The sequence below is a fragment of the Kitasatospora sp. NPDC005856 genome (assembly GCF_040629945.1).
Lineage (GTDB): Bacteria > Actinomycetota > Actinomycetes > Streptomycetales > Streptomycetaceae > Kitasatospora.
Genome location: NZ_JBEXWT010000028.1, coordinates 1 through 100,084 on the forward strand (window position 1 = coordinate 1; position 100,084 = coordinate 100,084).

85 protein-coding genes, 1 tRNA gene and 1 pseudogene are annotated in these 100,084 nt (G+C 72.9%); 24 read left to right on the plus strand and 63 right to left on the minus strand.

The features are described 5' to 3' along the window. The 4 genes and pseudogenes from ABZ449_RS18695 to ABZ449_RS18710 form a co-directional block, all read right to left on the minus strand. Positions 1-618: pseudogene (locus tag ABZ449_RS18695) on the minus strand (hypothetical protein); the annotation flags it as partial. Then, positions 615-1,295, minus strand: a complete 681-nt coding sequence (locus ABZ449_RS18700; protein ID WP_360346916.1) for a DUF6114 domain-containing protein — start codon at positions 1,293-1,295, stop codon at positions 615-617. The gene ABZ449_RS18700 and the pseudogene ABZ449_RS18695, both read right to left, overlap by 4 nt. Before the next feature lie 134 nt (positions 1,296-1,429). Next, positions 1,430-2,098 carry a DUF6230 family protein gene (locus ABZ449_RS18705; protein WP_360346918.1) on the minus strand — a complete coding sequence of 223 codons (669 nt, stop codon included), beginning with the start codon at positions 2,096-2,098 and terminating at the stop codon, positions 1,430-1,432. Between the two features lie 724 nt (positions 2,099-2,822). Then, complete coding sequence (locus ABZ449_RS18710; RefSeq protein WP_360346920.1) at positions 2,823-3,815, minus strand: tetratricopeptide repeat protein; 993 nt, start codon at positions 3,813-3,815, stop codon at positions 2,823-2,825. 545 nt (positions 3,816-4,360) lie between these two features. Here ABZ449_RS18710 and ABZ449_RS18715 point away from each other — a divergent pair. Next, positions 4,361-4,912, plus strand: a complete 552-nt coding sequence (locus ABZ449_RS18715; protein ID WP_360347050.1) for a TetR/AcrR family transcriptional regulator — start codon at positions 4,361-4,363, stop codon at positions 4,910-4,912. 135 nt (positions 4,913-5,047) lie between these two features. On the opposite strand, the gene ABZ449_RS18720 is transcribed toward ABZ449_RS18715, so the two are convergent. The 3 genes from ABZ449_RS18720 to ABZ449_RS18730 all read right to left on the minus strand — a co-directional run bounded on the left by ABZ449_RS18720 (position 5,048) and on the right by ABZ449_RS18730 (position 7,936). Beyond that, positions 5,048-6,733: a methylmalonyl-CoA mutase family protein gene (locus ABZ449_RS18720; RefSeq protein WP_360346922.1), complete on the minus strand. Its 1,686-nt coding sequence runs from the start codon at positions 6,731-6,733 to the stop codon at positions 5,048-5,050. Between the two features lie 248 nt (positions 6,734-6,981). Next, positions 6,982-7,323: a DUF3817 domain-containing protein gene (locus tag ABZ449_RS18725; protein WP_360346923.1), complete on the minus strand. Its 342-nt coding sequence runs from the start codon at positions 7,321-7,323 to the stop codon at positions 6,982-6,984. Positions 7,324-7,399: 76 nt separating this feature from the next. Further along, on the minus strand, positions 7,400-7,936 hold the full coding sequence (locus ABZ449_RS18730) for a MarR family transcriptional regulator (protein ID WP_360346925.1): 537 nt from the start codon (positions 7,934-7,936) through the stop codon (positions 7,400-7,402). 499 nt (positions 7,937-8,435) lie between these two features. On the opposite strand from ABZ449_RS18730, the gene ABZ449_RS18735 reads away from it, so the two are divergent. Together ABZ449_RS18735 and ABZ449_RS18740 are read left to right on the plus strand one after the other, a co-directional pair. Next, a complete protein-coding gene (locus tag ABZ449_RS18735; protein ID WP_360346927.1) occupies positions 8,436-10,067 on the plus strand; it encodes a M4 family metallopeptidase in 1,632 nt (543 codons plus the stop codon). Positions 10,068-10,548: 481 nt separating this feature from the next. After that, a complete protein-coding gene (locus ABZ449_RS18740) occupies positions 10,549-12,174 on the plus strand; it encodes a M4 family metallopeptidase (protein WP_360346929.1) in 1,626 nt (541 codons plus the stop codon). Positions 12,175-12,324: 150 nt separating this feature from the next. Here the strand turns inward: ABZ449_RS18740 and ABZ449_RS18745 are convergent, their stop codons facing one another. Then, positions 12,325-12,639 carry a DUF3817 domain-containing protein gene (locus tag ABZ449_RS18745; protein WP_360347052.1) on the minus strand — a complete coding sequence of 105 codons (315 nt, stop codon included), beginning with the start codon at positions 12,637-12,639 and terminating at the stop codon, positions 12,325-12,327. Positions 12,640-12,901: 262 nt separating this feature from the next. Here ABZ449_RS18745 and ABZ449_RS18750 point away from each other — a divergent pair, with 262 nt between their 5' ends. The 5 genes from ABZ449_RS18750 to ABZ449_RS18770 all read left to right on the plus strand — a co-directional run bounded on the left by ABZ449_RS18750 (position 12,902) and on the right by ABZ449_RS18770 (position 16,694). Next, positions 12,902-13,699 (plus strand): DUF2127 domain-containing protein, encoded by a 798-nt coding sequence (locus ABZ449_RS18750; protein ID WP_360346931.1) that lies wholly within the window; start codon positions 12,902-12,904, stop codon positions 13,697-13,699. A 104-nt stretch (positions 13,700-13,803) separates the two neighbouring features. Next, on the plus strand, positions 13,804-14,442 hold the full coding sequence (locus tag ABZ449_RS18755) for an AIM24 family protein (RefSeq protein WP_360346933.1): 639 nt from the start codon (positions 13,804-13,806) through the stop codon (positions 14,440-14,442). Continuing rightward, on the plus strand, positions 14,442-15,092 hold the full coding sequence (locus ABZ449_RS18760) for an AIM24 family protein (protein ID WP_224281209.1): 651 nt from the start codon (positions 14,442-14,444) through the stop codon (positions 15,090-15,092). The genes ABZ449_RS18755 and ABZ449_RS18760 overlap by 1 nt, the downstream gene beginning before the upstream one ends. A gap of 236 nt (positions 15,093-15,328) precedes the next feature. Beyond that, complete coding sequence (locus ABZ449_RS18765) at positions 15,329-16,138, plus strand: AIM24 family protein (protein WP_360347054.1); 810 nt, start codon at positions 15,329-15,331, stop codon at positions 16,136-16,138. Positions 16,139-16,178: 40 nt separating this feature from the next. After that, complete coding sequence (locus ABZ449_RS18770) at positions 16,179-16,694, plus strand: MarR family transcriptional regulator (RefSeq protein WP_360346935.1); 516 nt, start codon at positions 16,179-16,181, stop codon at positions 16,692-16,694. Positions 16,695-16,776: 82 nt separating this feature from the next. Here the strand turns inward: ABZ449_RS18770 and meaB are convergent, their stop codons facing one another. Together meaB and ABZ449_RS18780 are read right to left on the minus strand one after the other, a co-directional pair. Beyond that, complete coding sequence (meaB, locus tag ABZ449_RS18775; protein WP_360346937.1) at positions 16,777-17,733, minus strand: methylmalonyl Co-A mutase-associated GTPase MeaB; 957 nt, start codon at positions 17,731-17,733, stop codon at positions 16,777-16,779. A gap of 249 nt (positions 17,734-17,982) precedes the next feature. Further along, a complete protein-coding gene (locus ABZ449_RS18780; protein WP_360346939.1) occupies positions 17,983-19,176 on the minus strand; it encodes an acetyl-CoA C-acetyltransferase in 1,194 nt (397 codons plus the stop codon). Between the two features lie 252 nt (positions 19,177-19,428). On the opposite strand from ABZ449_RS18780, the gene mce reads away from it, so the two are divergent. The 3 genes from mce (at position 19,429) to ABZ449_RS18795 (ending at position 26,450) form a co-directional block, all read left to right on the plus strand. After that, the gene (gene mce, locus ABZ449_RS18785; protein ID WP_316526247.1) at positions 19,429-19,869 is read left to right on the plus strand and encodes a methylmalonyl-CoA epimerase; all 441 of its coding nucleotides are present in this window, start codon (positions 19,429-19,431) and stop codon (positions 19,867-19,869) included. Between the two features lie 509 nt (positions 19,870-20,378). Beyond that, complete coding sequence (locus ABZ449_RS18790) at positions 20,379-25,403, plus strand: hypothetical protein (protein WP_360346941.1); 5,025 nt, start codon at positions 20,379-20,381, stop codon at positions 25,401-25,403. A gap of 117 nt (positions 25,404-25,520) precedes the next feature. Next, on the plus strand, positions 25,521-26,450 hold the full coding sequence (locus ABZ449_RS18795; RefSeq protein WP_316526249.1) for a cellulose-binding protein: 930 nt from the start codon (positions 25,521-25,523) through the stop codon (positions 26,448-26,450). Between the two features lie 146 nt (positions 26,451-26,596). Here ABZ449_RS18795 and ABZ449_RS18800 read toward each other — a convergent pair whose 3' ends face one another. Together ABZ449_RS18800 and ABZ449_RS18805 are read right to left on the minus strand one after the other, a co-directional pair. Next, positions 26,597-26,917, minus strand: a complete 321-nt coding sequence (locus tag ABZ449_RS18800) for a hypothetical protein (RefSeq protein WP_224283203.1) — start codon at positions 26,915-26,917, stop codon at positions 26,597-26,599. Further along, positions 26,914-27,711 carry an alpha/beta hydrolase gene (locus ABZ449_RS18805; protein WP_360346943.1) on the minus strand — a complete coding sequence of 266 codons (798 nt, stop codon included), beginning with the start codon at positions 27,709-27,711 and terminating at the stop codon, positions 26,914-26,916. The genes ABZ449_RS18800 and ABZ449_RS18805 overlap by 4 nt, the downstream gene beginning before the upstream one ends. Positions 27,712-27,804: 93 nt before the next feature. Here ABZ449_RS18805 and ABZ449_RS18810 point away from each other — a divergent pair, with 93 nt between their 5' ends. Together ABZ449_RS18810 and ABZ449_RS18815 are read left to right on the plus strand one after the other, a co-directional pair. Continuing rightward, positions 27,805-28,809: an ABC transporter ATP-binding protein gene (locus ABZ449_RS18810; protein WP_360346945.1), complete on the plus strand. Its 1,005-nt coding sequence runs from the start codon at positions 27,805-27,807 to the stop codon at positions 28,807-28,809. A 1-nt stretch (position 28,810) separates the two neighbouring features. Next, positions 28,811-29,578, plus strand: coding sequence for an ABC transporter permease subunit (locus tag ABZ449_RS18815; protein WP_360346947.1), 768 nt, complete (start codon positions 28,811-28,813; stop codon positions 29,576-29,578). A gap of 27 nt (positions 29,579-29,605) precedes the next feature. Here ABZ449_RS18815 and ABZ449_RS18820 read toward each other — a convergent pair whose 3' ends face one another. Beyond that, positions 29,606-29,932 (minus strand): ATP/GTP-binding protein, encoded by a 327-nt coding sequence (locus ABZ449_RS18820; RefSeq protein WP_360346949.1) that lies wholly within the window; start codon positions 29,930-29,932, stop codon positions 29,606-29,608. A gap of 399 nt (positions 29,933-30,331) precedes the next feature. Here ABZ449_RS18820 and ABZ449_RS18825 point away from each other — a divergent pair, with 399 nt between their 5' ends. Next, the gene (locus tag ABZ449_RS18825; RefSeq protein ID WP_360347056.1) at positions 30,332-31,480 is read left to right on the plus strand and encodes an LLM class flavin-dependent oxidoreductase; all 1,149 of its coding nucleotides are present in this window, start codon (positions 30,332-30,334) and stop codon (positions 31,478-31,480) included. Positions 31,481-31,564: 84 nt separating this feature from the next. Here the strand turns inward: ABZ449_RS18825 and ABZ449_RS18830 are convergent, their stop codons facing one another. After that, the gene (locus tag ABZ449_RS18830; RefSeq protein ID WP_360346951.1) at positions 31,565-31,957 is read right to left on the minus strand and encodes an SCO5389 family protein; all 393 of its coding nucleotides are present in this window, start codon (positions 31,955-31,957) and stop codon (positions 31,565-31,567) included. Between the two features lie 482 nt (positions 31,958-32,439). Between ABZ449_RS18830 and nucS the strand changes: the two genes are divergently transcribed. Continuing rightward, positions 32,440-33,099, plus strand: coding sequence for an endonuclease NucS (gene nucS, locus ABZ449_RS18835; protein ID WP_360346953.1), 660 nt, complete (start codon positions 32,440-32,442; stop codon positions 33,097-33,099). A 4-nt stretch (positions 33,100-33,103) separates the two neighbouring features. Here nucS and ABZ449_RS18840 read toward each other — a convergent pair whose 3' ends face one another. The 5 genes from ABZ449_RS18840 to ABZ449_RS18860 form a co-directional block, all read right to left on the minus strand. Beyond that, positions 33,104-35,407, minus strand: coding sequence for an ATP-binding protein (locus ABZ449_RS18840; protein WP_360346955.1), 2,304 nt, complete (start codon positions 35,405-35,407; stop codon positions 33,104-33,106). Positions 35,408-35,653: 246 nt separating this feature from the next. Continuing rightward, on the minus strand, positions 35,654-35,974 hold the full coding sequence (locus ABZ449_RS18845) for an STAS domain-containing protein (RefSeq protein WP_360346957.1): 321 nt from the start codon (positions 35,972-35,974) through the stop codon (positions 35,654-35,656). Positions 35,975-36,327: 353 nt separating this feature from the next. Then, on the minus strand, positions 36,328-37,197 hold the full coding sequence (locus ABZ449_RS18850) for a 3-hydroxyacyl-CoA dehydrogenase family protein (protein WP_360346959.1): 870 nt from the start codon (positions 37,195-37,197) through the stop codon (positions 36,328-36,330). Between the two features lie 254 nt (positions 37,198-37,451). Beyond that, positions 37,452-38,102 (minus strand): response regulator transcription factor, encoded by a 651-nt coding sequence (locus tag ABZ449_RS18855; protein WP_360346960.1) that lies wholly within the window; start codon positions 38,100-38,102, stop codon positions 37,452-37,454. After that, positions 38,099-39,316 (minus strand): histidine kinase, encoded by a 1,218-nt coding sequence (locus ABZ449_RS18860; protein ID WP_360346962.1) that lies wholly within the window; start codon positions 39,314-39,316, stop codon positions 38,099-38,101. The genes ABZ449_RS18855 and ABZ449_RS18860 overlap by 4 nt, the downstream gene beginning before the upstream one ends. A gap of 148 nt (positions 39,317-39,464) precedes the next feature. Here ABZ449_RS18860 and ABZ449_RS18865 point away from each other — a divergent pair, with 148 nt between their 5' ends. Next, a complete protein-coding gene (locus ABZ449_RS18865) occupies positions 39,465-40,076 on the plus strand; it encodes a hypothetical protein (protein WP_360346964.1) in 612 nt (203 codons plus the stop codon). 111 nt (positions 40,077-40,187) lie between these two features. On the opposite strand, the gene ABZ449_RS18870 is transcribed toward ABZ449_RS18865, so the two are convergent. The 26 genes from ABZ449_RS18870 to ABZ449_RS18995 all read right to left on the minus strand — a co-directional run bounded on the left by ABZ449_RS18870 (position 40,188) and on the right by ABZ449_RS18995 (position 68,275). Next, positions 40,188-40,760 carry a cob(I)yrinic acid a,c-diamide adenosyltransferase gene (locus ABZ449_RS18870; protein ID WP_360346966.1) on the minus strand — a complete coding sequence of 191 codons (573 nt, stop codon included), beginning with the start codon at positions 40,758-40,760 and terminating at the stop codon, positions 40,188-40,190. A 102-nt stretch (positions 40,761-40,862) separates the two neighbouring features. Beyond that, positions 40,863-41,363 (minus strand): DUF2550 domain-containing protein, encoded by a 501-nt coding sequence (locus tag ABZ449_RS18875; protein ID WP_030057523.1) that lies wholly within the window; start codon positions 41,361-41,363, stop codon positions 40,863-40,865. Positions 41,364-41,511: 148 nt separating this feature from the next. After that, positions 41,512-41,895 (minus strand): F0F1 ATP synthase subunit epsilon, encoded by a 384-nt coding sequence (locus tag ABZ449_RS18880; RefSeq protein ID WP_030057524.1) that lies wholly within the window; start codon positions 41,893-41,895, stop codon positions 41,512-41,514. Positions 41,896-42,081: 186 nt separating this feature from the next. Continuing rightward, on the minus strand, positions 42,082-43,527 hold the full coding sequence (gene atpD, locus ABZ449_RS18885; RefSeq protein ID WP_360346968.1) for a F0F1 ATP synthase subunit beta: 1,446 nt from the start codon (positions 43,525-43,527) through the stop codon (positions 42,082-42,084). Positions 43,528-43,529: 2 nt separating this feature from the next. Further along, positions 43,530-44,444: a F0F1 ATP synthase subunit gamma gene (locus ABZ449_RS18890; protein ID WP_360346970.1), complete on the minus strand. Its 915-nt coding sequence runs from the start codon at positions 44,442-44,444 to the stop codon at positions 43,530-43,532. Positions 44,445-44,476: 32 nt separating this feature from the next. Next, positions 44,477-46,051 carry a F0F1 ATP synthase subunit alpha gene (gene atpA, locus ABZ449_RS18895; protein WP_360346972.1) on the minus strand — a complete coding sequence of 525 codons (1,575 nt, stop codon included), beginning with the start codon at positions 46,049-46,051 and terminating at the stop codon, positions 44,477-44,479. 156 nt (positions 46,052-46,207) lie between these two features. After that, entirely contained in the window at positions 46,208-47,023 is an 816-nt protein-coding gene (locus ABZ449_RS18900) for a F0F1 ATP synthase subunit delta (protein ID WP_360346974.1), read from the minus strand. Then, the gene (locus tag ABZ449_RS18905; protein ID WP_355252747.1) at positions 47,020-47,580 is read right to left on the minus strand and encodes a F0F1 ATP synthase subunit B; all 561 of its coding nucleotides are present in this window, start codon (positions 47,578-47,580) and stop codon (positions 47,020-47,022) included. Before ABZ449_RS18905 ends, ABZ449_RS18900 begins: the two co-directional genes overlap by 4 nt. Positions 47,581-47,615: 35 nt before the next feature. Beyond that, positions 47,616-47,852 carry an ATP synthase F0 subunit C gene (gene atpE / locus ABZ449_RS18910; RefSeq protein ID WP_148642913.1) on the minus strand — a complete coding sequence of 79 codons (237 nt, stop codon included), beginning with the start codon at positions 47,850-47,852 and terminating at the stop codon, positions 47,616-47,618. A 90-nt stretch (positions 47,853-47,942) separates the two neighbouring features. Continuing rightward, positions 47,943-48,755 (minus strand): F0F1 ATP synthase subunit A, encoded by an 813-nt coding sequence (atpB, locus tag ABZ449_RS18915; protein WP_360346976.1) that lies wholly within the window; start codon positions 48,753-48,755, stop codon positions 47,943-47,945. 285 nt (positions 48,756-49,040) lie between these two features. After that, entirely contained in the window at positions 49,041-49,484 is a 444-nt protein-coding gene (locus ABZ449_RS18920) for a hypothetical protein (RefSeq protein WP_360346978.1), read from the minus strand. A gap of 295 nt (positions 49,485-49,779) precedes the next feature. Continuing rightward, the gene (locus tag ABZ449_RS18925) at positions 49,780-51,069 is read right to left on the minus strand and encodes an MraY family glycosyltransferase (protein ID WP_360346980.1); all 1,290 of its coding nucleotides are present in this window, start codon (positions 51,067-51,069) and stop codon (positions 49,780-49,782) included. 172 nt (positions 51,070-51,241) lie between these two features. Beyond that, the gene (locus tag ABZ449_RS18930) at positions 51,242-52,522 is read right to left on the minus strand and encodes a serine hydroxymethyltransferase (protein WP_360346982.1); all 1,281 of its coding nucleotides are present in this window, start codon (positions 52,520-52,522) and stop codon (positions 51,242-51,244) included. Between the two features lie 141 nt (positions 52,523-52,663). Next, the gene (locus ABZ449_RS18935) at positions 52,664-53,305 is read right to left on the minus strand and encodes a protein-tyrosine-phosphatase (RefSeq protein WP_355252781.1); all 642 of its coding nucleotides are present in this window, start codon (positions 53,303-53,305) and stop codon (positions 52,664-52,666) included. Between the two features lie 32 nt (positions 53,306-53,337). Continuing rightward, positions 53,338-53,985: an L-threonylcarbamoyladenylate synthase gene (locus tag ABZ449_RS18940; RefSeq protein WP_360346984.1), complete on the minus strand. Its 648-nt coding sequence runs from the start codon at positions 53,983-53,985 to the stop codon at positions 53,338-53,340. 222 nt (positions 53,986-54,207) lie between these two features. Next, positions 54,208-55,074: a peptide chain release factor N(5)-glutamine methyltransferase gene (gene prmC, locus ABZ449_RS18945; protein ID WP_360346986.1), complete on the minus strand. Its 867-nt coding sequence runs from the start codon at positions 55,072-55,074 to the stop codon at positions 54,208-54,210. 58 nt (positions 55,075-55,132) lie between these two features. Continuing rightward, positions 55,133-56,209, minus strand: a complete 1,077-nt coding sequence (gene prfA, locus ABZ449_RS18950; protein ID WP_360346988.1) for a peptide chain release factor 1 — start codon at positions 56,207-56,209, stop codon at positions 55,133-55,135. Positions 56,210-56,343: 134 nt separating this feature from the next. Beyond that, positions 56,344-56,565 carry a 50S ribosomal protein L31 gene (gene rpmE / locus ABZ449_RS18955; protein ID WP_030057539.1) on the minus strand — a complete coding sequence of 74 codons (222 nt, stop codon included), beginning with the start codon at positions 56,563-56,565 and terminating at the stop codon, positions 56,344-56,346. A gap of 138 nt (positions 56,566-56,703) precedes the next feature. Beyond that, positions 56,704-57,852: an LCP family protein gene (locus tag ABZ449_RS18960; RefSeq protein WP_360346990.1), complete on the minus strand. Its 1,149-nt coding sequence runs from the start codon at positions 57,850-57,852 to the stop codon at positions 56,704-56,706. Between the two features lie 141 nt (positions 57,853-57,993). Continuing rightward, positions 57,994-60,087, minus strand: a complete 2,094-nt coding sequence (gene rho / locus ABZ449_RS18965) for a transcription termination factor Rho (protein WP_360346992.1) — start codon at positions 60,085-60,087, stop codon at positions 57,994-57,996. A gap of 602 nt (positions 60,088-60,689) precedes the next feature. Next, a complete protein-coding gene (thrB, locus tag ABZ449_RS18970; RefSeq protein ID WP_360346994.1) occupies positions 60,690-61,628 on the minus strand; it encodes a homoserine kinase in 939 nt (312 codons plus the stop codon). Positions 61,629-61,990: 362 nt separating this feature from the next. After that, the gene (thrC, locus tag ABZ449_RS18975) at positions 61,991-63,139 is read right to left on the minus strand and encodes a threonine synthase (RefSeq protein ID WP_360346996.1); all 1,149 of its coding nucleotides are present in this window, start codon (positions 63,137-63,139) and stop codon (positions 61,991-61,993) included. A 10-nt stretch (positions 63,140-63,149) separates the two neighbouring features. Next, on the minus strand, positions 63,150-64,442 hold the full coding sequence (locus tag ABZ449_RS18980; protein ID WP_049655891.1) for a homoserine dehydrogenase: 1,293 nt from the start codon (positions 64,440-64,442) through the stop codon (positions 63,150-63,152). Positions 64,443-64,580: 138 nt separating this feature from the next. Next, entirely contained in the window at positions 64,581-65,972 is a 1,392-nt protein-coding gene (gene lysA, locus ABZ449_RS18985; RefSeq protein WP_360346998.1) for a diaminopimelate decarboxylase, read from the minus strand. 89 nt (positions 65,973-66,061) lie between these two features. After that, positions 66,062-67,723, minus strand: coding sequence for an arginine--tRNA ligase (argS, locus tag ABZ449_RS18990; protein ID WP_360347000.1), 1,662 nt, complete (start codon positions 67,721-67,723; stop codon positions 66,062-66,064). 135 nt (positions 67,724-67,858) lie between these two features. Further along, a complete protein-coding gene (locus tag ABZ449_RS18995; protein WP_360347058.1) occupies positions 67,859-68,275 on the minus strand; it encodes a response regulator in 417 nt (138 codons plus the stop codon). Positions 68,276-68,453: 178 nt separating this feature from the next. On the opposite strand from ABZ449_RS18995, the gene ABZ449_RS19000 reads away from it, so the two are divergent. Beyond that, positions 68,454-68,525, plus strand: a tRNA-Arg gene (locus ABZ449_RS19000). A 163-nt stretch (positions 68,526-68,688) separates the two neighbouring features. On the opposite strand, the gene ABZ449_RS19005 is transcribed toward ABZ449_RS19000, so the two are convergent. The 4 genes from ABZ449_RS19005 to ABZ449_RS19020 form a co-directional block, all read right to left on the minus strand. Further along, positions 68,689-69,645 carry a serine protease gene (locus ABZ449_RS19005; RefSeq protein ID WP_360347002.1) on the minus strand — a complete coding sequence of 319 codons (957 nt, stop codon included), beginning with the start codon at positions 69,643-69,645 and terminating at the stop codon, positions 68,689-68,691. A gap of 130 nt (positions 69,646-69,775) precedes the next feature. Then, complete coding sequence (locus tag ABZ449_RS19010) at positions 69,776-70,702, minus strand: carbohydrate kinase family protein (protein ID WP_360347004.1); 927 nt, start codon at positions 70,700-70,702, stop codon at positions 69,776-69,778. Between the two features lie 81 nt (positions 70,703-70,783). Beyond that, positions 70,784-72,421: an MFS transporter gene (locus ABZ449_RS19015; RefSeq protein WP_360347006.1), complete on the minus strand. Its 1,638-nt coding sequence runs from the start codon at positions 72,419-72,421 to the stop codon at positions 70,784-70,786. A 195-nt stretch (positions 72,422-72,616) separates the two neighbouring features. Continuing rightward, positions 72,617-74,392 (minus strand): DUF885 domain-containing protein, encoded by a 1,776-nt coding sequence (locus ABZ449_RS19020; protein ID WP_360347008.1) that lies wholly within the window; start codon positions 74,390-74,392, stop codon positions 72,617-72,619. A 119-nt stretch (positions 74,393-74,511) separates the two neighbouring features. Here ABZ449_RS19020 and ABZ449_RS19025 point away from each other — a divergent pair, with 119 nt between their 5' ends. Beyond that, entirely contained in the window at positions 74,512-75,267 is a 756-nt protein-coding gene (locus tag ABZ449_RS19025) for a helix-turn-helix domain-containing protein (RefSeq protein ID WP_360347010.1), read from the plus strand. A gap of 84 nt (positions 75,268-75,351) precedes the next feature. Here the strand turns inward: ABZ449_RS19025 and ABZ449_RS19030 are convergent, their stop codons facing one another. The 8 genes from ABZ449_RS19030 to ABZ449_RS19065 all read right to left on the minus strand — a co-directional run bounded on the left by ABZ449_RS19030 (position 75,352) and on the right by ABZ449_RS19065 (position 83,277). Next, positions 75,352-76,203, minus strand: a complete 852-nt coding sequence (locus ABZ449_RS19030) for a fumarylacetoacetate hydrolase family protein (RefSeq protein WP_360347012.1) — start codon at positions 76,201-76,203, stop codon at positions 75,352-75,354. Between the two features lie 206 nt (positions 76,204-76,409). Further along, positions 76,410-77,675: a serine/threonine-protein kinase gene (locus ABZ449_RS19035; protein ID WP_360347014.1), complete on the minus strand. Its 1,266-nt coding sequence runs from the start codon at positions 77,673-77,675 to the stop codon at positions 76,410-76,412. Positions 77,676-77,721: 46 nt separating this feature from the next. After that, positions 77,722-78,711, minus strand: coding sequence for an ABC transporter substrate-binding protein (locus ABZ449_RS19040; protein ID WP_360347016.1), 990 nt, complete (start codon positions 78,709-78,711; stop codon positions 77,722-77,724). A 54-nt stretch (positions 78,712-78,765) separates the two neighbouring features. Next, entirely contained in the window at positions 78,766-79,518 is a 753-nt protein-coding gene (locus tag ABZ449_RS19045) for an amino acid ABC transporter ATP-binding protein (protein WP_360347060.1), read from the minus strand. A gap of 53 nt (positions 79,519-79,571) precedes the next feature. Then, a complete protein-coding gene (locus ABZ449_RS19050) occupies positions 79,572-80,564 on the minus strand; it encodes an amino acid ABC transporter permease (RefSeq protein ID WP_360347018.1) in 993 nt (330 codons plus the stop codon). A 90-nt stretch (positions 80,565-80,654) separates the two neighbouring features. After that, entirely contained in the window at positions 80,655-81,602 is a 948-nt protein-coding gene (locus ABZ449_RS19055; protein WP_360347020.1) for an ABC transporter substrate-binding protein, read from the minus strand. Between the two features lie 11 nt (positions 81,603-81,613). Then, on the minus strand, positions 81,614-82,111 hold the full coding sequence (locus tag ABZ449_RS19060) for a GNAT family N-acetyltransferase (RefSeq protein WP_360347022.1): 498 nt from the start codon (positions 82,109-82,111) through the stop codon (positions 81,614-81,616). Further along, entirely contained in the window at positions 82,108-83,277 is a 1,170-nt protein-coding gene (locus ABZ449_RS19065) for an LLM class flavin-dependent oxidoreductase (protein ID WP_360347024.1), read from the minus strand. The genes ABZ449_RS19060 and ABZ449_RS19065 overlap by 4 nt, the downstream gene beginning before the upstream one ends. A 614-nt stretch (positions 83,278-83,891) precedes the next feature. On the opposite strand from ABZ449_RS19065, the gene ABZ449_RS19070 reads away from it, so the two are divergent. Together ABZ449_RS19070 and ABZ449_RS19075 are read left to right on the plus strand one after the other, a co-directional pair. Then, positions 83,892-84,857 carry an amino acid ABC transporter permease gene (locus ABZ449_RS19070; RefSeq protein WP_360347026.1) on the plus strand — a complete coding sequence of 322 codons (966 nt, stop codon included), beginning with the start codon at positions 83,892-83,894 and terminating at the stop codon, positions 84,855-84,857. Beyond that, positions 84,854-86,785 carry an FAD/NAD(P)-binding protein gene (locus ABZ449_RS19075; RefSeq protein WP_360347028.1) on the plus strand — a complete coding sequence of 644 codons (1,932 nt, stop codon included), beginning with the start codon at positions 84,854-84,856 and terminating at the stop codon, positions 86,783-86,785. Before ABZ449_RS19070 ends, ABZ449_RS19075 begins: the two co-directional genes overlap by 4 nt. Positions 86,786-86,830: 45 nt before the next feature. On the opposite strand, the gene ABZ449_RS19080 is transcribed toward ABZ449_RS19075, so the two are convergent. Next, positions 86,831-88,687 (minus strand): serine/threonine-protein kinase, encoded by a 1,857-nt coding sequence (locus ABZ449_RS19080; RefSeq protein ID WP_360347030.1) that lies wholly within the window; start codon positions 88,685-88,687, stop codon positions 86,831-86,833. 155 nt (positions 88,688-88,842) lie between these two features. Here ABZ449_RS19080 and ABZ449_RS19085 point away from each other — a divergent pair, with 155 nt between their 5' ends. Then, positions 88,843-91,122 (plus strand): FdhF/YdeP family oxidoreductase, encoded by a 2,280-nt coding sequence (locus ABZ449_RS19085; RefSeq protein WP_360347032.1) that lies wholly within the window; start codon positions 88,843-88,845, stop codon positions 91,120-91,122. A gap of 117 nt (positions 91,123-91,239) precedes the next feature. Here the strand turns inward: ABZ449_RS19085 and ABZ449_RS19090 are convergent, their stop codons facing one another. Beyond that, the gene (locus tag ABZ449_RS19090; protein WP_360347034.1) at positions 91,240-92,790 is read right to left on the minus strand and encodes an NlpC/P60 family protein; all 1,551 of its coding nucleotides are present in this window, start codon (positions 92,788-92,790) and stop codon (positions 91,240-91,242) included. A gap of 337 nt (positions 92,791-93,127) precedes the next feature. Here ABZ449_RS19090 and ABZ449_RS19095 point away from each other — a divergent pair, with 337 nt between their 5' ends. Both ABZ449_RS19095 and ABZ449_RS19100 read left to right on the plus strand, forming a co-directional pair. After that, on the plus strand, positions 93,128-94,309 hold the full coding sequence (locus ABZ449_RS19095; RefSeq protein WP_360347036.1) for an inorganic phosphate transporter: 1,182 nt from the start codon (positions 93,128-93,130) through the stop codon (positions 94,307-94,309). Positions 94,310-94,335: 26 nt separating this feature from the next. Beyond that, positions 94,336-94,590, plus strand: a complete 255-nt coding sequence (locus ABZ449_RS19100; RefSeq protein ID WP_360347038.1) for a hypothetical protein — start codon at positions 94,336-94,338, stop codon at positions 94,588-94,590. Between the two features lie 70 nt (positions 94,591-94,660). On the opposite strand, the gene ABZ449_RS19105 is transcribed toward ABZ449_RS19100, so the two are convergent. Next, positions 94,661-96,214, minus strand: coding sequence for an MFS transporter (locus ABZ449_RS19105; RefSeq protein ID WP_360347040.1), 1,554 nt, complete (start codon positions 96,212-96,214; stop codon positions 94,661-94,663). A gap of 164 nt (positions 96,215-96,378) precedes the next feature. Beyond that, on the minus strand, positions 96,379-96,828 hold the full coding sequence (locus ABZ449_RS19110) for a MarR family transcriptional regulator (RefSeq protein ID WP_360347042.1): 450 nt from the start codon (positions 96,826-96,828) through the stop codon (positions 96,379-96,381). Positions 96,829-96,954: 126 nt separating this feature from the next. Between ABZ449_RS19110 and ABZ449_RS19115 the strand changes: the two genes are divergently transcribed. Next, entirely contained in the window at positions 96,955-97,995 is a 1,041-nt protein-coding gene (locus tag ABZ449_RS19115) for an ABC transporter permease (protein ID WP_360347044.1), read from the plus strand. A gap of 72 nt (positions 97,996-98,067) precedes the next feature. Here the strand turns inward: ABZ449_RS19115 and ABZ449_RS19120 are convergent, their stop codons facing one another. Both ABZ449_RS19120 and ABZ449_RS19125 read right to left on the minus strand, forming a co-directional pair. Continuing rightward, positions 98,068-99,282: an ROK family transcriptional regulator gene (locus ABZ449_RS19120; RefSeq protein ID WP_360347046.1), complete on the minus strand. Its 1,215-nt coding sequence runs from the start codon at positions 99,280-99,282 to the stop codon at positions 98,068-98,070. 18 nt (positions 99,283-99,300) lie between these two features. Then, entirely contained in the window at positions 99,301-99,870 is a 570-nt protein-coding gene (locus tag ABZ449_RS19125; RefSeq protein ID WP_360347048.1) for a GtrA family protein, read from the minus strand. Between the last annotated feature and the right edge of the window lie 214 nt (positions 99,871-100,084).

Sequence of the window (100,084 nt, forward strand, 5' to 3'; positions counted from 1 at the left end):
GGCCGGCGCGGCCGGACCGCCGGGCGCCGCGGGTGTGGTCGCCGGGGCGCCGCTCGGGGTCGGGCTCGGCGAGCCGTTCGGGGTGAACAGCCGGCTGACACCGCCGAGCAGGTCGTCGATCAGCCCGGCCTGGGCCACCGTGCCGGTGTCGGCGGAGCGGGCGGCGGGCTGCTGGGCCGAGGGCTGGGTGGACGTCCCGGCCGTCGGCGGCTTGACCGGCGAGGTCGGCTGCTGGGCGGGCGCCGTGGTCGGCACCTGGGTCGGCACCGAGCCCGGGTCGGTCGACGGACCGGCCGGGGGCGCGGTGGACGGAGCCGGACTCGGCGCGGTGGTCGGGCCGGGCGGCTCGGGCAGCTCGCTCTTGGGCACCGGCGTCTCGATCGGCGTCACGTCCGGCACCGCGGCCGGCGCGGTGCCGCAGGGCTTGCCCGCCGCGGACTCGGCGACCGCCGGGTTGGGGGTGTAGGCGGCGGCCATCAGCAGCGCGGTCGGCACCGCCGCCATCGCCAGCGCCCGGCCCCTCAGCCGGACCCGTACGGGCGTGCGCGGGGCCGCGTGCCGGCCGGAGCGCTGCGCGGGAACGGTCGTACCGTCGGCTTGCTCGGCCGGCCCGGTCACCGCGCCTCCTCCTGGTCCACGGCGCCGGCCGGCTGCGGGACGGCGGCACCGGTCTGCTTCGGCAGGACGGCCTCGGCGGCGGGTTCGGCGGCGGCCTCCGGGGCCTGCGCGGCGGGCGCGGCCACGGCCGCGGTCACCGGCTCGGTGGCGGCGCTCCGGGCCAGCACCTCGCCGGCCGCGGCGTTCCCGGCCGCCTGGTCACCGGCGTCACCGGCCCGGTGTCGGCGTCCGCGCTTCGCCGCCGGGCCGGTCGGCGCTTCGGCCGACTCCTCCGGCAGCGGCGCCCAGGAGACCAGCAGCCCTCCGCCGATCAGGCCGGGCAGCAGGGCCAGGCCGAAGCCGGCCAGGTTGGACATCGGGATCGAGACGAGGGTCAGCAGGATGGTCGCGATGCCCGCGAAGACCCTGACGGCCTTCTGGAACCACCCGGCGATGCCGAGGGCGATCAGCAGGACGCCGATGAGCAGCGAACCGGCACCCGCCGTGGTCGACATCGCGATGGTCACGCTGCCGAGCGCCAGGTGCGCGTAGGGGAAGTAGAGGATCGGGACGCCGGCGATCATGGCCAGCAGGCCGCCCCAGAAGGGCCTGGTGCGACGGAACGTGCGGAAGCCCCGCCAGACCGATCCGATCGGATTCTGGCGGCCGGTCCGGGTTTCGACCGTTGCGCTGGACATGGTGCAGCTCCTCGGCATCGCTACGAGGGGAGAGAACGACTGGCGTGGGGCCGGGAACGGCGGAGCCCGCCGCCCCCGGCCCGCGAGAGGGCCGAGCTGTCGGGCGTGCCCTTCGGCACGCCCTCAGGCAGGGCTCAGTAGCACTCGTTGCCCGGGCCGTCGCCCTGCTTGAGCGACAGGCTCAGGCCGTTGAGCACGAACTTGCCGGCCGAGGTGGCCCGGGCGGTCTGCTCGACGTTGTCCAGCGAGGCCGACTTGGCGGCCTGGGCGAAACCGGTGGCACCGGTCGGCAGGCCCTTGCCGCCACCGGCGGCGGAGACACCCGGGTGGGGCGTCCAGCCCTGGGTCGCCGTGCCGGGGAGGGTGGAGGCGTCCTGGCCGATGTTGATCTGGTTGAAGGTCGCGTCGGCCTTCAGCGACTCCATGTCGATCAGCAGGTTCTCGGCGTGCACGGGCTTGCCGTTGCCGCCCGCGTTCAGCTGGAGGGTGATCTTGCCCAGGCCGAACTTGGTGAGGTCGGTCACCACGGACTGGCACATGTTGGTGATGTCGGCCGAGTCGAAGGCCGAGACGGCGACCGGGTGCGGCGCGCCGTTGGCCTCGATGTCGACGGTGCCGAACTGCGAGAAGTTCGTGCCCTCCAGGTGGGAGGCCTTCACCTTGAACTGCTGGCCGGAGATGCTGAACGAGGCGGCGAGCGCGCTGTTGGCGATCGAGACGCCGACCATCGCGGTGGCCGCGATGCTCGGCACCATCACCAGTGCGAAGCGCTTCCAGCGGGTCTTGCCGTAGGTCTGGGACATGCGAGTCCTCCTTCTAGGACGTACATCTCCGGCTCCCCGTCGGCGCGTCCAGCGCCGGTGGGGGCCTGGGATGGGAGAGAGCTACGTCCTCGGTAGCGGAGAGCGCCTTGCGCGTCGTCGGACGCGGGAACGGCCCGCGTGCGGCAGGCCTCCCGTCCAGGTGCCGGCCGACCTTGTGGGGCGGCGGGCAGGACCGACGACATCGGCGATCACCCCCGAGCGACAACCAGCGACCGCGCAGGGCCGCGCGGCCGGTCGAAGGACAGGAACCGCCGTGGGACCGCGGATACCCCCCTGCCCTCCCTCCCGCCGGCCGGGGCCGACGGATCGCCCGGTGGGGATCCCTCGCTCCGCGTGACCGACCGGAATCGGCGGATGTGGAGTCTGGGACCGGGCGTGGCCGATCGTGCTTGAATCCCGGGCGAAGCACAAGAGGTGACTTACTGACGGGTAATGCAACATCAGGTGGCGTTGATCATGGAATCCGGCCGAGCTGCACCCTGCGTGACGCCTTGAAGGAATCGTGATGGCGAAATCCGCCGGAAACACCAGCGAAACACCTGCGGGCGGTCACACATGGTGACCGCCCGCAGGTGAAATCAAGATTTGGTAAACCTCTGTCCGGTTGACCGGATTGTCGCCAAATCACCAGGCGACACCGCAGGTCATCCGCCGTGCCAGACAACAGCCCCGGGCCGGGCGCGCAGCCCGGCCCGGGCCGGGCTCAGAACAGCACCCGCGCCAGCGCCGCACGGGACACGACGACCCGCGGATCCTCCGGGCCGATCACCTCGAACAGCTCCAGCAGCCGCAGCCGGACGGTGTCCCGGTCCTCGCCGGCCGTCCGGCCGACGGTGCTCACCAGGCGCCCGAAGGCGTCCTCGACGTGACCGCCGACCAGGTCGAGGTCGGCCGCCCTGAGCTGGGCCTCGACGTCCTTCGGGTCGGCCGCGGCCGCCGTCCGGACGGCCTGGAGGTCCAGGCCCTCGATCCGCTTCAGCAGCTCGGCCTGGGCCAGGCCCAGCTTGGCCTCGGTGTTGCCCGGCTGGTCGGCCAGCACGTTCCTGTACGCCCGGATGGCACCGTCCAGGTCCCCGGCGTCCAGCGCGTCGTGCGCGGCGGACAGCGCCGGGTCCTCGGGGCGCTCCGGCGCGGGGGCCGGGGCCCCGCCCGGACCGGCGGCGCCGCCGGCCACGCCGAAGCGCTGCTCGGCGACCAGGATCAGCTGGTCCAGGATCTTGCGGACGTTGGCGGCGCTCTCCGCACCCTGGAACAGCGGCACCAGCTGGCCGGCCACCACGGCCATCACGGCCGGGATGCCCTGGATGCCGAACTGCTGGGAGAGCATCGGGTTGGCGTCCACGTCGATCTTGGCGAGCACGAAGCGGCCGGCGTACTCCTCGGCCAGGCTCTCCAGGACCGGGCTCAGCTGCTTGCAGGGCCCGCACCACTCGGCCCAGAAGTCGATGACGACCGGCACCTCGGTGGAGCGCTGGACGACGTCGGCCTCGAAGGTGTCCTCGGTGACGTCGATGACGAGCTCGTAGGCGGGCTGGGCGGGGGCGACTCCGGCCGATTCGGCGGCGGCCGCCTGCCGGGCCCGCTCGGCCCGGGCCTGCTCGGCCTTCTGGGCGGCCTCGCCGGCCGCCTTCACTGCGGCGAGGTCGACCCCACCGCGCAGGGCGGAGCTGTTGAGACGCGAATTCCGTGGCTGCATGGCACCATCCTCCCCCGTCCGCGCTGCTCGCGGGCACCAACCTCCGGAAAGTCGCCCCGCGCGGGCCGCGCGGCGCGGGATTCCGGGCGCGGCGCCCCTCCCCCGGTAGCCTGGACCGTTCGGCGCGGATCCCCACCCGCGCCCGCGCCGCTCCCGTCCCACGGGACGCGGCGCCTGGTTGTCACTGCTTTCGCTACGAGTCGTAGCGTAACTGGAGCCGGTGCCCCGCCCGCAAGCCCCACCGGCGGTTGGGGGACGTGACCTGCCCCACTTTCCCGGGCCGTCCCGCTGCCCGAACGGGCGAACAGTCGCTACCGTTACCAGCCCCACCCAAGTTACTTACCAGTAAAGCGCAAGGAGGCCCGGTGCCGGCCGCCCAGCCCCCAGCCTGCCCGGACAGCACGGAGCGCCCGAGCCAGGCGCGCCCCGGCCGGGCCGCCACGGCCCCGGAACCCGCGGCCCGCGACCAGGCCGGCCCGGCCCCCGAGCCCGCGGGCACCGCCCGGGCCAAGGGCCGCCCGCGCAGCGCCGCCGCCGACCGCGCGATCCTCGACGCCACCCGCGAGGCACTCGCCGAACTCGGCTGGGGCGGGCTGACCATGGGCCACGTGGCGAGCCGCGCCGGAGTCGCCAAGACCACCCTCTACCGCCGCTGGCCGTCCAAGAACGAGCTCGTGGTGGACGCCGTCGCCAGCCTCTTCGACGATCTGGTGATGCCCGACCTCGGCAGTCTGCGGGCCGACATCGAGGCCGTGGTGGCCCAGTTCGCCGATCTGCTGGCCCGTCCGGAGACCCAGGCCGCGCTGCTCGCGCTGTTCGCCGAGGGAACCCGCGACCGGCAGCTGCGGTGCCGGATCCGCGAGTCCATCGTGGATCCGCAGAAGCGGCTGGTCCGCCAGGGCCGGGCGGCCGCCCAGGCGCGCGGGGAACTCGAGGCGGACTGCGACGCCGCGGCGGCCCGCGAGGAGGTCGACATCATCTTCGACACCATCGCGGGCACCGTCGAGCACCGCGTCCTGGTCAGCGGCGAGCCGATCACCCCGGAGTGGACCCGCCGCTTCACCGACCTGCTGCTCGGACCGTTCCTCGCCGACTGACCGTCCCCCGCCCGCCGCGGACACGGCGGCCGAGGACGACCGCGGACACGGCGGAGCCGCCGTACGGACTCCCGTACGGCGGCTCCGCCGTCGGCGAGGCGGACCGGCGGACCGGGGCCCCTCGGCCCCGCGGCCTCAGAACGCCGCGTTCTCCTGGTACGTCCCCCACTCCTGCCGCAGCGCGTTGCAGATCTCGCCCAGCGTCGCCTCGGCGCGCACCGCGTCCAGCATCGGCGGGATCATCGACTCGCCCGAGCGCGCCGCCGCCAGCATGGCGTCCAGCCCGGCGCGGACGGCCGCCTCGTCCCGGGCCGCCTTGCGTTCCCGCAGCACCCGGACCTGCTCGCGCTCGACCTCGTGGCTGACCCGCAGGATCTCCAGCTCGGGGGTGACGCTGCGCGGGTGGCAGTTGACGCCGACCACGCGCTTGTCGCCCTTCTCCACCGACACCTGGTACTGGAAGGCCGCCTCGGCGATCTCCCCGGTGAACCAGCCCTCCTCGATGCCGCGCAGGATGCCGGAGGTGATCGGGCCGATCTCGTGGTCCTCGCGGCCCTTGTCCAGGATGCGCTGGAAGATCGCCTCGGCCTGCTGCTCGATCCGGTCGGTCAGCGCCTCGACGTACCAGGAACCGCCCAGCGGGTCGGCCACGTTGGCGACGCCGGTCTCCTCCATCAGCACCTGCTGGGTGCGCAGGGCGATCTCGGCGGCCTGCTCGGAGGGCAGCGCCAGGGTCTCGTCCAGGGCGTTGGTGTGCAGCGAGTTGGTGCCGCCGAGCACCGCGGCCAGCGCCTCGACGGCGGTGCGGACCACGTTGTTGTACGGCTGCTGCGCGGTCAGCGAGACGCCGGCGGTCTGGGTGTGGAAGCGCAGCCACTGCGCCTTGTCGGTCTTGGCGCCGAAGCGCTCGCGCATCCAGCGGGCCCAGATCCGGCGCGCGGCGCGGAACTTGGCGATCTCCTCGAAGAAGTCCACGTGCGCGTCGAAGAAGAAGGACAGGCCGGGCGCGAAGACGTCCACGTCCAGGCCGCGGGACAGGCCCAGCTCGACGTAGCCGAAGCCGTCCGCGAGGGTGTACGCCAGCTCCTGCGCGGCCGTCGCCCCGGCCTCGCGGATGTGGTAGCCGGAGACCGACAGCGGCTTGTACGCGGGGATGCCCTCGGCGCAGTAGGCCATCAGGTCGCCGATCAGGCGCAGGTGCGGCTCGGGCGCGAAGAGCCACTCCTTCTGCGCGATGTACTCCTTGAAGATGTCCGTCTGCAGGGTGCCGTTGAGCACCGCCGGGTCCACGCCCTGGCGCTCGGCGGCGACCAGGTACATGCAGAAGATCGGCACGGCCGGGCCGCTGATCGTCATCGAGGTGGTGACCTCGCCGAGCGGGATGCCGTCGAACAGCACCTCCATGTCGGCGGCCGAGTCGATGGCCACGCCGCAGTGGCCGACCTCGCCGAGCGACTTCGGGTCGTCCGAGTCGTAGCCCATCAGGGTGGGCATGTCGAAGGCGACCGAGAGGCCGCCGCCGCCGGCGTCCAGGATCATCCGGTAGCGCTCGTTGGTCTGCCGGGCGTTGCCGAAGCCGGCGAACTGGCGGATGGTCCAGGTGCGGCCCCGGTAGCCGGTCGGGTGCAGACCGCGGGTGTACGGGTACTCGCCCGGCCAGCCGATCCGCTCGAAACCCTCGTAGGCCTGCCCGGCGGGCGGGCCGTAGACCGGCTCGACCGCGTCCCCGGAGAGGGTGCTGAAGTCCGCGTCCCGCTTGCGGGCCTTGTCGTATCGCTGCTGCCAGCGCTGCCGGCCGCGCTCGATCTCCTCGGCGTCCATGACCCCGAACTCCGCTCCGTACGGCCGCCACGGCGACGGGCGGCACAGCTAGTAGGACGTCCTAACAATTTACTCGGACGTCCTAGTACTTGTCGACGGAAGATCGCCCGCACGGCCTGGAATCCACCCCGACGGGCCCGAAAACGGCAGGCCGGGGGACGACGGGCCCGGGGGCGACAGGCCAGGAAACGCCGGGAGCGCCCCCCCCGGTCGGGGAAGGGGCGCTCCGGAAGGCGCGGGCGGCGGGGTCAGACCCCGGCCGGCTGGCGGGCGCCGTCGCCCGCCGGGAGCTTACCGGCGGCCTCGCGGGCCACCTTGCGCTCGAAGACGAAGGAGAGGAAGGGGATGCAGCCCGCCGCCAGGGTGAGCACCAGCCGGCCCATCGGCCACTTCAGCTTCTGCCCGAGCAGGAAGGTCACCACGAAGTACCCGATGTAGAGGTAGCCGTGCAGCATCGCGACGTAGGTGGTCAGGTCCTCGGCCGCGCCGAAGCCGTACTTCGCGACCATGAAGCCGCAGAACACCAGCAGTGCCACACCGGTCGCAACGGCCAGGGCCCGGTACCAGCCCAGCAGGGGGGTCGCCTTCATGATGTTCCTCGCCTCGCTCGGCAGTATCGGCCGGTACGCCCGGATCCGCGCACCGCTCCGACGAGGGTAGCCGTCCTCACGCCCTCCCCTTCGCAGCCCCCTCGTCCGGATCGGCGAAGTCGCCGGCCGCGACCCGCAGCGGCCTGAGCAGATCGAACACCTGGCGGCACTGCTCGGCGTCGTACTCCTCCAGCCCGAACTCCATCGCCATCAGCTCCCGGGTCGCCTCCTCGACCACCTCGCGGCCGCGCCCGGTGATCGCGGCCAGCACACCGCGGCCGTCCAGCGGGTTGGGGCGGCGGGCGACCAGCCCGGCCCGCTCCAGGCGGTCGACGGTGTTGGTGACGCTGGTCGGGTGGACCATGAGCCGCTCGCCGATCTTGGAGAGCGAGAGCTCGCCGGTCCGGCTGAAGGTCAGCAGCACCAGGGCCTCGTAGCGGGCGAAGGTCAGCCCGTACGGCTTGAGCACCGCGTCCACCCGGGAGAGCAGGATCTGGTGGGCGCGCATGATCGAGGTGATCGCCGCCATCGGGGGGACTGCGCCCCAGCGGCGGGTCCACAGCTCGTCGGCGCGGGCGATCGGGTCGAAGTCGAGAGCGAGGGGCTTGGCCACCTCCTTACCGTACCGGCGGATGGGGCGCGTGCTACCAGGCCGTCCTGATGGTGGACAAGCGCAACACGTGGCGGGAACCCGCCAATCGGACGGCCAGGTCCATACCAGGACATTGCACCGGCGTGAACGCGCGACAACGGGCTCCCGGCGCCCCGGGGTTGACCCCGGATCGGCCCGGCGCCGTGTCACCAGGCCTCGGTTCGGACGGTAACCCGCTGCAAGAGCGGGTGATTCGCCCTTTTTGTCCGCCTGTTCACATTCCCCCGCCGTGGCGGGACTTGGCCAATTCATGAGCAAGACCTGTCATTTGATTTGCTCGATTGTCATGCTTTCGGCCAACCCCGTTCGGCATCCACCACCCCCACCCACCGGTGGCGAAGCCGCTTCGGCCGCACGGGGACCCGCACGTCAGCGCCCGTTCCGCCCCTCAGGTGCCGTCCCCGGTTCCCGGAACGCCGCGCGACCGCGTCCGCTCGCGGTTTCCCGGAAGGACTCGCTCGTGAAGCGAAAGCTCGCCGCCGTCGCCGTACTCTCCGCCACCGCCCTGCTCACCGGTGTCGTCCAGGTGAGCACCGCGGCCGTCGCCGACCCGGCTCCGCAGTCCCAGGCCGCCAAGCAGCGCGCCGACCTGATCGCCCTGGCGAACGGCCAGGCGGGCAAGGTGGCGCACGCCCTGGCCCTGGGCGGCCAGGAGCAGCTGGTGGCCAAGGACGCCGTGGTGGACGCCGACGGCACCCGCCACCTCCGCTACGAGCGCACCTTCGCCGGCCTCCCGGTCCTCGGCGGGGACCTGGTGGTGCACCAGAAGGCCGACGGCTCGACCACCTCCGTGGACAAGGCGACCGGCGCGACCATAGCCCTGCCGAACCTCACCCCGCAGATCCCCGCCGACAAGGCCGCCGCCCAGGCGACCGGCGCCGTGCAGTCCACCATCGGCATCGCCGCCGACGAGGACGAGTCGCCGCTGACGGAGGTCCACCAGACCGGTGCCGCCAAGCTGGTGGTCTGGGCCGCCGACGGCTCGCCGCGCCTGGCCTACCAGACCACCGTCGAGGGCCTGCGCGCCGACGGCACCCCGAGCAGCCAGCTGCTGGTCACCGACGCCGCGACCGGTCAGGTGCTCTCCACGCACGAGCAGGTGCGCACCGCCTCCGGCACCGGCAAGGGCGTCTTCGTCGGCACCGTCCCGCTGACCACCACCGCGGTCTCCGGGGGCTTCTCGCTCAAGGACGCCTCCCGCGGCGGCCAGTCCACCAGCGACCTCAAGGGCCGCACCTCCGGCTCGGGCACGCTGTACACCGACGCCGACAACGCCTGGGGCGACGGCACCGTCGCCAGCGGCCAGTCGGCCGCCGTGGACGCCCAGTTCGGCGCCGCCGCCACCTGGGACTTCTACAAGAACTCCTTCGGCCGCAACGGCATCCGCAACGACGGCGTCGGCGCCGCCAGCCGGGTCCACTACGGCAAGAACTACGTGAACGCGTTCTGGTCCGACCAGTGCTTCTGCATGTCCTACGGTGACGGCTCCGGCAACACCCACCCGCTGACCGAGATCGACGTGGCCGGTCACGAGATGACCCACGGCGTCACCGCCAACACGGCCAACCTGAACTACTCGGGCGAGTCCGGCGGCCTGAACGAGGGCACCTCGGACATCTTCGGCACCATGGTCGAGTGGTACGCCAACCTGGCCACGGACAAGCCGGACTACCTGATCGGCGAGGAGATCGACCTCAACGGCAACGGCACCCCGCTGCGTTACATGGACCAGCCGTCCAAGGACGGCCGCTCGGCCGACTACTGGTCCTCCTCGGTCGGCAGCCTGGACGTCCACTACTCCTCCGGCGTGGCCAACCACTTCTTCTACCTGCTGGCCGAGGGCAGCGGCGCCAAGACCATCAACGGCGTCAACTACAACAGCCCGACCTACAACGGCTCGACCCTCGCCGGCATCGGCCGGGACAAGGCCGCGCAGATCTGGTACAAGGCGCTGACCGCCTACATGACCTCGACCACCAACTACGCGGGTGCCCGCACCGCGACCCTGAAGGCCGCCACCGACCTGTACGGCGCGAGCAGCGCCGAGTACAGCGCCGTCGCCGCGACCTGGGCCGCCGTCAACGTCAACTGACGTACCACACAGGCGCAGCGGACGCCCGGGCCCCGTCGGGAGGGCCCGGGCGTCCGGCCGTTCCGGCGGGCGCGGGGTCTGCGGCCCGTTCCGGCGGGCGCGGGGCCTGCGGCCCGCCCCGGAGGGCGCGCGGGGTCCGGCGGCACTGGAGGACTGTCAAGGCCGTCCGGCTGGCGGAGTCCCGCCAGGGGGACGAACCGCCGAAACCGGGCAACGGGCGGCAACCGAACCATCCGCACCGGGACTGGCGGTTCTTGGCCAATCCCCGGAAGCACCCTGTCCATCCCTGCCAACGATTGTCATGCTTCTGACCAAGTCCCGTCCGACCCTCCGCCGCCCCCACCCACTCCGACGGAGCGTCAGGAACCGCACGGGACCGGCACGTCCGCGCCCTACCGCCCCCAAGGTGCCAACCCCGGCGCCCCGGTACGCGGCGCACCCGCATCAGCACCCGCGGGTCTCGTGGAAGGAACCCCCGCACGTGAAGCGAAAGCTGACTGTCGGAGCCGTACTCTCCGCCACCGCCCTGCTGGCCGGCGTCATCCAGATCGCCGCCGTCCCCGCCCAGGCCGCCGCCCCCTCGCCCGCGCAGCAGCAGGCCGCGCTGCTCACGCTGGCCTCCGGGCAGAGCGCCCCGGTCGCCCGGGCCCTCGCCCTCGGCGACCAGGAGAAGCTGGTGCCCAGCGACGTGGTGGTGGACAAGGACGGCACCCGCCACCTGCGGTACGACCGGACCTACGCGGGCCTGCCGGTGATCGGCGGCGACCTGGTCGTCCACCAGCGGGCCGACGGCTCGGTGAAGTCGGTCGACCGGGCCTTCGACGGCCGGCTGTCGGTGCCCAGCCTGGCCCCGGGCCTGGCCGCGCCGCAGGCCGCCGAGGCGGCCACCGCCGCGGTGCGGGCGACCGTCGGCATCGCCGCCGACGCGGACGAGGCGGCGCTCAGCCGGGTCGACGGCGCCGGCGCGCCCGAGCTGGTCGTCTGGGCCGCCGACGGCACCCCGCGGCTGGCCCACCGCACCGTGGTCGAGGGCCAGCGCTCGGACGGCACCCCGAGCCGCCAGGAGGTGATCACCGACGCCGCCACCGGCAAGGTGCTCGCCACCGACGAGAAGGTGCAGACCGCGACCGGCACCGGCAAGGGCGTCAACGTCGGCACCGTCACGCTGACCACCACCCAGAGCGGTTCGAGCTACCAGCTCAAGGACGGCTCCCGGGGCAACCAGTCCACCACCGACCTCAAGGGCGGCACCTCGGGCAGCGGCACGCTGTTCAGCAACACCACCAACAGCTTCGGCAACGGCCTGCCCTCCAACCGCGAGTCCGCCGCCGTGGACGCCCAGTACGGTGCCGCGGCCACCTGGGACTACTACAAGAACACCTTCGGCCGCAGCGGCATCAAGAACAACGGCGTCGGCGCGTCGAGCCGGGTGCACTACAGCACCAACTACGTCAACGCGTTCTGGGACGACTCCTGCTTCTGCATGACGTACGGCGACGGCGCGAGCAACACCCACCCGCTGACCGCCATCGACGTCTCCGGCCACGAGATGAGCCACGGCGTCACCTCCGCCACCGCCAAGCTGATCTACTCCGGCGAGTCCGGCGGCCTCAACGAGGCCACCTCGGACATCTTCGGCACCATGGTCGAGTGGTCCGCCAACCTGGCGGCCGACCCGGGCGACTACCTGATCGGCGAGAAGCTCAACATCAACGGCAACGGCACCCCGCTGCGTTACATGGACAAGCCCTCCAAGGACGGCGCCTCGGCCGACTCCTGGTCCTCCACCGTCGGCAACAAGGACGTCCACTACTCCTCGGGCGTCGCCAACCACTTCTTCTACCTGCTGTCCGAGGGCAGCGGCGCGAAGGTCATCGGCGGGGTCAGCTACAACAGCCCGACCTCCAACGGCTCGACGGTGACCGGCATCGGCCGGACCAAGGCGGCCGCGATCTGGTACAAGGCGCTGACCGTCTACATGACCTCCACCACCAACTACAAGGCCGCCCGCACCGCGACCCTGAAGGCCGCCACCGACCTGTACGGCACGGGCAGCACCGAGTACAACACCGTCGCCGCGGCCTGGAGCGCGGTGAACGTCAACTAGCCGCCCCCGGCACGCGCCGCCGGCAGGGCCGGCCCGAGCCGCCCCCGGTGAGAACGAGCCACCCCCGGTAAGAAACGGCGACAGGCTGCCGCGGCCCTTTGGGAGAGGAGGCCGCGGCAGCCTGTCGACCGTCCGCGAGGGAGCCGGGACTCAGGCGGTGGCGGGCTTCGGCTCGCCCCGCTCCTCGCGACCGAGCATCCGCTCGGCGAAGAAGCCGCCGGTGGGCAGCACCGCGAGCACGAACAGCAGGACGCCGCGCTTGGCGTCCCACTTCTGCGCCTGCCAGGCCTGGATCCAGAAGACCACGTACAGGATGAACAGGACGCCGTGGACCATGCCCATCACCGGGACGGCGTCGAACGAGGTGGTGCGCTTCAGCACCGAGCAGATCAGCAGCAGGATGAAGGAGACCCCTTCGGGGCCGGAGACCAGGCGCAGGCGGTGGACGGCGCTGCTGTTCACGATGGATACCTCAATACGGGGGTCGGAGGCGCGGGCGCGCTTGTGAAGCGACTCACAAGCATTCCGGCCATTATCGCCGAGCACGCGCACGGGCCCCCGGCCGGGGTGGCCACCGTGCCCGATCTCACAGCGCCCGCCGGCCCTGTCACAGCTGTGTGCCGGAACGCCTCCGAGCGCGGCCACCCGCCGCCGGGAACCCCTATCCTGACGCCCGCGCGCCCACCGATCCGGGCGCCGACGCATCGCACACGGGGGTAGTCGCCACATGCTCAAGCTCGACTGGGACCGCAGGACCTGCGCCAGGCGCGGCCACATCACCTACGCGCCGACGGAGCCCGGACTGGCCTCCCGGCTGCACGCCTCGACCGCCCTCGGCGACGCCTGGCGCTGCCTGCGCTGCGGCGACTTCGCGCTGGGCGCCCCGCACGGCTCCGGCCCGGCCGAGGAAGCACCGCTGGTGCCGCGCGGCAAGGCGCTGCGGGACCTGTTCATCCTGCGCTTCCTGGCCGTCGAACGGGTGCTGCGCGGACTGCTGATCCTCGTGGTCGCCTGGGCCGTGTGGAAGTTCTCCAACAGCCAGGACGCCGTGCACCGGGTGTTCGACGAGAACCTCACCGTCTTCAGGCCGGTCACCGAGCACTTCCACTGGGACCTCGAACACGCCCCGATCGTCGAGACGATCCGCAAGACCTTCGAGTTCAAGAAGAGCACCCTGCTGATCGTCGCGGGCGCCCTGGTCGCCTACGCGGTGGTCGAGATCGTCGAGGCGGTCGGCCTCTGGCTGAACAAGCGCTGGGCCGAGTACCTGACGGTGGTCGCCACCGCGGCCTTCCTGCCGCTGGAGGGCTACGAGCTGAGCCACCACGTCAGCGCGCTGAAGGTCTGCACCCTGGTGCTGAACATCGCGGCGGTGCTCTGGATCCTGCTCTCCAAGCGCCTGTTCGGGCTGCGCGGCGGTGTGGTGGCCTTCGAGGCGGAGCGCCACTCGGCCTCGCTGCTGGAGGTCGAGCAGGCGGCCGGCACCGCCGCGCGCCCCGGACACGGCGCGCACGCCCGGGTCTGAGCCGGGGCGCGCGCCCCGGCCCGACCGGCGCGTTTGTCCCAGCCTGGTACCAGTTGGCGCACGCGCTCTCCCCGGGTCACGGCCGCAGCGGCTAGATTGCGGCCGTGGCACAGTTCAGACTCCAGGGATCGCGCGTGCTCGCCGTCGAGTTGGGCGGGGACGCCGTCAAGGCGCGACACGGTTCGATGGTCGCCTACACCGGGCAGATGGCCTTCAAGAAGCTGACCGGCGGCGGGGACGGCCTGCGCGGCATGGTCGCCCGCCGGCTGACCGGCGAGAAGATGACGGTCATGGAGGTGAAGGGACAGGGCACCTGCTACTTCGCCGACAAGGCCACCGAGATCAGTCTGGTCCGGCTGAACGGCGAGACGCTGTACGTCGAATCGGACAACCTGCTGTGCACGGAGTCCACCCTGCACACCGGCACCAGCTTCACCGGGCTGAACGGCATGTCCTCCGGCAACGGCCTGTTCACCACCAAGGTGGAGGGGCACGGCTGGGCGGCGGTCACCTCCAACGGGCCGGCCGTCATCCTGCGGGTCGACAAGAGCATGCCGCTGCGGGTGGACCCGGGCGCGTACGTGGCGCACACCGGCACCCTGCAGCGCAGCCTGAAGTCGGGCGCGGGCTGGACCACGGTCATCGGCGAGGGCGGAGGCGAGGCCGTCCAGATCGAGTTCACCGGCGAGGGCCTGGTGTACGTCCAGCCCTCCGAGAAGATCACCATCGGGGGTGACGTCTGATGGGCTTCACGAAGATCAACGGAAAGATGGTCGAGGCCCAGGTCGTACCCGGGCAGCGGCTGTTCAGCCAGCGCGGCGCGATGCTCGCGTACAGCGGCGACGTCCGCTTCACGCCGAACATCACCGGCGGGCAGGGCGGCGTGATGTCGATGATCGGCCGCCGGGTGGCCAACGAGGACACCCCGCTGATGACCGTCGAGGGCCAGGGCCGGGTGATGTTCGGCCACGGCGGCCACCACGTCCACGTGATCGACCTGTTCGGCGACACCCTCTACGTGGAGGCGGACCGGCTGCTCGCCTTCGAGGGCACGCTGCGGCAGTCCACCATGTTCATGGGCTCGCAGGGCGGGGTGATGGGCATGGTCCGCGGCCAGGTCACCGGGCAGGGCCTGTTCACCACCAAGCTGGAGGGCCAGGGCTCGGTCGCGGTGATGGCCCACGGCGGCGTCTTCGAGCTGCCGATCGTCCCCGGCCAGTCGGTGCACGTCGACCCCCAGGCGTACGTGGCGCACCGCGGCGACGTGCGCAACAAGCTGTCCACGGCGCTGGGCTGGCGCGACATGATCGGCCGCGGCTCGGGCGAGGCGTTCCAGCTGGAACTGTCCGGGCAGGGCGCGGTGTACGTCCAGGCGAGCGAGGAGAAGCTCTGATGTCCTACCCGCCGCAGCCCCCGTACGGCTCGCCGCACAACCAGCCGACCCAGCCCGGCTTCGCCGTCCCCCCGGGAGCGGTCCCCCCGGGGTACGGCCCGCAGCAGGGCGGTTACCCGCCGCCCCCGCCCGGCGGCTACCCCCCGCCGCCGCAGCAGCCGTACGTCCAGCAGCCTCCGCCGCCGCCCCAGCAACAGCCTTACGCCCAGGAGCAGTTCGGCGGTCCGGTGGCCCCGCTGCCGACCGGCCACGGCGGCACCGGGCCGGTGGTGTGGGACGCCCACAGCCTGCCGGCCGGCGACAACGTCAACCCGTACGCCTTCTCGGTCGACCTGAACGGCTCGTACTTCCTCCAGAAGGGCAAGATGGTCGCCTACTACGGCGACATCACCTTCAAGGGCGTCGGCGCCGGAGCGATCGACCGGATGCTCGGGCAGCACTTCAACTCGCCCATGCACGCGGCGGACTGGGTGGTCGCCGAGGGCCGGGGCAAGCTACTGCTGGCCGACCGGTCCTTCGACCTCAACTCGTACGACCTGGACGAGGGCAACCTGACCGTCCGCTCCGGCAACCTGCTGGCCTTCGATCCGACGCTGCGGCTCAAGCAGTCGATCATCCCGGGCTTCCTGACCCTGATCGGCACCGGCCGCTTCGTCGCCGCCTCCAACGGGCCGGTGCACTTCGTCGAGCCGCCGATCCGGGTGGACCCGCAGGCGCTGGTCGGCTGGGCGGACTGCCCGGCGCCGTGCCACCACTACGACCACGACTACATGCACGGGCTGATCGGCGGCCTGCGCCGGCTGACCGGCTTCGGCGGGGCCTCCGGCGAGGAGCACCAGTTCGAGTTCATCGGCGCCGGCCAGGTGCTGCTGCAGTCGAGCGAGAAGCTGCTGGCGGAGCGGTCGGTCGGCGCGGTCGGCGCCGAGGCGGGCGTCCCGATGGGCGGCGTGCCGTCCCAGCCGAGCACGGCCGGGCACGGCGGCGGGAATCCCAACATCCCCGGGCTCGGTAACCTGGGCGACCTCGGGCGGCGTTTCGGCCTGTAAACTTGTACAAGATTGAACTAAATCGGCTATGCTAGAGGGCATGGATACGCACACGATCGACACCGCGGACACCCCTCCGCCGCAGCCCGAGGAGCAGACTCCCTGGCTGACCGCCAGGGAACAGCGGATGTGGCGCGCCCATCTCGAGGTCGCCAAGCTGCTGGACTACCAGCTCAGCCGCGAACTCCAGCCGCACAACCTGGCGATCAACGACTACGAGATCCTGGTCGTGCTCTCCGAGGCCCCGGACCGCCGGATGCGGATGACCGACCTCGCGACCGCCACCCTCCAGTCGAAGAGCCGCCTCTCCCACCAGATCACCCGGATGGAGACCGCCGGCCTGGTGCTGCGCCAGGAGTGCCCCGGCGACCGCCGCGGCCTCTACGCCCACCTCACCGAACACGGCTGGGAGACCATGCAGCAGGTCGCCCCGGACCACGTGCGCAGTGTCCGCGCCCACTTCATCGACCGCTTCACCCCGGAGCAGCTCGACGCGATGTACGAGGCCCTCGCCCCCATCGCCGACCACCTGCGCGGCCTGCGCGGCAAGCCGTAACCCCGGCCCCGCACCCGCCGCACCGGGCTCCCCCGTCGCCGCTTCGGCACCACCGAAGCGGCGACGGTGCTTTCCGGAGGGCTCAGCTCGCGGTGAGGCCGGCGACGAGTTCGTCGGCCGCGCCGTACGGGTCCAGGGCGCCGGCGGCCACGCGCTCGGCGAGGACGGCCAGGCGCCGGTCCCCGCGCAGGTCGCCGATCCGGGCGCGCAGTTCGGCCAGGGCGATCGCCTCGATCTCCTCGGCCGCCCGGCGGCGGCGCCGTGCGGCGAGCTCGCCGTGCTCCTCGAGCCAGGCGCGGTGCTTCTCCAGCGCCTCGACCACCTCGTCCACACCCTCGCCGCGCGCCGCGACGGTCTTGACGATCGGCGGGCGCCAGTCCCCCGGCTCCCGGGCCTCGCCGAGGCCCAGCATGTGGTTGAGCTCCCGGGCGGTGGCGTCGGCGCCGTCCCGGTCGGCCTTGTTCACCACGAAGACGTCGCCGATCTCCAGGATCCCCGCCTTGGCGGCCTGGATGCCGTCGCCCATCCCGGGGGCCAGCAGCACCACGGTGGTGTCGGCCTGGGCGGCGACCTCGACCTCGGACTGGCCCACGCCGACGGTCTCGACGAGGATCACCTCGCAGCCGGCCGCGTCCAGCACCCGCAGCGCCTGCGGCGCCGCCCAGGAGAGCCCGCCGAGGTGGCCGCGGGTGGCCATCGAGCGGATGAACACCTCGGGGTCGGTGGCGTGGTCCTGCATCCGGACCCGGTCGCCCAGCAGCGCGCCGCCCGAGAACGGCGAGGACGGGTCGACGGCCAGCACCCCGACCCGCTTGCCGAGCCGCCGGTAGGCGGAGACCAGCGCCGAGGTGGAGGTGGACTTGCCGACCCCGGGCGAGCCGGTCAGGCCCACCGTGTACGCCCGCCCGGTGTGCGGCGCGAGCGCGGCCATCGCCTCCCGCAGCTGCGGGGCGGCGTTCTCGACCAGCGTGATCAGCCGGGCGACCGCCCGCGGCCGGCCCTGCCGGGCCTGCTCGACCAGCGTGGCGACATCGATCATCAGGAGCTCCTAGCGCAATGCCGTCGAATGCCGAAAGGGGCTGCGGACCGCCACACGCGGTCCGCAGCCCTAGGGCGCGTCTGACAATTCGCGTCGGATCAGGGCGCGGCGTTGGGGTGCGTGCATCGCAAGGCGGAGGAGGGAGCCACTGCGGAGCATTGGCAACCGACGACAACGCGGCGAGGTGCGTGCCCCGGCGTCGCGAACCCGGCGGGAATTGTCAGACACGCCCTGGGTCGGATCGGCCGGTCAGGCCTTCGGGACGCGCACGATCAGCGCGTCGCCCTGGCCGCCGCCGCCGCACAGCGCGGCCGCGCCGACCCCGCCGCCGCGGCGCTGCAGCTCCAGCGCCAGGGTCAGCACCACGCGGGCGCCGGACATCCCGATCGGGTGGCCGAGCGCGATGGCGCCGCCGTTGACGTTGACGATGTCGGAGGAGACGCCCAGGTCCTTCATGGACTGGTGGGCGACGGCCGCGAAGGCCTCGTTGATCTCGATCAGGTCGAGATCGGCGACCTCCAGGCCCTCCTTGGCCAGCGCGTGCTTGATCGCGTTGGAGGGCTGCGACTGGAGCGAGTTGTCCGGGCCGGCCACGTTGCCGTGCGCGCCGATCTCGGCGATCCAGCTCAGGCCGAGCTCCTCGGCCTTGGCCTTGCTCATCACGACCACGGCGGCGGCGCCGTCGGAGATCTGCGAGGAGGTGCCGGCCGTGATCGTGCCGTCCTTGGCGAAGGCCGGGCGCAGCTTGGCCAGGCCCTCGACGGTGGTGTCCGCGCGGATGCCCTCGTCCTGACTGAACAGCACCGGCTCGCCCTTGCGCTGCGGGATGGCGACCGGGGCGATCTCGGCGTCGAAGACCCCGTCGGCCTGCGCCTTGGCGGCCCGCTGGTGGGAGGCGGCGGCGATCTCGTCCTGCACCTCGCGCGGGATGCCCAGGCGGGTGTTGTGCTTCTCGGTGGACTCGCCCATCGGGATGTTCTCGTAGGCGTCGGTGAGGCCGTCGTGGGCCATCGCGTCGAGCATCGCGATCGCGCCGTACTTGAAGCCCTCGCGGGACTTCGGCAGCAGGTGCGGGGCGTTGGTCATCGACTCCTGGCCACCGGCCACGACGATGTCGAACTCCCCGGCGCGGATCAGCTGGTCGGCCAGCGCGATGGCGTCGAGGCCGGAGAGGCAGACCTTGTTGATGGTCAGCGCCGGCACGTTCATCGGGATGCCGGCCTTGACGGCGGCCTGGCGGGCCGGGATCTGGCCGGCGCCGGCCTGGAGCACCTGGCCCATGATCACGTACTGGACCTGCTCGCCGGTGATCCCGGCCCGCTCCAGGGCGGCCTTGATCGCCACGCCGCCGAGGTCGGCGCCGGAGAAGCCCTTGAGGGAGCCCAGCAGGCGGCCCATCGGGGTCCGCGCACCGGCAACGATCACAGAGGTGGTGTTGGTCATGGGACGGGCCCCTTCGCACGTCGTGGCCAGGTGAGGATGCGCTCAATGTACTGACCTGTTACCCGCCCGTCACCGGAGCGACGGTGTGATCGAGCGCACTGGCACCCTCCAGTCAACACCGTGCCGACCCGCTCCGGGTGAACCGCCCGCCGTGTGAGCAGGCTCGCACGCAGGGCACTGGCGTGCCGCGCGGGCATGCGCTGCACTTGGTGCACCCCTTCCCACCGCCCTTCCCCTCACCCGGAGGCCGTCGTGCTGACCCGAATCGACCACATCGGCATCGCCTGCCGCGACCTCGACAAGACGGTCGAGTTCTACCGCGCCACCTACGGCTTCGAGGTCTTCCACTCCGAGGTCAACGAGGAGCAGGGCGTCCGCGAGGCCATGCTCCGGATCAACGGCACCGACGACGGCGGCGCCTCCTACCTCCAGCTGCTGGAGCCCACCCGGCCCGACTCCACCGTGGCCAAGTGGCTGGAGAAGAACGGCGAGGGCGTGCACCACATCGCCTTCGGCACCGCCGACGTGGACGGCGACTCCGAGGCCATCCGAGACAAGGGCGTCCGGGTCCTCTACGACCAGCCGCGGATCGGCTCGATGGGGTCGCGGATCACCTTCCTCCACCCCAAGGACTGCGGCGGCGTCCTGACCGAGCTGGTGACCTCCGCGCAGCAGGGCCACGACGAGCACTGACCCCCTCCCGGACCGCCCCGGGGCGGGCGGCGCCCCCGGGGCACCCGACGGCCCGTCGGTCATGACCCGTCAGTAACCTGGTGGGAAGAGCCGGAAAACACCCCTGCGGCCATTCCCCCGCAGTGCGCTCCCACTACAATGCCCAGGTGCGCGAAGGCTCCGGGGGACGGAGGCGACGGGCACGGCCGAAGACAGGCCCGTCCGCCCGCCGGTGGTCGGCCCGTCGCAAGGGGAGTCCATTACGCGGGCACGGCTGAACAGTCGCAAGACGGATCTGTCACCATTCTCCACAAGGCAAGAGTTCGCCCAGGAGTCCACCCGGACGGGGGAACGCGGAACCACCGCGCTCCCGCGCCCCGGACTCCGACGACCGCGGCGGGCGGCCCCGGCATGGCGGGGAGCCGTCCACCGGCTGCGGATGCAAGGACCAGTCGGACCGGCGCCCGGGATACCGGAGCCCGGCACCGGCCGGGTCGAGGACGCGACCAGGAGATGGATGGGACCGCGGAGTGCGGGGCAACGACCGCTACGAGGCTGACGATCACCTCTCCCAGTTCGAGGCCGAGATGGGTCGGACTCGGAAGGAGCGGGACAAGGCAGTCGAGCATGCCGAAGACCTCGCCTACCAGGTGGAGGTGCTGCGGGCGAAGCTGCACGAGTCCCGCCGCATGCTCGCCCAGCCGCGCGCCTTCGACGCCGTCTCCGGCCAAGCCGAGCAGATGCTCCGCACCGCCGAGATGCAGGCCCAGCAGCTGCGCGCCGACGCCGAGCGCCAGCTGCGCGACTCCCAGGCCGCCACCCAGCGGATCATGGCCGAGGCCGCCGAGCGCACCGCCCGGCTGGAGGCCGAACTCGCCGCTCGCCGCCGCCAGCTCGAGGACGAGCTCACCGAACTGCGCCGCTCCGCCGAACAGCACGTCAACGGCTGGGCCGAGCAGAGCCGGGCCGGCTCCGAGCAGGAGGCCCAGCGGCTGCTCCAGGACGCCCGCGCCGAGGCCGAGCGGATGGTCGCCGCCGCCCGCGCGGAGGCCGTCGCCCTCGCCGACCAGGCCCGCGCCCAGACCGCCGCCGACGTGGACGCCGCCCGCGGCGAGGCCCACGCCGCCGCCGAGGCCGCCCTGCAGCGGGCACAGAACGACGCCGAGCGCCTGCTGCGCGCCGCCTCCGAGCAGGCCCAACAGGCCGGCGCCCAGGCCGCCGCCGACGTGGACGCCGCCCGGGGCGAGGCCCAGCAGCAACTGGCCGCCGCGCACGCCGCCGCCGAGGGCCAGCTGGCCGCCGCCCAGGCCGAGATCGGCCGGCTCAAGGCGCAGGCCGCCGCCGAGCAGGCCCGGGCCGAGCAGCAGCTCGCCGCGGCCAAGGCCGAGATAGAGCGGCTGCGCGCCGAGGCGATCGCCGAGGCGGAGCGCACCCGCCGCGAGGCCGCCGAGCTGCGCGCCCAGGCCGAGCAGGCCGCCGAACAGCTCCAGGCCGATGCCGAGGCCGCCGCCGAACGCAGGGTCGCCGACGGCGAGGCCGCGAACGAGCAGCGCTCGCAGACCGCCCGGGCCGAGGTGGCCCGGATGGTCGCCCAGGCCACCAAGGAGGCCTCGGCGATCCGCGCCGAGGCCGAGGCCGTCCGTACCGAGGCCGCCACCAAGCAGGCCGAGGCCGACGCGGCCAGGGCCGCCGCCGCGGAGGAGAGCGAACGGCTGCGCGCCACCGCCGAGTCGGTGGCCGCCGAGCTGAGGTCCGAGGCCGAGGCGGCGATCGCCGAGCTGCGCGCACTGGCCGAACGGGACGTCGCCGAGCTGCGTGCCCAGGCCGGGGCCGACGCCCAGCGGCTGCGCGGTGAGGCCGAGGAGGCGGGCCGGGCGGCCGGCGCCAAGGACGCCACCGTCCACCTCGCCAAGGCCGCCAAGACCGCCGAGGAGGTGCTCGGCCGGGCCAACGAGGACGCCGAGACGGCGCGCGGTGAGGCCGCCGCCGAGGCCGAGCGGATCCGTGCGGAGGCCTCCGCCGAGGCGCAGCGGCTGCGCGAGCAGGCCCAGGCCGCCGTCGAGCAGGCCCAGAACGCCGCCCTGGACGACGCCGCCGCGGTCCGCGAGCGGATCGAGCAGATGCAGGACGAGGCGGCCCGGCTGCGGGCCGAGGCCGAGGAGCTGCGCGCCCAGGCCGCCGCCGAGGCCGACCGGGTGCGCGGCGAGGCCCGCCGCCAGGCCGTGGTACAGATCGAGGAGTCGGCGAAGAACGCCGAGGAGCTGCTCACCAAGGCCAAGACCGACGCGGACGAGCTGCGCGCGGGTGCCGCCGCGGAGGTCGAGCGGCTGCGCGAGCAGGCCCAGGAGCAGGCCGCCGAGACCCAGGGCCGGGCCGAGCAGACCCTGAACCGGGCCCGCACCGAGGCCGGGAAGATCACCGAGGCGGCCGAGCAGCAGGGCCAGGACGCACTCTCCGCCGCCCGGGCCGCAGCCGCCGAGAACCGGGCCGCGGCCGAGCGCGAGACCGCCGAACTCCGGCGCGACGCAACCGAGTTCGACCAGCGGGTGCGCGCCGAGGCGACCGCCGCCGCGGAGGCCCTGACCGCCGAGGCGCAGGCCGAGGCGAACGCCGTCCGAGACGCCGCGGTGGCCGACGCCGAGCGGGTGCGCACCGAGACCGACACCGAGGCCGCCCGGACCCGGGCCGAGGCCGAGGCGGCCGCGAACGCGCTGCGCGAGGAGAGCCGGCGCGAGCGGGAGGAGGCGGCCGACGGGCTGCGGCGCGAGCGCGAGGAGACCTCCGAGCACCTGGACGCCGCCGAGGCCGCCCGCGAGCAGGCCGAACAGGCCGCCGCGCAGACCCGGGCGGAGGCCGAGCAGGCCGCCGAGGAGCTCCGGGCCCTCGCCCAGCGCGAGACCACCCTGCAACGCGAAACCGCCGAGGCCTACGCCGACCGCGTCCGCACCGAGGCCGAACAGCACGCCACCGACCTCACCGAACGCACGGCGGCCGAGACCGCCGAGGTCCGCGAGGCGGCCGACAAGCACGTCGCCGAGGTCCGCGAAGCCGCCGACACCTACGCCGACGAGCAGCGCACCGCCGCCGACATCTACGCCGACGAGCAGCACACCGCCGCCGACACCTACGCCGCGCAGACCAGGGCGGAGGCCGAGCAGGCCGCCGAGGAGCTCCGGGCCCTCGCCCAGCGCGAGACCACCCAGCAGCGCGAAACCGCCGAGGCCTACGCCGACCGCGTCCGCACCGAGGCCGAACAGCACGCCACCGACCTCACCAAGCGCACGGCGGCCGAGACCGCCGAGGTCCGCGAGGCGGCAGACAAGCACGTCGCCGAGGTCCGCGAGGCGGCCGACAAGCACGTCGCCGAGGTCCGCGAGCAGGCCGACACCTACGCCGACGAGCAGCACACCGCCGCCGACACCTACGCCGCGCAGACCCGGGCGGAGGCCGAGCAGCACTCCACCGACGTCCGCGAGACCGCCGAGGCCTACGCCACCGACGTCCGCGGGCAGGCCGACACCTACGCCGCCGAGCAGCGCACCGCCGCCGAGGAGGTGCTGGAGCGCGCCGAGGCCACCGCCGAGCAGCGCCGCGCCGAGGCCGCCAAGGACGCCAAGGCCACCCGCGAGAAGGCCGCCGCCGAGCTGGCCCTGGCCAACGAGCAGGCCTCGACCGTCCGGGCCGAGGCCGGCCGCGAGCTGTCCGAGGCCCGCGCCACCGCCGACGGCATCCGGGCCGAGGCCACCGCCGAGCTGGAGCAGGCCAGGGCCGACCGCGCCGAGCTGATCGCCGCCGCCAAGGCCGAGGGCGCCGAGCTGGTGGCCACCTCCGAGGAGGAGGCCGCCGAGGTCCGCCAGTCGGTGGCCGGCATGCACGAGGCCGCCGCCGAGCAGATCGCCGCGCTCAGGGCCGCCGCCGAGGAGGAGGTCGCGGAGGTCCACGAGGCCGCCGAGCAGGACGCCACCGAGCTGCGCGCCCTCGCCGAGCGCGAGACCACCGAGCAGCGCGAGTCCGCCGACGCGTACGCCGCCGAGCTGCGCACCCTGGTCGAGCGGGAGAGCGCCGAGCAGCGCGAGCTCGTCGACCACGAGACCGCCGACCTGCGGGCCCGCACCGAGGCCGAGACCACCGCGCTGCGCGAGCAGACCGAGCTGGAGCTGACCGCCGAGCGGGAGGCCACCGAGAACGAGCTCGGCCGGCAACGCGCCGAGGCCCTGGCCTACGACGAGCAGCTGCGCTCGGACGCCGAGGCCGAGCTGCGCGCCGCCCAGGAGGCCGCCGAACACCTGCGCGCCGACGCCGAGGCGCAGGCTGCCCGTACGGTGGCCGAGGCCGAGGCCCAGGGCGCCCGCACCATCGCGGACGCCGAGGAGCTGGCGGCCGGCCTGCGGGCCGAGGCCGAGGAGTACGCCCTCGCCACCCGCACCCTGGCCGACGATTACGACTCCGCCACCCACGCCCGCGCCGACGCCTTCGACGCCGAGACCCGCGAGGCCGCCGAGCACTTCGACAAGGCCACCCGCGAGCAGGCCAAGTCCGTCCTGGAGAAGGCCTTCGCGGACGCCGAGGCGCTCGGCGAGGACGCCCAGACCACCGCGTTGGCGACCACCGCCGCCGCGGAGGAGCAGGCGGACGCGATGGTCGCCGCCGCCCGCAAGGAGGCGGACCGGCTGGTCGCCGCCGGCGAGGCGGCCGGTCAGGCCGAGGTCGAGAAGGGCCGTTCCGACGCGGACGCCCTGCTCGCCGAGGCCCGCCGGGACGCGACCGCGATCCGGGAGCGCGCCGAGGAGCTGCGCGAGCGCACCGACGCCGAGGTCGAGGCCCTGCACGAGCGCGCCCGCAAGGAGAACGCGGCGGCCATGAAGTCGGCCGGCGAGCGGGTGGACGCGCTGGTGACGGCGGCCCAGGAGCAGCTGACCGAGGCCGAGGAGCAGGCGGTGTCCACCGTCGCCGAGGCCGAGGACCGCGCGGCGGCCCTGGTCGCGGCGGCCGAGGACCGCGCGGCGGAGCTCACCTCGGAGGCCTCCGCGGAGGCCAGCAAGGTCCGCCTGTCGGCCGTCCGCAAGGCGGAGGGCCTGCTGAAGGAGGCGGAGACCAAGCTCGCCAACTCCACGGACCGCGCCGAGGCGCTCATCGAGAAGGCCGAGGCGAAGCTCCAGTCGTCCGAGGCCGAGGCCGAGGAGCGGCTGGACCGGGCCTCCGCCGAGGCGGAGAAGCGGCTGCGGGAGGCCGACGAGGCCGCGGACGAGCAGGTCGAGCTGGCGAAGGCCGAGGCCGAGCGGCTGCTCGCCGAGGCGAAGGCCGAGGCGAAGCGGGTCACCGACGAGGGCCGGCGCGAGCTGGACGAACTGGTGCGCCGCCGCAAGGACATCAACACCGAGATCTCCAGGGTCCAGGACGTGCTGTCCGCCCTGGAGGCGTTCGAGGCGCCGGCGCCGGTCGCCCAGGCCAACGGGGGAAGCAGCAGCAAGAAGGACGGGGGCGCCAAGGCCGGTGCCGGAGTTGGCTCCCCCCGGTCGGGTGGCAATCGCTCCAAGAGCTCACCACCCGATTGAGCGGACATTGGCGGTCATTGTCCGTGAGAGAACGGCATTTCGCCGTCAACACTCCGGTACCGTGTCAGGATTCCCTCAACCACCTCAGCGGTTTGACGACAGGAAGCCCAGAACCCCATGAGCGACAGTCACTCCCCTCACGGCTTCGACCTGGTGCGCCGTGGGTACGAGCGCGCCCAGGTCGACGAGCGGATCACCAAGCTGGTGGCCGACCGTGACAGTGCCTTGACCCGGATCAGCGCGCTGGAGAAGCGCATCGAGGAGCTTCACCTGGAGACCCAGTCCGCCCAGGCGGCGGTCGTGGAGCAGGAGCCCTCCTACGCCGGTCTCGGCGCCCGGGTCGAGAAGATCCTGCGACTGGCCGAGGAGGAGGCCAAGGACCTGCGCGACGAGGCGCACCGCGCCGCCGAGCAGCACCGCGAGCTCGCCGAGGCCGCCGCCCAGCAGGTCCGCACCGAGGCCGAGAACTACGCCAAGGACCGCAAGGCCAAGGCGGAGGACGAGGGGCTGCGGATCGTCGACAAGTCCAAGAGCGACGCCGCCCAGCTGCGCGCCGAGGCCAACAAGGACGCCCAGAACAAGCGCGAGGAGGCGGACGCCCTCTTCGAGGACACCCGCACCAAGGCCGCCCAGGCCGCGCTGGAGTTCGAGACCAACCTGGCCAAGCGCCGCGAGCAGTCCGAGCGGGACCTGGCCGCCCGTCAGGCCAAGGCCGAGAAGCGCCTGGCCGAGATCGAGCACCGGGCCGAGCAGCTGCGCCTGGAGGCCGAGAAGCTGCGCACCGACGCCGAGCGCCGCGCCCGCCAGACCGTCGAGACGGCCCAGCGCCAGTCCGAGGACATCGTGGCGGACGCCAACGCCAAGGCGGACCGCATCCGCAGCGAATCCGAGCGCGAGCTGGCGGCCCTCACCAACCGCCGCGACAGCATCAACGCCCAGCTGACCAACGTCCGCGAGATGCTGGCGACGCTGACCGGCGCGGCCGTGGCCGCCGCCTCGCTGCCGACCGACGACACCATGGGCGTGCCCGCCCAGCAGTCGCGCTGACGTGGGCCGGGTCCGGCGGCACCGCCGGACCCGGAAGCACCGCAGGCCCTGTTGCACCGCAGGCCCTCACCCGCCAGGGTGAGGGCCTGTCGGCCTTTCGCGCCGTCACCGTCTCGGGCGCTTCCGGGGCCTGCCGGAGGGGGCCGCTACCTGGGGTAGGCGCCGTCCGGCCGCTGGTACCCGCTGCTGAGCTGGTTGCCCTCGTCGTCGGAGACGGTGCCGAACCAGGAGGTGCACCAGACCGACACCGAGTCCGGCCAGTACTGCACCTCGAAGGGGTGCCCGGGCCCGTAGTCGCCGTACGAGGTGACGATGAAGGTCTCCCCCGGGCGCATCCAGTAGTCCTCGCCGAGCGGTTCCAGGGTGAGCTCGACCAGCCCCTCGCCCCGGTTGGTCACGGGCATCCGGCCGGTCACCTCCAGGGCCGAGAAGTCCCAGGCCGCCGCGTCCTGGCTCTCCTGGCTCATCCGGCGGCCACCCGGGCGAGCAGGGTGCGCACGACGGTGTCGAAGGCCTCGGGCGCCTCCAGGGCGCTCAGGTGGCCCGCTCCGGGCAGGACGGTCAGCTCGGCGTCCGGCCGGGCCCGCAGCATCAGCTCGGCCTCCTCGGGCGCCACCAGGGCGTCGTGGGCGCCCGCCACGATCGCGGTCGGCACCCGCAGGGCGGCCAGCACGTCCATGGAGTCCGGGCGGGCCGCCATGGCCCGCTGGGCCCAGGCGACGGCGGCCGGCGGTGCGGCGGCGACCATCGCCTCCACCCGCTCCACCAGGTGCTGCGAGTCGGGCCCGAGCTGCCCGGCCGCGACCCGCTCGTCCAGCAGCAGCCGCACGCTGTCCCGCGCGGTGACGGCGGCGGCCACCCGTTCCCGGTTGGTCCGGGCGGCGTCGGTGTCGGCGGTGGCCCGGGTGTTGGCCAGCAGCAGGCCGGACAGCCGGTCGGGGTGGCGGCGGGCGAAGGCCAGCGCCACGTAGCCGCCCATGGAGAGCCCGGCGACCACCGCGCGCTCGATCCCGGCCGCGTCCAGCAGCAGCGCGAGGTCGTCCGCGACCGGGTCCAGCGAGGGCTCGTCGGCGCCCAGCCCGGTGCCGCCGAACCCCCGCTGGTCGGGGGCGAGCACACGCGCTTCGTCCCCGGTCGGACCGGGCAGCGAGTCCAGTTGGGACGACCACATCGAGGCGTTCAGCGGAAAGGCGTGCAGCAGCACGAGTGGTGTTCCGGTACCGCTCTCGCGGACCGACACTGCGGAGGGGAGCTGGGTCATGTCTCCAACCTATTCCGGCGCGCCCGGCGGGCCCACTCAGCGGGCCGCGATACCCCCTTTGTCCTAGCCTGGCAAGGAACTGAGGGAGCGCGAATGATCGAGTTGCACGACCTGACGAAACGTTACGGCAAGACGCTCGCGGTGGACCGGCTCAGCTTCCAGGTCCCCCGGGGCGTGGTGACCGGCTTCCTCGGCCCGAACGGCGCCGGCAAGTCCACCACCATGCGCATGATCCTCGACCTCGACCGCCCGACCGCCGGCCGGGTCACCATCGACGGCAAGCGGTACGGGCAGCTCAGCGAGCCGCTCAAGTACATCGGCGCACTCCTGGAGGCCAAGGCCGTCCACCCCGGCCGCACCGCCCGCGACCACCTGCTCTGGCTCGCCCAGAGCAACCGCATCCCCGAGCGCCGGGTGGACGAGGTGCTCGCCCTGGTCGGCCTCACCCCGGTCGCCCGCAAGCGGGCCCGCGGCTTCTCGCTCGGCATGGGCCAGCGCCTGGGCATCGCCTCCGCCCTGCTCGGCGACCCGGAGATCGTCATGTTCGACGAGCCGGTCAACGGCCTGGACCCGGAGGGCATCCTCTGGATCCGCAACCTGATGAAGCGCCTCGCCACCGAGGGCCGGACGGTCTTCGTCTCCTCCCACCTGATGAGCGAGATGGCCGTCACCGCCGACCACCTGGTGGTCATCGGACGGGGCCGGCTGCTCGCCGACCTGCCGATGCCGGAGTTCATCCGCCGCAACTCCCGCTCCTCCGTACGGCTGCGCGCCCCCGAGCCCGAGCGGCTGCTCGACGTACTGGCCGAGGCCGGCCTGCGGCACGAGCCGGGCCCGGACGGCTCCTACGAGGTGGTCGACGGGGACATCGCACGGCTCGGCGAGCTGTTCGCCGGGCACGGCGTGGTGCTGCACGAGCTCAGCCCGCAGCAGGCCTCGCTGGAGGAGGCGTTCATGCAGATGACGGCCGACTCGGTGGAGTACCACGCGGGGGACGGACCGGGTCTGGACGCGGCCGGCGCAGCCGGCGAGTGGGGCGCCGGCTGGAAGGCGGGCGGCGCCCGGCAGACCACCACCGCACGGCAGGAGGAGAACTGAGATGGCGTCCTTCCCGGCGATCCTGCGCTCCGAGTGGACGAAGATCCGCAGCGTCCGCTCGACGGTCTGGACGCTCGCGCTGACCTTCGTCGTCACGGTCGGCATCGGCGCGCTGCTGTCCCTGCTCACCAACAACAACTTCACCGAGTTCCGCCGCAACGAACAGTCCCCGTTCGACGCCACCGGGACGTCCTTCGCCGGCATCATGCTCGGCGAGCTGGCGATCATCGTCTTCGGCGTGCTGGCGATCGGCAACGAGTACAGCAGCGGCATGATCCGGGTCACCCTGGCCGCCGTCCCGCAGCGCGCCACGCTGCTCACCGGCAAGGCGGTGGTGCTCGGCGCGCTGGCCCTCGTGGTCTCGCTGGTGACGGCCTTCGTCACCTTCTTCGTCGGCCAGTCGCTGCTCGGCCCGCACTCCACCACGATCGGCGAGCCCAACGTGCTGCGGGCGGTGTTCGGGGCCGCGCTGTACCTGACGATGCTCTGCCTGTTCTCGGCCGGCGTCACCACGATGCTGCACAACCAGACGCTCGCGCTCGGCGTCCTGGTGCCGTTCTTCTTCCTGCTCTCGCCGATCCTCTCGGCGGTGCCGAAGGTCAAGACCCTGGCCCACTACTTCCCCGACTACGCGGGCTCGCGGATGCTGCTGGTGTACGAGCAGCACGGCCAGCCGTACGGGCCGTGGACCGGCTTCCTCATCTGTCTCGCCTGGACGGCCGCGGCGCTGGTCGGCGGTGCGCTGGTGCTCAGGAAGCGCGACGCCTAGCGTCTCCGGTCCGGCTCGGCCGGACCGTCAGTACCGCGGAGCGCCGCGGCCTCGCAGGACGTTGGAGGCCCGGCGCTCCCGCGCTCCCCAGCAGGCGCGGTGCCAGTGCCGCCGGTCGTCCACCCCCGCGCCGTGCATCGGCCAGGCCACCACGTGGCCCACCCCCGGCGGGATCTCCTGGTCGCAGCCCGGGCAGCGGTAGAACCGGCCCGCCGTCCCGGCGACCGTCTGGACGATCCAGTCGTCGCCCTGGTAGCTCTCGGTGCGGCGCAGCGAACCGCCGAGCGGGGCGGCCGCCGGCTCCGCGCTCTCGCGGGGGGCGGCGCTCTTGATGCGGTTGCGGCGCGGCGACACGGCGGACTCCCTCTCCTCCGGGGCTCTGGGTCGTTCCAGCCTACGGCCGGGCGGACTCCCCCACGGCCACTACCACGGGTCCCTCCGGCACTTCGGGGTTTTTGCCGAGATCCACCCGATCATCGGGGAAATCGAGGGTTCCGCGTGCCATTGGCACATGACATCGGATACCCACAGGGGGAGAAGGCGGGGCCCGCAGACCCTGCGCGCACCCGAGGAGGACCAACGATGAGCAAGACCAGCGCCCGCGCCGAGAGCGGCCGGCCCGTCGGGGTCCGGCCGGCCGCCCCCGGTCCGACGCTGACGTCCGTCCCCCCGGTCACGGCCGTCACGGCCGTCGCGGGCGAGCCGCTGCCGGCACCCCAGCGGGCGGGAGCACTGCCGCCGTCCACCGGCCCGGTGCGGGTCGGCCTGTTCCTGCTGTCCGCGCAGTTCCCCGGGCAGAGCCACGGCGAGGCGCTGGAGCGGACCGTCGAGTCCGCCGTCGAGGCCGAACGCGCCGGGCTGGACAGCGTCTGGCTGGCCGAGCACCACTTCGTGCCGTACGGGGTGTGCCCGGACGCCGCCACGCTGGCCGCGATGCTGCTCGGCCGCACCCGCCGGATCGGCGTCGGCACGGCGGTCAGCGTGCTCTCCACCCGCCATCCGGTGGGGCTCGGCGAGCAGGCCGCGCTGCTGCACCTCACCTCCGGCGGCCGGTTCACCCTCGGGGTGGGCCGCGGTGGGCCGTGGATCGACCTGGACGTGTTCGGCGGCGGCGTGGACGCCTTCGAGAAGGGCTTCCCGGAGCGCCTCGACCTGCTGCTGCGCTGGCTGCGCGGCTCCCGCGTGGGCGCGGACGGCCCGCAGTTCGCCTTCCCCGAGGTCGCCGTGGTGCCACGGGCGACCGAGCCGGTGCGGCGGCCGGCCCTGAGCAGCTGGCTGGGCCTCGGCGGGAAGTCCGGCCCGGTGCGCTTCCCGCGCCAGCGCCGGGACGACGAGGGCCTCGGCGAGGCGCTCACCGCCGCCGGACGGCCGGTGGCCGGACCGCCCGTGGTGGTCGCCTGCACCTCGCCGGGCGGGGTGCGGCTGGCCGCCGAGCGCGGCCTGCCGATGCTGCTCGGCATGCACTCCGGGGACGACGACAAGCTGCGGATGCTGGAGCTGTACCGGACCGCCTGGCTGGCCGCCGGGCGCGGCGAGGAGCAGCTGCGCCGGATCGGCCGCCAGCACGTCGCGGCCGGGGTGGCCCAGGTCGACGACCGTACCTCGGCGGCCCGGTCCACCCTGCTGGACGCGATGCCCGGCTGGTTCGAGTACGGGCTCGGCGCCCATCGCACCGTGGACGGCCGCGAGCGCAGGATGCGCGATCCGCGCCAGTACACCGAGCTGCTCTGCGACCTGCACGCGGTGGGCACCCCGCGGCAGTGCGCCGACCGGCTGCTGGCCACCGCCGAGCGCACCGGCATCCGGCGCTTCGCCCTGCTCGCCGAGGGCAGCGGCGACCAGGAGGCGACCCTGCACAACATCGCCCGGCTCGGCTCCGAGGTGCTGCCGCAACTGGGCTAGCAGCTGGGCCGGGGCCCGGGCCGCCGCCCCTGCCCCCGTTCCGGGGGACGGGGGCGGCCGGCGCCGCAGCGGGGTACGGCGGGGTCAGCAGTCCCGCAGTTCCTCGGACTGGTTGAGCAGCTGCTCGCGGACCGAGGTGAAGCGGTCGTACCGTGCCTCGTTGGCCTCGGACGGCAGGAACACCGCGACCCGGTGGCAGTTCTGGAAGGCCAGCCGCACCCCGAAGTGGCGCTGGAGTGCGCCCCGGATGGCGTCGCTGGCGAGCGCGCGCAGCAGCTGGCCGCGGGCCTGCTCGCTGGGCGGTGGTACCTGGTTGTCGGCGAAGTCGGTGTTGTCGACCTTCGCCTGGGCGACCAGCGAGCTGATCAGGTCCCAGGCGTACGGCAGCGAGACGCGGACGCAGTCGACGAATTCCCGCTCGTCGACCTCGCCCCGCTCGGCCTTCTCCAGCAGGGCCGGTGAGACGTCGAGCGACATGGATTCTCCTCTCGCGGTCCACCCGCGCGGCGCCCGGGTGGTCGTGCGTAGGTCAAGCTCACAGTGAGGGTGGCGGATTCGCATGGGGCGTCCGGAACGACCGAGGGACAGGGGTTTCCGGCGCCTTCGCGACAGCGGCGGCACCACGGGACGTGACGCCCTGGATACCGAACGCGCTCAGGACAGCGTGGCAGTCAACGGCGGGGCGGGCCGGTCATTCCCGGGGATTGCTTCGGAAATATGTTGCGGTGCACCAGATTGGCCGGATCCCGTCGGATCGTTCATCTGAAGTCTCCATCCCCGTTGACAGCGATCCCGCGAGCGTGCCGTCACACACCGTAGCGACTCGACGGAAGGGGCGCCAGACCTCGACGGGGCGGTGGCGGGACCGCAGGACCTCCATGTTGGCCGGGTTCGCGCTTTCTTCACCCCGCCGTCGCGGAATCGCATCAACTGGCCCTGGTGGGCTAGCGTGGTCGACCGTGCGTCTCGTAATTGCCCGCTGCTCAGTCGACTATGCCGGTCGGCTCTCCGCCCATCTGCCCTCCGCCACCAGGCTGATCCTGGTCAAGGCCGACGGCAGCGTCAGCATCCACGCCGACGACCGCGCCTACAAGCCGCTCAACTGGATGTCCCCGCCGTGCGTCCTCAAGGAGGCCGACGGGGTCTGGACGGTGGAGAACAAGGCCGGCGAGAAGCTCATCATCACGCTGGAGGAGGTGCTGCACGACTCGTCCCACGAGCTCGGGGTCGACCCGGGCCTGATCAAGGACGGCGTGGAGGCACACCTCCAGGAGCTGCTCGCGGACCGGATGGAGGTGCTCGGTGCCGGCTGGTCGCTGATCCGCCGCGAGTACCCCACCGCGATCGGCCCGGTGGACATCCTCTGCCGCGACGCCGACGGCGCCACGGTGGCCGTCGAGATCAAGCGCCGTGGCGAGATCGACGGCGTCGAGCAGCTCACCCGCTACCTCGAACTCCTCAACCGGGACCCGCTGTTGGCCCCGGTCAAGGGCATCTTCGCCGCGCAGGAGATCAAGCCGCAGGCCCGCGTGCTGGCCACCGACCGCGGCATCGGCTGCGTGGTGCTGGACTACGACGAGCTGCGCGGCATCGACGACGACAAGCTCAAGCTGTTCTGACCGCTCAGGTCGGGCTCGACGACGGACTGAACGTTCCGGTCGGACTGACCGGGCCGGTCGGCGGCGAACTCGGCTTGTCGGTCGCGGCGGAGGGATTCGGCGACGGCGAGGTGCCGGTGCCGCCGCCACCGGGCTGAGTGCCACCCCCGCCGGCGCCACCCCCGCCGGCGCCGCCTCCGCCCGGACCACCGGGGTTCGGGCCCGGCGGCTGCGGCTGGCCCGGTGCGGGCGGCTGCGGCTGCTGCGGGGTCTGCGACCCGCCCGCCCCCGGCGAGGAGCTCGGCTTCCTCGTCGGCGAGGCGCTCGGCGAGTGGGAGGCGCTGCCGCTCGCGGACGGCTCCGGGCTGCCGCCCTGCGTCGTCGCGGCGCTCGGCCCGGCACCGGCCGTTCCCGGCGCGGTGCTGCCGGAGGGCTGCGGGAACGGCGGGTCCTGGGTGCCGCCGCCGTCCAGCCGGCCGTTGTGCGGGTCCTTCCCCCTGACCTCGTCCGGCCCGCTGAAGCTCATCGCCACCGCCGTGCCGAGGACCCCCAGGGTCAGCACCGCCGTGGAGACCACGACCGCCCGCCGCCGCCTGCTGGACTTCAGTCCGGCCGGCACCCGGGCCGCGATCTTGCGGATCACCGGGGCGCGGCCGGGCGCCGCCACGGCGGGCGCGGCGGCCGGCAGCTGCCGGCCCTCGGCGCGCAGCAGGTCGAGCATCCGGCGCGCCGCGGCCGTCCCGCGCTGCTCGCCCGCGGTGGTCCGCAGGGTGAGCGCGGTCTCCAGTTCGGCGATGGCCCGGGAGGGCTGCCGGACGCAGACGGCGTGCACGCCCGCCTCGTGGTGGAACCAGGCCTGGTCGACCGCCGAACCGGTGTGCCGGGCCGCCTCCAGACCGAGCTGGAGCACCCGCTCCCAGGCGCCCCAGCGCAGCGACAGCGCCAGCGCGGGCGCCGCCGCCCGGGCGAGCCGGACCATCGCGTCGTGCCGCCCGGCGGTGCGGTCGGCGAGCAGCACGCCGATCATCACCTCGGCCTCGGCGGCGACCTGTTCCAGCGTCACCGAGCTGTGCCCCACCCACCAGGCGAAGTGCTGGGCGGCTCCGTCGACACAGCCGCGGGCCGGCCAGTGCGGGGCGAGCAGTTCGAGCGCGCCGGCGGTCAGCCGGTGGTGCCCGCCGATGGACACCGCCAGTCCGGCGTCGGCGAGTTCGGCGAGGGCGGCCTCGCCCTGCCCGACGTCGATCAGCGCCGGCAGGTGCGGCGCGGTGGGGCACTCGCCGCCGAGCGCGACGGTGAGCCGCAGCACGGCCTGCGCGGGCTCGCTCAGCCCCTCGGCGAGCCGGACCGCGGGCGAGGCGGTCTCCGCCACCGAGGGCAGCGGGACGGTGCTGCGCAGCGCGTTCTCCCGGACCGCCGGGTCCGCGTCGTGGACGGGCTCGTCGACGGCCCCGAAGACGTCCATCCGGTCGTCCTCGGCGGCGACCAGCGCGTCCACCGAGACGTCCCGCTGGCGCAGCAGCGCGGCGGCCTGGACGAAGCGCAGCGGGAGGCCCTCGGACTCGAACCAGAGGTCCACCGCCCAGGCCTTCTCGGCGACGTCCAGCGGCCGGCCGGCCAGCCGGGCGGTGAGGGCGAGGCAGGCGGAGCGGGAGAGCCCGGCCACCAGGTGGTCCTGGAGCCGGGAGCCGGGCGGCAGCGGCGGGCCCTCCGGGGCGGCGGAGATCAGGAAGGCGCAGCCGGGGGCGGCGGCGAGCAGGTCCTCCAGCTCGGCGCCGGAGGGCTCGGCGGCGTCGATCACCACGATCGCGCCGACCTCGGCGAGGTGGGCGGCCAGCTGCCCGGGGTCGGGGCGGTAGCCGGGGGCGTGGTGGGTGGCCGCGAAGAGGTCCTGGAGCAGGTCGGCGACGGTCCGGCGGTGGCCGCAGAGCTGCACCACGCCGCCGGGGGCGAGGTCGGCGGCGGCCTCGGCGACGGCCGACAGCAGTGCGCTGCGGCCCGAGCCGGCCTGGCCGACCAGGCGTATCGAGCGGCCCTCGGCGAGCAGGGCGAGCAGTTCGGCGGTGTCGGCCTCGCGGTCCAGCAGCGGCAGGTCGGCGGGCCCGGCGCCGAGCGCGAGCGGGCCGACCGCGCGGCCGACGCCGCCGGCCGGGCCGCGGGCGGGTTCGCTGCGTTCGATCCGGCGCGGACGCGGCCGCCACTCCTCGGGACAGGGTCTGGCCTCGGAGCCGTCCGGCGCGCCGACGCCCACCAGCAGGCCGCCGGAGACCAGTTCGCCGCCACGGGTGCGGACGGCCTCCTGCCGGAACTCCCCGGATGGCTGTGCCACGTTCTGCTCCGCATCGTGCTCGGCCGGCGGCGCCCCGCGCCGCCCGGCTGACGTCCCGGTGGCGGCCGCGGCCGGGCTGGAGGCAGCCCCGCGGCCGTCTTCTGACGGGCAGACTCTTGCACATTCGGCGCCGGCCGTGCAGGGCGGTCCGCGGCGGAGGGCCGGTCCGCGGCGCTGACCAGGGAGGTTGCGCGGACGGGGCCGGAGTGCGCAGGCGCACGCTCGCGGCGCGCGGCGCGGTGGGGGTCAGAGAGCCATCCCGTGCGCCTCGGCGGCGCCGTCGACGGCCAGGATGCGGTGCAGCTTGGTGGCCACCAGCAGTCGCTGGAGCTGGGCCGGGACGGAGCGCAGCACCAGCCGGCGGCCGATCCGGCCGGCCCGGCGGTGGGTGCCCATGATCACGCCGAGTCCGGTGGCGTCCCAGAACTCCAGCCGGCCGAGGTCGAGCACGAGGTCGCCGAGGCCGCCGTCCACGGCTTGGTGCAGCCGGGCCCGGGCGTCGGCGGCGGTGCGCACGTCGAGGCGGCCTTCGATGGCCAGCGCCCTGTGGTCGCCGGTGATGCGCATGCTCTCCTCCTTCGCCTGGACGGCCTGGTGCGGGGCGGGTCCGCCCCGGTCGTGCCGGGGGCGGGAGCGGGGGGTGCATCCGGGCGGGCCGCAGCCCCACGCCCGGACCCGGGCGGAATGCCGGGTTCCTTCATCTGACGGTGAACCGGCTCCGCAGGTTGCTGGTTCCGGCCAGATCTGAAGCAACTTCACCCGTCCGAGGGAATATACGCAGGTCGCCCCCACACCTACGCTCGATTACCGCCCAAATCACCCGTCTGCGGCACCGGGCGTGAGGAAACTCACCCGCCCCGGTGGAGCGGGCCGTACGATGCTCCGATCGCACGGCCCGCCGGTCGTTCAGCCCCGCCGGCTCACTTGCCCTCGTACGGGTAGAAGCCGCGGCCGCTCTTGCGGCCCAGGTCACCGGCGGTGACCATGCGGGCCATGATCTCCGGCGCCGCGAACTTCTCGTCCTTGGTCTCGGTGTAGATGTTCTGGGCGGCGTGCAGCAGGATGTCCACGCCGGTCAGGTCGGCGGTCTGCAGCGGGCCCATCGCGTGGCCGAAACCGAGCCGGCAGGCGGTGTCGATGTCCTCGGCGGTGGCCACGCCCGACTCGTAGAGCTTGGCGGCCTCGACGACCAGGGCGGTGATCAGGCGGGTGGTGATGAAGCCGGCCACGTCGCGGTTGACGACCACGACGTCCTTGCCGACGCCCTCGGCGTAGGCGCGGGCGGCGGCCAGCGTCTCGTCGCTGGTCTTGTAGCCGCGGACCAGCTCGACCAGCTTCATCATCGGGACGGGCGAGAAGAAGTGGACGCCGACGACCGACTCCGGGCGCCCGGTGACGGCGGCGATCCGGGTGATCGGGATGGCGGAGGTGTTGGAGGCCAGCACGGCGCCGTCCTTGGCGAGCTTGTCCAGCTCGCGGAAGACGCCCTCCTTGACCTCCAGGTTCTCGAACACGGCCTCGACCACGATGTCGGCCTCGGCGACGGCGCCCAGGTCGGTGGTGGTGGTGATCCGGCCCAGCGCGGCCTCGGCGTCCTCGGCGCTCAGCCTGCCCTTGGCGACGAACTTGTCGTAGGAGGCGCGGATGCCCGCCAGGCCCCGCTGGAGCGCCTCCTCGGTGACGTCCCGCAGCACCACCGGGTGGCCGGCCTGCGCGGACACCTGGGCGATGCCGGCGCCCATCAGGCCGGCACCGATCACGGCGATCTGCTTGCTGGACGCATTGCTCATGGCTGGGTCTCCCGATGCCGTCGCCGCCCCGCGGGCGGACCCTGAAAGCGGCTCAGGGCAGGGGTCACCGCCGCTCGAGCCGCGTCGCTCAATTCTCCTGCCTCGCTGACGCTCGGCAGTCGCTTTTCGCGGAGTTCGCGGTTCCCGTGGTTCGCTCGCTCCGCTCGCTCACGCGGACTCTAATGCCCGGATCCCCCCGCGCCATAGCAATCGAGAGTGTGATCTGCAACCGACATGGTCAGGTGATCAGACGGTCAGACCGTCAGCCCGAGGTCCTGCGCCAGGATCGCCGCCTGCACCCGGCTGCGCAGCCGCAGCTTCGCCAGGATCCTGCTGACGTGCGTCTTGGTGGTCGCCTCCGCCATCTCCAGCCGGGCCGCGATCTCCCCGTTGGACATCCCGGCGCCGATGCAGGCCAGCACTTCCCGCTCGCGGCCGGTCAGCGCCCCCACCGCGGCCCGGGCCTCCGGGCCGACCGGCCGCTCGGGGCGGGCGAAGGACCCGATCAGCCGCTTGGTCACCGAGGGCGCCAGCATCCCGTCCCCGCGCGCCACCGTGCGGATGCCCTCGATCAGGGTGTCCGCCTCCAGGTCCTTGAGCAGGAACCCGGACGCGCCGGCCCGCAGCGCGCCGTAGACGTACTCGTCCAGGTCGAAGGTGGTCAGCACGAGCACCTGGCCGGCCCCGGCGGCGACCACCTCGCGGGTCGCCGAGACGCCGTCCAGCCGGGGCATCTGCACGTCCATCAGCACCACGTCCGGCCGCAGCTCCAGGGCCATCCGGACGGCCTCCTCACCGTCGGCGGCCTGCCCGACCACCTCGAACTCCGGCTCGGCGCGCAGGATCATCACCAGCGCCGCCCGCACCGCCGCCTGGTCCTCGGCCACCAGCACCCGGATCGTCATGCCCGCCCCTCGTTCCCCTGGGCGCGCGGCAGCACCGCGCGCACGCTCCAGCACCCGTCCTTCGGCCCGGCCTCGAAGCTGCCGCCGAGCAGCCCGGCCCGCTCCGCCATGCCCACCAGTCCGGCCCGGGCGCCGGGCAGTCCACGGCCCGGCCCGCCCCGGTACGGGCTGTCGACGGCGATCCGCAGCTCCTGCGGCGCGAACTCCAGCCGCAGGCTGACCAGTCCGGGCCCGGCGTGCTTGAGGGCGTTGGTCAGCGACTCCTGGACGATCCGGTAGGCGGCCAGCCCGACCGGCACCGGCACGTCCCCGCGCTCGCCGCGCTCGTCCAGCTCGAAGTCCAGCCCGACGTCCCGGCCGGCCGGCCGGGCCTTGGCCAACAGGGCGTCCACCGCGGCCAGGTCGGGCGCCGCGTAGGACTCGTCCACCTCTCCCCCGCCACTGTCCCGGAGCAGTCCGATCATGCGTCGCATTTCGGCCAATCCCTGGACGCTGTTCTCCCGGATCACCGCCAGCACCTCCACCAGCGGATCGTCCTCGGGCAGGTTCCGGCGTCTGGCCACCGACTGGGCGCCGGTGGCGTGGATCGCGATCGCCGACAGGTGGTTGGCCACCACGTCGTGCAACTCCCTTGCCATCCTGGCCCGTTCGGCGCCGACTGCCTCGCGCCGGTCCAGCTCCGAGAGCAGCGCGGTCTGCTCCGCCCGCAGCCGCTCGGCCTCCGCCTCCTTCCGGTGCTTGCGCACCACGTCGCCGCTCCACACCGGGCCCAGGAAGACCAGCGTGCTGACCACCACGATCAGCAGCGCGAAGGAGGTGCCGCCGTAGACGGCCGCCAGGGTGGACAGCACCAGCACCGTGGCCCCGCCGGACAGGTGCAGCACCCGGGACATCCGCGGGCTGCCGTAGATCACCGCCGCGTACAGCAGGTCGGTGTACATGATCAGCGTGGCGACCAGGTTGCCGGCGAACACGCTCGCCGCGAAGACCAGCCCACCGACCGACACCGCCAGCGCCGGCCTGGTCCGCCGGAGCAGCTCCAGCCCGGCCATCGCCAGCAGCGGCGCCAGCACCGCCCACGGCGGCACCCGGTCGGCCTGGTCGTACGCCCCGAAGACGATCAGCACCGCGCCGCCGAGCAGCCCGGCGAGGGCGATCAGCTGGTCCTGGCGGCGCGGGGACAGGGCGGGGAACGGGAAGGGCACGTTCCCCATCTCACCATCCCCGACGGCCGGCCGGTTCCGGTCCACGGAGGAGCCCGCTACATCGAAAGGTGCAGGCCCGGACGGCACCCCGAGACGACGACACCGGCGGGCCCGCGCACCAGGCTGAAGGCACCGCCGAGACACCCGGGAGCAGAACGTGATCGTCACCCTCGTCGTCGCGGCCGAGATCTCCTTCTGGATCCTGCTCGGCCTCGGCCTCACCAGCCGCTACCTGCTCCGGTGGCGCCGCACCAGCACCGCGCTGCTGGTCGGCCTGCCGGTGGTGGACCTCACCCTGTACGCCCTGACCGTCCTCGACCTGCGCGGCGGCGCCACCGCGAGCTGGACCCACGCCCTGGCCGCGAGCTACGCGGGCTTCTCGATCGGCTACGGCCCCTCGCTGGTCCGCTGGGCCGACCGGCACTTCCTGCACCGCTTCGCCGGCGGTCCCAAGCCGCTGCCCTCGCCCAAGTACGGGCCGGAGCGGACCAGGTACGAGTGGCAGATCGCCGGCCGCACGGTCGTGTCGGCGGCGATCACGCTGAGCCTGATCACCCTGCTCGTCCCGCTCTCCGCGGGCTCCGCGCACTTCGGCACCTTCTCCCAGTGGTACCTCAAGCTGGGCATCGCGGCCGTGGTCAACGTGATCGTGGCCGGCTGCTACTCGCTCTGGCCCAAGGAGCCGCCGGCCGGCGTGCCGGTCGAGAACGGCCGGGTGGTCACCGAGAAGCGCGACGCCCGCACCCGCACCCCGGCCGGACGGCCCTGAGGCACCGGACGGCCCCGAGACGCCGGGGGCCCGTCCTCGGACCCCCGCGGGGGAGGGTCCGAGGACGGGCCCCCGGCCTGCCCGACGGCGTCAGCGCCCCAGAGGGCCTGTCTAGCGGTTCTCGCCCGGGACCCAGAGCACGTCCCCGCGCTCCTTGTTGGCCACCCGGGCCAGGATGAACAGCAGATCGGACAGCCGGTTGAGGTACTTCGCGGTCAGCGGGTTGACGCTGTCGCCGTGCTCCGCGATCGCCGACCAGGTCGAGCGCTCGGCCCGCCGCACCACCGTGCAGGCCAGGTGCAGGTGGGCCGCCCCGGGCGTGCCCCCCGGCAGGATGAAGCTGCGCAGCTTCTCCACGCGCGCCAGGTACTCGTCGCAGTCCGCCTCCAGCCGGTCGATGTAGGACTGCAGCACCCGCAGCGGCGGGTACTTCGGGTCCTCCACCACCGGGGTGGACAGGTCGGCGCCGACGTCGAACAGGTCGTTCTGGATCCGGACGAGCACCGCCGTCATGTCCTGCGGCAGCTCACCGGCGGCCAGGGCCACGCCGATCGCGGCGTTGGCCTCGTTGGCGTCCGCGTAGGCGATCAGTCTCGGGTCGGTCTTGCTGGTCCGGCTCATGTCGCCGAGCGCGGTGGTGCCGTCATCGCCGGTACGGGTGTAGATGCGCGTCAGATTGACCATGCGGCCAGAGTAGCCGCCGGGTTAGGCTCCGTTAACCCCGCCTCGGAGCACCCCGGCGCACCCAGGAGCACCTCGGAGCTCCCAGGACCGGTTCGGAGCTCGCTACGCGACGTTGACCCTCTGCCCCGGCGGGGCCGCCTCCAGCCAGGCCAGGAAGCCGGTCAGCGCGTCCTCGCTCATCGCCAGCTCCAGCGGCGCCCCGTTGTGCAGGCAGCGCAGCACCACCGAGCCGGACAGCAGCGCCAGCTCCTCCTGGCCCTCCGGGTAGCGCCGGCCGAGCACCTCGATCTCCCGGCGCGGCAGCACCTTGCGCGGCCGCGGGGCGTACGAGAAGACCCGGAACCACTCGATCGAGTCACCGCTGTACCGGCCGATACCAAAAACCCACCCCTTGCCGTCGGTCGGGGGGACCGGGGCGGAGGTGGGTTTGCCGTTCTCGTCGAGGTCGGGCTGGGTCGACGCGTCGGCCGGCATTTTGAGCCGGTAACTGCAGTCGAAGGTGCCGCCGACCCGCTGGATCAGGCGGCGCCGGACGGCGAAGGCCATCAGCCCGATCACACCCAGGGCCACGACCGCCGCACACACCACAAGCGCGAGGACCATGCTCACCCACCTCCTCGCTACCCGCGTTCCCCGTAGCGGTCGTATCAAGCGACCGCGCTGACCTACCAACTACGACGACAGTCCCGGGGTCACGCTCGCGCGTCCCCGGGACCGTCGGTCGACCCCGCTAAGCCGGGGTCCGGCGCACTCAGGCGTGGGCCTTGAGGCCGCGCGCCGCGAACAGACGGACCTCGGCGCGCCGCTCGGCGTGCTCGTCCAGGTCCGACTTGGCCTTCTCCAGTGCGCGCTCGGCACGCGCGACGTCGATCTCGTCCGCCAGCTCGGCGATCTCCGCGAGCAGAGACAGCTTGTTGTCGGCGAAGGAGATGAAGCCGCCGTGCACCGCGGCGATCACGGTGCCGCCGTCCACCGTGCGGATGGTGACGGGACCGGTCTCCAGCACGCTCAGCACCGGGGTGTGTCCCGGCATGATGCCGGTGTCACCGGAGGCCGTACGGGCGACGACGATGGTGGCCGCACCGGACCACACCTTGCGGTCGGCTGCGACCAGCTCGACGTGCAGCTCAGCCAACGTGGGCTCCTAGGCTCATGCAACGCCCGATTACTCGGGAGTTTCGGTAAGAATAACGGCCCCGCGCCTCCGGCATGAAACCGGCGGCACGGATTTGACCGGAATCACAGCCGATGCGACGCGAGGGGTGGTCCCCAGGCTCGGGGGCCACCCCTCACGGTCACGCACAGCTGCTACCGGCCGCGATTACTTCTTCGCCAGCTCGGCGGCGTTCTTCTCGAGGTCCTCGATGCCACCGCACATGAAGAAGGCCTGCTCCGGGACGGAGTCGTACTTGCCGTCCGCGATCGCGTTGAAGGCCTCGATGGTCTCCGACAGCGGGACCGTCGAACCCTCGACACCGGTGAACTGCTTCGCCACGTAGGTGTTCTGCGAGAGGAAGCGCTCGATGCGACGGGCACGGTGGACCGTGACCTTGTCCTCCTCGGACAGCTCGTCGATACCGAGGATCGCGATGATGTCCTGGAGGTCCTTGTACTTCTGCAGGATCCCCTTGATACGGATGGCCGTGTCGTAGTGGGTCTGCGCGATGTACCGCGGGTCGAGGATGCGGGACGTGGAGTCCAGCGGGTCGACGGCCGGGTAGATGCCCTTCTCCGAGATCGGGCGCGACAGAACGGTCGTCGCGTCCAGGTGGGCGAAGGTGGTGGCCGGCGCCGGGTCGGTCAGGTCGTCCGCGGGGACGTAGATCGCCTGCATCGAGGTGATCGAGTGACCGCGGGTCGAGGTGATGCGCTCCTGCAGGAGGCCCATCTCGTCGGCCAGGTTCGGCTGGTAGCCCACCGCGGAGGGCATGCGGCCGAGCAGGGTCGACACCTCGGAACCGGCCTGGGTGAACCGGAAGATGTTGTCGATGAAGAGGAGCACGTCCTGCTTCTCGACGTCACGGAAGTACTCCGCCATGGTCAGCGCGGAGAGCGCGACGCGCAGACGGGTGCCCGGCGGCTCGTCCATCTGGCCGAAGACCAGCGCGGTCTTGTCCAGAACGCCCGAGTCGACCATCTCGTCGATGAGGTCGTTGCCCTCACGGGTGCGCTCGCCGACACCGGCGAACACCGACACACCACCGAAGTTCTCGGCGACGCGGTAGATCATCTCCTGGATCAGAACGGTCTTGCCGACACCGGCACCACCGAACAGACCGATCTTGCCACCCGTGACGTACGGGGTGAGGAGGTCGATGACCTTGATGCCGGTCTCGAACATCTCGGTCTTGGACTCGAGGTCCTTGAACTCCGGGGCCTTGCGGTGGATCGGCCAGCGGACCTCGACCTGCTTGTCGAACTCCGCCGGGTCGACGTTCAGCACGTCACCGAGGGCGTTGAACACCTTGCCCTTGGTGATCTGGCCGACCGGGACGGAGATCGCCGCACCGGTGTCGGTGACCTGCGAACCACGGACCAGGCCGTCGGTCGGCTGCATCGAGATGCCGCGGACCATGCCGTCGCCGAGGTGCTGGGCGACCTCGAGGGTCAGGGTCTTCTTGCCCGTGCCGTCGGGGTTGTCCACCTCGACGTGCAGGGCGTTGTACATGTCCGGGATCGCGTCGACGGGGAACTCCACGTCGACGACCGGGCCGATGACCCGCGCGACGCGGCCCGTCGCCGTGGTCGGCTCAACAGTGGTGGTCATACTCATTCGCTCCCGCGGCTAGCGTCGGCGAGGGCGTTGGCGCCGCCGACGATCTCGCTGATTTCCTGGGTGATCTCGGCCTGACGGGCCGAGTTGGCAAGCCGCGTGAGCGACTTGATGAGCTCGCCGGCGTTGTCCGTCGCGCTCTTCATCGCGCGGCGGCGGGCGGCGTGCTCGGAAGCGGCCGACTGCAGCAGCGCGTTGTAGATCCGGCTCTCGACGTACCGCGGCAGCAGCGCGTCCAGGACGCCCTCCGCCGACGGCTCGAAGTCGTACAGCGGGAAGATCTCCGCCTTGGCCGGCGTCTGGTCGCTGAGCTGGACCTCGTCCAGCTTCAGCGGCAGCAGCCGCGCCTCGACCGCGTTCTGCGTCAGCATCGACACGAACTCGGTGGAAACCAGGTGGAGTTCGTCCACACCGCCGGTCTCGGCCGTGAAGGCCTCGATCAGGTCGGCCGCCACGGTCTTCGCGTCACCGTACGTCGGCTTGTCCGAGAATCCCGTCCACGAGCCCTCGATCGTCAGACCGCGGAACGTGTAGTACGAGACGCCCTTGCGGCCGATGATGTACGCCACCACGTCCTTGCCCTCGGACCGCAGGCGCTCGGAGAGCACCAGCGAAGCCTTGATGGCGTTGGTCGAGTAGCCGCCCGCCAGGCCGCGGTCCGCCGTGATCAGCAGGACCGCCGCGCGCTTGGCGTTCGGGTTCTCGGTGGTGAGCGGGTGCTTGGCGTTGGACCGGGTGGCCACCGCCGTCACCGCCCGGGTGAGCTCGTCGGCGTACGGAGTGGAGGCGGCCACCGCGCGCTGCGCCTTGACGATGCGCGACGCGGAGATCATCTCCATCGCCTTGGTGATCTTCTTCGTCGCGGTGACAGAGCGGATCCGGCGCTTGTAGACCCGAAGCTGTGCTCCCATGGGTCGTTACGTCCTTTCCCTCGCTACCGGACTCAGGCCTGCTCGGAGAGCAGCTTGCCGTCAGCGGTCTGGTAACCCTGCTTGAAGGCGTCGATCGCGCTGGTCAGCGCGTCGATGGTGCCGTCGGCCAGCAGGCCGGTCTCGACGATGCCGGCGAGCAGGTCCTTGTGCTGCAGGCGGACGTGGTCCAGGAACTCGCGCTCGAAGCGGCGGATCTCGGCGACCGGGACGTCGTCCAGCTTGCCGTTGGTGCCGGCCCAGATGGAGACGACCTGCTCCTCGACCGGGAACGGCTGGTACTGGCCCTGCTTCAGCAGCTCGACCATGCGCGCACCGCGCTCCAGCTGGGCCTTGGAGGCCGCGTCCAGGTCGGAACCGAAGGCGGCGAAGGCCTCCAGCTCGCGGTACTGGGCGAGGTCCAGACGCAGGCGGCCGGCGACCGAGCGCATGGCCTTGATCTGGGCGGAGCCACCGACGCGGGAGACCGAGATACCGACGTTCACGGCCGGGCGGATGCCGGCGTTGAACAGGTCGGACTCCAGGAAGCACTGGCCGTCGGTGATGGAGATGACGTTGGTCGGGATGTACGCCGAGACGTCGTTGGCCTTGGTCTCGATGATCGGCAGACCGGTCATCGAGCCGCCGCCCAGGGCGTCGTTCAGCTTGGCGCAGCGCTCCAGCAGGCGGGAGTGCAGGTAGAAGACGTCACCCGGGTAGGCCTCGCGGCCCGGCGGGCGGCGCAGCAGCAGGGAGACGGAGCGGTAGGCCTCGGCCTGCTTCGACAGGTCGTCGAAGATGATCAGGACGTGCTTGCCGTCGTACATCCACTCCTGGCCGATGGCCGAGCCGGTGTACGGGGCGAGGTACTTGAAGCCGGCCGGGTCGGAGGCGGGAGCGGCCACGATGGTGGTGTACTCCAGCGCGCCGGCCTCCTCCAGGGCGCCACGGACGGACGCGATGGTGGAGCCCTTCTGGCCCACGGCGACGTAGATGCAGCGGACCTGCTTCTCCGGGTCGCCCGAGCGCCAGTTGTCGCGCTGGTTGATGATCGTGTCGACGGCCACCGCGGTCTTGCCGGTCTGGCGGTCACCGATGATCAGCTGGCGCTGGCCGCGGCCGATCGGGGTCATCGCGTCGATGGCCTTGATGCCGGTCTGCAGCGGCTGCTTGACCGACTTGCGGGCCATGACGCCGGGGGCCTGCAGTTCCAGGGCACGGCGACCGGTGGCGGCGATGTCGCCCAGGCCGTCGATCGGGTTGCCCAGCGGGTCCACGACGCGGCCGAGGTAGCCGTCGCCGACCGGAACCGAGAGGACCTCGCCGGTGCGGCGCACGGTCTGGCCCTCTTCGATGCCGCCGAACTCACCCAGGACGACGACACCGATCTCGCGGGTGTCGAGGTTCAGCGCGAGGCCGAGCGTGCCGTCCTCGAACTTCAGCAGCTCGTTCGCCATGACCGAGGGCAGGCCCTCGACATGGGCGATGCCGTCCGCCGCGTCAGTGACCGTGCCGACCTCTTCCACAGAAGCGGCGTCCGGCTGGTACGACTGGACAAAGTCGGCCAGCGCGTCCCGGATCTCCTCCGGACGGATCGTAAGCTCCGCCATCAGGCTTCCCTGCTCTCCTAGTTTGCGATCCTCGGCCCGCCATTGAGGGCCGCAAGTATTCGACTCTCGGCCGGGTCTTGCGAACCGGCCGTACGATGTACCGGCTCCTTGAGGAGCCGGTTTCCCGACCGAGGGTCGGATGTGCTGCTTCGGTGCTCAGCCTTCGAGCGACTGGCGAGCGCCCTCGAGGCGGCTCGACACGGTGCCGTTGATGATCTCGTCGCCGATCTGCACCCGGACGCCGCCGACGACCTCGGGGTCGACGTCGATGTTCAGGTGGACCTGGCGGCCGTACATCCGGCCCAGAGCACCGGACAGGCGCTCCTTCTGGGTGTCCGACAGCGGCACCGCGGTGGTGACCAGGGCCACCACGCGGCCGCGGCGCGCGGCGGCGAGCTTCGAGTAGGACTCGAGGCCCTGCTCCAGGCTACGGCCACGCGGCGCGTTGACGAGGGCGGTGACCAGCCGGACGGTGCCGGCGTTGGCGCGGCCGCCGAGCAGCTTCTTGATCAGCTCGGCCTTCGCGACGGCACCGGCCTTCGGCTCGGTCAGCGCGGCGCGCAGCTCGTGCGAGCCGCTCACCACCCGGCCGAAGCGGAAGAGCTCGTCCTCGACGTCGTCCAGGGAGCCGGCCTTGTCCGCGGCGATGATCTCCGCGTACGCGGCGAGTTCCTCGGTCGCGTCCACCAGGTCGCGCGAGCCCGACCAGCGGGAGCGGACCAGGCCGGAGACCAGGTCGACGGCCTCGCCGGAGACCTGGCCGGTCAGCAGCGAGGTGACCAGCTGGGCCTTGTCCTGGCCCGACCGCGAGGGGTCGGTCAGGACGCGGCGCAGCGACACCTCACGGTCCAGCACGGCCGTGACGGCGGCGAGCTCCTCGGCCAGCTTGGCCGCGTCCACCGAGGTGGAGTCGGTCAGGCTCTCCAGGTTCTGCCGGCCGGCAGCGAGGGCCTCACGGCTGGCGCCGATCACTTGGCCGCACCCTGAGCAACGGCGGCCTTGGCCTCCAGCTCGTCCAGGAAGCGGTCGATGACGCCGCTCTGCCGGGCGTGGTCCTCGAGGGACTCACCCACGATGCGGGACGCCAGCTGGGTGGCCAGCGAGCCCACGTCCTGGCGCAGGGCGGCAGTCGCCTGCTTCTTGTCAGCCTCGATCTGGGCGTGACCGGCGGCGACGATGGCCTCGCGCTGACGCTGGCCCTCCTCGCGCATCTCGGCGAGCTGGGCGGCACCCTGCTCGCGAGCCTGCTCGACGATGCGGGCAGCCTCGTGGCGCGCCTCGGCGAGCTCGGCGCGGTACTGCTCAAGCAGGGCCTGGGCCTCCGCCTGGGCGGCCTCGGCGCGCTCCATCCCGCCCTCGATCGCGTCCCGGCGCTCCGACAGCACCTTCTCGATGCTGGGGAGGAGCTTCTTGCCGAGCAGACCGAAGACGATGAAGAAGCAGAGCAGGCCGATGATGATCTCGGGCCACGCGGGAAGGAGAGGGTTCATCTTCTCCTCGGCCGCGAGCTGGACGATCGCCATGCTCATATCTGGACCTTCCTCAGAAAGGGTCTACGGCGGGATTACTTGTTGCCGAAGACGAACGGCATGACGATGCCGATGAGGGCGAGCGCCTCGGTCAGCGCGAAGCCGATGAACATGTTGGAACGGATGAGGCCGGCGGCCTCGGGCTGACGGGCCATGGCCTGGACACCGTTACCGAAGATGAGACCGACGCCGATGCCGGGGCCGATCGCGGCGAGGCCGTAGCCGATGGACGCGACGGAACCGTAGACAGTGCCCTCAGCGAGGAAGCTCATTGCAGTTGTCCTTTGCAGGGTGGTGAACCGGTGGTGATTGGCCACCGGGCGATCCGGGAGGGTGGTTCGGGGAGGGCCGGGGCCCCTGGCTCAGTGCGCCTCTTCGAGGGCACCGGCGATGTAGCTGCTGGCCAGCATCACGAAGATGTAGGCCTGCAGGAACTGGACCAGCAGCTCGAAGGCGGTCAGCGCGACGGCGACGATGAACGAGGCCGAGCCGTAGAGCGCGCCCAGGGTCGGGCTGAGCAGGTACCAGGAGGCGATGGAGAACATCACGATCAGCAGGTGGCCGGCGAACATGTTCGCGAAGGCTCGGACCGCGAGCGTGAAGGGGCGCACGAAGATGTTCGAGAAGAACTCGATCGGCACCAGGATGAACATGACCCAGCCGGGGATGCCCGAGGGCCAGCAGAGGTTCTTGAAGCCGCCGACGAAGCCGTGCTTCTTGAAGGTCAGCGTCATGTAGGTGATCCACACGACGCCGGCCAGGCCCGCCGGGAACGCGATCGCGGCCGTCACCGGGAACTGGGCGAACGGGATGATCGACATGATGTTCATCAGCCAGATGAAGAAGAACATCGAGACGAGCATCGGGACGTACTTCTCGCCCTTCTTGCCGATCGTCTCCAGCACGATGGAGCGCTTGACGAAGTCGTAGCCGATCTCACCGACCAGCTGCAGCTTGCCCGGGACGAGGCGCGGCTTGGCGAACGCGGCCCAGAAGAACACGACGACCAGCGCGGCCACGATGATCGAGAGCAGCATCGGCTTGTTGAACTCGAAGCTGCCGATCGAGAAAATCGGCTCGAACTGGAACTCGTTCAGGCCCGGGGCCGGGAAGCCGCAGCCAGCGTCCCCGAAGTGGCAACTGCCTGAGGCGAGGGACGTGAGTTCAGCACTCACCACGGACTCCTTCGTCGTGACGCATGGTTACGGCAACCTCGCTGTGTCGGCGTGGCCTGCGACCACGGAGCGGCACTGGAACTTGATGGGTTTCTCGCCGACCCCGCACGTCAGTGCGCTGCACCGAAGCGGGATCATCGAAGACTGCGCGGATCCGGGGGGCGATCGGTCCGCCGTGCGGACAGACCAGGCCTCTTCCCGTACTCCGTTGTTGCGACGGACGATAGCAGCCCGTCAGCGCGGCATAAACACCGCCCCCCTCATTGGGGGGACAGTTGGGCCTCGTCACTGTTGACGCCCCTTGTCGGAGGGCTTGTCGCCCTTCTTTTCGGAGGCGTCGGGGTCGACGTAGAAGGTCTTGGCCTTGAGCGCGCCGCGCACCTGGAAGCCCGTCCAGATCAGGGCGCAGCCGAGCAGGGTGAAGGCGAAGGCCTGCCGGTTGAAGAGCTCGGTGTTCTTGAAGACCGCGAGCACGATGCCGACCAGCAGGATCTGCGTGGTGTACACGAGCAGCGCCGCGGCCATCATGATCTGCGGGTTCGACCTGGTCAGCCGGTCGAGCGCGAACTGGCCGGAGGCGAAGAAGGCCATCACGAGCAGCGCGCCGAACAGGGCACCGAGCAGGCCCTTCCCACCGGCGACGGCGAAGGAGATCGCCATGGCGATGATCCCGGCGGCCGCAGTGGGAATCGCGGCGCCTCGGAGGATCCGGGCGTCGGTGGACGGCATGTCGGCAGCTCCGGCGGCATGTCGATGTGGCGGGGGGACGGGCACAGCGGTGGCGGGTGACACCGACCGGGAGTCACCGCGGGCCGCCCGTCGGAACGGCGGGCCCGGCGGGGGAGACCGACAGGGACGGAAGTCATCCACCTGTAGGTCTTTCGGCGTGTTCCCGGTACTCGTGAACGGTATCACAAACTATTTGATGAGAGCTTTACCATGAACGTGTGGCACCTGTCACACCAACGGCGCAATGTGTCCGCCGTTCGGGTGAAGGCGCTTTGATGGCACATCAACTCTCTTGTCAGTGGCGGCCGGTGGCCTCCCCCCGGTGGCCGACCGCGGTGGAGCCCACGCCGGAGTCCCGGCCGGCTTCACCGAGGAGTTGCTTGTCCTTCGCCGAGAGTTCGGCCATCGGACCGTTCTGCTGCCGGCGGTAGCGCGGGGGGACGAACGACTGCACCGCCCGCGGGGCGCGCGGCCGGAACCGCGGGGTGAGCAGCACCACCAGGCCGACCAGGCAGAGCCCGGCGAGCGTCAGGACGACGGTGCGGCCGGTGTTGGTCACCGAGAAGGCCACCGAACCGAAGGCGATCAGCGCGGCCCAGAAGTACATGATCAGTACGGCGCGGCTGTGCGAGTGGCCGACCTGGAGCAGCCGGTGGTGCAGGTGGCGCTTGTCCGCGGCGAACGGGGACTGGCCGGCCCAGGTGCGGCGCACCACCGCGAGCAGCAGGTCGGCCAGCGGCAGCGCGATGACCGTCAGCGGCAGCAGCAGCGGGATGTAGATCGGCACCAGGGCGTGCACGGCGGCGGTCTGCGAACCGGTCTCGTTGCTGATCAGGTCCGGGTCCACCCGGCCGGTGATGGAGATCGCGGCGACGGCCAGCATCAGGCCCAGCATCATCGAGCCGGAGTCGCCCATGAAGATCCGCGCGGGGTGCATGTTGTGCGCCAGGAAGCCCAGGCACATGCCGATCAGCAGCACGCTGAACAGCACGGCGGGGGCCGCGTCGGAGATCGTGTAGCCGTACCAGAGCCGGTAGCTGTACAGGAAGAAGGCCATCGCGGCGATGCAGACCATGCCGCCGGCCAGGCCGTCCAGGCCGTCGATGAAGTTCACCGCGTTGACCATGACGACGACCAGGACGACCGAGATGACCATGCCCTGGGTCGGGCTCACGGCGACCGGGCCGACGCCGGGCACCGGGAGGGTGATCACCGTGACGCCCTGCCAGACCATCACGCCTGCGGCGATCATCTGGCCGCCGAGCTTCACCAGGGCGTCCACGCCCCACTTGTCGTCGAGCACCCCGAGCAGGAACATGATCCCGGCGCCGGACAGCAGCGCGCGGATGTCGGTGCCCTGGGAGAACACCTTGCTCAGGTTGTCGAGCTGCGAGGCGACCAGGATGCCCGCGCACAGTCCGCCGAACATCGCGATGCCGCCGAGCCGCGGCGTGGGCTCGCGGTGCACGTCGCGGGCGCGCACCGGCGGCATGGCCCCGGCGGCGATGGCGAACTTCCGGACCGGGCCGGTCAGCAGGTAGGTGACGGCGGCCGTGCAGAACAGCACCAGCAGATACTCACGCACCACTGGCCTCCTGCATCACTGTCGAACGGGGAGATACCGAAGGTACTCCCCTGCCTTCCCGGGGTTCGAGGTGCGTCGCCACGGCACACACCTTATTGAGTCGGACGCCGGGACCGTGCATCGCGGTTCGCCCTCCCGGGTAGGAGATCCCGATACCCGCGAAGGAGCTCCGTCAGGCACGGTCGGCGAAGGCCAGCGCCAGCTCCCGGACCCGCGCCGCGGCGGGGGCGGGCGCGCCCCCGGTGAGCACCCGCGCGATCAGCCCGGCGATCTCCGTCAGCTCGGTCTCCCCCATGCCCTGGCTGGTCACCGTGCCGGTGCCCAGCCGGATGCCGGAGGCCTCGGCGGCCGGCGCCGGGTCGTAGGGCAGCGCGCACTTGCCGAGCAGCAGCCCGGCCGCCGCGCAGCGCCGCTCGGCCTCCGCGCCGCTCACGCCGAGCGGGCTCACGTCGGCCGTCACCAGGTGGGTGTCGGTGCCGCCGGTCAAGGGGCGCGTACCGGCCTCTGCGAGCCCCTTGGCGAGCGCCCGTGCCCCGGACACCGTCCGCTGCGCGTACGCCCGGTACGCGGGCCCGGAGGCCTGCGCGAGGGCCACCGCCTTGCCGGCCACCTCGTTCATCGCCGCGCCGCCCTGGCTGAACGGGAACACCGCCCGGTCGATCCGCTCGGCCAGCTCCGCGGTGCACAGCAGCAGCCCGCCGCGCGGACCGCGCAGCAGCTTGTGGGTGGCCGCCACGGTGACGTCCGCGTACGGCACCGGGGAGGGCGCCACCCCGGCCGCGATCAGCCCGGTGGTCTGCGCGGCCGAAGCGATCAGATAGGCGTCCACCTCGTCGGCGATCTCCCGGAACGCCGCCCAGTCCGGGTGCCGGGGGTACGAGATCGAACCCGCCACGATCGCCTTGGGGCGGTGCCGCCGGGCCAGGTCGCGGACCTGGTCGAGGTCGATCAGCCCGTCGCCCTCGCGCACGCCGTAGCCGGTGAACTCGAACCAGCGGCCGGAGAAGTTGGCGCGCGAGCCGCAGCTGAGGTGGCCGCCGTGCTCCAGTGACATCGCCAGCACGCCGTCACCGGGCCGCAGCAGCGCCGCGTACGCCGCCAGCATCGCCGAAGTCACCGACCGCGGCTGGACGTTGGCGTGCGGGGCGGCGAACAGCTCGCGGGCCCGGTCGATCGCCAGCAGCTCGGCGGCGTCCGCCAGCGCGCAGCCGGTGTGGTGCCGGCGGCCCGGGTAGCCCTCGGCGTACTTGTCGATCAGCGGGCCGGTGAGCGCCGCCAGGACGGCGGGCGTGGTCAGGTTCTCCCCCGCCAGCAGCTGGATCGTTTCGGCACGCCGCTCGGCCTCCGCGGCCAGCAGGTCGGCCAGCTGCGGATCGGCCCGGTGCAGTGCCTCGGACACCCGGGGGCGCCCGGTCGTCGCGGTGGGGCCGGTCGCGGCATCGGTGACGGTCATGGCGGGGCTCCCGGGCGCTGCGGGGACTGTGTCACCCAGCGTAGGACCGCTGCCGCCGCCCGGCCCGCCGAGCCGCGGCCGAACGACCCCATTCGGCGCCGCGGCGCGCGTCCGGCACCCGTCGCCGCCCGTCCGCGCCGGTCAGCGCGGCGCGGGGACGCCGGTGAGCGCGGTGACCACCGGGTCGACCGCGTGGAATATCTCCTCGCCGCAGTTGCGGAACATGCCGATCGGCGCCCCGTACGGGTCATCCAGCTCGTCCGACTCCGGGGTGGCCGCCAGCAGCCAGCCGCGCAGCGCGGCCGCCGCCCGGACCAGCGCGCGGGCCCGCTCGGTGACGTCGGCGCCGCGCCGGGGGTCCGGCAGGGTCCCCGGGTCTATCGTCCGCACCAGGCGGGTGAACTCCTTCAGCGTGAAGGTGCGCAGCCCCGCCTCGTGGCCCATCGAGATCACCTGGGCGCGGTGGTCCAGCGTCGCGGTGAGCACCAGGTCGGCCTCGACCACGTGCTCGTCCAGCAGCTCGCGGCCGGTGAAGCCACCGCTGTCGGCGCCGTACTCGTCGAGCACGGTCGCGGCGTGGTCCTCCATCGGCGCGCCCTCGTGGCCCCAGGTGCCGGCGCTCTCGACCAGGATCCTCCCGGCCACCCGGGGGCTCAGCCGGGTGTCCAGCTCACGCCGGGTCAGCCGCTCGGCGATCGGCGAGCGGCAGATGTTCCCGGTGCAGACGAACAGGATCCGGAAGTGGTCCAGCGGCCTGGGGCCCACGCTCAGGTACGGCGCTATGCCCGGCCCGGCGTGGAGCGAGGCGATGGGCGTCAACTGCCGGCCTCCAGGTCGGGGACGACCTCCCTCAGCTGCTCGACGCTGATCGCACCGGCCCGCAGCAGGACCGGGACCTTGCCGGTGACGTCGACGATCGACGAGGTGGCGGAGTCCTCGGCCGCCCCGCCGTCGAGGTAGACCGAGATCGCGTCGCCGAGCTGGCCCTGGGCCTCGTCGCAGGTCAGCGGGGACGTCCCGCCGATCCGGTTGGCGCTGGAGACGGCCAGCGGGCCGGTGGCGTTGAGCAGCTCGATGGCGACCGGGTGCAGCGGCATCCGGACCGCGACGGTGCCGCGGGTGTCGCCGAGGTCCCAGCGCAGCGAGGGCTGGTGCCGGGCGACCAGGGTCAGCCCGCCGGGCCAGAAGGCGTCGACCAGCTCCCAGGCCTGCTCGGAGAAGTCGGTGACCAGACCGTGCAGGGTGGTCGGCGAGCCGACCAGCACCGGCGAGGGCGTGTTGCGACCGCGCCCGCGGGCGGCCATCAGCTCGGCGACGGCCTCCGGCGAGAAGGCGTCCACGCCGACCCCGTACAGGGTGTCCGTGGGCAGCACGACGAGTTCGCCGCGGCGAACGGCCGAGGCGGCCTCGCGCAGACCCGTGGCGCGGTCCCCGGCATCGGCACAGTCGTAGCGGCGGCTCATCGGTGCGGTCCCCTTCCGGAGTGGCTCATGACAGTCACCACGGCCGTCGCTGCGGTCACAGCGCGGCCCTGCGCGCCGTGGTACGGCGCTTGATGTTCACGACCCGACCCTCCGGGCGGTCGTGCTGTGCTCGACTGTTCACGACCCGACCCTCCGGGCGGTCGTGCTGTGCTCGACTGCTCACGACCCGACCCTCCGGGCGGTCGTGCTGTGCTCGAATGTTCACGACCCGACCCTCCGGGCGGTCGTGAAACGCGGCCGGTTGTTCAGGTCACGGTGGTCGGCGGTGTCCGTCCAGCCGTGTTCCTCGTTGAAGATCCACGGCACCTGGCCGCCCTGCTGGTCGGCGTGCTCGATCACCACCGCGCCGCCCGGGCGCAGCAGTCGGGCCGCGACCCGCTCGATGCCGCGGATGGTGTCCAGGCCGTCCTCGCCGGAGAACAGCGACATCTGCGGGTCGTGGTCACGCGCCTCCGGTGCGACGTACTCCCACTCGGTGAGCGGGATGTACGGCGGGTTGGAGATGACCAGGTCGAAGCGGCCGTCCCAGGAACGGTCGTCCTCGAAGGCCTTGGTGGCGTCGCCGGCGTGCAGGGTGACCCGGGCGCGGTCCGGGCTGGCCTCGATGTTGCGCCGGGTGTACTCCAGCGCGCCCTCGTCCAGTTCGAAGGCGTGCACGGTCGAGCGCGGCAGCTCCTGGGCCAGGGCCAGGGCGATCGCGCCGGAGCCGGAGCACAGGTCCACCACCAGCGGCTCCGCCACGTCCATGTCGCGCACCGCGTCTATCGCCCACTCGACGACCGTCTCGGTCTCCGGCCGGGGCACGAACACCCCGGGGCCGACCTCCAGTTCGAGGTAGCGGAAGAACGCCCGCCCGGTGATGTGCTGGAGCGGCTCGCGCGCCTCGCGGCGGGAGACGGCCTCCCAGTACCGGGCGTCGAAGTCGGCGTCCTTCACCGTGTGCAGCTGGCTGCGCTTGACGTTGTGGACGTAGGCGGCGAGCTCCTCCGCGTCGAAGCGCGGCGACGGCACGCCGGCCGCGGCCAACCGCTGGGTGGCCTGGGCCACCTCGGCGAGCAGCAGGTTCATCCGTACGACCTCTTGTTTCTCCGGCTCCGGGCGAAACGCGGGCTGGGGCGCGCCGGTCTCAGTTCTCTTGGGCCGCGGCGAGCTTGGCCGCCGCGTCCTTGTCGACGCAGGACTGGATCACCGCGTTCAGGTCGCCGTCCAGGACCTGGTCCAGGTTGTACGCCTTGAATCCGGTGCGGTGGTCCGAGATGCGGTTCTCGGGGTAGTTGTACGTGCGGATCCGCTCGGAGCGGTCGACCGTACGGACCTGGCTGCGGCGCGCGTCCGAGGCCTCCCGCTCGGCCTCCTCCTGCGCGGCGGCCAGCAGTCGCGAACGCAGGATGCGCATCGCCTGCTCCTTGTTCTGGAGCTGGCTCTTCTCGTTCTGGCAGGACGCCACGATACCGGTCGGCACGTGGGTGATCCGGACCGCGGAGTCGGTGGTGTTGACCGACTGGCCGCCGGGGCCGGAGGAGCGGTAGACGTCGATCCGCAGGTCGTTGGCGAGGATCTCGACCTCGACCTCCTCCGCCTCGGGGGTGACCAGCACGCCCGCCGCGGAGGTGTGGATGCGGCCCTGCGACTCGGTGGCGGGGACGCGCTGCACGCGGTGCACGCCGCCCTCGTACTTCAGCCGGGCCCAGACGCCCTGGCCGGGCTCCGTGCTGCCCTTGGTCTTCACGGCCACCGAGACGTCCTTGTAGCCGCCGAGGTCGGACTCGTTGGCGTCGATGATCTCGGTCTTCCAGCCGATCCGCTCCGCGAAGCGCAGGTACATCCGAAGCAGGTCGCCGGCGAACAGGGCGGACTCCTCGCCGCCCTCGCCCGCCTTGATCTCCAGGATGACGTCCTTGTCGTCGCTCGGGTCGCGCGGCACCAGCAGCAGCCGCAGCTCCTCGGTGAGCTCGCCCCGGCGCGCCTCGGAGTCCTTCACCTCGGCGATGAACTCAGGGTCCTCCGCGGCGAGTTCACGCGCGGCCTCGATGTCCTCGCCGGCCTGCCGCCACTGCCGGTAGACCCGGGTGATCGGGGTCAGTTCGGCGTACCGCTTGGCCAGCTTGCGAGCGTTGGCCTGGTCGGCGTGGACGGACGGGTCGGCCAGCCTCGTCTCGAGGTCGGCGTGCTCGACGAGGAGCTCTTCGACTGCCTCGAACATGGGGTGGCCTTCTTCCCGGTGACTCGGAAACGTGTGGGGGGGGTGGGGAACTCGCGGGGGGACGCGAACGGCGCCGGCCCCCAGCGCCCCCGACAACGAGTACGGGGGCACCGGGAACCGGCGCCGAGGGAGCGCTAGGCCTTCGCGCTGTGCTGCTTGCCGAAGCGGGCCTCGAAGCGGGCCACGCGGCCACCGGTGTCGAGGATCTTCTGCTTGCCGGTGTAGAACGGGTGGCACTGCGAGCAGACCTCGGCGCGGATCTCGCCACTGGTCTCGGTCGAGCGGGTGGTGAACTCGGCGCCGCAGGTGCAGGTCACGCGGGTGACCACGTACTCGGGGTGAACGTTGGGCTTCAAGGGGTTCTCCTAGGTTTCGGGAGGGCACCGGGTCGGCGACTGGAGTGCCGCACGTGAACCGGGACCGACGGACCAGTCTGCCAGGACCGGCCGCTTCTTCCCAAACCGGGTCGCGTTCCGGGATATTCCGGGCGCCGTTCAGTGCACCGCGCCGGCCTTCGGGGTGGCCTTCGGAGTGGTCTTCGGGGTGGCCTTCCCGGCGCCCCGCGCGGCCGTCGAGGGGGCGGCCGTGGGAGCCGCCTGGGCGGGGTTCTCCGGCTGCGCGGAGACGATCGCCGACGGGAACGGCTGGTCGGCCCTGAGCGCCGTCCAGACCTGCCCGGCCTGCGGCTGCTGCGGGACCACCCGGTTCGGGTCGCCGGGGGCCGCCTCGACCGGCAGGGTGACCATGCTCAGCCGGTCCGGGCCTATCCCCTTGAGCTCCTGGGCGAGCCCCACCAGCGAGTTCACCGATCCGAGCGCGGAGTCGGTGGTGATGCTCCTGGTCACGGTGTCGCCGACGGACCACAGCCTGACCGGGTCGGTGAGCAGCCCGCTCCCCCCGATCTGCTGCAGCAGGGACTTCACCATCTGCTTCTGCAGCTCGATCCGGCCGAGGTCGCTGCCGTCGCCGACGCCGTGCCGGGTGCGCACGAAGGCCAGCGCCTGCTGTCCGTCCAGGTGGTGCTCGCCGGGCGGCAGGTCGAGCCCGCTGTCCTTGTCGTGGATGGCCACCGTGGTGGTCACGGTGGCCCCGCCTATCGCGTCCACGACCCGGGCGAAGCCGGCGAAGTCGATCTGCAGGTAGTGGTCCATCCGCAGCCCGGTGAGCTGCTCGGTGGTCTTGACCGCGCAGACCGCGCCGCCACTCTCGAAGGCGCTGTTGTACATCGCGCGCTTGGCGCCGGACACGGTCCTGCCGCTCGCGTCGGTGCAGTCGGGGCGGGTGACCAGGGTGTCGCGCGGGATCGAGACGATCTGGGCGCCGGAGTGGTCCTGGTTGACGTGCACCACCATCGCGGTGTCCGAGCGGGCCGTGTCGCCGGTGCTCCCGCCCGCCATCGAGCCGTTGTCGCCGCTGCGCGAGTCGGAGCCGAGCACCAGGATGTTGAAGGAGCCGTCGGTGGCGGCCGGCGGCCGGGCGTCGCCGAGCCGGCCGTCGATGTCGACGCTCCTGAGGTTGCCGTTGAGCCTGAAGTAGCCGTAGAGGGCCGCGCCGGCACCGAGGACGACGAGCGCGGCGAACGCGCAGGCGGCCGTCCGCAGGACTCTGCGGCGGCGCCCTGGAACCCTCTTGTGTGCGGCCATACGATCCAGAGTAAATCGGACAACATGATCCAAACGCCCCCAAGTTGTCCCGACTCTGGAACAAAACGGGCCCGGACGCACGGAACCCCGGACCGCTCGCGCGATCCGGGGTTCCGTGCTTCGACAGCCCTGCGGCTACGGTCAGTCGCCGGAGCCGGGGGTCGTCTTGGCGATCTGCATCAGGAACTCGGCGTTGCTCTTGGTCTGCTTCATCTTGTCCAGGAGCAGCTCGATCGCCTGCTGCGAGTCGAGCGCGTGCAGCACCCGGCGCAGCTTCCAGACGATGGCCAACTCCTCGTTGCCGAGCAGGATCTCCTCCTTGCGGGTGCTGGAGGCGTCCACGTCGACGGCCGGGAAGATGCGCTTGTCCGAGAGCTTCCGGTCGAGCTTGAGCTCCATGTTGCCGGTGCCCTTGAACTCCTCGAAGATCACCTCGTCCATGCGCGAGCCGGTCTCGACCAGCGCGGTGGCCAGGATGGTCAGCGAGCCGCCGTTCTCGATGTTGCGCGCGGCACCGAAGAACTTCTTCGGCGGGTACAGCGCGGTCGAGTCGACACCACCGGACAGGATGCGGCCGGAGGCCGGCGCGGCCAGGTTGTAGGCGCGGCCGAGGCGGGTGATCGAGTCCAGCAGGATGACCACGTCGTGGCCCAGCTCGACGAGGCGCTTGGCGCGCTCGATGGCCAGCTCGGCGACGGTGGTGTGGTCCTCGGCCGGGCGGTCGAAGGTCGAGGAGATGACCTCGCCCTTCACCGACCGCTGCATGTCGGTGACCTCTTCCGGACGCTCGTCGACCAGGACGACCATCAGGTGGCACTCGGGGTTGTTGTGGGTGATCGCGTTGGCGACCGCCTGGAGCACCATGGTCTTGCCGGTCTTCGGCGGCGCGACGATCAGACCGCGCTGGCCCTTGCCGATCGGCGACACCAGGTCGATGATCCGGGTGGTCAGCACGCCCGGGTCGGTCTCCAGGCGCAGCCGCTCCTGCGGGTACAGCGGGGTGAGCTTGTTGAACTCGGGGCGGCCGCGGCCGCTCTCCGGGTCCATGCCGTTGACGGAGTCCAGCCGCACCATGGCGTTGAACTTCTCGCGGCGCTCGCCCTCGCGCGGCTGGCGCACCGCGCCGGTGATGGCGTCACCCTTGCGCAGGCCGTTCTTGCGGACCTGGGCGAGCGAGACGTACACGTCGTTCTGGCCCGGCAGGTAGCCGGAGGTGCGCACGAACGCGTAGTTGTCGAGGATGTCGAGGATGCCCGCGACCGGGATCAGGACGTCGTCCTCGCCGATCTGCGGCTCGACGGGGCCGGCCTCGAAGCCCTCGCGGCCGCGGCGGCCGCGGCGGTCGCGGTAGCGCCCGCGCCGACCCCGGCGGCCCTCGCCGAACTCGTCGTCCTCGTAGCCGCCCTGCTGGACCTGCGGCTGCTGCTGGGCCGGCTGGGCCTGGCGGCCCTGCTGGTCGACCTGGCCGCCCTGCTGCTGGCCGCCGCCCTGCTGGGGCTGGCGGTCGGCGCGCTCACGGCGGTTGCGGCGGTCGCGGCGCGACTCGCGGCCCTCGCCGTCCTGGGCCTCGCCGGCGTCCTGGCGCTCGGTGCGCTCGGTGCGCTCGGTGCCCTCGCGGCGCTCACGCCGCTCGCGGCGGTCACGACGGCTCTCGCGGCCGTCCTCACGACCCTCGAAGCCGCGGGTCTCGGCCGGGCGGGCCTCGGCCTGCTTCGGCTCGGCGACCGCGACGGTGGCGGTCTCGGCCTCGGCGGCCGGGGCGGCGGGCGCGCCGGCGGCCGAGGTGGCCCGGCGGCGGGTGCGCTCGGTACGGGCGGGCGCGGCGGTCTCGGCGGCGGCCTGGACCGGGATCTCGATCTGGGCCTGCGGCTCGGCGGCGGCCGGGGCCTCGGCCGTCTTGGCGGCGGCCTTGGTGCGGCGGGCCGGCTTCTCGGCCGGGGCCTCGGCGTCCGCCTTGGCGGCGGTGCGCTTGGCGGCCGGGGCGGTGCCACCGGCGGCGAGCAGCGGGTCCCCGCCGCTCTTCTCCTTGATGGTCTCGATCAGCTGGCTCTTGCGCATGCGTCCGGTACCGGTGATGCCAAGGTCCGCGGCGAGCTTCTGCAGCTCGGCCAGGACCATGCCGTCCAAGCCCGCGGCGGCGCTGCGGCGGCGGCGCGCCGGAGCGGCGGGGGCGGCGGCTGCGTCCGACGCGTCGGCGTCCGGGCGCGCGCCCATCAGATCGGTGGAGTCGCTCACTAAGGGTCCTTCCCTGGAGCGGACGTCGGCCTGTCTGGCTCGGCGACCGGTTGTGCTGTCCTGACCAACGCTCGACTGCGTCGGTCCGAGGCGGTGATCCCTCGAATGGCGGGAGCCCGTCGAGGGAGAGCTACGTACGAGGTGCGGTGCTTGAAGCACGGTGGTGCTGAGTGGCGCGTGGGCCGGTCGTGTGTCGACCTCCCCTGAGGGCGTAACCCCCACGCTCCCTGCGAATCCCGGGCCCCCGTCGCGTGACGGTGGCCGCGCTCCGCCCGTCCTGGCCTCTAGGTGGGAGGCCGCGGGTGGGAGTCAGGTGCCGTCACGGCTTCGGGATGCGGCCGCATGTCGCGCAGGCAGGCTGCGTACGCGCTGCGGTGGGCTCCCGGAGAATCGTCGCCCCGTGCATCGCCGGGACTCCACTGCCGTGGAGTGCTGGGATCGGGACGCGGCGCACCTAGCCCCGGAGGGCACCTGGTGCAGCAATGAGGTTAACACTACCGACCCCCTCAGACATTCCCCAGCCTTGCGCTTGCCAATCGTGTCCGCCGGACCCGGCTCGGCGGGGTGCCGGCGCCGGGGCCCGAGCGGCCCGTCCGGGCTGGTCAGACCTCCAGCGGGAGCACGACGGCCCCGGTGCGGTCGACGTCCAGCCGGTGCGCGGCGAACGCCGGGTCGCCGCCGTGGCCGTGGTGCCCGGCGAAGGAGAGCACCCTGTCGGCGCCCGCCTCGTCGGTGAGCGCCAGGACGGTCGGTCCGGCCCCGGAGATGACCGCGGGGACGCCCTCGGCGCGCAGGGCGCCGACCAGGGCGGCGCTGTCCGGCATGGCGGAGGCGCGGTAGTCCTGGTGCAGCCGGTCCTCGGTGGCGGCGAGGAGCAGCTCGGGGCGCCTGGTCAGCGCCTCCACCAGCAGTGCGGAGCGGCCGGCGTTGACGGCCGCGTCGGCCAGCGGGACGGTCTTCGGCAGCAGCCCGCGCGCGGTCTCGGTGAGCACCTCGCCGGCCGGCACGAACACCACCGGGACGACCTGCTCGGACGGCTCCAGCGCGACCGCCTTGGCCGACTCCTCGTCGGTCCAGGCGATGGTGAAGTTGCCGCGCAGGCAGGCCGCGACGTTGTCCGGGTGGCCCTCCAGCTCGGAGGCGAGGGCCAGCAGCGCGTCGTCGTCCAGCGCGGACGGGCCGCCGATGGTCACCGCGCGGGCGGCCACGATGCCGGCGCAGATGGCGGCCGAGGAGGAGCCGAGGCCGCGGCCGTGCGGTATCCGGTTGGCGCAGACCACTTCGAGGCCGCGCGGCTGGCCGCCGAGCCGGTCGAAGGCGGCGCGCATCGAGCGGACCAGCAGGTGGCGCTCGTCGCGCGGCAGCGTCTCGGCACCCTCGCCGGCGATGTCGACGGAGAGCCCGGAGTCGGCGACCCGGACGACGACGTCGTCGTACAGACCCAGCGCGAGCCCGAAGGCGTCGAAGCCCGGGCCGAGGTTGGCGCTGGTCGCGGGAACCCTGACCCGGACGGCGGCGGCACGGAACGCAGGACCGGCCATGCGGTGGACTCTCCTGGGGAAATCGGGCGGCGCGGAGCGCGTCGTCGGTGCGAGGGCGGGGAACGGACCGCGGCCCCTCGGGGGCGGTCGGTCGCGGCGGTCGGTGCGGCCCGGGCCCGCCGGGCCCGGGGCATGTGCCACACGGCCGAGGCCAGAGTATCGAAGAGAGGTTCCCCAGCGGTACACCCCGTGGGCCTTCGATCTGGTGTGTTGCCGGTTCTGGCCGGATTGCGCACCCCCACCGCCGGGGGGAGGGGCGGAAAGGGATCGCGGTGCGCGGCCCGATTGACACAAAAGTGTCAACGGAGAATTCCGACGGGCCGACCCCCGAAAGGGTCGGCCCGTCGACGTGTCGGAATCCGTTACCGGTCGAGCAGTCCGAGGCTGCGGGCGGCCGCCTCCGGGTCGATCGGGACGACCTGCGGCTGCGGCGCGCCGGCCACCGCCCAGTCCGGGTCCTTCAGGCCGTTGCCGGTCACGGTGCAGACGATCCGCTGGCCCGGGTCGACCAGACCGGCCTCCGCCTTGGCCAGCAGACCGGCCACCGAGGCGGCCGAGGCGGGCTCCACGAAGACGCCCTCCTGCGAGGCCAACAGCCGGTAGGCGGACAGGATCTGACGGTCCGTCACCTTGTCGATGAGGCCGCCGGACTCGTCCCGCGCGGCGAGCGCGAAGTCCCAGGAGGCCGGGTTGCCGATCCGGATCGCGGTGGCGATGGTCTGCGGATTGAGCACCGGCGCGCCGTCCACGATCGGGGCGGAGCCGGAGGCCTGGAAGCCCCACATCCGCGGGGTGCGGGTGGCGAGGCCGGGGAGGATGCGGCGCGTAGCGCCTCCGTCAAGGGTGGCGGCGGGAGACGGGCGGGAGTACTCGCGGTAGCCCTTCCAGTACGCGGTGATGTTGCCCGCGTTGCCGACCGGCAGGACGTGGATGTCCGGGGCGTCGCCGAGCATGTCGACGATCTCGAAGGCCGCGGTCTTCTGGCCCTCGATCCGCACCGGGTTGACCGAGTTGACCAGCGCCACCGGGTACTTCTCGGACAGGTCGCGCGCGAGGGTGAGGCAGTCGTCGAAGTTCCCGTCGACCTGCAGGATCCTGGCGCCGTGCACCAGCGCCTGGCCCATCTTGCCGAGGGCGATCTTGCCCTGCGGGACGAGCACCGCGGAGACCATCCCGGCCCGCACCGCGTAGGCGGCGGCGGAGGCCGAGGTGTTGCCGGTGGAGGCGCAGATGACCGCCTGCGCGCCCTCCTCCTTGGCCTTGGAGATGGCCATCGTCATCCCGCGGTCCTTGAAGGAGCCGGTCGGGTTGGCGCCCTCGACCTTGAGGTAGACCTCGCAGCCCGTGCGCTCGGAGAGCACCTGGGCGGGGACCAGGGGCGTGCCGCCCTCCAACAGGGTGACCACCGGGGTGGCCGCGGTGACCGGCAGGCGGTCCCGGTACTCCTCGATCAGGCCGCGCCACTGGTGGGTGTGCGCGCCTCGGACGACGTTCTCGGCAACGGCGTTCATGGCTGGTTCCTTATTCCCCTTCGACCCGCATGATGCTGGCCACGTCCCGCACGCTGTCCAGCGCGCGGAGCTTGTCGACCGTCGCCGACAGCGCGGCGTCGGTGGCACGGTGGGTGACCACGACGAGCGAGGCGTCGCCGTCGCGGCCCTGCTGGCGCACGGTGTCGATGGACACGCCGTGCTCGGCGAAGACGGACGCGACCTGCGCGAGCACGCCCGCGCGGTCGTCCACGTCCAGGCTGACGTGGTAGCGGGTGACGACCTCGTCCATCGGCTTGGCGGGCAGCCGCGTGTACACCGAGTCACCGGGGCCGGTCGCGCCGGCGAGCTTGTTGCGGCAGACCGCGACCAGGTCGCCGAGCACCGCGGAGGCGGTCGGCGAGCCGCCCGCGCCGGGGCCGTAGAACATCAGCCGGCCGGCCGCCTCGGCCTCGACGAACACCGCGTTGTACGCCTCGCGGACGGAGGCCAGCGGGTGCGACAGCGGGATCATCGCCGGGTGGACGCGCGCGGTGACGGACTCGCCGTCCGCGGCCCGCTCGCAGATCGCGAGCAGCTTGACCACGCAGCCCATCTCCTTGGCGGAGGCGATGTCGGCCGCGGTCACCTCGGTGATGCCCTCGCGGTAGACGTCCGCCGCGGTGACCTTGGTGTGGAAGGCGATGCCGGCCAGGATCGCGGCCTTGGCGGCGGCGTCGAAGCCCTCGACGTCGGCCGTCGGGTCGGCCTCGGCGTAGCCCAGCGCGGTGGCCTCCTCCAGCGCCTCCGAGTAGCCGGCGCCGGTGGTGTCCATCTTGTCGAGGATGAAGTTGGTGGTGCCGTTGACGATGCCCAGCACCCGGTTGACCTTGTCGCCCGCGAGGGACTCGCGCAGCGGGCGCAGCAGCGGGATCGCGCCCGCCACCGCGGCCTCGTAGTACAGGTCCACGCCGGCCTCGGCGGCCGCGGCGTGCAGTTCGGTGCCGTCCTTGGCGAGCAGCGCCTTGTTGGCGCTGACCACCGAGGCGCCCTGCCGGAAGGCGGACAGGATCAGCGATTTGGACGGCTCGATGCCGCCCACCACCTCGACCACCACGTCGATGTCGCCCCGGTTGACCAGGGCCTCGGCGTCGGTGGTGATCAGGTGCTCGGGGACGCCCGGGCGGGTCCGCCCGGCGCGGCGGACCGCGATCCCGGCCAGCTCGACCGGAGCACCGATGCGAGCGGCGAGGTCGTCGGCCGTCGTCGTCATGATGCGCGCCACCTCGGAGCCCACCACACCACAACCCAGCAACGCCACCTTCAGCGGGCGCGTACGCATCATCCGACTCCGCTCTGCATTCATCTGCTTCGGTAATTTCCGGCGGGTTTTCCTGGACCGCCGGGAACTTCGGTCCGTACCAGTCTCCGGGACTTTCCGTACGGATCTACGGTCGTTCCATGATCTGAGACAAGGATTTCGTCATCCGATATCCAGACGCAGGAGATCCTCCTCCGTCTCGCGCCGGACGATCACCCGCGCCGCACCGTCCTTGACGGCGAGCACGGGGGGCTTGAGGGCGTGGTTGTAATTGCTCGCCATCGAACGGCAGTAGGCGCCGGTGGCGGGCACCGCGATCAGGTCGCCCGCGGCCAGGTCGGCCGGCAGGAAGGCGTCCCGGACGACGATGTCGCCGGACTCGCAGTGCTTGCCGACCACCCGCACCAGCATCGGTTCGGCGTCGCTGGTGCGCGACACCAGGGCCACCGAGTACTCGGCGTCGTACAGCGCGGTGCGGATGTTGTCGGACATCCCGCCGTCCACGCTGACGTAGGTGCGCAGGCCCTCCAGCGGCTTGACGGTGCCGACCTCGTACAGCGTGAACGCCGTCGGGCCGACGATCGCCCGGCCCGGCTCCACGCTCAGCCGGGGGGTGTCCAGGTTCGCGGCGGCGCACTCGCGGCGGACGATGTCGGCCAGCGCGGCCGCGATCTCGGCCGGCTCGCGCGGGTCGTCCTCGCTGGTGTACGCGATGCCGAGGCCACCGCCGAGATCGATCTCGGGCAGCTCGACGCCGTGCTCGTCGCGGATCCCGGCCAGCAGGCCGACCACCCGGCGGGCGGCCACCTCGAAGCCGGCCATGTCGAAGATCTGCGAGCCGATGTGCGAGTGGATGCCGCGCAGCTCCAGGCTGTCGTGGCCGAGCACCCGGCGCACCGCCTCGGCGGCCGCGCCGCCGGTCAACGACAGCCCGAACTTCTGGTCCTCGTGCGCGGTGGCGATGAACTCGTGGGTGTGCGCCTCGACGCCGACGGTGATCCGGATCAGCACCGGCTGGCGCACGCCCTGGCGGGCGGCGATCGCGGCCAGGCGCTCGATCTCCTCGTAGGAGTCGACCACGATGTGCCCGACGCCGGTCTTCACGGCGTTCTCCAGCTCGTCCGCCGACTTGTTGTTGCCGTGCAGCGCGATCCGCTGCGGCGGCATCCCGGCGGCCAGCGCGACCGCCAGCTCGCCCGGGCTGCACACGTCGAGGTTGAGGCCCTCCTCGTGCAGCCAGCGCACGACGGCCTTGGAGAGGAACGCCTTCCCGGCGTAGTAGACGTCCGCCTCGGTGCCGAAGGCGTCCCGCCAGGCGCGCGCCCGGGAGCGGAAGTCCTCCTCGTCCAGCACGTAGGCGGGGGTGCCGAACTCGGCGGCCAGCCGCTTGACGTCGACGCCGCCGACGGTGGCCACGCCCTCGGCGTTCCGGGCGACGGTGCGCGACCAGACCTTGGGGTCGAGCGCGTTCAGGTCGGCGGGCGGGGCCTGGTAGTGGCCCTCGGGCAGGACGTCACCGTGGCGGGGACCTGCCGGGTGTGCGGAACGGCTCATGCTGTTTCGTCCTTCGAGACCTATGGCGAGGGGCGGCGACGGTCCCCGTTGACCGTCAGCCGCCCCCGCTGTGCGCTTGGGGGTGGTGCCTACATCCGCTCGGGCGCCGTCACGCCCAGGAGCGTGAGCCCGTTGGCGAGCACGGTGCGCGTCGCCTCGACCAGCCAGAGGCGGGCACGGTGCGTGTCGCTGAGCTCCTCGTCGCCCTTGGGCAGGAACATGCAGTTCTCGTACAGGCGGTGGTACTTGCCCGCGAGGTCCTCCAGGTAGCGCGCGACCCGGTGCGGCTCGCGCAGCTCGCCGGCCGTGGCCAGCACACGCGGGAACTCGGCGAGGTGGCCGAGCACGTCGGACTCCCACTCGGTGGCGAGCAGCTCGGGCTTGAACTGCTCGGCCGTGCCCTTGTCCACGCCCAGCTCGGCGGCCTTGCGCGCGACGCCGCACATCCGGGTGTGCGCGTACTGGACGTAGAAGACCGGGTTCTCGTTGGTCTGGCTGGTCAGCAGGTTGATGTCCAGCGTGATCGTCGAGTCCGTGGAGGAGCGCGCCAGGGTGTAGCGGGCGGCGTCCACGCCGATCCACTCGACCACGTCGTCGATCGTGATGATGTTGCCGGCCCGCTTGGACATGCGGACCTCTTCGCCGTCGCGAAGCATCTTCACGAACTGGCCGATCTTCACCTCGATGTTGTGGTCCATGTCGTCGCCCGCGCAGGCCGAGATGGCCCTGAGGCGGTTGACGTAGCCGTGGTGGTCGGCGCCCAGCATGTAGAGCGCGACCTCGGCGCCGCGGTCCCGCTTGGACAGGTAGTACGCGGCGTCGGCGGCGAAGTAGGTCTTGTCGCCGTCGGCCTTGATCAGGACGCGGTCCTTGTCGTCGCCGAACTCGGTGGTGCGCAGGAAGACCGCGCCGTCCTGCTCGAAGACGTGGCCCTGCTCGCGCAGCCGGTCGATGGCCTTCTCGACCGCGCCGGAGTCGTGCAGCGTCTTCTCCGAGAACCACACGTCGAAGTGGGTGCCGAACTCGTTCATCGAGCGCTGGATCTCGGCGACCATGAGCTTGAGGCCCTCGGTGCGGAAGACCTGGAGCTGCTCGGCCTCGGGCAGGTCGAGCACGCCCGGGACGGCCTCGGTGAGCGCCTTGGCGATGTCGACGATGTACTCGCCGACGTACCCGCCCTCGGGCACCTCGCGGCCGTTCGCGGCGGCCTGCAGCGAGGCGGCGAACTTGGTGATCTGCACACCGGCGTCGTTGAGGTAGTACTCGGTGGTGACGTCGGCGCCGGAGGCCCGCAGCACGCGCGCCATCGAGTCGCCGACGGCGGCCCAGCGGACGCCGCCGATGTGGATCGGGCCGGTCGGGTTGGCGGAGACGAACTCCAGGTTGATCTTCAGGCCCTGGAGGGCGTCGTTGCGGCCGTAGGCCTCGCCCGCCTCGACGATGGTGCGCGCCAGCGCACCGGCGGTGGCGGTGTCCAGGGTGATGTTCAGGAAGCCCGGACCGGCGATGTCGACCTTGGCGACGCCGGTGATCCCTCGCAGGCGCTCGACCAGCAGTTCGGCAACGGCTCGCGGCGGCTTGCCGGCCGCCTTGGCGAGCTGGAGGGCCACGTTGGTCGCGTAGTCGCCGTGGTCCCTGTTCTTGGGCCGGTCGACCGTCACGTGCTCGGGCACGGCGACGGCCAGCTCGCCCGCCTCGACGGCGGAACTCACGGCGGCCTGGATTGCCTGGGAAAGGTCTGCGGGGGTCACGACGCCAAGCGTAGGCGAGACGGGGTGCCCGCCCGCCACTCGGTTTACCGGTTGAGACGCCGGTGCGCCGTCGTTACGGGGCCCCGGCCGCGATCGGTGGGCTCTGTTCGCTCAGGGCGAACGAGGTCGGACCGTTCAGCGCCCGGCCCCGCCGGCCTGCTCGTCGGCCTGCGCCCCGGGCGGCCCGGGGAGTCGCATCAGACGCCGCACCAGGGCCACCAGATCGGCCGGGTCGAAGGGCTTGCCGAGGTAGCCGTCCACCCCGACCGTCTCCCCCAGGTCGAGGTCCGCCGGGGTGCAGGCGCTCACGATCGCGATCGGCAGCCGGCTGGTGTCCGGGGTCGCGCGCAGCCGGGCCGCCGTCCGCAGGCCGTCCAGCCGCGGCATCATCACGTCCAGCGTCACCACGTCGGGCCGCACCCGGCGGATGACCTCCAGGCACTCGGCGCCGTCGGCGGCGGTCACCACCTCGAAGCCTTCGAGCTCAAGGTTGACCCTGATCAGCTGGCGGATCACCTCGCTGTCGTCCACCACGAGGACCCGCCCGGACACTCCCGACACCTCACCGAGGGTATCGGCGGCCCCGGCGCCCCGTCCGGCCTTTGGGCACTTCCGCTCCCCCGCCCGCCCGCGCCGCCCGGCGGGCTTCCGGGAAACCCGTGCACGGACCGCCTCCGAAGCCTGGTAGTGTTCTCCACGTCGGAAGCGCGAGCAGCCGACAGGCCGACAGGCCCCCGTAGCTCAGGGGATAGAGCACCGCCCTCCGGAGGCGGGTGCGTAGGTTCGAATCCTACCGGGGGCACTCACGCAGCGATTGCGAGAGTGTAGCTGCAAGGGTGTCACCAGGGCCCAGATCAGTGGAGTTGATCCACGGATCTGGGTCTTCGTCGTTTTCCGGGCCCGTCGTGTTCCGGACCCGGCACCGCACGGGTGGGGCCCGGGCGCGCGACCGGGCCCCGACGGGCTCAGGCCGCGCCGGTCTCGGCCTGGGCGTACAGCTCCGCGATGGTGTGGTCGAAGTAGGCGCTGTAGGAGATGTCGTCGGTGTCGCCGCCCTGTTGGTAGCCGCCGATCGCGCCGATCACGTCACCGGTGGCGGTGTTGATCCAGGGGCCGCCGCTGGTGCCGGACGGGTAGGCCGGACAGTGCACGACCCGCTGGTAGGCACTCTGCTGCCCGGTGGTGTTGGTGCACAGCAGGGGCGTCTCGGAGTCGGCGGGGTAGCCGTAGAGCCGGACGGTGGCGTCGAACGGCTCGTCGGCGCCCAGCCGGTTGCCGCCGACCACGTCCTCGACGTTGCGGCCGTTGCTGGGGGCGGTCTCCAGGATCGCGAAGTCCTCGTCCACGTCGCCCTTCTGGGACCAGCCGGCGGTGGTGTGGACCGCGGTCACCTGCCAGGTGCCGTACGGGGCGGAGCCGTCGCGGTAGCCGGGGGCGAAGGTGACGCCGTCGGTGCTGCCGAGGCAGTGCGCGGCGGTCAGCAGCAGGTTGCCGGTGACGCTGTGCAGCACGCTGGCGGTGCAGAAGTGGTTGCCGGCCGCCGGGGCGCCGCTGAACAGCGCCCCGACCGTCCCGGTCTCGCGGTCCCCGGCCGGGGCCGGGCCGGTGGTGCCGAGGTCAAGGCCGCGGGCGGGGGCGGGCGTCGCGGTGGCCGGGTCGGCCGTCGCCGGGGCGACGGTCGGGGTCGCGGCCGCGGAGGGCGTGGGGACCGCGACCGGGGTGGCCGCCGCCGGGTCGGTGGCCGGGGCGGGCGCGGCGGCGCGGGTGCTGCGGGCCGCCTTCCCGGCGGCCGTCGCGTCGGACAGGTCCAGCCCGTGCGTCCCGGTCAGGACGGCGGCGACCGCCACCGCGGACAGCGCGGTGAGCAGGGACGGGGCCAGGAGTCCGCGGCGGCGCGACCTCTGGCGGCGGTGCTTGCCCATGCCTGTTTCTCCTGCCGGGGCGATCGGGGACGGCGTTCGGTCGACGACTGTGACGCCTCAGCCTGGAAAGGACGTGACGGGCTCCTTGGAGCTCGATGAGAAACCCGTCGTCCGACCGCGCCCCGCGGCATCACGGGCCGGCGAGCACCGCATCCAGGTCGGCGGCTCCGACGAAGGCGGTGTGCGTCCCGGCGGCGGTGCAGGCGTGGGCCCCGGCCACCGTACCGGCCCGGGCGCAGTCCAGTGGTGAACGGCCCTGGAACCAGGCGTACAGGAAGCCCGTGACGAAGGCGTCCCCGGCGCCGTTGCTGTCCACCACCGGGAGGCCCGGGTCGACGGCCGGCAGGTGGTGCGGCGTGGCGTCGTCCCGCGTCAGCAGGTGGCAGCCCTCGGCACCGTCGGTGGCGACGACCACCCGCGCGCGCCCCTCGGCGAGGATCGCGCGCATCACCTCCTCGTGCCGGCCGCGGCAGCCGGCCGCCGAGAGGAAGACCAGGTCGGAGCCGAGCGCGTAGTCGCGGCGGTACGGGTCGGCGCCGTCCCAGTCGTGCAGGTCGGTGGAGGTGGTGCGGCCGAGGCGGTGCAGGTCGCCGTACATGTCCCGGTTGACGCCGGTGATGGACAGGTGGACGTGCCGGCTGCGCTCGGCGTACGGCAGGTAGAGCTCGCGCGGCAGCCGCAGTTCGGCGGGGTGGCGGGCGTCGAAGAAGGAGAACCGGCGGCCGGCCGCGTCCACCAGGTTGACCCCGCGCGGGGTGCCGTGCGGGCTCACCAGGTGCGCGAAGTGCAGGCCGTGGCGCGCGTAGTGGGCGCGGATCAGGTCGCCCTGGGCGTCGTCGCCGAGGAAGTCGATGAACGCGGTGCGCAGGCCGAGGTGGTGGGCGCCGAGGGCGACGCCGTTGCCGGTGTGGCCGACGTAGTCCCGCACCGGTTCGACGAGTTGCGAGTCGCCCGGCGGGATCTCCAGCCGCTCGACCCGGACGATGGTGTCCACCCCGGCGCCGCCGACGACGAGCAGGTCGAACTCGGGCGGCGTGGTCTCGTTCTCGGACAGCACGGCGGCGCCTCCTTGATCCCTGGACGGTGGCCAGGAGTCAAGCAGGCACCGGAGGTTGACTGCAAGACCTTGCTGCAAATTTCAATCGGTGGGTGGCCGCTCCGCCCGGGCCTGCGCCCGGACCTCGCCCGCGGGCCGGACGTTGGCCCTGACGTCGGCCGCGGCCGCCGCCCGCAGGTCCGTCGGCCGGCCGTCCACCGCGGGCACGGCCTCGGCCGCCGCGTCCGCTCCGGCAGTGGCACCGCCCTCGACGGCGGTCGCCTCACCGGGCGCCGGCCGGTGGTCGATCATCAGCACCGCGACCAGCGCGGCCACCAGCAGGACGCCCGTCGCCACCCAGGTCGCGACGACGTAGCCGTGCACCGCGCCCTGCGCCTGCACCGCCGGATCGGAGGCGACCCGGGTGGCCAGGAAGCTCGCGGTGGCACTCGCGGCGACCGTGTTCAGCAGCGCGGTGCCGACCGAACCGCCCACCTGCTGGGCCGAGTTGATGGTGGCCGAGGCCGCGCCGGCCTCGTTCGGGGCGACCCCGAGGGTGGCCAGGCTGATGGCCGGCATGAACACCATGCCCATGCCGAAGCCGATCAGCAGCTCGGCGGGCAGCACCATGGCGGCCCACGCGCTGTCCACCCGCATCTGGGTCAGCCAGGCCAGGCCGCTCGCGGCGAGCACCAGCCCCGGGCCGATCAGGTACCGGGACGGCACCCTGGTCATCAGCCGGGCCGCGAAGCCCGTCGAAGCCAGCACGATGGCGAACGTCATGGGCAGGAAGGACAGGCCCGACACGATCGGCGAGAAGTGCTTGATGGCCTGGAGGTAGTACGTCAGGAACAGGAACGTGCCGAACATGCCGACCATCGCCAGGCCGATCGAGAGCGCTCCGCCGCCGCGGTTGCGGTCGGCGACGATGTGCAGCGGCAGCAGCGGGTGCGCGGTGCGCCGTTCGACCAGGACGAACCCCGCGAGCAGCGCCACGCCCAGGACCAGCGAGCCGATCACCAGGCTGTCGCTCCAGCCCCTGGTCACGGCCTCGGAGGTGCCGTAGACGATCGCCAGCAGGCCGCCGCAGCCGAGCAGCGCCCCGGGCAGGTCCAGCGGCATCCGGCGGCCCTTCCCGACGTGGTCGCGCTGCAGCACGCTGAACGCCGCGAAGGCGGTGACGATGGCGATCGGCACGTTGACGAACAGGCACCAGCGCCAGTTCAGGTACTCGGTCAGCAGGCCGCCGGCGATGAAGCCGATCGCGGAGCCGCCGCCGGCGATCGCGCCGAAGATGCCGAAGGCCGTACTGCGTTCCCGTGGATCGGAGAAGGTGGTGGAGAGCAGCCCCAGCGCGGAGGGGGCGAGCAGGGCTCCGAACGCGCCCTGGAGGGCACGGGCGCCGAACAGCATCGCCGGGCCGACCGCGGCGCCGCCGAGGGCGGAGGCCAGGGCGAAGCCCAGCAGGCCGACGGTGAAGACGCGCTTGCGGCCGAAGAGGTCGCCCAGCCGGCCGCCGAGCAGCAGCAGACCGCCGAAGGCGAGCGTGTAGGCGGTGATCACCCACTGCCGGTCGGCGTCCGAGATGCCCAGGTCCCGCTGGGCGGACGGCAGTGCGATGTTCACGATGGTGATGTCGAGCACGATCATGAGCTGGGCGGTGGCGATGACGGCCAGCGCCCACCAGCGGCGCCGGTCCGCGTCCTCATGACCGTGACCGGTGGCGGTTTGCACAGTCACTGGTCGAGCCTTCCGGTGTGGGGCGGAGAGGTCACGCAGTCGTCTTCCAGCGAAACTCCGCCCCGGACGGATCGCAAGGAAAAACCTCACCAAATCTGACCTTCAGGACAAAAGAACCAGGCCCCCGGGACTCCGGACCGAGTCCCGGGGGCCTGGTTCCCAGGCCCGCCGCGGCGGTCTGCGCCGCGTCGTGGATCAGAGCGCCGAGAGCTCCTCGAGCAGGTCGTCCAGGCCCAGCGAGCCCTGCGAGAGAGCCGCCATGTGCCAGGCCTTGAGGTCGAACTCCTCGCCGCGCGCCTCGTGCGCCGCCTTCGCCGCCGCCCGTCCGCGCAGCCAGGCACGCTCGCCGAGCTTGTAGCCGATCGCCTGGCCGGGCATGCCCAGGTAGCGGACCAGCTCGCTGTCCAGGAACTCGGCGGACAGGCCGCAGTACAGGCCGAAGAACTCCCGGGCGTTCTCCGGGCCGACCGGCTCGCCCGGCTCGTACGGGGAGTCCGCCGGGAAGTCCAGGCCCACGTGCATGCCGATGTCGATGATGACCCGCAGCGCGCGCATCATCTGCGCGTTGAGGTAGCCCAGGCGGTGGCCCGGGTCGGTGAGGTAGCCGAGCTCGTCCATCAGGCGCTCGGCGTACAGCGCCCAGCCCTCCAGGTTGGCGCTCACCCCGCCGAGGCTCACCTGGTAGGTGGAGAGCCGGTCGGCGACGTAGTTCCACTGCGCGAGCTGGAGGTGGTGGCCCGGCACGCCCTCGTGGTACCAGGTCGAGACCAGGTCCCAGACCGGGAAGCTCTCCCGGCCGACCAGCGGCAGCCAGGTCCGCCCGGGGCGGCTGAAGTCCAGCGAGGGCGCGGTGTAGTACGGCGCGGCGGCGCTGCCGGCCGGGGCGATCTTCGACTCGACCCGGGTGACCGGCTCGGCGAGGTCGAAGTGGGTGCCCTGGAGGTCCCGGACGGCCCGGTCCATCAGGCCCTGGAGGTACTCCCGGGCGGCCTCGGCACCCTCGATGGCCGGACCCTCGGTCTCCAGCCACTGCATCGCCGCCAGCGGGCCCGCGCCCGGCAGGACCTTCTCGGCCTCGACCTCCATCTGCGCCAGCAGGTCGTGGAACTCGCTCCACGCCCAGGCGTAGGCCTCGTCCAGGTCCAGTTCGGCACCCGTCCAGTAGCGCACCCAGCGGACGTAACGCTCCCGGCCCGCGGTGTCCGACGCACCGGCCGCGGCCGGGCCGTACACGTCGCGCAGCCAGTCGCGCAGCTCGGCCAGCGCCTCCTCGGCGGCCACCGCGTGCTTCGACAGTTCGGGGCGCAGGGCCTGCGGCGCGTCCTGGACGAACTGTCCGAACCATCCCGACCGTCGCCCACGGCCCCCCTCGCCCGAGCCGCTGCGCGGCGCACCTCCTTCTGGGACCCGCTCGTCGGCCGGCGCGTCCTCGCCCAGCCACTCGGCGAACTGTCCGAGCACCGTGGCCACCTGGCGCGGGCCGGACAGCAGACCGCGCTCGATGCCCTCGGACAGCGTCCGCCGGTACTGCTCGAACGCCACCGGGATCCTCGCCATCCGGCGGCCGATCACCTCCCACTCGGCCTCGGTGTCGGTGCCCATCAGGGTGAAGGACTCCCGCAGGTCGTGCACCGGGGAGCCGAGGTTGCGCAGCGAGCGGAAGTTCTCCCCCGCCTCGTGGACGGCGAGTTCAGCGGTCAGCCGCTCGCGCAGCAGCCGGGCGCAGCGGCGCTCCGCCTCGTCCTCGGCGGCACCGGAACGCTCGGCCGCGTCGAGCTTCGCCAGGGTGCGGCGGGCGAGGTCGGCATGGGCCTCGGGGCCGGCCGGGGAGAGGTCGGGCAGTCGGTCGTCATCGAGGTTGAGACCGAGGTACACCGCGGTCAGCGGGTCGAGCTCGGCCAGTTCGCGGACGTGGTCGTCGGCGATGCGGCGAGGGGTGGTGCCGTCGGCGGTGATCAGTTCTTCACGCATTCCGACATCATTGCGTGGCGCGACGGCTTTGCAACCCCTTGGCGACCGGGGTTCGCCCGCGAAAAACCGTTCGCCGCCACAGGACCGGATCGGCCCTGCGCCCATTACGCTTGGCCGCCATGGAAGCCAGCCCCACCTCGGCAGGTCAGGCGCCCGTTCCGGCCGCGCCCGAACCGCGCCCGCGCCGCTCCGGCTACCGCCGGCTGCCGGTCCAGCAGCGGCGCGAGCAGCTGATCGCGGTCGCCCTGGAGCTGTTCGCCTCCCGGCCGCCCGAGGAGGTGAGCCTGGACGACGTCGCCGAGGCCGCCGGGGCCTCCCGTCCGCTGGTGTACCGCTACTTCGCGGGCGGCAAGCAGCAGCTGTACGAGGCCGCGCTGCGCACCGCGGCGGACGAGCTGACCGGCCGCTTCGCGGTGCCGGTGCGCGGGAAGCCGTCCGAGCAGCTGTCGACGGTGCTGGACGGCTACTTCGCCTTCGTCGCCGAGCACGACGCGGGCTACTCGGCGCTGCTGCGCGGCGGTTCGGTGGTGGAGACGGCCCGCACCTCGGCGATCGTGGACGACGTCCGGCGGGCGGCGCTGCGGCGCACGCTGCGTCACCTGGGCGTGCGGGAGGCCGGACCGCGGCTGACCCTGCTGGTCCGCTCGTGGATCGCGGTGGTCGAGGGCGCGTCGCTGAGCTGGCTGGACGAGGGCCGGGCGCTGCCGGTGGCGGAGCTGCGCGACTGGCTGGTGGACCAGTTCACCGCGATGGCCGCGGCGACGGCGCTGCACGATCCGCAGACGGCCGAGGTGCTGGCGGGGGTGCTCGCGCTGGAGGGACCGCGGCCGGAACGGGCGGAGCGGCTGCGGGCGGTGCTGGGCGGCGCTTCCTAGCCGCGCGGCCCCGCGGCGCCGTGGCCGTGCGTCGCGACGGCCCTCCCGACCCCCGTGCCAGGGGTCGGGCTCGGCCCGTGCGGCCTACGCCTTGCCGAGCACCTGGCGCTGGCGGCCGAGGCCGTCGATCTCGATCTCGACCACGTCGCCCGGGGCGAGGAACGGCGTGCCGGGGCGGCCCAGGGTGACCCCGGCCGGGGTGCCGGTGATGATCACGTCACCGGGTTCCAGCACCGTGAACCAGCTGGTGTAGCGGACCAGTTCGAGCACCGGGAAGATCATCTCGGCGGTGCTGCCGTGCTGCCGCTGCTCGCCGTTGACCCAGAGCCGCAGGGTCAGCGCCTGCGGGTCGGCCACTTCGTCGGCGGTGACCAGCCAGGGCCCGAGCGGGGTGAAGGTCTCCGCCGACTTGCCCTTGTCCCACTGGCCGCCGCGCTCGAACTGGAAGGCCCGCTCGGTGACGTCGTTGGCGATCGTGTAGCCGGCGATCACCCCGGCCGCCTCGGCGTGCGAGTCCAGGTAGCGGGCGGTGCGGCCGATCACGATCGCCAGCTCGGCCTCGTAGTCGGTCTTCTCGCCGCCGCGCGGCACCAGCACCTCGTCGTACGGGCCGACCACGGTGGAGCTCGGCTTGAGGAAGATCACCGGCTCGGCCGGGATCGCGGCCCCGGCCTCGGCCGCGTGGTCGCGGTAGTTGAGCCCGATGCCGACCACCTTGCCCGGCCGGGCCACCGGGGCACCCACCCGCAGGCCGTCGAGGTCCACCACCGGCAGGACGCCGGCGGCCGCGTCCCGGGCCAGCGCGGCCGGGTCCAGCCCGGCCAGGAAGGCCCCGTCGAGGTCGCGGGCCCGCCCCGAGAGGTCGTACGCGGTGCCGTCCTCGCCCAGGACGACCGGGCGCTCGGCGCCCGCCGGTCCGACGCGCAGGAGCTTCATCGATCCCTCACCAGCCTTTCGTCGCAGCTCACCGGGGCGGCGCGAACGCCGCTCCCGAGTCCGGCAACGAGGTATACCAACGCGTCCGGGCGGCGGACCAGACCGTCCCGATGGGCGAAATGCTCCCGGTTCCGGCCCGGGCCGCGCCCCGGGCTCGGCAGCCCGCACGGTTGACACCCGGCGGGCGACCGGGCCCGGGGCACGCCTCAGTCGCCCCGCGCGGCGCCGAGCAGTGCCCCCAGGCCCAGTGCCCGCGGCCGCCCCGGGCCGAGCCGGGCGGCCTCCCGCTGCCAGTGCGCGAGGTCGCGCCGGGCGTCCGCCCGGGCCTCCGGGGTGGCGCCGGGCGCCTGGGCCAGCTCGTCCAGCAGGGCGACGGCGGCGCCCGGGCTGCCGTCCAGGGCCAGCCAGAGGGCCAGGTCGTGGCAGGTGCGCAGGGTGCGCGGATCGTCCGGGCCGCAGATCCGGGCGAAGTCGGGCACGAGCGCGGTGAGGATCTCCACCGCCTCCGCCGCCTCGCCGGCCTCGCCGTGCCGCCAGGCCCGGTCGGCCCGCCGGCGCAGCTGCTCCGGGCTGGGGTCGTCCGGGCGCAGCATCCCGGGCTGGACGCCGCGCAGCCGCTCCAGCACCTCGGCGGCTCCGGCGGGCCGCTGATCGGGCCGCTTGGCGAGCAGCTCGGCGACCAGCGCGGCCAGCGCCGGGTCCTTGCTGCGCACCCGGGACGGGACCTCCTCCAGGTGCCGGTACATGTACTCGGCGGCCGAGGCGGCGCGGAACGGGCGCGCGCCGGTGCAGATCTCGTACAGCATGACGCCGAGGGCGTAGAGGTCGGCCCGGCCGTCCACCACGCCGCCGGACCAGCACTCGGGCGCCAGGTACGGGACGGTGCCGACCACGTTGCCGGTGGAGGTGAGCCGGACGGTCTGGGTGACCAGCCGGGCGATGCCGAAGTCCAGGACCTTGGCCCGCTCCCCCTCCTGCGCGATCATCACGTTCTCGGGCTTGATGTCCCGGTGGACGATCCCCGAGCGGTGCGCGGCGTCCAGCGCCTTGCAGACGTGCCGCATCCAGCGCAGCGCCTGCTTGTGGTCCGGCCGGCCGTCCTTGAGCACCTCGGACAGCGCCCGGCCGCGGACCAGCTCCATCACCAGGTACGGGATCTTCCCGGAGGAGGTCTCCGTCCACCCGTAGTCGTACACGGTCACGATGTGCGGATTGTTGAGGCCGCCGGCCGTCCGGGCCTCGCGGACGAACCGGCTGACCGCCTCCCGGTCGGTGGCGTGCTCGGCGAGCAGCACCTTGACCGCGACCTCCCGGTCGATGGTCGTGTCGGTCGCCCGCCAGACCACGCCGAACCCGCCCCTGCCCAGCTTCTGCTCCAGCCGGAAGCGACCGCCGAGCACCTCGCCCTTCTCCATGCCCTCCCCCAACTCGACCGCGCCCGCCCGGCGTTCGCCGCCGGGAGGGGTCACCATAGCGGCGGGCGGAGACGTACGGGTGAACGACCCGGGGCCGGCCCCGCTACGGCTTGGGCTTGGGCAGCCCGGGCGGGTTGATCTCCGAGCTCCGCACGGCCTCGGCGTCCAGGCCCCAGCGCTTGAGCACCTGCCCGTACGTGCCGTTGCGGATCACCTCGTCGATCGCCGCGTTCAGTGCCTTGACCAGCCCGTTGTCCTTCCGGGTGGTCGCCGCGATCTTGCCGAGGACGTCCGCGCCGCCGCCCGAGTACGTGCCGACGACCTCGGTCTCGCCGGTCTGCACGGCGTGGAAGGCCAGGCTGGGGTTGGGGCCGGTGTAGACCTCGATCCGGCCGGAGGCGAGCGCCAGGTAGTACTCGGTGCCCTGGAAGTACTTGATGTCGATCGGCTTGAGGCCGTTCCTGACGTTCTCCTCGCTCCAGGAGACCAGCAGCTTCTCCTGGTTGGTGCCGGTGGCGACGCCGACCGGCTTCCCGGCGAGGTCCTTCGGGCCGGTGACCTTGAGGCTGCCGCCCTTCTTCGCCTCGAAGCCCAGGACGTCCAGCCGGTAGGTGGCGAAGTCGTACTTCTCCTTGCGCGCCTCGGTGACGGTGATGTTGGAGATGCCGACGTCGTACTTGCCGCTGTCCAGGCCGACGAAGATGTTCTCCCAGGAGACCGGGTTGTACTCGACCTTGAGGCCCAGCACGTTGCCGATCAGCGCGGCGAGGTCCGGCTCGACGCCGATGATGGTCTTGTCGTCGTTGGCGTAGAAGTCCAGCGGCGGGGTGGTACCGATGGAGTCGACCACGGTCAGCGTCCCCTTCTTCCTGATCTCCTCCGGGACCAGTGCGGCGATCGCGTCGACTTTGGGCGTGGTGACCCGGTTCTGCTCCGGCGACAGGTTCACCACGGTGCCGTCGGGCGCGGTGGTGCCCTTGGCCGCGGCGAGTTCCGACCCCGCGCCCGTGGCGGTGCTGCCGCAGCCGGCCAGGGCGAGGGCGGCGGCGAGCGCGCCGGCGGCGGTCACGAGGGCGCGACGGGGTAGGGACATGGCGGAACTCCTGCTCGGTGAAAGGGAGGTGCGGGACGGGAAGGGGGGGGAAGGTCAGAGGACCTTGGCCAGGAAGGCCCGGGTGCGCTCGTGCCGCGGCCGGTCCAGGACCTCGGCGGGCGGGCCCTGCTCGACCACCACGCCGCCGTCCATGAAGACCACGGTGTCGGCGACCTCGCGGGCGAAGCCGATCTCGTGGGTGACCACGATCATCGTGGTGCCGCTGCGGGCGAGGTCCTTGATGACGTCCAGCACCTCGCCGACCAGCTCCGGGTCGAGCGCCGAGGTGGGCTCGTCGAACAGCAGCACCTTGGGCTCCAGCGCCAGCGCCCGGGCGATCGCCACCCGCTGCTGCTGCCCGCCGGACAGCTGCCGGGGGTAGGCGGCGGCCTTGTCGGCCAGCCCGACCCGCTCCAGCAGGGCCAGCGCCGCCGCCCTGGCCTCGGCCTTCGGGCGGCGCAGCGCGGCCACCGGCGCCTCGACCAGGTTCTCCAGCACGGTGAGGTGCGGGAACAGGTTGAAGTTCTGGAACACGAAGCCGATGCCGGTGCGCTGGCGCAGCACCTCGCGCTCCCTGAGCTCGTACAGCCGGTCGCCGGAACGGCGGTAGCCGATCAGCTCGCCGTCGATGGCGACGTGGCCGCGGTCCAGCTTCTCCAGGTGGTTGATCGCGCGCAGCAGGGTGGACTTGCCGGAGCCGGACGGGCCGAGCACCACGGTCACCGAGCCGACCGGGACGTCCAGGTCGACCCCGCGCAGCACCTCCAGCCGGCCGAAGCTCTTGTGCAGTCCGCGGACCTGCACCATCGGGGCGGCCGGGGCCGGGCCGGAGGGGTTCGGCCCGGGCTTGGTCAGGGTGGTCACGACTGTCCTCCGGAGGTATGGGCGGCGGCGGGCCTGGTGCGGGCCGGCAGGCTCCGGGCGAGGGCCCGGAGGCGCTGCCACGGGGTGGGCGGCGGGGTGCGCTCGGCACCGCGGGCGAAGTGGCGCTCGACGTAGTACTGGCCGATCGAGAGCGCGGTGGTCAGCAGCACGTACCAGACGGTGGCGACCATCAGCAGCGGCACCACCCGGCCGGTGCGGCCGTAGATGACCTGGGCCTGGTAGAAGAGCTCGCCGATGGCCATCACGTAGACCACCGAGGTGCCCTTCAGCAGGGAGATCACCTCGTTGGCGGCGGCAGGCAGGATGCCGCGCATCGCCTGCGGCAGCACGATCCGCCAGCCCTGGCGCCACCGCGGGATGCCGAGCGCGGCGGCGGCCTCCCGCTGGCCGGAGTCCACCGCGATGATGCCGCCGCGGATGATCTCGGCGGCGAACGCGGCCTGGTGCAGCCCGAGGCCGAGCACCGCCGCACCGAGCGCGCCGAGCACGCCGACCGTCTCGACGTCGCCGAAGGTCGGGCCGAACGGGATGCCGATCCCGAACCGCTTGTAGAGGTAGGAGAGGTTGAACCAGAACACCAGCTGGACGATCAGCGGGATCGAGCGGAACACCCACACGTAGGCCCAGGCGATGGAGCGCAGGATCGCGCTGCGGGACAGCCGCATCGCGGCCACCGCGGTGCCCAGCAGGAAGCCCAGCACGGTGCCGTAGGCGGTGAGTTCGAGGGTCCGGCCGATCGCCCGGAGGATGGTGTCGGCGGTGAAGTAGAGCCGGAACGTGGCCCAGTCCCAGCCGGGGTTGGTGGCCAGGCCGTGGGCGAACTGGGCGAGCACGACCAGTGCGGCGATCCCGGCGGCCCAGCGCCAGGGGTGCCGGGCGGGGACGGTCCGCAGGCCGGCCAGTGCGTCGAGGTCGAGGGCGGCGGCCGGTCTCGACGGGGCGGGTGGTGCTTCGGTGCTGACGGTCATCGGGACTCCTTCGACGGGCCCTGGGCTCGGGCGGGCGCGGGCTCAGGCGGGCTCGGGCTCAGGCGGGCTCGGGCTCAGGCGGGCTCGGGCTCAGGCGTGCTCGGGCGGGCTGATCTGCGACTCCTTGATCGCCGACTCGGCGACCCCCCACTTGCGCAGGATCCGCTCGTACGTCCCGTCCTTGATCAGCTGGTTGACCGCCGCCTGGAGGGCCGGGGCGAGCTTCGAGCCCTTCTTCAGGGCGAAGCCGACGTCGAGGCGGTGGAACTCCCCGAGGAAGCGGGTCCCGGAGGCCTCCTGCGCGGCCTGGTGGCGCAGGCCGTTGATGGTGGACATCTCGACGTCCACCCGGCCCTGCTGGAGGCTGGTCAGCAGGGCGCCGCTCTCGCTGAACGCCTTGACCTCGTACGGCTTCTTCCCGGCGTCGGTGCAGACGCCCTTGCGGCTGTTGAGCGTGGTCTCGAAGGTGGTGCCGGCGCCGGTGCCGACGGTCAGTCCGCACAGCTGGACCAGGTCGGTGACCGGCTGGATCGCGGTGTCGTCCTTCTTCACCGCGAAGCCCTGGCCGTCGTCGATGTAGGTGACGAAGTCGATGGTCTTCAGCCGGGCCGTGGTGACCCCGAAGTTGCCGGTGCCGACGTCGTACTTCCCGCTGTCCAGGGCGGGCAGGATGGTCTCGAAGGCGGCCTCCTCGCGCTGGACGGTCAGACCGAGCAGCTTGGCCACCGCGTCGGTGAAGTCCACGTCGATCCCGGCGGGCTTCTTGGAGACCTGGTCGACGTAGAACGCGGTGGGCGGCGAGCCGAAGGCCGAGCCGAACTTCAGCGTGCCGGCCCTGCGGACCTCCTCGGGCAGCAGCGCGGCGGCGGCCTCCGACCTGGTGAGGCCGGAGACGAGGTCCTCGGTGGCGGTGGCGGCCGGACCGCCCGCCACCGCCGCGCCCGCGATCTTCGGGTCCGAGCCGCAGGCGGCCAGGGCCAGGACCGGCAGCAGGGCGGTGGTCGCGAGCAGGCGGCGGCGGACGGTGCTGGTTCTCACGGGGGGGCCTTTCAGGAGGTCGGGGCCAGGACGGCCAGGGGCTTCTCGAAGGGGAGCAGGCCGACGGTCAGGGGGTCGGCCGAGACGTCGAACAGCGGGGTGTAGCCGGCCGCGAGGTAGAGGTTCCTGGCCTCGGGCTGGCGCGGGCCGGTGGTGAGGTGGATACGGGTGTAGCCGGCCGCGGCCGCCGTCCGCTCCAGCTCGGCTAGCACCCGGCGGGCCAGACCCCGGCGCCGGTGCGCGGAGTGCGTCCACATCCGCTTCACCTCGGCGGTGTGCTCGTCGTAGCGCTTGTAGGCGCCGCCGGCCACCGGTTCGCCGTCCTCCAGCAGGAGCAGCAGCACGCCGTGCGGCTCGGCGAAGTCCTCGGCCGGGTAGCGGGTCATCTCCAGGCGCGCCTCGGGGCCGTACCGGGTGACGTACTCGTGGGTGAGCTCGCGCAGCAACGGCTCGACCAGCGGATCGTCGATGGCGGCCTTGCGGAAGACGGCCGCCGGCGACGGACTCACGCCTGCACCGCGATCAGCTGGTGGCGGTCGCGCTCGGCCTGCTCGGCCTCGGCGGTCCGCTCGGCCCTGGCGGCGTCCCGCTTGGCGACCTCCTCGCGGACGATCGGGATGACGTACCGGCCGAAGTCGATCGCGTCGTCCAGCAGGTGGTAGCCGCGCGCGGAGAGGATGTCCACGCCGAGGTCGTAGTAGTCGAGCAGCGCCTGGGCGACCGTCTCCGGGGTGCCGACCAGCGCGTTGGAGTTGCCCGCCGCGCCGGTGGCCGCGGCGGTCGGGGTCCACAGGGCGCGGTCGTAGCGCTCGCCGGCCTCGGCGATCTCCAGCAGCCGCTGGGAGCCGGTGTTCTCGGGTGCCGCCCCGGGTACCGCCGCCCCGGGGCCCGCGCCCGGCCGGCCGGCACCCCGGCGGGCCCGGATCGCGGCCACCGTCCGGTGCGCCTTCTCCCAGGCCAGCTCCTCGGTCGGCGCGATGATCGGCCGGAACGCCACCTGGATCCGCGGCACGTCGGTGCGCCCCGCGGCCCGGGCCGCCTCCTTCACCCGCTCGATCTGCTCGGCGGTGCGGGCCAGCGGCTCGCCCCAGAGGCAGTAGATGTCCGCCTCGGCGCCGCCGGCCGCGTAGGCCGCGTCCGAGGAGCCGCCGAAGGAGACCGCCGGGCGCGGCTGCTGGACGGGGAAGACGTCCGAGACGAAGTCGTTGAAGCGGTAGTGCGGGCCCTCGTGGTCGAAGGGCTCCCGGCTGGTCCAGGCCTTCTTGACGATGCCGATGTACTCCCGGGTGCGCTCGTAGCGCTGGTCCTTGGTCAGGAAGTCGCCCTCGCGCTGCTGCTCGTGGTCGTTGCCGCCGGTGATGAAGTGCACGGTCAGCCGGCCGTCGCTGATCCGGTCGAGGGTCGCGAAGGTCTTGGCCGCGAAGGTCGGGTAGGAGACGTTCGGCCGGTGCGCCAGCAGGATCTGGAGGCGGTCCAGGTGCGAGGCGAGGAAGGCCGCCGCGGCCGCGGGCTCCGGGGCACCGGCCGCGTAGGCGAAGAGCACTCGGTCCCAGCCGTGGTCCTCGTGCGCCCGGGCCAGCCGCAGGGTGTAGTCGCGGTCGAAGGCGGCGGTGGTGCGGGCGGTGGTCTCCGAGCCATCGCCGGTGGCGGCGATGCCGAGGAATTCGACGGGCATGGCGGAACCTTTCGGGTGGGCGGGACTCCGGTGGGCCGCGGGTGGGCAAGCCGGAGGCGGCCGCGGCGGGGCGGCCGTCGAACAGGTGACGGTGACGGGGTGCGGAAGGACTGCCGGAGTGCTGGCGGGCCGGAGCGCAGTGCGAAGTCGGGGGCGGCAGCGAGGGCCTGACGCGTCGCCGGTCGTCGACGACGGATCCGGGCCGCGAAGGGGCGAGCCGAGGGAGGGCTCCCCGCCGGGAGATCAGGCCGGACGGACGGCCGACTGCCGGGTCAGCCGCGACACGCCGCGGACCACACCCGACCGAAGTCGATGTGGTCGCGGCTGACCAGGGGCTGCTCGGCGTACATGGCCTCAAGTTGAGCAGTCGGCCGATCGGTCCGTCAACCGTCCATCATTGCCGCACTGTTGCGATCTCCTGTCACTTCTCCGACACGCTTCCACTCGGCCCTCCCCGGCCCCGATCGCCCTTGACAGCCGTCGATCGCGCATGCGTACGATCGGCACGGAGTGCAGTGCAATGCGCCGGCCGTGTTGAGGGACGCGGGCCGCGCCCGCGTACGTGACCACCGCCGTACCTCTCCCCGCCCGCACTCCGCCCAGGAGCCGCCGCCATGGCCACCCCGCAGGACGTCCTGCCCTCCCCCGCCCTCGACCGACCCGCCGAACCGCCCTCAGCCGCGCCGCCCACCACCGAGGCCCGGATCGTCGCCCGCCGCAAGCCCGGCCAGTGGGCCGCGGCCGGCGTCGCCCTGCTGCTGGCCGCGATGGCGGTCAACTCGGTGATCCGCAACAAGGCCTTCCAGTGGAGCCTGGTCGCCGACTGGTTCACCGCCCGGTCCGTGCTCGACGGGCTCGGCCTGACCCTCTGGCTGACGGCCGTCACCCTCGCCCTCGGCTTCGTGCTCGGCACCCTCCTCGCCACCATGCGGCTGTCCGCCAACCCGGTGCTGCGCACGCTGAGCTGGGGCTACATCTGGGTGTTCCGCTCCACCCCGCCGCTGGTGCAGCTGCTGTTCTTCTTCAACATCGGCGCGCTCTACCCGACCCTCGGCCTCGGCGTCCCCTTCGGCCCCGAGTTCGTCACGGTCAGGACCGTCAACCTGATGGGCCCCACCCTGACCGCCGTCATCGGCCTCACCCTGCTGGAGACCGCCTACGCCGCCGAGGTGATCCGCGGCGGCATCCTCTCCGTCGACCGCGGCCAGCTGGAGGCCGCGTCCGCGCTCGGGCTCGGCCGGTGGCGGGTGCTGCGCCGGATCGTGGTGCCGCAGGCGATGCGGGCGATCGTGCCGAGCGCCGGGAACATGCTGATCGGCGCGCTCAAGGGCACCAGCATCGTCAGCGTGCTGGCCGTCTCCGACCTGCTCTACTCGGTGCAGCTGGTCTACCTCCAGTCGTACCAGGTCATCCCGATGCTGGTGGTCGCCACCCTCTGGTACCTGGTGGTCACCACCCTGCTGTCCATCGGCCAGTACTACGTGGAGCGGTACTTCGCCCGGGGCGCCACCCGCGACGGCCTGCCGCCCACCCCGCTGCAGCGGGCCCGCGCCGCCTTCGTGAAGGTGGCGAAGGCATGACGTCGACGCTCGTGATCGTCGGCGCCGGCCCGCGCGGCACCGGACTGCTGGAGCGGATCGCCGCCAACGCCGCCGAACTCCTGCCCGCCGAACGACCGTTGGCGATCCACCTGGTCGACCCGTACCCGCCGGGCGCGGGCCGGATCTGGCGCGACGACCAGTCCCCGCTGCTGCGGATGAACTCCATGGCCGAGGACGTCACCATGTTCACCGACGAACGCTCCACCCTCGAAGGGCCGGTCCGACCCGGCCCCTCGCTGGCCGAATGGGCCCAGCGGCAGGGGGAGTTCGCACCCTACCGGGAGGTCGCCGACCCGGACGTGCGGGCCGAGCTGCGCACCCTCGCGCCCACCGACTTCCCCACCCGCCGGGCCCAGAGCGCCTACCTGGACTGGGTGTTCCGCCGCGCCGTCGCCGACCTGCCGGCGCACGTCACGGTCACCGTCCACCGCGACACCGTCCGGCGGATCGAGGGCCCCGCCGACGGCCCGCAGACCGTCCACCTCACCGACCGGACGCTGACCGCCGACCACGTCGCGCTCACCCTCGGCCACCTCGACTCGGCCCCGCACCCGCGCCACGCCGCCGACGCCGAGTTCGCCGCCCGGCACGGCCGCTTCCACCTCCCGCCCGCCTACTCCGCCGACGTGGCCGCCGAACTCGCCGGCCTCGCCCCCGGAGAACACGTGGTGCTGCGCGGCCTCGGCCTCGCCGCGGTGGACCTGGTCGCGCTGCTCACCGAGGGCCGCGGCGGCCGCTTCGAGCCCACCGGGGACGGGCCCGCGCTGCGCTACCACCCGTCCGGCCGCGAGCCGGTGCTCCACCTCGGATCCCGGCGCGGCGTCCCGTACCACGCCAAGACCGACTACCGCCTCCAGGGGCCGCCGGCCCCGCTCCCCCGGTACTTCGACGCGGCCGCCGTGGACGCCGTGCTCGCCACCGGCGGACAGCTCGAACTACGGCGCGACTTCTGGCCGTTGATGGCCAAGGAGGTCGGCTTCGGGCACTACCACGAGCTGTTCCACGCCCACCCCGAGCGCACCGCCCTGCCCTGGACGGAGTTCCTCGACCGCTACGACCGGCACGGCTGGTACAGCCCCGAACTCGCCGCCCTGGTCGCCGAGGCCGTCCCCGACCCGGCCGACCGGCTCGACTTCGAACGGCTCGACCACCCGCTGGCCGGGCTCGAACTCGGCACCGACGAGGAGCTCCAGGCGCATCTGCGCGGGTACGTCACCGCCGACGTCGACCGCCGCGCCGACCCGGCGCACAGCGCCGACCTCGGCGCCTTCCTCGCCCTGCTCTCGCTGTTCGGCCAGCTCCCCCGGGTCATGACGAGCGGCCGGCTCACCGCCCGGTCGCTCGCCGAGGAGGTGGACGAGTGGTTCTTCGGCTACTTCAGCTTCCTCGCCTCCGGCCCGCCCGGCTTCCGGCTGCGCCAGCTGCTCGCCCTCTCCGAGGCCGGGGTGGTGCGCTTCCTCGGCCCGGACGTGCGGGTCGAACGGGACGGGGCGAGCGGCACCTGGCGGGCCCGCGGCACCACCGTGCCCGGCCATCACGTCACCGCGACGGCGCTGGTCGAGGCGTACCTGCCCAAGCACGCGCTGGCCCGCACCCTGGATCCGGTGCTGCGCGAGCTGCACCGCACCGGCCGGATCGTCGAGGAGGTGGTCACCGACCCGGACTACACCCACCGCTCCGGCCTGGTCACCATCGCCCCCGCGGACAGCCGGCTGCTCGATCCGGCCCTCGGCGGCGCCCCGCACCCCCGCCGCACCGCCCTCGGCCCCCACACCAGCCTGCGCGCGGCCGCCGCCTTCGCCCGCCCGCGCACCGACGCCCCGGGGTTCCGGCAGAACGACGCCGCCGCCCGCGCCCTGCTCCACGCCCTGGCCGCGCTCCCGGCGACCCCGGTACTGGCGGCGTGAGCGGCGCGAGCGCCCTGAACGCCACGGGCGCCCTGACGGCGGCGGTCACATCGAAGGACCGAAGATCTCCTCCACCAGGTCCTCGTCCGAGACGTGGTCCGGTGCGTCGAAGACCACGTCCGCGACGCCCTTCAGGCCGACCCCGCGGTCCAGCGCGTCCATGCAGGCCCGGGCCTGCTCGTCGGTGGCGAAGTCCCACACCCGCAGCCGCCGCACCAGCACCAGCGCCTCCATCGGGCTCATCCGCGGCGTCCGGCGGCGCTGCGCCGGCCCCTTGCGGCCGGCCTGGGCCAGCCGGTGCTGGTAGCCGGTCAGGTCCTGCCAGGCCTGCACGGTGCTCGGGTGGTGCTCGCCCAGCACCCGGGCGAGGTCCGGCAGCAGCCCGTGCAACTGGATCACCGCGCCCTGGAGGTCGCCCCGGTTGGCCTGGTGCAGCGCGAGGTCGTGCCGGGCCTTCAGGACCCTGGGGTCGTACGGGCCCCAGGCGGCGTGCAGGTCGGGCAGCAGCTCGTTCATCAGCCGGATCGTGGTGACCGGCGCACCGCTCTCGCCGATGCACCAGACCAGGTGGTAGCGGGCGCCGAGGGTGTCCGGGTCGATCGGGCCGAGCGCCGAGCGCATGTCGCCCACCAGGGCGGTCAGCAGCCGGATCGCGCCGTTCAGGTCCCCGGTCCGGCTGAGGTACCAGGCGAAGTCCCGCCAGGTGCACAGGGTGTCCCGGTCGCTCGCGCCGAGCGCCGTCACGCACTCCTGGGCGAGCGTCTGCAGGAGCATCGCCGACTCGCCGGCCGTCGCCGCCCGGTACGCGGCCGACCGGCGCTCGCGCAGCCCGGCCCGTACGGACTCGGCCGGCGGCGCGGCCGTCACCGGCGGCGTGGTCAGCGGCGGCAGCACCGAGGGCACGGCGGGCGGCGGCGTGGGCGGCACGGCAGGCGCGGGCACGGGCGGCACAGCAGGCGCGGGCGCGGGCACGGGGACGACCGGCGGGGCGCTCGGCTGCGGTGGCACCACCGGCCCCGGGCGCTCCACCACGGTCGGCACCGGCGCCGGTGCGGCCGCCCGGCCGTCCTGCCGCCCGGCCGCCTCGGCGAGCCGCCGCTCGACGGTACGGGCGTCGGCCGGCCGGTCCGCCGGGTCCTTCGCCAGCAGCTCCGCCACCAGCCCGGCCACCTGCGGCGGCAGCCCGAACTGCGCCGGGTCCAGCGGCTTCGGCGCCTCGTTCAGGTGCTGGTACATCAGCACCGGCGTCGAGTCCCCGCCGAACGGCCGCGCTCCGGTGAAGAGTTCGATCAGGACGCAGCCCAGCGCGTAGAGGTCGGCCCGCCCGTCCACCCGGCCGCCGGTCCAGCGCTCCGGCGCCATGTACGCCGGACTGCCGACGATCGTCCCGGTGGTGGTCAGTCCGCCCGCGCCGGTGTCCAGCTGGGCGATGCCGAAGTCCAGCACCTTCAGCCGGCCGGAGTCGGTGATCATCACGTTGTCCGGCTTGATGTCCCGGTGCACCATGCCCGCGTCGTGCGCCGCCGCCAGCGCTGCGCTGATCTGCCGCCCCCAGCGCAGGCTGAGCGCGGGCTCGGGCACCCCCGCCAGCAGCACCTCGGTGAGGGTCCGCCCGGTGAGCAGTTCCATCACCAGGTAGGTGACCTCCTCACCGCCGAGTTCGCACTGCCCCAGGTCGTGCACCGTGACGATGTGCGGGTGCGAGAGGTTGCCGGCCGCACCGGCCTCCCGGACGAACCGCAGCGCGGCCTTGGCCCGGTCGCCGCCGTGGTGCCCGATGACCTTGACGGCCACCGGCCGCCCCATCCGGGTGTCCCGGGCCCGCCACACCACCCCGAACCCGCCCTGCCCGAGCTTCTCCACCAGCTCGTACCGGCCGTCCAGGACGTCCCCGACTCGCACGCTCTCCCCTCCCGCCATGACGCCCAGACTCTACCGACGACGCTGCGCCCGCCGCGGAGACGGCCCTCCCCCTGCCGGAGGCCAGGTGGAAGGATGGAACCGACCCCCGCGACGGTGCGGGCGGCGCGAACCAGCAGAGCCCGAGGAGAGCGGCCATGGCCAAGCAGGCCCCGCAGAGCGACCCGGCACAGGACGCCCCCGAGGTGTCCGCGCCCCAGCACGCGGCCGCGGGGCTGCCCGCCGTCGGCCACAGCCTGCGGATGGCCGCCGAGCAGATGGGCGCCCGCCGCACCCTGGCCACCCTGCTCAAGGTCAACCAGCAGAACGGCTTCGACTGCCCCGGCTGCGCCTGGCCGGAGCCGGACAAGCCGCACACCGCCGAGTTCTGCGAGAACGGCGCCAAGGCCGTCGCCGAGGAGGCCACCGAGCGCCGGATCCACGCCGAGTTCTTCGCCGCCCACCCGGTCGCCGACCTCGCCGAGCGCTCCGGTTACTGGCTGGGCCAGCAGGGCCGGCTCACCCGGCCGATGCTGCTCGACGAGGGCGCCACCCACTACACGCCGATCTCCTGGGACGACGCCTTCGCGCTGATCGCCGAGGAGCTGAAGGCCCTGGAGACGCCGGACGGCGCCGCGTTCTACACCTCCGGCCGGACCAGCAACGAGGCCGCCTTCGCGTACCAGCTGTTCGCCCGCCGGCTCGGCACCAACAACCTGCCGGACTGCTCCAACATGTGCCACGAGTCCTCGGGTTCGGCGCTCACCGAGACGCTCGGCGTCGGCAAGGGCAGTGTCAGCCTCAAGGACCTCTACCAGGCCGACCTGATCATCGTGGCCGGCCAGAACCCGGGCACCAACCACCCCCGGATGCTCTCCGCGCTGGAGCGCGCCAAGCGGGCCGGCGCCACCATCGTCAGCGTCAACCCGCTGCCGGAGGCGGGTCTGGAGCGGTTCAAGAACCCCCAGCACGCGCGCGGCCTGGTCGGCCACGGCACCAAGCTGACCGACCTCTTCCTGCAGATCCGCCTCGGCGGCGACCTCGCGCTGTTCCGCGCACTGAACCGGATCGTCCTGGAGCAGGACGGTGTCGACCGCGACTTCGTCGCCGAACACTGCTACGGCTTCGAGGAGTTCGAGGCCCAGGCGCGGACCACCGACCGCGCCGGGGTGCTCGCCGCGACCGGACTGCCCTGGGAGCAGATCGAGGAGCTCGGCCGGCTGGTGCTGAAGTCCGAGAAGATCATCGTCTGCTGGGCGATGGGCCTCACCCAGCACAAGCACGCCGTGCCGACCATCCGCGAGGTGGTCAACTTCCTGCTGCTGCGCGGCAACGTCGGACGTCCCGGCGCCGGAGTCTGCCCGGTGCGCGGGCACAGCAACGTCCAGGGCGACCGGACGATGGGCATCTTCGAGCGCCCCGCCACCGCCTTCCTGGACGCGCTGGGCAAGGAGTTCGGCTTCGAGCCGCCGCGCGAGCACGGCCTCGACTCGGTGGACACCATCCGCGCGATGCGGGACGGCAGGGTCGGGGTCTTCTTCGCGATGGGCGGCAACTTCGTCGCGGCCACCCCGGACACCGAGGTCACCGAGGCCGCGATGCGCCGCTGCCGGCTGACCGTCCACGTCTCCACCAAGCTCAACCGCTCGCACGTGGTCACCGGCGCCCGCGCCCTGATCCTGCCCACCCTGGGCCGCACCGACCGGGACGTCACCCCGCGCGGCGCCCAGTTCGTCAGCGTCGAGGACTCGATGGGCCAGGTGCACGCCTCGCGGGGCGGCCTGCGTCCGCCCGCCCCCGGGCTGCTCTCCGAGACCGCGATCGTCTGCCGGCTCGCCCGCGCCGTGCTCGGGCCGCAGGACACCGTGCCGTGGGAGGACTTCGCCACCGACTACGACACCCTGCGGGAGCGGATCGCCCGCGTCGTACCGGGGTTCGAGGACTACAACGAGAAGGTCCGCCGCCCCGGCGGCTTCACCCTGCCGCACGGCCCCCGGGACACCCGCACCTTCCCGACCGCGACCGGGAAGGCCAACTTCTCCGTCAACCCGCTGACCGCCCCCGAGGTCCCGCCGGGCCGGCTGCTGCTCCAGACCCTGCGCTCGCACGACCAGTACAACACCACGATCTACGGCCTCGACGACCGCTACCGCGGCATCAAGGGCGGCCGCCGGGTGGTCCTGGTCAATCCCGCGGACGCCGACGAGCTCGGGCTCACCGACGGCGGGTACGTCGACCTGGTCGGCGAGTGGAGCGACGGCGTGGAGCGACGCGCCCCGCACTTCCGGGTCGTCCACTACCCCGTCGCCCGCGGCGGCGCGGCGGCCTACTACCCCGAGACCAACGTCCTGGTGCCGCTCGACTCCACCGCCGACATCAGCAACACCCCCACCTCCAAGGCCGTCGTGATCCGCTTCGCGCCCGACAGCGGCGAGTAGCGGCCGACCGGCCGGCCCGGACAGCGCGGAGGCCGCCCCACGTCGGTGACGCGGGGCGGCCTCCGCGTTCCGGCCTTCGCGTTCCAGCCTCGGTGCCGCGGCCTCGGTGCCGCGGCCTCAGTGCGTCGGCGTGCCCAGCGGCAGCGTGGCCGTCGCACTGCCCGGCGCCGAGGCGGTCGCCGAGCCGGTGCCGCCCGGGCCCTGCGTCGGGGTGCCCGTCCCGGTCGGGGTGGGCGTGCCGGTGCCGCTCGGAGTGCCCGGGGTCCCGGTCGGGGTCGGCGTGCCCGGCTCGGTCGGCGTGCCGGTCGGGGTCGAGGTGGGCGTGCCGCCCGACGGCGTCCCCGGGTCCGTCGGCGTACCGCTCCCGCCCGGGGTGGTCGGCGTCCCGCCCGGCGTCTCCGGCACGGCCGGCGGCGTCACCGCGCCGCCCGGGGCCGGCGGGGCCGGCACCTGGTGGCCCGGGCTCGGTGCTATCGGCGTGACGGAGTCCCAGCCCGCCGGGAGGTCGGGCACCTTCCAGGCGCCGCCGGCGTCGTCGGCCGAGTCGGACGGGTCGGGGCGGACGGCGCCGAGGATCGGCATCGAGCCGATCGGCGAGATCTTGATGAACGCCCCGGGCCGCGGCGCCTGCACGATCAGCCCGCCGCCGATGTACATCCCGATGTGCGAGGCGTCCTGGAAGTACACCACCAGGTCCCCGGGCCGCAGCTGGTTGAGCGCCACGTGCGGCAGCTGCGCCCACTGCTCCTGGCTGGTGCGCGGGATCGGCTTGCCGGCGTGCAGCCAGGCCTGCGAGGTGAGGCCCGAGCAGTCGTAGGCGTCCGGGCCGGTGCCGCCCCACAGGTACGGCTTGCCGACCTGCGCCAGCGCGAAGGCGATGGCCCCGCGCCCCTGGAGGGAGGGCGTGCGCTCGCCCTTGCCGAGCGCCCCGGAGGCGAGGAACGCGAGCTGCGCCTCGTCCGCCTTGGCCTTCTCCAGCTGCTCCAGCTCGGCCCGCTGGGCGCCGGTCAGCGAGGAGACGGCCTGCTCGACCGCGGCGAGGTCGGCGGTCGCCTTGGCCTTGGCCGCGTCCTGCTGGGCGACCAGCGTCCGGGAGGTCGCCAGCGCCTCCTCGGTCTGCTTCCTCAGCCCGTCCAGCGCGTCCCGGTCGCTCTTCAGCTTGTCCAGGAACTCCGACTGCGAGCGGCTGGCCGAGGCGAGCAGCTCTGCGATGACGACCGCCTCGTACGGGTCCTTGGAGAGCAGCAGTTCGGCGTAGGCCGACGCGGCGCCGTTGCGGTACTGCGCGGCGGCGAGCTGCGAGGCGATGTCGGTGCCGGCGTCGACCTGCTTCTGCTGGCGCTCCACCCGGCCCTGGAGGTCGGTGAGCGCGGTCTGCTGCTCGGCCACCTTGGCGACGGCGCCGTTGTACTGCTCGGTGGCGGCCTCGGCGCTCTGGTAGAGCGCGTGCAGCTGGTCGAGCAGCGGGCCGAGGGTGGCCTTGGCGGCGGCGAGCGGGTCGGCGCCCGCGACGGCCTGGCCGGCCCCCGGGTCGGGCGCGGCCCAGGCGGCCTGGGCGCCCACCGGCAGCGCGAGCGCCGCGGCCGCGAGGACGGCTCCGCAGCGCAGTGCCGCCCGGACCCAGGGGCGTACGCCTGCCGTCCCGGCTCTCTGTCCCGCCCCGCCCATGGTCTGGCCCTCCCCGCCGCGCACTGCCCCTGTCCCGGCTTCCCGGATCCCGCAGATCCTCCCACGGGTTACTCGCCGGAAACAGGGCGCATGCGGACCGGGAGGTTAATTCTCGATTGATCTGTGAGACAGCTCTCAACAAATCGTGCGGAACCGGCACGTTCTTCGCTAATGTCCAGCTCAGCGCGGCCCAGGTCACCTCGATGAAAGCAAGTGGTCACCCGGAGTCAACCATCGGAACCACGATTCCCGGCTCAGTTCACCTTCCGTTTACCAAGCAGACCTACGGTCACAACGTCATCAACGTCCGTGCGACAACTACGACGATTGTTTGGGTATGGAACACATCTCGTTCCTGGTGGCCGTTGTGATCATCACGGCGCTCGCCTTCGACTTCACCAACGGGTTCCACGACACCGCCAACGCGGCCGCCACCGCGATCGCGACCGGCGCCCTTCGTCCGAAGGTCGCGGTCACCATCGCGGCTCTGCTCAACTTCGCGGGTGCGTTCCTCTCCGTGAAGGTCGCCACCACCATCTCCGGCGGCATCGTCAACGAAAAGGCCGGCGTTCACCCGGAGATCATCTTCGCCGCCTTGGCCGGCGCGATCCTCTGGAACCTGCTGACCTGGCTGCGCGGTCTGCCGTCCAGCTCCTCGCACGCTCTGTACGGCGGCCTGATCGGCGCCACGATCGTCGGCGTCGGCATGAACGGCGTCAACTTCGACACCGTGGTCACCAAGATCCTCATCCCGGCGGTCGCCTCCCCGTTCGTCGCCGGCCTGGCCTCCTGGGGCGCCACCAAGCTGGCGTACGCGATCACCCGCAAGGGCGACGCCGCCACCACCGAGAAGGGCTTCAAGACCGGCCAGGTCTTCTCCTCCTCGCTGATCTCGCTCGCGCACGGCACCAACGACGCCCAGAAGACGATGGGCATCATCACCCTGACCCTGGTCTCGGTCGGCGCCCTGCCGCACGGCGCGCTGCCCCCCACCTGGGTCATCGTCTCGGCCGGCGGCGCGATCGCGCTCGGCACCTACATGGGCGGCTGGCGGATCATCCGCTCGATGGGCAAGGGCCTGGCGGACATCCGCCCGCCGCAGGGCTTCGCCTCCGAGTCGGCCGCCGCGACCGTCATCCTGACCTCCTCGCACATGGGCTTCGGCCTCTCCACCACCCAGGTCTGCTCCGGCGGCATCATGGGCGCCGGCCTCGGCGGCCCGAAGGGCGAGCTGCGCTGGAGCCTGGTCCGCCGCATGGTCTACACCTGGGGCCTGACCCTGCCGGCCGCCGCCGTGGTCTCCGGCGGTGCTGCCCTGCTGGCCGAGCAGGGCAGCTGGGGCGTCGCCCTGGTCGGCGCCGTGCTGGTGGCCGGTGCGGGTGCGATGTGGCTGATCTCCCGCCGCCAGCCGGTCGGCGCGGACAACGTCAACGACGTGGACGTCACCCCGGTCGAGGTCGCACCGGCCGGCGCCGCCGCGAACACCCCCACCCCCGCCTCGACCACGGTCGCGGCCTGAGCGCCGATCGCTGAGGAGCTCTCACCATGCACATCAAGTGGAACGCCCTGGCCCAGACCGCCGGGGTCAGCTTCGGCATCACCGTCGCCGTGGTCTGCGTCTTCGCGCTCGGCATCCTGGCGCTGTCCCGCCGCGAGGCCGCCGTGGCCGCCGTCCGTGAGGGCGGCGATGGCGCCGGGGCCGCGGGCGGCGGCAGGCTCGCCCTGGCCGGCGCGTGCGTCTGCTTCGCGCTGTGCGGCGGGGTCGTCCTCTACGGGCTGTCGCTGATCGCCGGCAAGTAGCCGTACACAGGCCGACGGGCCGGGGAGTGCCTGCGCACTCCCCGGCCCGTTCGCGTGTCCCGACGGCCCCTCAGCCCTCCTGGGTGGTGCTCTTCAGCGCCGTCTCCCGGATGAAGAGCACGGTCACGAAGGCCAGCGCCGCGAACGGGGCGGCCCACAGGAAGACGGTGCCGACGCCGTGGCCGAAGGCGTCCGTCACCAGCGGCACCAGCGGGGCGGGCAGCTTGGCGAGGTCCGGGATGCCGCCGCCGGAGGCCGCGGGCGAGGCCGGGACGTGCGCCGCGGCGAGGTTCTCGGCCAGGTAGTGGCCGACCTTGTCGGTCATCAGCGCGCCGAGTGCGGAGACGCCCATCGCGCCGCCCATGGTGCGGAAGAAGGTGACCACCGAGCTGGCCGCGCCGAGCTCGTGCCGGGGCACCGTGTTCTGCACCGCGAGCACCAGGTTCTGGCTGGTCAGGCCGAGGCCGATGCCGGTGATCGCCATGTAGACGGAGAGCAGCACGTAGTCGGTGTCGGCCCGGGCGGTGCCCAGCAGCCCGAAGCCGATGGCGAGCAGCGCGGTGCCGGAGACCAGGTAGGCCTTCCACTTCCCGTACTTGGTGATCAGCCGGCCGGCCACCGCGGAGGAGACCGCCAGGCCGAGGATCATCGGCAGCGTCATCAGGCCGGCCGTGGTCGGGGACTTGGCCCGGGCCAGCTGGAAGTACTGGCTGAGGAAGGTGGTCGCGCCGTACATCCCGACGCCGACCAGCACGCTGGCGACCGCGGCCAGGACGACGGTGCGGTACCGGAAGAGGCTCGGCGGGATGATCGGCTCGGCGGCGCGGCGCTCGATCACGACGGCCAGGGCGCCCAGCAGCACGCCGCCGCCGACCATGGCCGCGGTCTGCCAGGACAGCCAGGCGTAGTTTTTGCCGGCCAGGGTGATCCAGATCATCAGCAGGCTGACCGAGGCGGTGATGACCAGCGCGCCCAGGTAGTCGATCTTCGCCCGGCGCTTGACCACCGGCAGCTTGAGGGTGCGCTGCACCACCAGGATCGCGACCAGCGCGAACGGGATGCCGACGTAGAAGCACCAGCGCCAGCCGAGCCAGGAGGTGTCCACGATGATGCCGCCGATCAGCGGTCCGCCGATGGTGGCGAGCGCGAAGACGGCGCCGAAGTAGCCGCTGTAGCGGCCGCGCTCGCGGGCCGGGACCATCGCGGCCAGGCAGATCTGGCCGAGCGCCACCACACCGCCGGCGCCGATGCCCTGGAGCGCGCGGCAGGCGATCAGCTCGCCGGTGTTCTGCGAGAGGCCGGCCAGCGCCGAGGTGCCGATGTAGATCAGCAGGGCGATCTGGAGCAGCAGCTTCTTGCTGACGAGGTCGGAGAGCTTGCCCCAGATCGGGGTGGAGGCGGTGAGGGTGAGCAGGGCCGCGGTGATCACCCAGGTGTACGCGGACTGGCCGCCGTGCAGGTCGGCGAGGATGTGCGGCAGGGCGTTGGAGACGACGGTCGAGGAGAGCACGGCCACGAAGAGGCCGAGCAGCAGGCCGGAGAGCGCCTCCATCACCTGCCGGTGGGTCATCTGCTGGCTGTCGGCCGCGGCGGTTCCGCTCGCGGCCTCGGTGGTCACGGTCATCTGGGTCCTTCGACGAGGCGGCGCGCGGGCGCGCGGGACACGCGGATCATGAAAGTTCGTTGCCGTAAGCAACCATAAGCCGAGATGGTTGAATTAGGCAACTTTCTTCAAGGGAAAGTAAAGCCTCGCCCACGACCCCGATCGCCGCGCCGGCGACCGCCGGATCACTCGGCGGTCGGCTCCTCCAGCACGTCGTTGAAGCGGTGCAGCAGCTCCGCGAAGCGGTCCACGTCCTGCGGCGACCAGCCGCCCATCACCTCGCGCACCCGCCGCATCCGGGCGTCGTGCGCGGCCAGGTAGCGCCGCCTCCCGTCCTCGGTGAGCGAGACCAGCGCGGACCGGCGGTCCAGCGGATCCGTCTCCCGGGCCACCAGGCCCAGCTCCTCCAGCGTCCGGATCTGCCGGCTCACCGTCGCCTTGCCGATCGAGAAGTGCGCACCGGCGTCGGTCACCCGCACCGGCCCGGCCTGCTCGATGTAGCCGAGCAGGCTGTACGCCATCCCCTCCAGCCCGGGGTGCACCCGCCGTGAGAGTTCCGCCACTCTGGCCCGGCCCCGCCGGAACATCAGCGCGACCTCGCGCTCCACCGCCACCAGGGCATCCTCGTCACTCACCGCGCCAGTATCGCGCAGCCGCCCCGGCCGCGCCCCGGCGCGGGAGGTGCGACAAGCCAACTACTTCATGGTATGAAGTATCGGTTCTGGAAGTACCGTTTTTCCCCGTTACGCAAGGAGATGTGGATGGCAACCCCGGGGCAGGGTTTCGTCGCCGAACTGAAGAGTGCGGTCACCCCGCGCGCGGCACTGCTCGTGATCGGCGTGCTGCTGCTCCAGCTCGGTTTCATCACCTCCTACATCGGGGCGCTGCACAAGCCGGCCCCGCAGAACCTCTCCATCGCGGTGGTCGCCCCGCCGCAGGTGACCCCCAAGCTGGTCGGCGCGCTGGAGTCGGTGCCGAACGACGCCGTCCGGGCCGTCACCGCACCGGACGCCGAGACGGCGATCCAGCAGATCAAGGACCAGAAGCTCTACGCCGCGCTGGTCGTGGACCCGACCTCCACCCAGGACACCCTGCTGGTCGCCGGCGCTCGCGGCACCTCGGCCGCCAAGGCCGCCGAGTCCATCACCACCGCGATCGACCAGACCCAGGGCCGTACGGTCAAGGTCCAGGACGTGGTGCCGCTCGACGAGGGCGACACCAACGGCCTCTCCGCCTTCTACCTGGTGATCGGCTGGTGCGTCGGCGGCTACCTGGTCGCCTCCATCCTGGGCATCAGCGCGGGCTCCAAGCCGGCCAACGTCCACCGCCTGCTGATCCGCCTCGGCGTGCTCGCGGTGTACTCGATCGGTGCCGGCCTGCTCGGCACGCTGATCGCCGGGCCGGTGCTGGACGCCCTGCCGGGCTCGGTCCTCGGCCTGAGCGCCATCGGCGCGCTGGTGGTGTTCTCGGTCGGCGCCTTCACCATGGCGCTCCAGTGCCTGTTCGGCATCATCGGCATCGGCATCGCGGTGCTGGTCTTCGTGGTGCTCGGCAACCCGAGCGCCGGCGGGGTCTACCCGGCGCCGATGATGCCGCCGTTCTGGCGGGCGATCGGCTCCTGGATCCCGAACGGCGCCGGCACCGGCGCGGCCAAGTCGGTCGCCTACTTCGGCTCCACCAACCTGGGGCTGCCGATCCTGGTCCTGGTGATCTGGGCGCTGCTGGGCATCGGCGTCGCCCTGCTGGCCGTCCTGCGCGGCCCGCGGGCCGAGGACCGCGACCCTGCCTCCGTCGAGGCCTGACCGGCCCTGACCCGTCACCGAGCCCCCGGCCACCACGGCCGGGGGCTCGGCGCGTTCCCGGGCCGGTCCCCCTCACCCCGCGGCGAGCGGCCCCGGGTCGGCCACGATGGCCCGGACGACCCGCACCGCCGCGCCCAGCAGCGGGCCCCGGCGGCCCAGCCGGGAGACCGTCAGCCGGTCCTCGGACCAGGGCCGCGCCGTCACCCGGGCGGCCAGTTCGGCCCGCATCGCGGGCAGCAGCCAGGGCGCCAGCCGGGCGTAGCCACCGCCCAGCAGCACCTCCGCCGGGTCCAGCAGGTTGACCGCACCGGCGGCCGCGGTGCCGAGCGCGGCACCGGCCCCGGCCAGCGCCGCGAGGGCCTCCTCCTCCCCGGCCCCGGCGCGGTCGGCGAGCAGCGTCACCCAGTCGCCCCGGGCGCCGGACAGGCCGGCCGCCCGCAGCACCGCCGCCTCGCCCGCGTACTGCTCCAGGCAGCCGTGCGCCCCGCAGGCGCAGCGCGGCCCCTCGGGGTGGACCGGCACGTGGCCGAACTCGCCGGCGAAGCCGCCGGCCCCGCGCAGCAGCCGGCCGCCGACCACGATCGCCGCGCCGACCCCGGCCTCGGCGGAGACGTACAGGAAGTCCTCCGGGCCCTCGCCCAGCCAGCGCTCGGCCAGTCCACCGAGGTTGGCCTCGTTGTCCGCCTCGATCGGCAGCTCGGCCAGGCCGCCGCCGGCCGTCCGCAGCGCCGGGCGCAGGACGGCGGCCAGCGGGACGTCCTGCCAGTCCAGGTTGGCGGCCCGCCGGAGCACCCCGCCCGAACCGCCCACCAGCCCGGGGACCGCCAGGGTGAGCCCGGCCGGGCGCAGCCCCGACTCGCTGACGGCCCCGCGCAGCAGGTCGGCGAGGTCGGCCATCACGGCCGCGGGCTCGCGCCCGTGGTTGGAGACCTCCCGGCGCCGCCAGGCGCGGACCTCCCCCCGCAGGTCGATCACGCAGGCGCCCAGGTGGCGCACCCCGATCTCGGCGCCGAGGCCGCCGGGCCCGTCCGGGTTGAGGCCGAGCGCGGTGCCGGGGCGGCCGACCTTGCCGCTGGGCGCGGCGGGGCCCTCCTCGACCACCAGGCCGTCGGCGATCAGCTGTTCGGCGAGCGAGGAGACGGCGGCCCTGGTCAGGCCGGTCCCGGCGGCCACCTCGGCGCGCGAGCGCGGTCCGCCGGCGATCGTCCCGAGCACCAGGGCGAGGTTGGCCCGGCGCATCCCCTGCTGGCTGGCGGGCCCGGTCCGGACGGGGTCCGGCTCGTGCATAAGGCTCACCTCGCCCCTTTACGGCACATCCCGTGGCATCTCGGGTGCAGCGTAACCGGGTTCCGGGGGCGCCGTCGTGGGCGCCGGGGCGGGCCCGGCCGGAGTCCGCCCGGCGGGCGGGGCGAAGACCCACCGCCGCATCGCCCAGTAGCGGAACAGCATCGCCGCGAAGGTGCCGACGACCATTCCACTGAGGAAGTCCGCGACCTCCTGCCGGAACGGCCCGACGTACGGCTCGCGCAGGTCGAGCAGGTAGCGGGAGACCACCAGCGGCACGTCGTTGACGGCGATCGCCACGGCGCTGACCAGGACGAACATCAGAGCCTCGCGCTGCCGGCCGGCGGCCCGGAAGGCCCAGCAACGGTTCAGCACGTACGAGACGACGGTGCCGATCAGGGTGGCGACGGTCAGCGCGACCACCGGTTTGTGCTCCAGCACGGTGAACTTGAGCTCGAAGTCGACCACCGTGGTGAGCACGAAGCAGCCGCTGCCGACCAGCAGGAACTTCACCAGTCGGCGGTGCCGCACCAGGAAGGGGCGCAGCCGGTCCGGCACCCGGGCCAGCGCGCGCTGCGTGGGGGACGGCATCTCCGCAGTCTCGCACGCGGGGATGCCGCCGGCCCTTCAGGCCATCGGTGGCCCGCTCGGGTCGCCGGTGGCCTGCGGAGCGTCGGCTCCCCGGTTCCCCGGGCCGCCTGACCGGTCGCCCGGGCCGCCGGTCAGGCCGGAGGCGGCGTTGCGGATGGCCCCGCCGGTGCCCAGCGGCTCCCGCTCGGTCAGGTAGACGAGCTCGATGCCGTAC

Bases quoted from the DNA above. Each gene is read 5' to 3' on its own strand.
- ABZ449_RS18700 (WP_360346916.1), bottom strand. From the start codon at position 1,295: ATGTCCAGCGCAACGGTCGAAACCCGGACCGGCCGCCAGAATCCGATC.
- ABZ449_RS18705 (WP_360346918.1), bottom strand. From the start codon at position 2,098: ATGTCCCAGACCTACGGCAAGACCCGCTGGAAGCGCTTCGCACTGGTG.
- ABZ449_RS18710 (WP_360346920.1), bottom strand. From the start codon at position 3,815: ATGCAGCCACGGAATTCGCGTCTCAACAGCTCCGCCCTGCGCGGTGGG.
- ABZ449_RS18720 (WP_360346922.1), bottom strand. From the start codon at position 6,733: ATGGACGCCGAGGAGATCGAGCGCGGCCGGCAGCGCTGGCAGCAGCGA.
- ABZ449_RS18725 (WP_360346923.1), bottom strand. From the start codon at position 7,323: ATGAAGGCGACCCCCCTGCTGGGCTGGTACCGGGCCCTGGCCGTTGCG.
- ABZ449_RS18750 (WP_360346931.1), top strand. From the start codon at position 12,902: ATGCTCAAGCTCGACTGGGACCGCAGGACCTGCGCCAGGCGCGGCCAC.
- ABZ449_RS18760 (WP_224281209.1), top strand. From the start codon at position 14,442: ATGGGCTTCACGAAGATCAACGGAAAGATGGTCGAGGCCCAGGTCGTA.
- ABZ449_RS18770 (WP_360346935.1), top strand. From the start codon at position 16,179: ATGGATACGCACACGATCGACACCGCGGACACCCCTCCGCCGCAGCCC.
- meaB (WP_360346937.1), bottom strand. From the start codon at position 17,733: ATGATCGATGTCGCCACGCTGGTCGAGCAGGCCCGGCAGGGCCGGCCG.
- ABZ449_RS18780 (WP_360346939.1), bottom strand. From the start codon at position 19,176: ATGACCAACACCACCTCTGTGATCGTTGCCGGTGCGCGGACCCCGATG.
- ABZ449_RS18795 (WP_316526249.1), top strand. From the start codon at position 25,521: ATGAGCGACAGTCACTCCCCTCACGGCTTCGACCTGGTGCGCCGTGGG.
- ABZ449_RS18800 (WP_224283203.1), bottom strand. From the start codon at position 26,917: ATGAGCCAGGAGAGCCAGGACGCGGCGGCCTGGGACTTCTCGGCCCTG.
- ABZ449_RS18805 (WP_360346943.1), bottom strand. From the start codon at position 27,711: ATGACCCAGCTCCCCTCCGCAGTGTCGGTCCGCGAGAGCGGTACCGGA.
- ABZ449_RS18810 (WP_360346945.1), top strand. From the start codon at position 27,805: ATGATCGAGTTGCACGACCTGACGAAACGTTACGGCAAGACGCTCGCG.
- ABZ449_RS18815 (WP_360346947.1), top strand. From the start codon at position 28,811: ATGGCGTCCTTCCCGGCGATCCTGCGCTCCGAGTGGACGAAGATCCGC.
- ABZ449_RS18830 (WP_360346951.1), bottom strand. From the start codon at position 31,957: ATGTCGCTCGACGTCTCACCGGCCCTGCTGGAGAAGGCCGAGCGGGGC.
- ABZ449_RS18845 (WP_360346957.1), bottom strand. From the start codon at position 35,974: ATGCGCATCACCGGCGACCACAGGGCGCTGGCCATCGAAGGCCGCCTC.
- ABZ449_RS18850 (WP_360346959.1), bottom strand. From the start codon at position 37,197: ATGAGCAATGCGTCCAGCAAGCAGATCGCCGTGATCGGTGCCGGCCTG.
- ABZ449_RS18855 (WP_360346960.1), bottom strand. From the start codon at position 38,102: ATGACGATCCGGGTGCTGGTGGCCGAGGACCAGGCGGCGGTGCGGGCG.
- ABZ449_RS18860 (WP_360346962.1), bottom strand. From the start codon at position 39,316: ATGGGGAACGTGCCCTTCCCGTTCCCCGCCCTGTCCCCGCGCCGCCAG.
- ABZ449_RS18870 (WP_360346966.1), bottom strand. From the start codon at position 40,760: ATGGTCAATCTGACGCGCATCTACACCCGTACCGGCGATGACGGCACC.
- ABZ449_RS18875 (WP_030057523.1), bottom strand. From the start codon at position 41,363: ATGGTCCTCGCGCTTGTGGTGTGTGCGGCGGTCGTGGCCCTGGGTGTG.
- atpD (WP_360346968.1), bottom strand. From the start codon at position 43,527: ATGACCACCACTGTTGAGCCGACCACGGCGACGGGCCGCGTCGCGCGG.
- ABZ449_RS18890 (WP_360346970.1), bottom strand. From the start codon at position 44,444: ATGGGAGCACAGCTTCGGGTCTACAAGCGCCGGATCCGCTCTGTCACC.
- atpA (WP_360346972.1), bottom strand. From the start codon at position 46,051: ATGGCGGAGCTTACGATCCGTCCGGAGGAGATCCGGGACGCGCTGGCC.
- ABZ449_RS18905 (WP_355252747.1), bottom strand. From the start codon at position 47,580: ATGAGCATGGCGATCGTCCAGCTCGCGGCCGAGGAGAAGATGAACCCT.
- atpE (WP_148642913.1), bottom strand. From the start codon at position 47,852: ATGAGCTTCCTCGCTGAGGGCACTGTCTACGGTTCCGTCGCGTCCATC.
- ABZ449_RS18920 (WP_360346978.1), bottom strand. From the start codon at position 49,484: ATGCCGTCCACCGACGCCCGGATCCTCCGAGGCGCCGCGATTCCCACT.
- ABZ449_RS18930 (WP_360346982.1), bottom strand. From the start codon at position 52,522: ATGACCGTCACCGATGCCGCGACCGGCCCCACCGCGACGACCGGGCGC.
- ABZ449_RS18940 (WP_360346984.1), bottom strand. From the start codon at position 53,985: ATGAGCCGCCGCTACGACTGTGCCGATGCCGGGGACCGCGCCACGGGT.
- prmC (WP_360346986.1), bottom strand. From the start codon at position 55,074: ATGAACCTGCTGCTCGCCGAGGTGGCCCAGGCCACCCAGCGGTTGGCC.
- prfA (WP_360346988.1), bottom strand. From the start codon at position 56,209: ATGTTCGAGGCAGTCGAAGAGCTCCTCGTCGAGCACGCCGACCTCGAG.
- ABZ449_RS18960 (WP_360346990.1), bottom strand. From the start codon at position 57,852: ATGGCCGCACACAAGAGGGTTCCAGGGCGCCGCCGCAGAGTCCTGCGG.
- thrB (WP_360346994.1), bottom strand. From the start codon at position 61,628: ATGGCCGGTCCTGCGTTCCGTGCCGCCGCCGTCCGGGTCAGGGTTCCC.
- thrC (WP_360346996.1), bottom strand. From the start codon at position 63,139: ATGAACGCCGTTGCCGAGAACGTCGTCCGAGGCGCGCACACCCACCAG.
- ABZ449_RS18980 (WP_049655891.1), bottom strand. From the start codon at position 64,442: ATGATGCGTACGCGCCCGCTGAAGGTGGCGTTGCTGGGTTGTGGTGTG.
- lysA (WP_360346998.1), bottom strand. From the start codon at position 65,972: ATGAGCCGTTCCGCACACCCGGCAGGTCCCCGCCACGGTGACGTCCTG.
- ABZ449_RS19005 (WP_360347002.1), bottom strand. From the start codon at position 69,645: ATGGGCAAGCACCGCCGCCAGAGGTCGCGCCGCCGCGGACTCCTGGCC.
- ABZ449_RS19020 (WP_360347008.1), bottom strand. From the start codon at position 74,392: ATGCGTGAAGAACTGATCACCGCCGACGGCACCACCCCTCGCCGCATC.
- ABZ449_RS19025 (WP_360347010.1), top strand. From the start codon at position 74,512: ATGGAAGCCAGCCCCACCTCGGCAGGTCAGGCGCCCGTTCCGGCCGCG.
- ABZ449_RS19030 (WP_360347012.1), bottom strand. From the start codon at position 76,203: ATGAAGCTCCTGCGCGTCGGACCGGCGGGCGCCGAGCGCCCGGTCGTC.
- ABZ449_RS19035 (WP_360347014.1), bottom strand. From the start codon at position 77,675: ATGGTGACCCCTCCCGGCGGCGAACGCCGGGCGGGCGCGGTCGAGTTG.
- ABZ449_RS19040 (WP_360347016.1), bottom strand. From the start codon at position 78,711: ATGTCCCTACCCCGTCGCGCCCTCGTGACCGCCGCCGGCGCGCTCGCC.
- ABZ449_RS19045 (WP_360347060.1), bottom strand. From the start codon at position 79,518: ATGGTGCAGGTCCGCGGACTGCACAAGAGCTTCGGCCGGCTGGAGGTG.
- ABZ449_RS19050 (WP_360347018.1), bottom strand. From the start codon at position 80,564: ATGACCGTCAGCACCGAAGCACCACCCGCCCCGTCGAGACCGGCCGCC.
- ABZ449_RS19065 (WP_360347024.1), bottom strand. From the start codon at position 83,277: ATGCCCGTCGAATTCCTCGGCATCGCCGCCACCGGCGATGGCTCGGAG.
- ABZ449_RS19070 (WP_360347026.1), top strand. From the start codon at position 83,892: ATGGCCACCCCGCAGGACGTCCTGCCCTCCCCCGCCCTCGACCGACCC.
- ABZ449_RS19075 (WP_360347028.1), top strand. From the start codon at position 84,854: ATGACGTCGACGCTCGTGATCGTCGGCGCCGGCCCGCGCGGCACCGGA.
- ABZ449_RS19085 (WP_360347032.1), top strand. From the start codon at position 88,843: ATGGCCAAGCAGGCCCCGCAGAGCGACCCGGCACAGGACGCCCCCGAG.
- ABZ449_RS19090 (WP_360347034.1), bottom strand. From the start codon at position 92,790: ATGGGCGGGGCGGGACAGAGAGCCGGGACGGCAGGCGTACGCCCCTGG.
- ABZ449_RS19095 (WP_360347036.1), top strand. From the start codon at position 93,128: ATGGAACACATCTCGTTCCTGGTGGCCGTTGTGATCATCACGGCGCTC.
- ABZ449_RS19100 (WP_360347038.1), top strand. From the start codon at position 94,336: ATGCACATCAAGTGGAACGCCCTGGCCCAGACCGCCGGGGTCAGCTTC.
- ABZ449_RS19105 (WP_360347040.1), bottom strand. From the start codon at position 96,214: ATGACCGTGACCACCGAGGCCGCGAGCGGAACCGCCGCGGCCGACAGC.
- ABZ449_RS19115 (WP_360347044.1), top strand. From the start codon at position 96,955: ATGGCAACCCCGGGGCAGGGTTTCGTCGCCGAACTGAAGAGTGCGGTC.
- ABZ449_RS19120 (WP_360347046.1), bottom strand. From the start codon at position 99,282: ATGCACGAGCCGGACCCCGTCCGGACCGGGCCCGCCAGCCAGCAGGGG.
- ABZ449_RS19125 (WP_360347048.1), bottom strand. From the start codon at position 99,870: ATGCCGTCCCCCACGCAGCGCGCGCTGGCCCGGGTGCCGGACCGGCTG.